Origin of the sequence: Aeromonas sp. s10, assembly GCF_040907975.1 — a bacterium.
GTDB lineage: Bacteria > Pseudomonadota > Gammaproteobacteria > Enterobacterales > Aeromonadaceae > Aeromonas > Aeromonas caviae.
In genome coordinates this window covers 1-109,051 of the sequence record NZ_JBFOCV010000030.1, presented here as the reverse complement: position 1 = coordinate 109,051, position 109,051 = coordinate 1, and the positions used below count along the sequence as shown (strand labels likewise).

119 protein-coding genes (1 of these 119 cut by a window edge) are annotated in these 109,051 nt (G+C 60.8%); 73 read left to right on the top strand and 46 right to left on the bottom strand.

All coding sequences use genetic code 11. The features are described from left to right. The 3 genes from AB5Y59_RS08790 to AB5Y59_RS08780 all read right to left on the bottom strand — a co-directional run. On the bottom strand, window positions 1-111 hold the 5' portion of the coding sequence (locus tag AB5Y59_RS08790; protein WP_045522459.1) for a DinB family protein. 396 nt of this gene lie to the left of the window's left edge; 111 of the gene's 507 nt are visible here — the first part of the coding sequence; its start codon is at window positions 109-111; the stop codon falls past the left edge of the window. Between the two features lie 66 nt (window positions 112-177). Then, complete coding sequence (fghA, locus tag AB5Y59_RS08785; protein WP_323919905.1) at window positions 178-1,026, bottom strand: S-formylglutathione hydrolase; 849 nt, start codon at window positions 1,024-1,026, stop codon at window positions 178-180. 48 nt (window positions 1,027-1,074) lie between these two features. After that, on the bottom strand, window positions 1,075-2,202 hold the full coding sequence (locus AB5Y59_RS08780; RefSeq protein ID WP_041212135.1) for an S-(hydroxymethyl)glutathione dehydrogenase/class III alcohol dehydrogenase: 1,128 nt from the start codon (window positions 2,200-2,202) through the stop codon (window positions 1,075-1,077). 118 nt (window positions 2,203-2,320) lie between these two features. On the opposite strand from AB5Y59_RS08780, the gene AB5Y59_RS08775 reads away from it, so the two are divergent. Continuing rightward, on the top strand, window positions 2,321-3,226 hold the full coding sequence (locus AB5Y59_RS08775; RefSeq protein WP_039039541.1) for a LysR substrate-binding domain-containing protein: 906 nt from the start codon (window positions 2,321-2,323) through the stop codon (window positions 3,224-3,226). 63 nt (window positions 3,227-3,289) lie between these two features. Here AB5Y59_RS08775 and AB5Y59_RS08770 read toward each other — a convergent pair whose 3' ends face one another. From AB5Y59_RS08770 to AB5Y59_RS08755, 4 genes are all read right to left on the bottom strand, one after another. After that, window positions 3,290-4,255, bottom strand: coding sequence for an ABC transporter permease (locus tag AB5Y59_RS08770; protein ID WP_010672471.1), 966 nt, complete (start codon window positions 4,253-4,255; stop codon window positions 3,290-3,292). Window positions 4,256-4,257: 2 nt separating this feature from the next. Then, entirely contained in the window at window positions 4,258-5,376 is a 1,119-nt protein-coding gene (locus AB5Y59_RS08765; protein ID WP_048209188.1) for an ABC transporter permease, read from the bottom strand. Between the two features lie 79 nt (window positions 5,377-5,455). After that, window positions 5,456-7,033, bottom strand: a complete 1,578-nt coding sequence (locus tag AB5Y59_RS08760) for an ABC transporter ATP-binding protein (RefSeq protein ID WP_323919906.1) — start codon at window positions 7,031-7,033, stop codon at window positions 5,456-5,458. 97 nt (window positions 7,034-7,130) lie between these two features. Further along, window positions 7,131-8,129, bottom strand: coding sequence for a BMP family protein (locus tag AB5Y59_RS08755; RefSeq protein ID WP_041212138.1), 999 nt, complete (start codon window positions 8,127-8,129; stop codon window positions 7,131-7,133). A 588-nt stretch (window positions 8,130-8,717) separates the two neighbouring features. Here AB5Y59_RS08755 and AB5Y59_RS08750 point away from each other — a divergent pair. The 5 genes from AB5Y59_RS08750 (at window position 8,718) to AB5Y59_RS08730 (ending at window position 15,446) form a co-directional block, all read left to right on the top strand. Then, a complete protein-coding gene (locus tag AB5Y59_RS08750; RefSeq protein WP_124813159.1) occupies window positions 8,718-10,625 on the top strand; it encodes a hypothetical protein in 1,908 nt (635 codons plus the stop codon). Window positions 10,626-10,629: 4 nt separating this feature from the next. Continuing rightward, complete coding sequence (locus AB5Y59_RS08745; RefSeq protein WP_368211826.1) at window positions 10,630-11,091, top strand: hypothetical protein; 462 nt, start codon at window positions 10,630-10,632, stop codon at window positions 11,089-11,091. A 68-nt stretch (window positions 11,092-11,159) separates the two neighbouring features. Beyond that, the gene (gene uvrD / locus AB5Y59_RS08740) at window positions 11,160-13,331 is read left to right on the top strand and encodes a DNA helicase II (RefSeq protein WP_368211824.1); all 2,172 of its coding nucleotides are present in this window, start codon (window positions 11,160-11,162) and stop codon (window positions 13,329-13,331) included. Window positions 13,332-13,510: 179 nt separating this feature from the next. Continuing rightward, a complete protein-coding gene (locus AB5Y59_RS08735) occupies window positions 13,511-14,908 on the top strand; it encodes an ATP/GTP-binding protein (RefSeq protein WP_368211822.1) in 1,398 nt (465 codons plus the stop codon). Between the two features lie 19 nt (window positions 14,909-14,927). Then, window positions 14,928-15,446, top strand: a complete 519-nt coding sequence (locus tag AB5Y59_RS08730) for a hypothetical protein (protein WP_368199011.1) — start codon at window positions 14,928-14,930, stop codon at window positions 15,444-15,446. Window positions 15,447-15,623: 177 nt separating this feature from the next. On the opposite strand, the gene AB5Y59_RS08725 is transcribed toward AB5Y59_RS08730, so the two are convergent. The 3 genes from AB5Y59_RS08725 to AB5Y59_RS08715 all read right to left on the bottom strand — a co-directional run bounded on the left by AB5Y59_RS08725 (window position 15,624) and on the right by AB5Y59_RS08715 (window position 18,322). Then, a complete protein-coding gene (locus AB5Y59_RS08725; protein ID WP_049636728.1) occupies window positions 15,624-16,154 on the bottom strand; it encodes a transposase in 531 nt (176 codons plus the stop codon). Window positions 16,155-16,378: 224 nt separating this feature from the next. Then, entirely contained in the window at window positions 16,379-17,272 is an 894-nt protein-coding gene (locus tag AB5Y59_RS08720; RefSeq protein ID WP_368211821.1) for a LysR family transcriptional regulator, read from the bottom strand. Window positions 17,273-17,536: 264 nt separating this feature from the next. Then, the gene (locus tag AB5Y59_RS08715) at window positions 17,537-18,322 is read right to left on the bottom strand and encodes a hypothetical protein (RefSeq protein WP_049636726.1); all 786 of its coding nucleotides are present in this window, start codon (window positions 18,320-18,322) and stop codon (window positions 17,537-17,539) included. 237 nt (window positions 18,323-18,559) lie between these two features. On the opposite strand from AB5Y59_RS08715, the gene AB5Y59_RS08710 reads away from it, so the two are divergent. Next, window positions 18,560-18,901 (top strand): SH3 domain-containing protein, encoded by a 342-nt coding sequence (locus tag AB5Y59_RS08710; RefSeq protein WP_257707020.1) that lies wholly within the window; start codon window positions 18,560-18,562, stop codon window positions 18,899-18,901. Window positions 18,902-19,006: 105 nt separating this feature from the next. Here AB5Y59_RS08710 and ydfZ read toward each other — a convergent pair whose 3' ends face one another. Continuing rightward, the gene (gene ydfZ / locus AB5Y59_RS08705) at window positions 19,007-19,204 is read right to left on the bottom strand and encodes a putative selenium delivery protein YdfZ (RefSeq protein WP_010672483.1); all 198 of its coding nucleotides are present in this window, start codon (window positions 19,202-19,204) and stop codon (window positions 19,007-19,009) included. 290 nt (window positions 19,205-19,494) lie between these two features. On the opposite strand from ydfZ, the gene AB5Y59_RS08700 reads away from it, so the two are divergent. Then, window positions 19,495-19,995, top strand: coding sequence for a DUF1993 domain-containing protein (locus AB5Y59_RS08700; RefSeq protein ID WP_041212145.1), 501 nt, complete (start codon window positions 19,495-19,497; stop codon window positions 19,993-19,995). Between the two features lie 60 nt (window positions 19,996-20,055). Here the strand turns inward: AB5Y59_RS08700 and AB5Y59_RS08695 are convergent, their stop codons facing one another. After that, window positions 20,056-20,712 carry a DUF3313 domain-containing protein gene (locus AB5Y59_RS08695; protein WP_128273239.1) on the bottom strand — a complete coding sequence of 219 codons (657 nt, stop codon included), beginning with the start codon at window positions 20,710-20,712 and terminating at the stop codon, window positions 20,056-20,058. Window positions 20,713-20,839: 127 nt separating this feature from the next. Next, the gene (locus tag AB5Y59_RS08690) at window positions 20,840-21,283 is read right to left on the bottom strand and encodes an SRPBCC family protein (RefSeq protein WP_053288839.1); all 444 of its coding nucleotides are present in this window, start codon (window positions 21,281-21,283) and stop codon (window positions 20,840-20,842) included. A gap of 198 nt (window positions 21,284-21,481) precedes the next feature. Between AB5Y59_RS08690 and AB5Y59_RS08685 the strand changes: the two genes are divergently transcribed. Further along, window positions 21,482-22,147 carry a chromophore lyase CpcT/CpeT gene (locus AB5Y59_RS08685; RefSeq protein ID WP_041212148.1) on the top strand — a complete coding sequence of 222 codons (666 nt, stop codon included), beginning with the start codon at window positions 21,482-21,484 and terminating at the stop codon, window positions 22,145-22,147. A gap of 53 nt (window positions 22,148-22,200) precedes the next feature. Here AB5Y59_RS08685 and AB5Y59_RS08680 read toward each other — a convergent pair whose 3' ends face one another. The 6 genes from AB5Y59_RS08680 to AB5Y59_RS08655 all read right to left on the bottom strand — a co-directional run bounded on the left by AB5Y59_RS08680 (window position 22,201) and on the right by AB5Y59_RS08655 (window position 27,392). Further along, entirely contained in the window at window positions 22,201-22,839 is a 639-nt protein-coding gene (locus AB5Y59_RS08680; RefSeq protein ID WP_010672488.1) for a LysE family translocator, read from the bottom strand. An 85-nt stretch (window positions 22,840-22,924) separates the two neighbouring features. Continuing rightward, on the bottom strand, window positions 22,925-23,728 hold the full coding sequence (locus tag AB5Y59_RS08675; protein WP_010672489.1) for an AraC family transcriptional regulator: 804 nt from the start codon (window positions 23,726-23,728) through the stop codon (window positions 22,925-22,927). A gap of 56 nt (window positions 23,729-23,784) precedes the next feature. Then, window positions 23,785-24,681 (bottom strand): EamA family transporter RarD, encoded by an 897-nt coding sequence (gene rarD / locus AB5Y59_RS08670; protein WP_010672490.1) that lies wholly within the window; start codon window positions 24,679-24,681, stop codon window positions 23,785-23,787. A gap of 122 nt (window positions 24,682-24,803) precedes the next feature. Then, the gene (locus AB5Y59_RS08665) at window positions 24,804-24,977 is read right to left on the bottom strand and encodes a hypothetical protein (RefSeq protein ID WP_010672491.1); all 174 of its coding nucleotides are present in this window, start codon (window positions 24,975-24,977) and stop codon (window positions 24,804-24,806) included. Between the two features lie 124 nt (window positions 24,978-25,101). Then, the gene (locus AB5Y59_RS08660) at window positions 25,102-26,598 is read right to left on the bottom strand and encodes an aldehyde dehydrogenase (protein WP_160837018.1); all 1,497 of its coding nucleotides are present in this window, start codon (window positions 26,596-26,598) and stop codon (window positions 25,102-25,104) included. Between the two features lie 251 nt (window positions 26,599-26,849). Further along, a complete protein-coding gene (locus AB5Y59_RS08655; protein ID WP_010672493.1) occupies window positions 26,850-27,392 on the bottom strand; it encodes a cupin domain-containing protein in 543 nt (180 codons plus the stop codon). A gap of 171 nt (window positions 27,393-27,563) precedes the next feature. Between AB5Y59_RS08655 and AB5Y59_RS08650 the strand changes: the two genes are divergently transcribed. From AB5Y59_RS08650 to AB5Y59_RS08625, 6 genes are all read left to right on the top strand, one after another. Further along, window positions 27,564-28,892, top strand: coding sequence for an aspartate aminotransferase family protein (locus AB5Y59_RS08650; RefSeq protein ID WP_202016935.1), 1,329 nt, complete (start codon window positions 27,564-27,566; stop codon window positions 28,890-28,892). Window positions 28,893-28,990: 98 nt separating this feature from the next. Continuing rightward, window positions 28,991-30,487 carry a CoA-acylating methylmalonate-semialdehyde dehydrogenase gene (locus tag AB5Y59_RS08645; protein WP_053288836.1) on the top strand — a complete coding sequence of 499 codons (1,497 nt, stop codon included), beginning with the start codon at window positions 28,991-28,993 and terminating at the stop codon, window positions 30,485-30,487. Window positions 30,488-30,570: 83 nt separating this feature from the next. Then, window positions 30,571-31,299 (top strand): glutamine amidotransferase, encoded by a 729-nt coding sequence (locus tag AB5Y59_RS08640; RefSeq protein ID WP_010672496.1) that lies wholly within the window; start codon window positions 30,571-30,573, stop codon window positions 31,297-31,299. 153 nt (window positions 31,300-31,452) lie between these two features. Continuing rightward, window positions 31,453-32,424 (top strand): LysR substrate-binding domain-containing protein, encoded by a 972-nt coding sequence (locus AB5Y59_RS08635; RefSeq protein WP_041212153.1) that lies wholly within the window; start codon window positions 31,453-31,455, stop codon window positions 32,422-32,424. Window positions 32,425-32,484: 60 nt separating this feature from the next. Then, window positions 32,485-33,324, top strand: a complete 840-nt coding sequence (locus tag AB5Y59_RS08630) for a PfkB family carbohydrate kinase (protein ID WP_010672498.1) — start codon at window positions 32,485-32,487, stop codon at window positions 33,322-33,324. A gap of 275 nt (window positions 33,325-33,599) precedes the next feature. Further along, window positions 33,600-34,052: an Rrf2 family transcriptional regulator gene (locus tag AB5Y59_RS08625; RefSeq protein WP_010672499.1), complete on the top strand. Its 453-nt coding sequence runs from the start codon at window positions 33,600-33,602 to the stop codon at window positions 34,050-34,052. 52 nt (window positions 34,053-34,104) lie between these two features. On the opposite strand, the gene AB5Y59_RS08620 is transcribed toward AB5Y59_RS08625, so the two are convergent. After that, complete coding sequence (locus AB5Y59_RS08620; protein ID WP_010672500.1) at window positions 34,105-34,617, bottom strand: ferredoxin-type protein NapF; 513 nt, start codon at window positions 34,615-34,617, stop codon at window positions 34,105-34,107. A 137-nt stretch (window positions 34,618-34,754) separates the two neighbouring features. Here AB5Y59_RS08620 and AB5Y59_RS08615 point away from each other — a divergent pair, with 137 nt between their 5' ends. Together AB5Y59_RS08615 and rmuC are read left to right on the top strand one after the other, a co-directional pair. Next, window positions 34,755-34,970, top strand: a complete 216-nt coding sequence (locus tag AB5Y59_RS08615; protein ID WP_010672501.1) for a hypothetical protein — start codon at window positions 34,755-34,757, stop codon at window positions 34,968-34,970. Beyond that, entirely contained in the window at window positions 34,967-36,298 is a 1,332-nt protein-coding gene (gene rmuC, locus AB5Y59_RS08610; protein ID WP_319900716.1) for a DNA recombination protein RmuC, read from the top strand. Before AB5Y59_RS08615 ends, rmuC begins: the two co-directional genes overlap by 4 nt. Before the next feature lie 82 nt (window positions 36,299-36,380). Here rmuC and AB5Y59_RS08605 read toward each other — a convergent pair whose 3' ends face one another. The 5 genes from AB5Y59_RS08605 to def all read right to left on the bottom strand — a co-directional run bounded on the left by AB5Y59_RS08605 (window position 36,381) and on the right by def (window position 42,190). Next, the gene (locus AB5Y59_RS08605) at window positions 36,381-37,823 is read right to left on the bottom strand and encodes a TrkH family potassium uptake protein (protein WP_010672503.1); all 1,443 of its coding nucleotides are present in this window, start codon (window positions 37,821-37,823) and stop codon (window positions 36,381-36,383) included. 93 nt (window positions 37,824-37,916) lie between these two features. Then, on the bottom strand, window positions 37,917-39,293 hold the full coding sequence (gene trkA, locus AB5Y59_RS08600; RefSeq protein ID WP_010672504.1) for a Trk system potassium transporter TrkA: 1,377 nt from the start codon (window positions 39,291-39,293) through the stop codon (window positions 37,917-37,919). Between the two features lie 74 nt (window positions 39,294-39,367). Continuing rightward, window positions 39,368-40,660: a 16S rRNA (cytosine(967)-C(5))-methyltransferase RsmB gene (gene rsmB, locus AB5Y59_RS08595; RefSeq protein ID WP_010672505.1), complete on the bottom strand. Its 1,293-nt coding sequence runs from the start codon at window positions 40,658-40,660 to the stop codon at window positions 39,368-39,370. A 60-nt stretch (window positions 40,661-40,720) separates the two neighbouring features. Further along, the gene (fmt, locus tag AB5Y59_RS08590; protein ID WP_223956060.1) at window positions 40,721-41,665 is read right to left on the bottom strand and encodes a methionyl-tRNA formyltransferase; all 945 of its coding nucleotides are present in this window, start codon (window positions 41,663-41,665) and stop codon (window positions 40,721-40,723) included. A 12-nt stretch (window positions 41,666-41,677) separates the two neighbouring features. After that, window positions 41,678-42,190, bottom strand: a complete 513-nt coding sequence (def, locus tag AB5Y59_RS08585; protein WP_010672507.1) for a peptide deformylase — start codon at window positions 42,188-42,190, stop codon at window positions 41,678-41,680. Window positions 42,191-42,298: 108 nt separating this feature from the next. Here def and AB5Y59_RS08580 point away from each other — a divergent pair, with 108 nt between their 5' ends. The 7 genes from AB5Y59_RS08580 (at window position 42,299) to aroE (ending at window position 48,356) form a co-directional block, all read left to right on the top strand. Further along, window positions 42,299-43,387 (top strand): LysM peptidoglycan-binding domain-containing protein, encoded by a 1,089-nt coding sequence (locus AB5Y59_RS08580; protein WP_139736791.1) that lies wholly within the window; start codon window positions 42,299-42,301, stop codon window positions 43,385-43,387. 1 nt (window position 43,388) lies between these two features. After that, a complete protein-coding gene (dprA, locus tag AB5Y59_RS08575; RefSeq protein WP_139736790.1) occupies window positions 43,389-44,504 on the top strand; it encodes a DNA-processing protein DprA in 1,116 nt (371 codons plus the stop codon). Next, window positions 44,497-44,970: a DUF494 family protein gene (locus AB5Y59_RS08570; protein ID WP_010672510.1), complete on the top strand. Its 474-nt coding sequence runs from the start codon at window positions 44,497-44,499 to the stop codon at window positions 44,968-44,970. Before dprA ends, AB5Y59_RS08570 begins: the two co-directional genes overlap by 8 nt. Before the next feature lie 55 nt (window positions 44,971-45,025). After that, a complete protein-coding gene (locus AB5Y59_RS08565; RefSeq protein WP_045522424.1) occupies window positions 45,026-45,583 on the top strand; it encodes a type I DNA topoisomerase in 558 nt (185 codons plus the stop codon). Window positions 45,584-45,861: 278 nt separating this feature from the next. Further along, window positions 45,862-46,422: a Sua5/YciO/YrdC/YwlC family protein gene (locus tag AB5Y59_RS08560; RefSeq protein WP_139736789.1), complete on the top strand. Its 561-nt coding sequence runs from the start codon at window positions 45,862-45,864 to the stop codon at window positions 46,420-46,422. Between the two features lie 100 nt (window positions 46,423-46,522). Beyond that, complete coding sequence (hemF, locus tag AB5Y59_RS08555) at window positions 46,523-47,431, top strand: oxygen-dependent coproporphyrinogen oxidase (RefSeq protein ID WP_139736788.1); 909 nt, start codon at window positions 46,523-46,525, stop codon at window positions 47,429-47,431. A gap of 103 nt (window positions 47,432-47,534) precedes the next feature. Continuing rightward, complete coding sequence (gene aroE / locus AB5Y59_RS08550; RefSeq protein WP_069652936.1) at window positions 47,535-48,356, top strand: shikimate dehydrogenase; 822 nt, start codon at window positions 47,535-47,537, stop codon at window positions 48,354-48,356. Between the two features lie 988 nt (window positions 48,357-49,344). On the opposite strand, the gene yihA is transcribed toward aroE, so the two are convergent. Continuing rightward, on the bottom strand, window positions 49,345-49,998 hold the full coding sequence (gene yihA, locus AB5Y59_RS08545; RefSeq protein ID WP_041212162.1) for a ribosome biogenesis GTP-binding protein YihA/YsxC: 654 nt from the start codon (window positions 49,996-49,998) through the stop codon (window positions 49,345-49,347). Between the two features lie 143 nt (window positions 49,999-50,141). Between yihA and AB5Y59_RS08540 the strand changes: the two genes are divergently transcribed. From AB5Y59_RS08540 to hemN, 4 genes are all read left to right on the top strand, one after another. After that, window positions 50,142-50,759 (top strand): cytochrome c, encoded by a 618-nt coding sequence (locus AB5Y59_RS08540; protein ID WP_042882257.1) that lies wholly within the window; start codon window positions 50,142-50,144, stop codon window positions 50,757-50,759. 800 nt (window positions 50,760-51,559) lie between these two features. Continuing rightward, complete coding sequence (yihI, locus tag AB5Y59_RS08535) at window positions 51,560-52,141, top strand: Der GTPase-activating protein YihI (RefSeq protein ID WP_039039515.1); 582 nt, start codon at window positions 51,560-51,562, stop codon at window positions 52,139-52,141. A gap of 11 nt (window positions 52,142-52,152) precedes the next feature. Beyond that, window positions 52,153-52,593 (top strand): DUF2489 domain-containing protein, encoded by a 441-nt coding sequence (locus AB5Y59_RS08530; RefSeq protein ID WP_043153541.1) that lies wholly within the window; start codon window positions 52,153-52,155, stop codon window positions 52,591-52,593. A 28-nt stretch (window positions 52,594-52,621) separates the two neighbouring features. Further along, window positions 52,622-53,995, top strand: coding sequence for an oxygen-independent coproporphyrinogen III oxidase (gene hemN / locus AB5Y59_RS08525; protein ID WP_080767919.1), 1,374 nt, complete (start codon window positions 52,622-52,624; stop codon window positions 53,993-53,995). 69 nt (window positions 53,996-54,064) lie between these two features. Here the strand turns inward: hemN and add are convergent, their stop codons facing one another. The 5 genes from add to glnA all read right to left on the bottom strand — a co-directional run bounded on the left by add (window position 54,065) and on the right by glnA (window position 59,948). Beyond that, window positions 54,065-55,066 (bottom strand): adenosine deaminase, encoded by a 1,002-nt coding sequence (gene add / locus AB5Y59_RS08520; protein ID WP_010672522.1) that lies wholly within the window; start codon window positions 55,064-55,066, stop codon window positions 54,065-54,067. Between the two features lie 141 nt (window positions 55,067-55,207). Further along, complete coding sequence (glnG, locus tag AB5Y59_RS08515; RefSeq protein ID WP_010672523.1) at window positions 55,208-56,626, bottom strand: nitrogen regulation protein NR(I); 1,419 nt, start codon at window positions 56,624-56,626, stop codon at window positions 55,208-55,210. Window positions 56,627-56,635: 9 nt separating this feature from the next. Then, entirely contained in the window at window positions 56,636-57,691 is a 1,056-nt protein-coding gene (glnL, locus tag AB5Y59_RS08510; protein ID WP_010672524.1) for a nitrogen regulation protein NR(II), read from the bottom strand. 86 nt (window positions 57,692-57,777) lie between these two features. Further along, the gene (locus AB5Y59_RS08505; protein ID WP_010672525.1) at window positions 57,778-58,347 is read right to left on the bottom strand and encodes a DUF4124 domain-containing protein; all 570 of its coding nucleotides are present in this window, start codon (window positions 58,345-58,347) and stop codon (window positions 57,778-57,780) included. 191 nt (window positions 58,348-58,538) lie between these two features. Then, complete coding sequence (glnA, locus tag AB5Y59_RS08500) at window positions 58,539-59,948, bottom strand: glutamate--ammonia ligase (RefSeq protein WP_010672526.1); 1,410 nt, start codon at window positions 59,946-59,948, stop codon at window positions 58,539-58,541. A 350-nt stretch (window positions 59,949-60,298) separates the two neighbouring features. On the opposite strand from glnA, the gene typA reads away from it, so the two are divergent. The 3 genes from typA (at window position 60,299) to dtd (ending at window position 63,724) form a co-directional block, all read left to right on the top strand. Then, window positions 60,299-62,110, top strand: a complete 1,812-nt coding sequence (typA, locus tag AB5Y59_RS08495) for a translational GTPase TypA (protein ID WP_043153538.1) — start codon at window positions 60,299-60,301, stop codon at window positions 62,108-62,110. Window positions 62,111-62,287: 177 nt separating this feature from the next. Further along, entirely contained in the window at window positions 62,288-63,160 is an 873-nt protein-coding gene (locus tag AB5Y59_RS08490) for a virulence factor BrkB family protein (protein ID WP_039039511.1), read from the top strand. A 126-nt stretch (window positions 63,161-63,286) separates the two neighbouring features. After that, entirely contained in the window at window positions 63,287-63,724 is a 438-nt protein-coding gene (gene dtd, locus AB5Y59_RS08485; protein WP_268452190.1) for a D-aminoacyl-tRNA deacylase, read from the top strand. A 65-nt stretch (window positions 63,725-63,789) separates the two neighbouring features. Here the strand turns inward: dtd and AB5Y59_RS08480 are convergent, their stop codons facing one another. Then, complete coding sequence (locus AB5Y59_RS08480) at window positions 63,790-64,470, bottom strand: methyltransferase domain-containing protein (protein ID WP_042015274.1); 681 nt, start codon at window positions 64,468-64,470, stop codon at window positions 63,790-63,792. Window positions 64,471-64,643: 173 nt separating this feature from the next. Here AB5Y59_RS08480 and AB5Y59_RS08475 point away from each other — a divergent pair, with 173 nt between their 5' ends. Continuing rightward, complete coding sequence (locus AB5Y59_RS08475) at window positions 64,644-65,552, top strand: bifunctional GNAT family N-acetyltransferase/hotdog fold thioesterase (RefSeq protein ID WP_109421825.1); 909 nt, start codon at window positions 64,644-64,646, stop codon at window positions 65,550-65,552. Window positions 65,553-65,598: 46 nt separating this feature from the next. Here AB5Y59_RS08475 and AB5Y59_RS08470 read toward each other — a convergent pair whose 3' ends face one another. From AB5Y59_RS08470 to AB5Y59_RS08455, 4 genes are all read right to left on the bottom strand, one after another. After that, window positions 65,599-67,659, bottom strand: coding sequence for an AsmA-like C-terminal region-containing protein (locus AB5Y59_RS08470; protein WP_323927368.1), 2,061 nt, complete (start codon window positions 67,657-67,659; stop codon window positions 65,599-65,601). A 254-nt stretch (window positions 67,660-67,913) separates the two neighbouring features. Beyond that, window positions 67,914-69,983 (bottom strand): ATP-dependent DNA helicase RecG, encoded by a 2,070-nt coding sequence (gene recG / locus AB5Y59_RS08465; RefSeq protein ID WP_368211816.1) that lies wholly within the window; start codon window positions 69,981-69,983, stop codon window positions 67,914-67,916. A 176-nt stretch (window positions 69,984-70,159) separates the two neighbouring features. Beyond that, complete coding sequence (gene pssA, locus AB5Y59_RS08460; RefSeq protein ID WP_201895188.1) at window positions 70,160-71,509, bottom strand: CDP-diacylglycerol--serine O-phosphatidyltransferase; 1,350 nt, start codon at window positions 71,507-71,509, stop codon at window positions 70,160-70,162. Window positions 71,510-71,661: 152 nt separating this feature from the next. Beyond that, window positions 71,662-73,023, bottom strand: coding sequence for a GntP family permease (locus AB5Y59_RS08455; RefSeq protein ID WP_223931884.1), 1,362 nt, complete (start codon window positions 73,021-73,023; stop codon window positions 71,662-71,664). Window positions 73,024-73,188: 165 nt separating this feature from the next. Here AB5Y59_RS08455 and AB5Y59_RS08450 point away from each other — a divergent pair, with 165 nt between their 5' ends. The 4 genes from AB5Y59_RS08450 to AB5Y59_RS08435 all read left to right on the top strand — a co-directional run bounded on the left by AB5Y59_RS08450 (window position 73,189) and on the right by AB5Y59_RS08435 (window position 77,037). Then, entirely contained in the window at window positions 73,189-73,698 is a 510-nt protein-coding gene (locus AB5Y59_RS08450) for a gluconokinase (protein ID WP_039039504.1), read from the top strand. Window positions 73,699-73,758: 60 nt separating this feature from the next. Next, on the top strand, window positions 73,759-75,555 hold the full coding sequence (edd, locus tag AB5Y59_RS08445) for a phosphogluconate dehydratase (protein WP_368211814.1): 1,797 nt from the start codon (window positions 73,759-73,761) through the stop codon (window positions 75,553-75,555). Between the two features lie 9 nt (window positions 75,556-75,564). Beyond that, complete coding sequence (locus AB5Y59_RS08440) at window positions 75,565-76,206, top strand: bifunctional 4-hydroxy-2-oxoglutarate aldolase/2-dehydro-3-deoxy-phosphogluconate aldolase (RefSeq protein WP_039039502.1); 642 nt, start codon at window positions 75,565-75,567, stop codon at window positions 76,204-76,206. A gap of 138 nt (window positions 76,207-76,344) precedes the next feature. Further along, window positions 76,345-77,037 carry a helix-turn-helix domain-containing protein gene (locus AB5Y59_RS08435; RefSeq protein ID WP_368211813.1) on the top strand — a complete coding sequence of 231 codons (693 nt, stop codon included), beginning with the start codon at window positions 76,345-76,347 and terminating at the stop codon, window positions 77,035-77,037. A 55-nt stretch (window positions 77,038-77,092) separates the two neighbouring features. On the opposite strand, the gene AB5Y59_RS08430 is transcribed toward AB5Y59_RS08435, so the two are convergent. Both AB5Y59_RS08430 and AB5Y59_RS08425 read right to left on the bottom strand, forming a co-directional pair. Then, window positions 77,093-77,482 (bottom strand): nuclear transport factor 2 family protein, encoded by a 390-nt coding sequence (locus AB5Y59_RS08430; protein WP_041214080.1) that lies wholly within the window; start codon window positions 77,480-77,482, stop codon window positions 77,093-77,095. A gap of 110 nt (window positions 77,483-77,592) precedes the next feature. Next, window positions 77,593-78,600 (bottom strand): substrate-binding domain-containing protein, encoded by a 1,008-nt coding sequence (locus AB5Y59_RS08425; RefSeq protein WP_045522401.1) that lies wholly within the window; start codon window positions 78,598-78,600, stop codon window positions 77,593-77,595. An 88-nt stretch (window positions 78,601-78,688) separates the two neighbouring features. Here AB5Y59_RS08425 and AB5Y59_RS08420 point away from each other — a divergent pair, with 88 nt between their 5' ends. After that, on the top strand, window positions 78,689-79,339 hold the full coding sequence (locus tag AB5Y59_RS08420) for a Qnr family pentapeptide repeat protein (RefSeq protein WP_368211836.1): 651 nt from the start codon (window positions 78,689-78,691) through the stop codon (window positions 79,337-79,339). Window positions 79,340-79,545: 206 nt separating this feature from the next. Here the strand turns inward: AB5Y59_RS08420 and AB5Y59_RS08415 are convergent, their stop codons facing one another. Continuing rightward, window positions 79,546-80,949 carry a peptidoglycan DD-metalloendopeptidase family protein gene (locus AB5Y59_RS08415; RefSeq protein WP_151028530.1) on the bottom strand — a complete coding sequence of 468 codons (1,404 nt, stop codon included), beginning with the start codon at window positions 80,947-80,949 and terminating at the stop codon, window positions 79,546-79,548. Window positions 80,950-80,958: 9 nt separating this feature from the next. Next, window positions 80,959-82,488, bottom strand: a complete 1,530-nt coding sequence (gene gpmM / locus AB5Y59_RS08410; RefSeq protein WP_045522397.1) for a 2,3-bisphosphoglycerate-independent phosphoglycerate mutase — start codon at window positions 82,486-82,488, stop codon at window positions 80,959-80,961. A gap of 348 nt (window positions 82,489-82,836) precedes the next feature. Here gpmM and AB5Y59_RS08405 point away from each other — a divergent pair, with 348 nt between their 5' ends. Genes AB5Y59_RS08405 through gpsA form a run of 3 tightly spaced genes read left to right on the top strand, consistent with a single transcriptional unit; the run spans window position 82,837 to window position 84,793 of the window. Continuing rightward, window positions 82,837-83,268 carry a rhodanese-like domain-containing protein gene (locus AB5Y59_RS08405; protein ID WP_010672546.1) on the top strand — a complete coding sequence of 144 codons (432 nt, stop codon included), beginning with the start codon at window positions 82,837-82,839 and terminating at the stop codon, window positions 83,266-83,268. 47 nt (window positions 83,269-83,315) lie between these two features. Continuing rightward, window positions 83,316-83,786, top strand: a complete 471-nt coding sequence (secB, locus tag AB5Y59_RS08400) for a protein-export chaperone SecB (RefSeq protein ID WP_010672547.1) — start codon at window positions 83,316-83,318, stop codon at window positions 83,784-83,786. A 2-nt stretch (window positions 83,787-83,788) separates the two neighbouring features. After that, window positions 83,789-84,793, top strand: coding sequence for an NAD(P)H-dependent glycerol-3-phosphate dehydrogenase (gene gpsA / locus AB5Y59_RS08395; protein WP_319894666.1), 1,005 nt, complete (start codon window positions 83,789-83,791; stop codon window positions 84,791-84,793). A 69-nt stretch (window positions 84,794-84,862) separates the two neighbouring features. Here gpsA and nfuA read toward each other — a convergent pair whose 3' ends face one another. Both nfuA and AB5Y59_RS08385 read right to left on the bottom strand, forming a co-directional pair. Beyond that, window positions 84,863-85,441 carry a Fe-S biogenesis protein NfuA gene (gene nfuA, locus AB5Y59_RS08390; protein WP_010672549.1) on the bottom strand — a complete coding sequence of 193 codons (579 nt, stop codon included), beginning with the start codon at window positions 85,439-85,441 and terminating at the stop codon, window positions 84,863-84,865. Window positions 85,442-85,589: 148 nt separating this feature from the next. After that, the gene (locus tag AB5Y59_RS08385; protein ID WP_151028531.1) at window positions 85,590-86,318 is read right to left on the bottom strand and encodes a ComF family protein; all 729 of its coding nucleotides are present in this window, start codon (window positions 86,316-86,318) and stop codon (window positions 85,590-85,592) included. A gap of 38 nt (window positions 86,319-86,356) precedes the next feature. Between AB5Y59_RS08385 and bioH the strand changes: the two genes are divergently transcribed. The 3 genes from bioH (at window position 86,357) to AB5Y59_RS08370 (ending at window position 88,190) form a co-directional block, all read left to right on the top strand. Next, on the top strand, window positions 86,357-87,121 hold the full coding sequence (gene bioH / locus AB5Y59_RS08380) for a pimeloyl-ACP methyl ester esterase BioH (protein WP_103244084.1): 765 nt from the start codon (window positions 86,357-86,359) through the stop codon (window positions 87,119-87,121). A gap of 72 nt (window positions 87,122-87,193) precedes the next feature. Continuing rightward, complete coding sequence (locus AB5Y59_RS08375) at window positions 87,194-87,427, top strand: hypothetical protein (protein ID WP_010672552.1); 234 nt, start codon at window positions 87,194-87,196, stop codon at window positions 87,425-87,427. A 1-nt stretch (window position 87,428) separates the two neighbouring features. After that, window positions 87,429-88,190 (top strand): putative metalloprotease CJM1_0395 family protein, encoded by a 762-nt coding sequence (locus tag AB5Y59_RS08370; protein ID WP_183149186.1) that lies wholly within the window; start codon window positions 87,429-87,431, stop codon window positions 88,188-88,190. A 58-nt stretch (window positions 88,191-88,248) separates the two neighbouring features. On the opposite strand, the gene AB5Y59_RS08365 is transcribed toward AB5Y59_RS08370, so the two are convergent. After that, window positions 88,249-90,555 carry a Tex family protein gene (locus AB5Y59_RS08365; protein ID WP_048209250.1) on the bottom strand — a complete coding sequence of 769 codons (2,307 nt, stop codon included), beginning with the start codon at window positions 90,553-90,555 and terminating at the stop codon, window positions 88,249-88,251. Window positions 90,556-90,823: 268 nt separating this feature from the next. Beyond that, a complete protein-coding gene (gene greB / locus AB5Y59_RS08360; protein WP_039039492.1) occupies window positions 90,824-91,297 on the bottom strand; it encodes a transcription elongation factor GreB in 474 nt (157 codons plus the stop codon). A 202-nt stretch (window positions 91,298-91,499) separates the two neighbouring features. Here greB and ompR point away from each other — a divergent pair, with 202 nt between their 5' ends. Both ompR and envZ read left to right on the top strand, forming a co-directional pair. Next, complete coding sequence (ompR, locus tag AB5Y59_RS08355; RefSeq protein ID WP_010672556.1) at window positions 91,500-92,219, top strand: two-component system response regulator OmpR; 720 nt, start codon at window positions 91,500-91,502, stop codon at window positions 92,217-92,219. Then, a complete protein-coding gene (envZ, locus tag AB5Y59_RS08350; RefSeq protein WP_368211811.1) occupies window positions 92,216-93,526 on the top strand; it encodes a two-component system sensor histidine kinase EnvZ in 1,311 nt (436 codons plus the stop codon). The genes ompR and envZ overlap by 4 nt, the downstream gene beginning before the upstream one ends. A 36-nt stretch (window positions 93,527-93,562) precedes the next feature. Here the strand turns inward: envZ and AB5Y59_RS08345 are convergent, their stop codons facing one another. Then, complete coding sequence (locus AB5Y59_RS08345) at window positions 93,563-94,477, bottom strand: DMT family transporter (protein ID WP_368211809.1); 915 nt, start codon at window positions 94,475-94,477, stop codon at window positions 93,563-93,565. A 354-nt stretch (window positions 94,478-94,831) separates the two neighbouring features. On the opposite strand from AB5Y59_RS08345, the gene rpsJ reads away from it, so the two are divergent. The 28 genes from rpsJ (at window position 94,832) to rplQ (ending at window position 108,454) form a co-directional block, all read left to right on the top strand. Continuing rightward, window positions 94,832-95,143 carry a 30S ribosomal protein S10 gene (gene rpsJ, locus AB5Y59_RS08340; protein WP_005307944.1) on the top strand — a complete coding sequence of 104 codons (312 nt, stop codon included), beginning with the start codon at window positions 94,832-94,834 and terminating at the stop codon, window positions 95,141-95,143. A 22-nt stretch (window positions 95,144-95,165) separates the two neighbouring features. Then, window positions 95,166-95,798 (top strand): 50S ribosomal protein L3, encoded by a 633-nt coding sequence (gene rplC / locus AB5Y59_RS08335; RefSeq protein ID WP_010672559.1) that lies wholly within the window; start codon window positions 95,166-95,168, stop codon window positions 95,796-95,798. 17 nt (window positions 95,799-95,815) lie between these two features. Further along, entirely contained in the window at window positions 95,816-96,421 is a 606-nt protein-coding gene (gene rplD / locus AB5Y59_RS08330; RefSeq protein WP_005340616.1) for a 50S ribosomal protein L4, read from the top strand. Beyond that, window positions 96,421-96,720 carry a 50S ribosomal protein L23 gene (rplW, locus tag AB5Y59_RS08325; protein ID WP_342690021.1) on the top strand — a complete coding sequence of 100 codons (300 nt, stop codon included), beginning with the start codon at window positions 96,421-96,423 and terminating at the stop codon, window positions 96,718-96,720. Before rplD ends, rplW begins: the two co-directional genes overlap by 1 nt. A 15-nt stretch (window positions 96,721-96,735) precedes the next feature. Then, the gene (gene rplB / locus AB5Y59_RS08320; RefSeq protein ID WP_010672560.1) at window positions 96,736-97,557 is read left to right on the top strand and encodes a 50S ribosomal protein L2; all 822 of its coding nucleotides are present in this window, start codon (window positions 96,736-96,738) and stop codon (window positions 97,555-97,557) included. A 22-nt stretch (window positions 97,558-97,579) separates the two neighbouring features. After that, a complete protein-coding gene (gene rpsS / locus AB5Y59_RS08315; RefSeq protein WP_005307960.1) occupies window positions 97,580-97,858 on the top strand; it encodes a 30S ribosomal protein S19 in 279 nt (92 codons plus the stop codon). Window positions 97,859-97,868: 10 nt separating this feature from the next. Then, window positions 97,869-98,213, top strand: a complete 345-nt coding sequence (gene rplV / locus AB5Y59_RS08310; RefSeq protein ID WP_010672561.1) for a 50S ribosomal protein L22 — start codon at window positions 97,869-97,871, stop codon at window positions 98,211-98,213. Between the two features lie 3 nt (window positions 98,214-98,216). Next, the gene (gene rpsC, locus AB5Y59_RS08305) at window positions 98,217-98,930 is read left to right on the top strand and encodes a 30S ribosomal protein S3 (protein WP_005331168.1); all 714 of its coding nucleotides are present in this window, start codon (window positions 98,217-98,219) and stop codon (window positions 98,928-98,930) included. Between the two features lie 13 nt (window positions 98,931-98,943). Continuing rightward, window positions 98,944-99,357, top strand: coding sequence for a 50S ribosomal protein L16 (gene rplP, locus AB5Y59_RS08300; RefSeq protein WP_010672562.1), 414 nt, complete (start codon window positions 98,944-98,946; stop codon window positions 99,355-99,357). Continuing rightward, window positions 99,357-99,548 carry a 50S ribosomal protein L29 gene (rpmC, locus tag AB5Y59_RS08295; RefSeq protein ID WP_005307965.1) on the top strand — a complete coding sequence of 64 codons (192 nt, stop codon included), beginning with the start codon at window positions 99,357-99,359 and terminating at the stop codon, window positions 99,546-99,548. The genes rplP and rpmC overlap by 1 nt, the downstream gene beginning before the upstream one ends. Next, a complete protein-coding gene (gene rpsQ, locus AB5Y59_RS08290; protein WP_005307966.1) occupies window positions 99,548-99,796 on the top strand; it encodes a 30S ribosomal protein S17 in 249 nt (82 codons plus the stop codon). The genes rpmC and rpsQ overlap by 1 nt, the downstream gene beginning before the upstream one ends. Before the next feature lie 148 nt (window positions 99,797-99,944). Then, the gene (gene rplN / locus AB5Y59_RS08285) at window positions 99,945-100,313 is read left to right on the top strand and encodes a 50S ribosomal protein L14 (RefSeq protein ID WP_005307975.1); all 369 of its coding nucleotides are present in this window, start codon (window positions 99,945-99,947) and stop codon (window positions 100,311-100,313) included. Between the two features lie 11 nt (window positions 100,314-100,324). After that, entirely contained in the window at window positions 100,325-100,642 is a 318-nt protein-coding gene (gene rplX, locus AB5Y59_RS08280; RefSeq protein WP_005307977.1) for a 50S ribosomal protein L24, read from the top strand. Between the two features lie 13 nt (window positions 100,643-100,655). Beyond that, window positions 100,656-101,195: a 50S ribosomal protein L5 gene (gene rplE / locus AB5Y59_RS08275; RefSeq protein WP_005331162.1), complete on the top strand. Its 540-nt coding sequence runs from the start codon at window positions 100,656-100,658 to the stop codon at window positions 101,193-101,195. 10 nt (window positions 101,196-101,205) lie between these two features. After that, entirely contained in the window at window positions 101,206-101,511 is a 306-nt protein-coding gene (rpsN, locus tag AB5Y59_RS08270; protein ID WP_005331161.1) for a 30S ribosomal protein S14, read from the top strand. 19 nt (window positions 101,512-101,530) lie between these two features. Next, window positions 101,531-101,923, top strand: a complete 393-nt coding sequence (gene rpsH / locus AB5Y59_RS08265) for a 30S ribosomal protein S8 (protein WP_010672564.1) — start codon at window positions 101,531-101,533, stop codon at window positions 101,921-101,923. Window positions 101,924-101,936: 13 nt separating this feature from the next. Next, the gene (rplF, locus tag AB5Y59_RS08260) at window positions 101,937-102,470 is read left to right on the top strand and encodes a 50S ribosomal protein L6 (RefSeq protein WP_010672565.1); all 534 of its coding nucleotides are present in this window, start codon (window positions 101,937-101,939) and stop codon (window positions 102,468-102,470) included. A gap of 9 nt (window positions 102,471-102,479) precedes the next feature. Further along, complete coding sequence (gene rplR, locus AB5Y59_RS08255; RefSeq protein ID WP_010672566.1) at window positions 102,480-102,833, top strand: 50S ribosomal protein L18; 354 nt, start codon at window positions 102,480-102,482, stop codon at window positions 102,831-102,833. 14 nt (window positions 102,834-102,847) lie between these two features. Beyond that, window positions 102,848-103,348, top strand: coding sequence for a 30S ribosomal protein S5 (gene rpsE / locus AB5Y59_RS08250; protein ID WP_005340605.1), 501 nt, complete (start codon window positions 102,848-102,850; stop codon window positions 103,346-103,348). Window positions 103,349-103,354: 6 nt separating this feature from the next. Next, window positions 103,355-103,534, top strand: a complete 180-nt coding sequence (rpmD, locus tag AB5Y59_RS08245; protein WP_005307985.1) for a 50S ribosomal protein L30 — start codon at window positions 103,355-103,357, stop codon at window positions 103,532-103,534. A gap of 2 nt (window positions 103,535-103,536) precedes the next feature. Then, window positions 103,537-103,974 (top strand): 50S ribosomal protein L15, encoded by a 438-nt coding sequence (gene rplO / locus AB5Y59_RS08240; RefSeq protein WP_005307987.1) that lies wholly within the window; start codon window positions 103,537-103,539, stop codon window positions 103,972-103,974. An 8-nt stretch (window positions 103,975-103,982) separates the two neighbouring features. After that, window positions 103,983-105,311 (top strand): preprotein translocase subunit SecY, encoded by a 1,329-nt coding sequence (secY, locus tag AB5Y59_RS08235; protein WP_010672567.1) that lies wholly within the window; start codon window positions 103,983-103,985, stop codon window positions 105,309-105,311. A gap of 27 nt (window positions 105,312-105,338) precedes the next feature. Then, entirely contained in the window at window positions 105,339-105,452 is a 114-nt protein-coding gene (gene rpmJ / locus AB5Y59_RS08230) for a 50S ribosomal protein L36 (protein WP_005319705.1), read from the top strand. A 139-nt stretch (window positions 105,453-105,591) separates the two neighbouring features. Beyond that, on the top strand, window positions 105,592-105,948 hold the full coding sequence (gene rpsM / locus AB5Y59_RS08225) for a 30S ribosomal protein S13 (RefSeq protein WP_005307991.1): 357 nt from the start codon (window positions 105,592-105,594) through the stop codon (window positions 105,946-105,948). 14 nt (window positions 105,949-105,962) lie between these two features. Continuing rightward, entirely contained in the window at window positions 105,963-106,352 is a 390-nt protein-coding gene (gene rpsK, locus AB5Y59_RS08220; protein WP_005319702.1) for a 30S ribosomal protein S11, read from the top strand. Between the two features lie 39 nt (window positions 106,353-106,391). Next, complete coding sequence (rpsD, locus tag AB5Y59_RS08215) at window positions 106,392-107,012, top strand: 30S ribosomal protein S4 (protein WP_010672568.1); 621 nt, start codon at window positions 106,392-106,394, stop codon at window positions 107,010-107,012. 25 nt (window positions 107,013-107,037) lie between these two features. Then, window positions 107,038-108,027, top strand: a complete 990-nt coding sequence (rpoA, locus tag AB5Y59_RS08210) for a DNA-directed RNA polymerase subunit alpha (RefSeq protein WP_005307997.1) — start codon at window positions 107,038-107,040, stop codon at window positions 108,025-108,027. Between the two features lie 43 nt (window positions 108,028-108,070). Then, the gene (gene rplQ / locus AB5Y59_RS08205; RefSeq protein WP_005307999.1) at window positions 108,071-108,454 is read left to right on the top strand and encodes a 50S ribosomal protein L17; all 384 of its coding nucleotides are present in this window, start codon (window positions 108,071-108,073) and stop codon (window positions 108,452-108,454) included. A gap of 367 nt (window positions 108,455-108,821) precedes the next feature. Here the strand turns inward: rplQ and AB5Y59_RS08200 are convergent. Further along, a partial coding sequence (locus tag AB5Y59_RS08200) for a hypothetical protein (protein WP_368211808.1) occupies window positions 108,822-109,051 on the bottom strand: 230 nt, incomplete at its 5' end.

Below are 109,051 nucleotides of genomic sequence, written 5' to 3'. Positions count from 1 at the left end.
GGGGATCCCGGCCCAGTTGGCGGGTTCCCAGTCCAGGTGGTCGGTGGGGACCTGTGCCAGCAGCCGCTCGAACTGATCAGGCATGGCCAGCAATGTGGTGAAGAGAGGCATCCTTGTCTCCTGTTTCCGGGTGAATGGCCGCCCGCTGACGGGGGGGCGGCCACGAGCGGGTCAGCCTCAGGCCGGTTCGCCCAGGTGGTTGGCGTGAAAGCGCAGGTGTGCCTCGATGAAGCTTGCCACGAAGTAATAGCTGTGGTCGTAGCCGGCATGGCGGTTGAGCGTCAGGGGCCACGCCCGGGTGGCGGCCACTTCGGCCAGGGTGTCGATGCCGAGCTGCTCCGCCAGGAAGGGGTCGTCCAGCCCCACGTCAACCAGGGTCGGCAGGGGTGGGCTGTCGTGGTGGCGCAGCAGTTGGCAGGCATCCCACTCCTGCCACAGCAGGGGGTTGTTGCCGAGGTAGGCGCCGAGGGCCTTCTGGCCCCAGGGGCAGCGGCTCGGGTGGCTGATGGGGCTGAAGGCCGACACCGAGCGGTAGCGACCCGACTCGCGCAGGGCGGCGATGAGGGCGCCGTGGCCGCCCATGGAGTGGCCGCTGATGGCACGCTTCGTCGAGACCGGGAAGTGGGTCTCGATGAGCTCGGGCAGCTCCCGGGTGACGTAATCGTACATCTGGTAGTGATCCCGCCAGGGGGTCTGGGTGGCGTTGACGTAGAAGCCGGCGCCCATGCCGAGGTCATAGCCGGGATCGTCCGCCACCCCTTCACCGCGGGGGCTGGTGTCCGGCGCTACCAGAGCGATGCCGAGCTCGGCGGCGATGCGCTGGGCCCCGGCTTTTTGCATGAAGTTCTCGTCGGTGCAGGTGAGACCGGAGAGCCAGTAGAGCACCGGGACTTTCTGGCCGGTGAGGGCCTGGGGCGGCAGGTAGATGGCGAAGCGCATCTCGCACCCCAGCACATTGGAGCGGTGGCGATACTGCTTGTGCCAGCCGCCGAAGCTCTTGTTGCTGCTGATGATGTCCAGATTCATGTAAGGACTCCTTGCCCCGCCCATGCGATGGGCGGGGCGCTCATGGGATCAGTAGTGGATGACGGTGCGGATGCTCTTGCCTTCGTGCATCAGATCGAACGCCTCGTTGATCTGCTCGAGGGGCATGGTGTGGGTGATGAAGTCGTCCAGCTTGAACTCACCCTGCATGTAGCGCTGTACGTAGCTCGGCAGCTCGCTGCGACCGCGCACGCCCCCGAAGGCGCTGCCGCGCCACACCCGGCCGGTGACCAGCTGGAACGGACGGGTGCTGATCTCCTGGCCCGCACCGGCCACGCCGATGATGACGGATTCGCCCCAGCCCTTGTGGCAGCACTCCAGCGCCGCGCGCATCACCTTGACGTTGCCGATGCACTCGAAGGAGAAGTCGACGCCGCCGTCGGTCATCTCGACGATCACCTCCTGGATGGGCTTGTCGAAGTCGTTCGGGTTGATGCAGTCGGTGGCACCCAGCTTGCGGGCCAGCTCGAACTTGCTCTCGTTGATGTCGATGGCGATGATGCGGCCGGCCTTGGCCAGGCGCGCGCCTATGATGGCGGAGAGGCCGATGCCCCCCAGCCCGAAGATGGCGACGCTCTCACCCTCTTTCACCTTGGCGGTGTTCATCACGGCACCGATGCCGGTGGTGACGCCGCAGCCCAGCAGGCAGACCTCTTCCAGGGGGGCGGCCGGATCCACCTTGGCGATGGAGATCTCGGGCAGTACCGTGTATTCGCTGAAGGTGGAGGTGCCCATGTAGTGGTAGATGGGCTGGCCGTCCTTGGAGAAGCGGGTGGTGCCGTCCGGCATCAGCCCCTTGCCCTGGGTGGCGCGGATCTTCTGGCACAGGTTGGTCTTGCCGGATTTGCAGAACTTGCACTCGCCGCACTCTGGGGTGTAGAGCGGGATCACGTGATCGCCGACCTTGACGCTGGTGACGCCCTCGCCGACGGACTCGACGATACCGCCCCCTTCATGGCCCAGAATGCAGGGGAAGACCCCTTCCGGATCTTCACCGGAGAGGGTGAAGGCATCGGTGTGGCAGACGCCGGTCGCGACGATCCGCACCCGCACCTCGCCGGCCTGGGGCGGCATGACCTCGACCTCTTCGATGGAGAGGGGCTGACCCGGTCCCCAGGCGATGGCGGCTTTACACTTGATGCTCTGAACCTGTGCCATGAATGACGTCCTCGTAGTGGTTGGATGAACGGAAATGAGTTCGGAGATCCAGTGTAGTTTCCCGCCGATTTGGTGATAATAACGCTAAGTATCAAATCACTTTTACACACAGGTAATAATGTTCGGCTGGGAAGGGGTCTGTGAATTTGTCAGCGTGGCGGAGCAGGGGGGCTTTACCCCGGCCGCGCGCAAGCTCGGGGTGTCGGTGGCCCAGGTGAGCCGCCAGGTGGCGCAGCTCGAAGACAGGCTGCAGGCCAAGCTGCTGCTGCGCACCACCCGTCAGGTGCGTCTCACCGAACTCGGGGAGATCTATTTTCGCCACTGCCGCCAGTTGCTGGACAACCTCTACGAGGCGGAGCTGGCGGTGGGACGCCATCAGGCGGTGCCTCAGGGCTCCTTGCGCATCACGGCCCCGGTCTCCTACGGCGAGAGCCGCATCGCCCCCCTGGTGAACGACTTCATGGTGCGCTTCCCCCAGCTGGAGGTGACCCTCAACCTCACCAACCAGTTGCTGGATCTGGTGCACGAGGGGTTCGATCTGGCGATCCGCCTCGGCCACCTCAAGGATTCGACCCTGGTAGCCCGCAAGCTGGCGCAGCGGGTACCCTATGTGTGTGCCTCCCCCGCCTACACCGCCCGCCACGGCATGCCCAACAGTCTCTCGGAGCTGGCCCGTCACACCTGCCTGGTGGGCAACGGGGACGAATGGCACTTCACCCTGAACGGTAAACCCCACAGCGTGCGGGTACGCGGTCTGCTTCAGTGCAACAGCGGCCACGCCCTGCTGGATGCGGCCATCAAGGGGATCGGCATCATCCAACTGCCGGACTACTACGTGAGCGACCACCTCGCCCGGGGGGAGCTCATCGAGCTGCTGCCGGAGCTGCGGGCCCCCGAGGAGGGGATCTGGGCCCTCTATCCCCACAACCGCCACCTCTCCCCCAAGGTGCGGCTGCTGGTGGACTATCTGGCCGAGCGCCTCAGTGATCCCCACCAACCTGCCCTGGTACGCCCCATCGGCTGAGCCGTCGCCCGAAAAAGAAAAGGCCCGCATGTGCGGGCCTTTTGCATGGCATGAAGGGCGGGGCTATTCCCGCTCCTTGACATAGGGGGTGCCGAGGGCCTTGGGGGCCACGGCCTTGCCGATGAAACCGGCCAGCAGGAAGACCGTCAGGATGTAGGGCAGCGCCTCGATGGCCTGCACCGGGATCGGGAAATCGCCGATGCTGACCCCTTGCAGCCGGATGGCGACCGCGTCGAGGAAGCCGAACAGCAGACAGGCCGCCATGGCGTTCCAGGGGCGCCACTTGCCGAACACCAGGGCCGCTAGCGCCATGAAGCCCTTGCCCGCGCTCATGTTGGGGATGAACTGGGCGGTCTGGGCCACCGCCAGATAGGTGCCCCCGATCCCCGCCAGCAGGCCGCCGATGATGAGGGCGGTATAGCGCATCCGCACCACGGAGATACCGGCCGTATCCACCGCCGCCGGTGCCTCGCCCACCGCCCGCAGCCGCAGGCCGAAGCGAGTGCGGAACAGCACCCACCAGGCCAGGGGCACGGCGGCGAAGGCCACGTACTCCAGCAGGGAGTGACCGCTCAAGAGCTCGCTGTAGAGCTGGCCGATGACGGGCACGTCATAGAGCTCCTTGGCATAGGGCAGGTCGATGGGGGCGAAGCGCGCCGCGCCGGAGAGCGCCGGGGTCTGGCCCCCCTGATCGAACCAGTAGCGCCCCAGGGTCACGGTGAGACCGGCCGCCAGGATGTTGATGGCCATGCCGCTCACTACCTGATCACCCCGGTGGGTGATGGTGGCGAAGCCGTGCAGCAGGGCGAACAGGATGGAGATCCCCACCCCGACCCCCAGCCCAATCCAGGCGGAACCGGTGACGGCGGCCGCCGCCGCACTGGCGAAGGCGGAGGCCAGCAGCTTGCCCTCCAGGGCGATGTTGACCACCCCGGAGCGTTCACAAAACATCCCGGCCATAGCGGCAAGAATGAGCGGCGGCGCGGTACGAATGGTCGCATCCAGCATCAGGATCAGCATTTCGAACATGATCAGGCTCCTTTCACTTGGGCGGCCGGGCGGTTGGCAAAGGCCAGATAGGCCTGCTCGATGCGCGGGCGCAGCATGTGCTCCAGGGCGCCGCAGAACAGGATCACCAGACCCTGCAGCACTACGACGATGTTGCGGTCCACCCCGAACTCGAAACTGAGCTCGGCGCCGCCCTGGTAGAGGAAGCCGAACAGCAGGCTGGCGATGATGACGCCGACCGGGTGGTTGCGGCCCATCAGGGCCACCGCGATGCCGGTGAAGCCGAAGCCTTCCACGAAGTTGAGCTTGATCTGGTGCAGCTCACCCTGCAGCACGTTGAGGGCGAAGAAGCCCGCCAGCATGCCGGAGATCACCATGGCCAGGATCACCACCTTGGGGTAGGAGATGCCCGCATAGGCGGAGGCACTCTGGCTTGCGCCCACGGAGCGGATCTCGTAGCCCCAGCGGGTATGCCAGATGAAGACCCACACCAGGGCCGCACAGATCAGCGCCCAGAAGAAGCTGATGTTGAGTGGGCTGTTCGGCACCGTCACGCCGACCGCCGCCAGCAGCTCGCTCATCTTCGGCAGCCAGCTCGCCATGGCGAACACCTTGCTCTCGGTGGCCATGGATCCTGGCGGCTTGAAGACGTCGACCAAGAGGTAGGCCATCAGCGAGGCGGCGATGAAGTTGAACATGATGGTGGTGATGACGATGTGGCTGCCCCGCTTGGCTTGCAGCCAGGCCGGGATGAAGGCCCAGGCCGCGCCGAACAGGCCGCCGGCGATGATGGCGAGCGGCAGCAAGAGGGCGAACGGCAGCACGTCCCCGAGCAGCAGACAGACCAGACCGACCCCGAGGCCGCCGATATAGGCCTGCCCCTCACCGCCGATGTTGAACAGGCCGGCGTGGAAGGCCACCGCCACCGCCAGACCGGTGAAGATGAAACCGGTGGCGTAATAGAGGGTGAAGCCTATCCCCTCGCCGGTGCCGAAGGCGCCGTACCACATGATTTCGGCTGCCTCGATGGGGCTGATGTCGAGGTAATAGAACAGGATGGCCGACACCAGGAAGGCCAGCAGGATATTGACTGCGGGCAGCACGCCCACGGATATCCAGGCAGGAACACGTGCTTGGCTCATGAATGGGCCTCCTTGATATCGTCGGGGACTGGTGTGTTGACCATCATCAGGCCGAATCCGTTACAAGTGGTTGTGACCTTCATGATGTGGCTCCTTGTGATTGGCTTGCCGCCACGTCGTCAGGAACTATGTTCGCCATCATCAGGCCGATGGTGCGTTCATCCGCCCTGGCGCCGTCCAGCTCGCCGACGATGCGGCCATCGGCGATGACCAGAATGCGGTCGGAGAGGCTCATGATCTCGTCCAGCTCCACCGACACCAGCAGCACCGCCTTGCCCTTGTCGCGCATGGCGATGATCTGCTGGTGGATGTACTCGATGGCGCCGATGTCGACGCCCCGGGTCGGCTGGCCGACCAGCAGCACATCCGGGTCCTGCTCCACTTCCCGGGCGATCACCAGCTTCTGCTGGTTGCCGCCGGAGAAGTTGGCGGTCTTGTGCTCCGGGCTCGGCGGGCGCACGTCCCACTTGTCCATCTTGGCCTGGCAATCCTGGCGGATCGCCTCCTTGTCCTGCAGCCAGCCCTTGTTGTACTGGGCACGGCGGTGATAGCCGAGGATGAAGGCCTCTTTCGCCTCGAAGCGGTTGATGAGCCCCATCTTGTGCCTGTCTTCCGGGATGTGGCCGAGGCCGAAGTTGCGCACCAGCTCCGGGTCGGCCGGGTGGCTCTGGCTCACCTCGTGGCGCTGCGCCCCGGCGATGGTGAAGCCGCCCTTGCTGGGCTTGAGGATGCCGCCGAGCATGCTGAGCAGCTCGGACTGGCCGTTGCCGGAGACTCCGGCGATGCCGACCACTTCCCCCGCCCGCACCTCGAAGCTGACGGATTTGACCCGTTCCACCCCGGCGTCATCGACGTAAGAGAGGCCCTCGACCTTGAGCTTGGCCTCGCCCGGCTGGGCGGTGCCCTTGTCGACCTTGAGGCGCACCTTGCGGCCCACCATCAGCTCGGCGAGCTGCTCCTTGTCGGTGTCTTTGGTGGCGACATGGGCCACCATCTCCCCCCGGCGCATGATGGAGACCTGATCCGTGATGGCCAGGATCTCCCGCAGCTTGTGGGTGATGAGGATGACGGTCACCCCCTGATCCCGCAGCTTTTTCAGCACCTCGAACAGGTGATCCGCCTCTTGCGGGGTCAGCACCCCGGTGGGCTCGTCGAGGATCAGGATGCGGGCACCGCGATAGAGCGCCTTGAGGATCTCGACCCGCTGTTGCAGGCCCACCGGCAGATCCTCGACCTTCTCGTGCAGCGGCACCTCGAGACCATAGTCCCGTGCCAGCTCGCCCAGCAGCTTCTCGGCGGCCGCCAGGCTCTTGCCCAGGCGCCAGCCGTTTTCCGCGCCGAGGATCACGTTTTCTAAAACAGTAAAATTGTTCACCAGCATAAAGTGCTGGTGCACCATGCCCACGCCTGCGGCAATCGCATCTTGTGAGCCATGGGGTTTGAAGGGGTTACCGTCGATCAGCATCTCGCCTTTGTCGGCGTGGTAGAAACCGTAAATGATGCTCATCAGGGTCGACTTGCCGGCGCCATTTTCGCCGACGATGCCGTGAATACTGCCTTTACGAACCTGAAGGTCGATCTGCTTGTTGGCGTACACGTCGCCGAACCGCTTATCGATACCCCTTAATTCGATGGCATAGCGATCTGTCTGGTCCATGATGCAGTCCTTGCGGGTCATGAAGTAGAGACTAAAAACCGGCCCGTGCGGGCCGGTCTGGATTGAGAGTCGTAGCAGAGACTCGGTACTTGCAGGATCAGTACTTACAGGAGTTGTCGCTCATGTAGTCGTGCACCTTGATCTTGCCGGCGATGATGTCGGCCTTGATGCTCTCGACCTTGGCTTTCATTTCCGGGGTGATCAGCTTGGCGTTGTTCTCGTCCAGCGCCCAGTCAACCCCGCCTTCGGCCAGACCCAGGGACTGGATGCCCGGCTTCCAGCTGCCCTTGGCGGCGTCATCCCAGCTCTTGTACGCGGCCAGACCCACGGACTTGACCATGGAGGTCAGCATGGTGCCCGGTTGCAGGTGGTTCTGGTTGGAATCCACACCGATGGCCAGCTTGCCTTCGTCCTTGGCAGCCTGATAGACACCGATACCGGTGCCACCGGCGGCGGCATAGACCACGTCGGCGCCCTTGGCGAACTGGGACTTGGCCAGTTCTGCACCCTTGGCGGGGTCAGCAAAGGCTGCCGGGGTGGAGCCGGTCATGTTCTGATAGACGTCGATCTTCGGATTGATGTACTTGGCGCCCTGCTCATAGCCGCACTGGAACTTGCGGATCAGCGGGATGTCCATGCCGCCCACGAAGCCGACCTTGCCGGTCTTGGAGGCGATGGCCGCCAGGGCACCCACCAGGAAGGAACCTTCATGCTCCTTGAAGATGAGGGACTGGACGTTCGGCTTGTCGACCACCATGTCGATGATGGTGAACTGGGTGTTCGGGAACTCGGTGGCAACCTTCTCTACTGCGGAACCCATGTTGAAGCCGACGGCGACGATGGGGCCGTTGCCACGGCTGGCCAGACGACGCAGGCCCTGCTCGCGCTGGGCTTCGTTCTGGGGTTCGAACTCCTTGACCTTGACGCCTTTGTCCTTGTTGTAGACTTCGACGCCGTTGCGGAACACGGCTTCGTTGAAGGACTTGTCGAATTTGCCTGCGGTGTCATAGATGACGGCGGGCTCGGAGGCTGCCTGGGCGGACAGGGCAGCGAGGGTGAGGGCGGCCACGGTGGCCAGCTTGAGCACTTTAGTCACGATCGTATCCTTGATTGTTATGTGAGGGTCCACAACCTGTCTTGGCAGGTCATAAAGCACGCTGGCTAACTGTAAGTGAGCCAGCCCGTTGGTCAAGGGGATCATAGAGGAAAAACGTTTGCGTTAACGGTTTGAAATATAAGCAAATTGCCTTATAAGTGTTTGTTTTATGGTGTTTTTGCAGAATTAAATTCCGGGATTAATAGGGCTCGATCGACATTTGTGTTTGGATTCATGACGTTAGGCGCAACCGTTTTCCCCCCCTGATGAAAAAACTGGCTTCCATCGGCACCAGCCCTGCGGCCTCATCGACGCCACGCTGGCGGGCGGGCTGGCTGATCGCCAGGAGGTCCGCCCCGGGTGTGACAGCCCACGATGGGTGGCTATTTCCCCTCCCAGGGCCGTCGTCTGTGGCCATTTTTCCTGCTCGCTCGGGGCCTGCGTGATGGCAAGCACACTCATATGGAAATGCATTGGTGTTTGTCATATGGGTACGCTAGGTTATACCCGGATTAACTTGGCCCCCGGGATGGGGCCGTATTTTTGACATTTGTTCGGGTGATAAAAATGAAAAAAAACGTGCTGAGTATGGCAGTGGCTTGTGTGTTGTCCGGTGTCATGTTGACCGCTTGCGGGGGCGGTGGTGACGATAACGGTGGCGGCAGCAATGGTGGCAACAATGGCGGTGGCACCGACACCGGCAGCAAGCCTCTTCACACTGCCGTCTTCCTGGATTCCGTCGTGGGTGGCCTCGACTATCGGTGCAACGATTACACCGGTGTCACCAATGCCAAGGGTGAATTCCTGTTTGATGATGGCGACACCTGCGAATTCGCATTGGGCAACCAACGCCTGGGGGCGGTGACCCTCAAGGCGGGCAACTCGCTGGTGACCCCTTACACCCTGGCGGGTGACGACAAGGAGAAAGCGATCCGCATTGCGGCATTGCTGCAGACGCTCGACAGCGACAGCAATCCGGAGAACGGCATCACCCTCGACAAGGCGCAGGTCGCGCAACTGGGGATCGTCGAACTGGGTAGCGATGACGCCTTCAACACCTCCCTGGTCGAGGCGCTGAAAACAGCGGGCCTCACCAAGGCCGTCGTCTCTCTGGCTGCGGCGAAAGCCCACCTCTCCGCCACCCTGGCTGGCGTCAATGGCCGCTCCGTGGCGGTCGACAAGGTGCTGAGCGATCTGCAGGGACTGACCGATCTGAAAAACCTGGACGTCGAGAGCAAGTTCAAGGAGTACAAGGAGACCCTGCAGGCCGAGACCGGTGAGAGCGGCAAGGCCGATCGCCAGATCGTGCTGGCCATGCTGACCATGCTGGAGGTGACCAACAACCCCGTAGTGGCTGAACGCCTGGGCTTCACCTCGTCCGCCATTGGCAGTGGTTACAGCACCAGCCTGGCCAAGGTGATGGATGTCATCATCCATACTCCCGGCACCGCCTCCGTGGCGCTCAAAGGTGGCAAGGGATATACCCGTGACGTGGCCAAGCTGATGGGCGCCTATGCCGACAGCCTGGAAAACGTCGCGGCTGCCCTGGCCGATATCCAGGATCCGGATTACAGCGCCACCTATGGCGATGACGATACCGTCACCCTCAACCTCGACGGTGCCAAGGCCCTGCGGGCCTCGGCGATGGCGATGGCATCGGCCCTCAACATCGCCGCCTCTTACCAGTACGGTCCGGACAGCGCCTATGTCACCCAGCAGGAAGAAGTGACCTTGCCGCGTATGCACATCAAGGACACCTGGGGCATGCAGCCGACCACCACCTATGAAGAGAGCAGCAGCACCTTCGAGACCCAGTTCAGTCAGCAGGAAATCGAGCCGGATGCGCTGGTGGCGCACGCCGATTTCTTCCGTTTGACCGACGATGCCAAAGCACGGTTGGCCAAGGCCAAGTCGCAGTTGAAGGATGCGGTGAGCCTCGCTCTGACCATCGATCAGAGCAAGCTGGACGAATCGTTGACCCAGGATGAGATCGAGGCCAATGCCGCGACTCTCAAGGAGCTGGCGAACCACTTTGCAGGCACTGTGCCCACTATCCAGTGGGAAAGCATCGAGACCCGATACGTCAATACCGGCATGGGCTGGCAGCCTCAAGAGGTGGGGGTGAAGTACAACATCAATGTGCTGCCGTTCTTCGATGAGATGCTGGATCGCAGTGACATGACCATCAAGGTGACCGGCGGCTGTGATGGCGCCGTGGGGGCGCGGGATGCCGAGCTGTCCAAGGCCATGGGAGAGCCCATGTGTCTCATCACGAGCGACGAGTTCAAGGCACTTGCCCAGAGCGATCGCGGCGCACTGAAGTACATCGGCTGGATGCAGGAAGATCAGGAGAGCCACACCGCCATCTATGCCAAGGGGGTGGGTTATGACTGGTCAACCCAGATGACGCCGGTGGCCGGGTCGACCTTTGACAAGGTATTCGTCTCCTGTACCGACCTGGATGACAACAAGGTCAGCTGTGCCGATCAGCTGTAAACCAGTGGGAGCGCTCCTGACGGGGGCGCTCCTGTTGTGGATGCCGGTGGCACAGGCTGCCGGCATGCTGACGCGCTACACCGATTATCGGGAGCGTGTCTTCGATCGTCAGGGTCAGTTGCAATATCAATTGACCACCCACGAATACTTGCAGCGGATGCCCAGCGGGCGTCCGTCATTGTCCAGTCTGTTTGCGTTGCGAGAGATGCAACGAGCATCACTGCAGCTCAAGCAGGGCACCTTGATGGTGAATGACGTCATCGTGCGCTTCGAGCATGGGCATTATCAGGACGGCATGCTGGTGATGGGGAACACGGAAATGACCCTGCCTGAGGGCCGCATGCTGGCCGCTTCACTGCGATTTGATCCCGTCCAGCAGGTGCTGGATGCCCCCCGCGCCCGGTTGCTCAGCTTTTCCGGTGAGGTACTGGGCCAATACCGGGACTATCACCGCCCCCTTCGTTGATCCTGCCGGTTGGTCTCTGGCCGCTCAGGCCGTATAATCCCCGCCTGTATAAATAAACAGGAGTGGTGATGGACGTTTCAACCCTGCTCGACGGGCTCAATGACAAGCAAAGAGACGCGGTGGCGGCCCCCCGTTGCAACCTGCTGGTGCTGGCCGGTGCCGGTTCGGGCAAGACCCGGGTGCTGGTGCACCGTATCGCCTGGCTGATGCAGGTGGAGCGTTGCTCACCCTTCTCCATCATCGCCGTGACCTTTACCAACAAGGCGGCGGCCGAGATGCGTGGTCGGGTCGAGAAGGTGATCGGCGACGGCGTGCGCGGCATGTGGATCGGCACCTTCCACGGCATCGCCCACCGCTTGCTGCGGGCCCACCATCTGGATGCAGGGCTGCCGCAGGATTTCCAGATCCTCGACTCCGACGACCAGTACCGCCTCATTCGCCGGGTGCTCAAGGCGCTCAACCTCGACGAGAAGCACTGGGCCCCGCGCGCCGTGATGGGCTACATCAACGGCAAGAAGGACGAGGGGCTGCGCCCCGGCGACATCGACCTCTACGGCGACCCCGTCACCCGCACCTATCAGCAGATCTACAAGACCTATCAGGAGACCTGCGATCGTTCCGGTCTGGTGGACTTTGCCGAGCTCCTGCTGCGCGCCCACGAGCTGTGGCTGAACAAGCCGCACATCCTCGAGCACTACCGCGACCGCTTCCAGAACATCCTGGTGGACGAGTTCCAGGACACCAACGGCATCCAGTACGCCTGGCTGCGGATGCTGGCGGGCGACACCGGCAAGGTGATGATCGTCGGCGACGATGACCAGTCCATCTACGGCTGGCGCGGCGCCAAGATTGAGAACATCCAGCGTTTCCTGACCGACTATGAGGGGGCGCAGACCATTCGCCTCGAGCAGAACTACCGCTCCACCGCCAACATCCTCAAAGCCGCCAACAGCGTCATCGCCAACAATGCGGAGCGCCTTGGCAAGGAGCTGTGGACCGAAGGGGCCGAGGGTGAGCCGATTTCGCTGTACGCCGCCTTCAACGAGGTGGACGAGGCCCGCTTCGTGGTCGGCCGCCTCAAGGATTGGAAAGAGAAGGGGGGTCTGCTCGCCGACTGCGCCATCCTCTATCGTTCCAACGCCCAGTCCCGGGTGCTGGAAGAGGCGCTGATGCAGGACGCCATGCCCTATCGCATCTACGGCGGCCTGCGCTTCTTCGAGCGCCAGGAAATCAAGGACGCCATGGCCTACCTGCGCCTTATCAACAACCGGGGCGACGACGCCAGTTTCGAGCGGGTGGTCAATACGCCGACCCGCGGCATCGGCGATCGCACCCTGGAGATCTTGCGTAACAACGCCCGCGATCAGGGGCTCAACCTGTGGCAATCGGCCAAGGCCCTGCTCAACGACAAGGTGCTGACCGGTCGCGCCGGCAATGCGGTGCGCGGCTTTGTCGAGCTGATCGACGCGCTGGAGGAGCAGGTCTCCCTGCTGCCGCTGCACCAGCAAGCGGATATCGCCATCCAGCACTCCGGCCTCAAGGCGATGTATCTGGCGGAAAAAGGCGAGAAATCCCAGGCGCGGGTAGAGAACCTGGACGAACTGGTCACCGCCTGCCGCCAGTACCAGCGCCCGGACGAGCTGGAAGATATGAGCGATCTCTCCGCCTTCCTCGCCCACGCGGCGCTGGAATCGGGCGAGAATCAGGCGGACGAATATGCCGACGCGGTGCAGCTGATGACCTTGCACAGCGCCAAGGGGCTGGAGTTCCCGCTGGTGCTGCTGGTCGGCGTCGAAGAGGGCATGTTCCCCAGCCAGCAATCCACCGAGGAGTCGGGCCGGCTGGAAGAGGAGCGCCGCCTCTGTTACGTCGGCATGACCCGCGCCATGGAGAAGCTCTACATCTGTTATGCGGAGAGCCGCCGCATCTATGGCCGCGAGATGTTCCACAAGCCGAGCCGCTTTATCCGCGAGATGCCCGCCGAGTGTCTGGAGGAGATCCGGCTGCGCACTCAGGTGAGCCGCCCCACCCAGTACGGCCGCTTTAGCCAGAACGAGGTGCAGCAGAGCTTCGACGCCAGCGGCATCAAGCTCGGCCAGCGGGTGCTGCACCCGAAATTCGGGGAAGGCATAGTGCTTAACTTCGAAGGGGTCGGCCAGCAGAGCCGGGTGCAAATCCAGTTCGACGAGGTCGGCGCCAAGTGGCTGGTGACGGCTTATGCCAGATTGGAGGCGCTCTGATTTCTTTCGCCTTTTGATGCAATCAACCCGGCGTAGGCCGGGTTGGTTTTTATATGATTAGATTCGCGATAGTCCAAATACCTTTAGCTATTCAAACCTACTAGCTGTAACTGCTCTCAACCTGCCCAGTTTTGTTGGTCGGAAGACTTCTATATCAGTAGCTACATCTCGTGCAACTTATGTGGATCAATGAAGGACGTCAGGTGGCGCCTACCTGTCCCAGCGTTACTTCAGCTGACGAGATTAGGCTGTCTATCGACAGCGCTGACTTTGTATCATACATTAGAGCAACTAAGACGATTTTATGTCTAGAGGCGCCTAGTATGATTAAAAAGTATAAGTTTATTAATTTTCAATCCTACCTGAATGAATGTGAAGTTGACTTTTCAGTCAATAAAAGAGCTCCCCATTCATACTATGACTATGAACTACTAGATGGCTCCAAGATTGCCAAGGTAATGGCTGTCATGGGTGCAAATGGTGCTGGTAAGTCAAACCTTCTCAAGCCACTATCATTTTTATCTTGGTTTATCCCCGATTCTTTTGGCTTCGCTGATCAGAGGGAGGGAATATTTATACTTCCACATGCGAAGACATCAAAAAACAATACGGTAATTGAACTCTCTTTTGTTCTTCCTAGGACGAAAGAGCATAATGATGAAGTAGAATATAAATATTATATCGAACTCAACTCTGAATATATAGTTGAAGAGTCGTTGAAGCTTAAAACATCACGTTTGTATTCAAACGTTATTTCTAGAAAGCTTATTGACAACAAAAAATTCAAATACAAAGTTTCTAAGAGCAAAAAATATGGTTCATCTTTGGATGAGCGTATTCTAGAAAAAGCCCCAAGAAATTGCTCTATATTTTCATTCATTGATAATCTTTTGTCGGAAGAAGAAAAAGATGATGTGGAGAACTCTGTTCTATTGCTTCCGATTTATTATTTCAGAACTAACCGCAGTAACATCCAGGCTATTGGTAAAAAAAATATTTCAGATAACCTTGACCAATCCATAGAGTTTTATAAAAACAATCCAGACGATTTTAAAAAGATCAAAGATTTACTGATTAAATATGATCTTGGAATTGAAGATATAACGCTTGAAGAACGTCTTCTAATGAACTCAGAAACGGGTCAAGAAGAGAATGCAACTATACCCATGTTTACTCATGAGTGTGAAAAAGGTTCTTTTAAAATCCCAATATTCATGGAGTCTAGTGGTACGAAGAGTGCTTTTTGTATTCTTGCATTTATAATGGAGACGCTCACAACGGGTGGTGTAGCTATTCTAGATGAATTTGACAATGATCTTCACCCACACCTCACGGTAGAAATTATAAACTTATTTAAGAGTCAGTCCAAGAACCACATGAATGCTCAACTTTTGTTCAATACTCATTCTCCCGAAGTATTGAAGAGTTTGAGAATGCAGCATTGTTACCTAGTAGAAAAAAGAAATGGAATTTCAAGTGCTTACAGAGCGGATGATGTAGAAGGCTTGTTAGCAAGGGACAATTTGTACGCAAAGTATGTCTCTGGTTCTCTTGGTGCAGTACCCAACTTTGACTAAAGTAACTGGAACAGACTTTATGGCACGAACAAAATTCACAAGAAAATTAAAAGAAACTCTTGTTTTTGTTGGGGAAGGAGAAACAGAAGAGGCCTTTATTAGTTATCTGAGGTCATTATTCTCTACAGGTAACCCAAGTGTAAAGGTAAAAAGCGCTGGTGGGAAAGGTCCAAGTAATGTAATAGGTGATGCAATCGGGACATTAAACTCTTCTGGTTGTGACCGTGTAGCAGCACTACTAGACCTTGATTTACCATGGCCTAAAACTAAGGTTAGCACAGCAAGAAAGAAAAAAATAATCCTTATTGGTGTTGATCCTTGTATTGAAGCAATGTTGATTGACATACTTGAAATACAAAGACCGACACCATGTAATAATCAGACATGTAAAGCATTACTACATCCAAAGCTAAACGGTAGTCCAACAGAAAAAACAAGTTATGCTGCTCTTTTTAACAAAGACACGTTATTAAAAGCGAGAACGCGAGTCTCACCATTAGATGATATAATTAAGGTCATTACTGGTGACTTAAAGTAATATATAAATCTCGGACACCTATCTTTATGCGCAAAGAGTAGCTAGCTAGGTTGGTTATAGGTAAAATAATGGTGTCCGAATATTCATCTTCTGCACAAGACCGTAGGTTCGATTAGCGAAGCGTAATCGGACGATCGCGTAATCAGACGTTTACAACGGAACAACCCTTTTAGGGGTTTACTCCAATCCTCCCAACACCCCATCCACCGACCCGCACCAATCCGGCGGATAGACGCCACTCGCCACGTAACGATGGAAGGTGGAATACGGCCAATCGGCCACCCGCGTGACATGACCATGTTTGAGGGGGTTGATATGGACATAATCCATATGGTGGCGGTAATCCTGCTCATCCCGGATCAGGTGTTCCCAATAATGGCGTTGCCAGATGCCCCGCTCCCCGTGGCGCAACCGGGTCTGGCTACGCCGCTCGGTCACCGGCAAGGCGCGGGAAAAGTGGCTTTTGATCAACCGCCACCGCAGGGGGAAATCGGTGTCCCCCTGCGGTAAAGAGAGGATGCAGTGGAGATGGTCGGGCAACACTACCCATGCATGAATGGCGAAGGGGTGAGCCTGTTGCACCTTGGCAACGCTATGGCGCAGCAGGTCGATCTGCTCCACCAGCAACCGGTTGTTGCGCCGCTCCAGCAGGTTGACGGTAAAGAACCAGGTTCCGCCGGGCCACCATGCCCGCCGCCAGTTGGCCATACATTCCTCTCGCCTCGGCCGAAAAGCCAAGCATAGCCTTGCCGCCCGGCGAGCCGCTCGTGGGCCCCATCGCGCGGTTGTCAGATGATGGGATGTACCGGTGACGCGATCGTTCGATTGTCCGATGACGCGATCGTCCGATTACGCTTCGCTAATCGAACCTACACGCTGCATACAGGTATCGTGGCCGAGAGGCACAAACCCCAGGCTCCCGCCTGTCTGACTCACCGCAACTGAAACGCCTTGACGAGAAATTCGATAAAGAGCCGCACGTTGCGGGACTGCTCCTTGTGGAAGGGGTAGACGGCGAACAGGGCGTGGGGGTCGGGTTGCCAGTTGGGGAGCAGTCTGACCAGGGTGCCGTCCGACAGGTCGTTCGACACGAATTCATCCGGTACCAGGATCACCCCGAGCCCCTGCACCGCCGCCTGTTTCAGGGCGATGCCGTTGTTGGCGCAGAAGCTGGCGGGGGGCAGCTCCACCGCCACGCTCTCCGCGTCCCGGATGAAGAACCACTTGTTGGGGGAGGAGGAGAGGCTGTAGCGCAGGCAGTTGTGGGCCTTGAGATCCGCCGGGTGGGCGGGCTGGCCCGCCTCCTTCAGGTAATCGGGGGCGGCGCAGAGCACCCGCTGCACCTCGCACAGGGGTTTGGCGCGCAGGGTGGAGTCCTCCAGGGTGCCAGCCCCCCGGATCACCACGTCCAGCCCCTGATCCACCAGATCCATGTAGGCGTCGCTCAGGATCACCTCGATGCCGATTTCCGGGTAGCGGCGCTGGAATTCGCAGACGAGGGGGTTGAGGCGGATCAGCCCGTAGGACATGGGCATGCCGATCCTCAGCCTGCCCCTGGGGGTGAAGGAGGCGGCCATGATGGACTGGTCGGCGGCCTCCAGGCTGTCCAGCACGGCGCATATCTGGCCGTAATAGGCCATGCCCGATTCGGTGACGCTCAGCCGCCTTGTGGTGCGGTTGATCAGCGCAATGCCCAGAAAGGCTTCCAGCTCGTTGATGTTCTTGCTGACCGCCGCCTGGGAGAGGCGCAGGTCGTCCGCCGCCGCCTTGAAGGTGCCCATTTCCACCACCCGGCGAAAGACGTTCAGCGCCGTGATCTTGTTCATCCTGCCCCCGTTAATTCACTACTGGTAAATGATGGCGCCATCATTGCGCACTTTTATCACAATAGTGCGGATCCCCGGGGTGTCCACCCCCCATCCCCCGACAGACAGAGAGTTGCCCGTGGCAGACCGGCCCGGATCATGGCCCTCCGGGGCGTGGCGGGCCCGGCAGAGACGCAGACGAAAGAGAGGCGACCCGGCCCGTGACGGCAGGCATAAAAGCAGGCGGCAGGGCCCGGGCCCCGCCGCCAGATGGCACGCACCGGCTTACTGCACCTTGCCGGGGGCGGGGGGCAGGGTGATGCCGACATCGGCCCAGGGGTTGGTGCCGAGCAACTGGGCGTGGGGCACATCCGCCTGGTAGCGCATGGTGAACGCTCTGGGTCCGTGGGCGAAGGCCACCAGCAGCCCCTGTTTTGCGTCCATCAACCCGGCGTGCATGCCGAGCCCGTGATAGCTGATCCGCACGGCCTTGTCCTCAAGGCCCACCTTGTCTATCTGGAAGCGGGCGATACTGCCGTCTTTGAGGGTAAAGCCCCAGCGGAACGGGCCGCCGCTGACCACCGTCATCACCTCGTCGATGTCGGTGCCGTCTTCGGCGGAGTTGACGTGCATGCGGCCATATTTGCCGAGCACGGCGCTGCGGGTACGCTCGTCCAGCGCCATCAGGTCATAGACCTTGGGGTAGGGGCCGACGCCGGTCTCTTCGGTGGCGACGCCGCCCCCTTGCACCGCAGGCGCGCGCCCTGCGAGCCTGGCCTGCTCCAGCAGTTCTCCCTGACTCAGGTTGAAGGCCGAGATCAGGGCGCCGTGCTCCGCTTTGGTCAGGGCGCGGCGGTGGGAGGCTTCAAGCAGGGGCCTGGCGGCCTCGGGAATGTCGACAGTGACCACGTTGACGCCGATGGGGTTGAGCGCGTTGTTGACCGCTTCGACCCCGGTCACGGCGGGGCGGCCATCGCTGAACTGCACCGAGACGATGTCACCGGCGAAGGTGTTGAAAGAGAAGGCCGAGGCGAGGGTGCCGGCCAGCAGCGGGATAGGGGTGAGTTTCATACAAGACTCCTCGTTAAGGTTCGAGAAGCAGTCTAGGGCGGCGATGTGTTCACTGAAATGACACTCGGATGATATGAAAATTCACTGGCAGTAATGAATCGTGGGGATCAGGGTCGTCGGCCCGCCCCGGGGGAGATCGCCCTCTGCCAGAGGGTGTGAGCCCGGTTGACGCAACGGGGTCCGGGTTGTGGTATGACTCGGGGCGTCACCAAACAGAACCTGTCGGAGGAAGAGACAATGCTGGCGTTGATCACCAGGGCGCACCACACCTGTTACCCCAATCCCATCGCCTTTCTGGCCGGGGAGCGGGTGCGCATCGGCCACGAGGACGACGAGTTTCCGGGCTGGGTACGCACCTTTACCGCAGACGGCAACGAGGGGTGGGCGCCCCTGTCCCTGCTGACCCCGATAAGCGCCGGGGAGGCGCAGGCGCGCCAGGACTATACCGCCCGCGAGCTGGACGTGGCGGCGGGGGAGCGGGTACGGGTGGAGCGGGAGCTGGCAGGCTGGCTCTGGGTTCACAACGAAGCGGGGCAATCAGGCTGGATCCCGGCCAGCTGCATCGCCTCGCCCTTATAAGGTGGCAGCGGCTCGGAGAAGGAGTCGATAGCGGAGAGAGAAACCCGGCCAGCGACGGACGTGCGGCCGGGTGAATTGTAAAGAGTAGGGTGACGGGAAACGGGATCAGCCTAGTCTAATCAACTCGATGGGGGCGTAGCGCTCCTGGCTGTTCGTCAGCAGCACGCACTTCTCATGTTCCGCCTCATAGGGGGTCAGGTTGTCGGTGTGCGCCTCCTTGAGGGTGTCGACTGCGCCAGTGGCGGCAATCATCACCCGTTGGCCCAGGGTCAGCACATTGCGGTTTCGATCGTAGATCTTCATGGCATTCTCCTTGTGGGATGGGTGCCCCGGCCCGTGCCGGGGCAACGGGCTCCAGACTACGCCCCTCGAAAAACGAGATGCCTGTCACAGATCAAAAAAAGGGGAAAGAGGGACTCGGTGCGGCGACGGGGCGCGGCGTTCTGGTCTCGCTGCCCGCCGGTGATCGCCACCGCCTGTCGCAGGGCACGGAGGACGCCCTCGCTTTTCATCCCCTCGGGCTCGAACTGCAAGGGGGATGCGCTATAGTGGAGCCGCTCGTTTTACTGCCTTCAACCAACCGAGAGTGCATTATGAATCGTGATATCGCAGCCCAGTTCATCAAGATGCTGACCAACCTGGACCAGTGTCTGGCCAAGGCCGAGGCCCACGCCGAGGCGAAGAAATTCAACGTGGACAACTTCTTCAATGAGCGCCTCATCGTCGATATGCTGCCCCTGAGCAAGCAGGTGCTGATCTGCTGTGACAGCGCCCGCGCCGTGGTGGCCACCGCCAGCCTGAGCGAGCCGCCGGTGCTGGGGGATGATCCCAAGACCATGGCGGATCTGCGCGCCCACGTGGCCAAGACCATCGCCTATCTGCAAGGCAAGCTGGACGCCGATTTCAGCCAGTATGCGAGCGGTCACTACTATCCCTACTGGGCCGGTGGCAAGGGGATGGACGGCCACAGCTGCGTTCACGAGTACGGCATCCCGAACTTCTACTTCCACCTCACCATGACCTATGCCCTGCTGCGCCAGGCCGGGGTGGATCTGGGCAAGCGGGATTACCTGGGCGGTCTGAACCTGCAATAAGCCGTGCTTCAGCGACGACAAAGCCTGCCCCCTGGCAGGCTTTGTCGTTTTCGGCCCGGCTCAGCGCCCCAGGTTGTCGGCCAGTTGTTTGGCGCGACTTGCGGCCCACTGATCGATCATCTTCTCCATCTCCAGGGCGGTGATGGGGGAATCCTTGTGGGTGGTGTCCGGGCTCTCGCGGGCGTCCATCACCCGCACCAGCAGCTTGCCGCTCTGGGCGTCGAGCAACTGGGCCATGCTGCCCACCTTGAGCAGATAGGGCTCCTTGCCTATCACCTCGCGGGTGACGTTGATGGCGATCTTGGCGGGCAGCAGATCCCGCAGCTTGGGGTCGGGCCGGGTCAGGTCGAAGTTGGTGATGGCCGCCTGCACCCGCATCACGCCGGGACCGGGTTCGGTAGCCATCTTGACGCCCTGGCTCATCAGCTCCCGCTGGAAGGTGGCGTGGTAGTAGCGGCCGATCTCGTTCTGCTCGTTGGCGGTCAGCAGATACCACTGGCCGTTCTCCTGGCGGATGAACTGCAAGGGGTCGAGCAGCACCTGATGGTACTGGCGCAGATCCACGCCGGGTTCCTTGTAGATGCGCTGGTTGGGGTTGCTCTCGCTCTGCTGGAAGGCGGTGAGCGGGATCGCCTGCAGGCTGTGGGTGACCTGGTTCTTCACGGCGCACCCGCCCAGCAGGGCGGCGGCCATGGTCATCATCAAGACTCGTTTCATGGGGGCTCCTGGCGGTGGATGGTCGCTGCAAGGACGCAGCCCGCCCTGCCCACAGAGATACCTGATCAGGCCCCTCTCTCACAAGGGGTATCTGTGCGGGGGCCACCGGGGGAGCCCCCGTGTCGGGTCACTCGGCGGGGATCTCGGGCTCCACCAGGGTGGCGAGCTGCATCAGGGACTCCTGCCAGCCGAGGTAGCACATCTCCACCGGGATGACCGCCGGAATACCCGCCTGTTCGATGGCGAGATCGGTGCCGCACAGCACCTGGGTGAGGGTGATGGTGACCTGCATCTCCCCCGGCAGGTTGGGGTCGTCGAAGCGGTCGGTGTAGCGGATGCGCTTGCCCGGCTCCAGCACGAGATACTCGCCGCCGAAGGCGTGGGTGTGGCCGCTGGCGAAGTGGGTGAACGACATCCTGAACTGGCCGCCGACCCTGGCATCCAGCGCCGCCACCTTGCAGGTGAAGCCATGGGGGGGCAGCCATTTGGCCAGGGCGTCCGGCTCGATAAAGGCCTGGTATACCCGCTGTGGCGGGGCCTTGAGCACGCGATGCAGGGTGACTGTGTTCATGGGGGACTCCTCTTGGTGGCAACAGGGACGGGTCGCAGCAAGGATAGCCGTCATCCCCGTGGCCTGCGGGGGTGCGTCGCCTCCTTTCGCCTGCAGAGAGGATTTTTCGTTTTCTCTTCAAGGAGTTGATCAAGATAGAGGTTATTGTCACCGTTCGCTCATATAATCGCCGCCATGCAAGCGACTCGGAAGGATTCGATGACACAGCTGATGGCGGCCCTGCTGGGGCTGTTTTACGCCAGCCTGATCTGGGCGGCGCCCGTCCCCTTCGTGACGGCCCCCGGCCCCCATGCCACGCAGGGGAGGCTGGAGCCCCTGCTCTCCTGGTTCTCGGGGGAGTTTTCCAGCCAGGAGCAGGCCACCTTCGATGCCCGCTTCACCAGTGCCGAGCTGCGGCTGGTGGAGATCTGGCCCGGGGAGGGCCCCTTCCGCTGGGTCTATGCGGAGCAGTTTCTGACCGAGCGGGCGCAGCGACCGTTTCGCCAGCGCATCTACCGCTTCTCCTCCCTGCCCGATGGCCGCATCCTGATGGCCGAACTGACCATGCCGAGGGCCACGGATTTTGCCGGCGCCTGGCGTCGGCCCGAGCTGCTCGATTCCCTCACCCCGCAGCAACTCTCCCTGCGCGAAGGGTGCGAGATCTGGCTGACCCGCCAGCCGGGCGGGGAGTACAAAGGACAGACCCGGGTCGGGCACTGCGCCACCGATTTTGGCGGTGCCACCACCCTGGTGCAGTACCTCTGGATCGGCCCGGACAGTGTCCGGCTGCTGGACAGGGCCTATGACAACGGCGCCCATCAGCGCTGGGGCAGCCCGGGGGAGGGTTACGTCTACCTGCGCAAGGGGATGCGGCGCGGGGAGTAGTCGCGCCGTCCGTCAAGGCCCCTCCCTGCTTGCCGCCAACAAGGACGTGCCGGTCAGGCCGCTGGCCAGTGCCCTTGCAGATCCACCAGGATGGAGAGGCTGACCGCGCCAAACAGCAGGCCCGTCATCAGGTTGAGCGGGCGCTGGATGCGGCCGAGCAGGTGCTGGGCGCGGGGAGTGGAGAGGCTCCAGGCCAGGGCGCTGAACCAGACGAGGGAGAGCAGGAACAGCTCAAGGATCAGCAATCCCCGGGTCAGGCCATCCACCTGGGGCGTCACCATGGCGGCCAGCAGCCCCATGAAGAACAGCATCGCCTTGGGGTTGAGCAGATTGGTGGCCAGCCCGCTCTTCACCCCTTTGCGCCAGCCCGGCCGCTCGCCTCCGGCGCGCAGCGCCAGATCCCCGCTTCCCTGCCAGGCCGCCTTCAGTGCCCCCCAGCCCAGCCAGCCCAGATAGAGGGCGCCCACCAGTTTCACGGCGAGAAAGAGCCAGGGCTGGCTTGCGATCAGCAGGCTGATGCCGGTCAGGCTCAGGGTGGCGTGGAGCAGGATGGCGAGGGCGATGCCAAGGGCCGCTCCGAGGGCGGTGGGCCTGTGCAGGCTGGTGCGCAGGATAAGCGCGAAATCCGGGCCCGGGCTCGCCAGGGCGACGAGGTGGACGAGACCCAGGGTCAGAAACAGGCTGGTGAACATAAAAGACCTCCGACAGCGGTATGGAGGTGACAGCATGGGGCAGGACGGGGGACGGGAGATTGTAAAAGATTGCAGCGGCGACGATTCAGGCGGGCAGCATCTGCTGGCGATACTCCGCCGGGGTGAGCCCGAAGGCCTGACGAAAACCGTGGTGGAAGTGGCTCTGATCGAAGAAGCCCACCGCCAGAGCCACTTCGCTCACCGGCAGACCGCTGCCGAGCAGGCGCTTGCCCTGTTCGAGGCGCAGCCGCTTGAGCCAGGCATAGGGGGTCATGCCGGTCTTCTTCTTGAACTGACGGAGGAAGGCGAAGCGATCCAGCCCGAACAGGGCGGCCAGGTCCTCCAGGGTGTGGCGCTCGTCCAGCCGGGCCAGCAGATGGTCGCGCAGGAACCTGAGCTGGGGATCCGCCAGGGCGTGGCGCTCGGGGGCGAGCCGGAACAGTTCGCCCAGCAGGGCCAGCAACTGGCTCTCCGCCAGCAGGCCGTCGGGGGCGGGGCCGTCCAGGTGCATGTGCAGTCGGGCAAAGCCCTGATAGAGGTCGGGGCGGCTCTGCAATCCCTGGTGGAAAAAGGGCTCGGGGTGCTCCGGCAGCCAGCGGGCCAGCTGCTCGGGGGCGATGGAGAAGACCCGCACCTCGTACCCTTCCGGCAGCAGGCTGAGGCCGTCGTGCATCTCGTCCGGGTTGACGGTGGAGAGTTCGCCGCGCACCAGGTTGTGGCTGTTCCCCTTGTGGATGAACTTCTGGCCGCCCCGCTGCACCAGACCGATGTGGTAGTCCAGATGCACGTGGCGGCCATAGCTGAACTCCCTGTGGTGGGAGTGGGAGAGTTCAACCCCCGGCAGCAGCCGGGATTGCCAGTAGTGGATGCGGGATTGGGGTGCGTTCATCCCCTATTGATACCCCGAAAGCGGCCCCTTGGCTTGTAGATTATTGCGCCGGCGTCTCAGCCGGCCTCCTGGCGCCGCTTGCCGCTGCGCAGGCCATCCAGGCTGAACAGCACCAGGGCGCTCCAGATGCAGCCGAAGGTGATCATCTTGTCCAGCGCCAGCGCCTCGCCATACAGGGTCACCGCCAGGATGAACATCAGGCTGGGGCCTATGTACTGGAAGAAGCCCAGGGTGGAGAGCTTTAGCCGGGTGGCCGCCGCGGTGAAGCAGAGCAGGGGGGCCGTGGTGACGGCGCCCGCGGCGATGAGCAGCAGGTTCAGGTGCCAGTCATTCTGGGTGAGGTGGCTGGTGGGGCTGTCGGCGATGCCCCACAGATAGAAGGCGGCTGGCGGCAGCATGATCAGGGTCTCGATGAGCAGGCCGGTGAGGGCGTCCAGGGCCAGTTTCTTGCGAATGAGGCCGTAGATGGCGAAGCTCGAGGCCAGCACCAGGGCTATCCAGGGCAGGGAGCCGAAGGCGATGAGCTGGACGGCGACACCGACAAAGGCGAGCCCCACCGCCCACCACTGCAGGCGGCGCAGCTTCTCGCTCAGAAACACCATGCCGAGCAGCACGTTGAACAGGGGGTTGATGTAGTAGCCCAGGCTCGCATCCAGCATGTGGCCGTTGTTGATGGCCCAGATGAACAGCAGCCAGTTGCCGCCGACGGTGACGGAGGTGAAGGCCAGGGTGAGCAGCACCTTGGGCTGGCGCAGCACCGCCTGCACCTTGTGCCACTGGCGTCCGAGCAGCACCAGCACCATCAGCAGGGCGCAGGACCAGATCATGCGGTGGGTCAGGATCTCGGCGGCCGGCACGGCGGAGAGGGACTTGAAGTAGATGGGTGCCAGGCCCCAAAGGGTGTAGGCGCCGAGGGCATAGAGGACGCCCTGGCGCTGGATCTGTTGTTGCATGCGGATAACCTTCACTGGAGTGCGGATGTCGGGAAACATCGCAAAAAGTCAGTGTAGCGATCCTTTTGCAGGGAAAGAAGACAATAAATGGGTCTGACGGGATTTTAACAGCAGGAGCAACTTCAGCGACCGCCCCCGCGGCGGATCTTCTCCACGTCCATCAGCAGCCACAGCATGAGGGCGATGGCGGAGATCCAGGGGCCCCAGGTGACATAGGCTTCCCCCTGACCCAGCACGAAGAACAACAGCGGCAGTCCCACCACCAGAAACAGTACACTTCCCAGAAAAAACAGCATTTTTATCTTTAAATTTAATGGCTTGCTATTTGACGATTATATCGATTGAGCGAGGGGATAAAAGAGTAAAAATGAGAAAGGGGGATTTCTCCCCCTGTTTTGTTGATAAGCGTCATTTATGACGTTATTCGAGCTGGATCCAGGTGCTTTTCAGCTCGGTGTACTTCTCCAGGGCGTGCAGGGACTTGTCGCGCCCGTTGCCGGACTGCTTGAAGCCGCCAAACGGCATGGTCATGTCGCCGCCATCCCAGTTGTTGACGAAGACGGTGCCGGCGCGCAGGGCGCGCGACCCTTTCACCGCCTGGTTGAGATCCGCCGTCCAGATCGCCGCGGCCAGGCCGTAGTCGGTGTCGTTGCCAAGGGCGATGGCCTCTTCCAGGGTGTCGAAGCCGGTCACCGCCAGCACGGGGCCGAAGATCTCCTCGCGGAAGATGCGCATCGTCGGGGTCACGTCGTCAAAGATGGTGGGTTCGATGTAGTAGCCGCCCTCCTCGGGCTGGGTGCGCTTGCCCCCCAGCAGCAGCTTGGCGCCCTCCTGCTGGCCGATGGCGATGTAGTTGAGCACCTGCTCCATCTGGATGTGGTCCACCATGGCACCGATGCGGGTGGTGGGGTCGAGCGGGTTGGCCGAGATCCATTCGCGGGCGTGGGCCAGCAGCCGCTCCATGAACTGGGGCTTGATGCTGTTTTGCACCAGCAGGCGGGAGGCGGCGGTGCACACTTCCCCCTGGTTGTAGAAGATGGCTCCGACGGCGCTGCGGGCGGCGGCGTCCAGATCCGGCGCATCCGCCAGCACGATGTTGGGACTCTTGCCGCCGCACTCCATGAAGGCGCGCTTGAGGTTGGACTTGCCGGAGCACTGCACCAGATGCTTGCCGATCTTGGTGGAGCCGGTGAAGGTGATGCAGTCCACGTCCATGTGCATGGCCAGCGCCTCACCCACTGTATGGCCGAAGCCCGGCAGCACGTTGAACACCCCGTCCGGGATGCCCGCTTCCTTGGCAATGCCCGCGATGCGCAGGGCGGTGAGGGGGGACTTCTCGGAGGGTTTCAGGATCACCGAGTTGCCGGTGGCGAGCGCCGGGCCCAGCTTCCAGCAGGCCATCACCAGGGGGAAGTTCCAGGGCACGATGGCAGCCACGACACCGAGGGGCTCGCGGGTCACCAGGGCCAGGGCGGACTCTTCCACCGGGGCGACCTGATCGTAGATCTTGTCTATCGCCTCGGCGTTCCAGGCGATGCAGTTCGCGGCGGCGGGGGCGTCATACCCCATGGCGTCGCCGATGGGCTTGCCCATATCCAGCGACTCCAGCAGTGCCAGCTCCACTAGGTTCAGGCGCATCAGCTCGGCGAAGCGCTGCATGATGAGCTTGCGCTGCTTGGGAGAGAGGCCGCACCAGCGCTTGTCGTCGAAGGCGGCACGGGCCGCCTTGACCGCCAGCTCGGCATCGGCGGCGTCGCAGGAGGCGACCCTGGTCAGCAGTTGGCCGTTGGCCGGGTTGATGCAATCGAAGGTGGCGCCGTTGACGGCATCCCGGTAGGTGCCGTCGATAAAGGCTTGCGAGGGCAGGGTCAGATGGGCGGCCTTGTGTTGCCACTGGGCCAGGGTCAGGTCACTCATGTTCACTCCTTGAACCGGCAGAAAGTCAGTCTCCGCGTATCAATATGCTAAACATCCTGCCGCTTGTAAATCCATCTTGTAACAATTCATTAAACACTGACCCCGAACAACCCGGGCCAACGGCGGGGCAAACCGGGCGCCCTGGCCTGTGGTGTCGGGGGTCGCGCGGCGGGGCGGGAGCCCGTGTCGCTGGCCTGATCCCCGGGTCGGGCAGGGGTGGATCCCGGCGGGCTGTTCCGGGAGAAGGCCCGTCAGAAGCTGGCGGGCGTGTTGGCCGAGATCAGCACGCACTCCTGATCCCCCACGTTGCGAAAACGGTGGGGAGTGCGGCTGTCGAAGTAGTAGCCATCCCCCGGTGCCAGCAGGTGAACCTGCTCGCCTACCGTGACTTCCACCTGACCCCGGATGACGATGCCGCACTCTTCCCCTTCGTGACTCAGCATGTCGTCACCGGTGTCGGCGCCCGGGGGCAGTATCTCCTGCATCATGCCGATGGCGCGGTTGGCGCGGCTGTGACCCACCAGACGGTAGCTGATGGGGTGGGTGCCGAGATCCGGCATGTCGTCCGCACGGAAGATCACCTCGGAATCCATCTCCGTCTCGTCGGTGAAGAAGCTGGCCAATGACATGGGGATGCCTTCCAGCACCTTGCGCAGGGAGGCCACCGAGGGGCTCACCTGATTTTTCTCGATCTGGGAGATAAAGCCGTTGGTCACACCGGAGCGTTTTGCCAGCTCGCGCTGGGAGAGGGCCGCCTTGGTGCGAACCGCCTTGAGGCGGTGACCGATATCCATCGATAGACACTCCTTGACTGTTTACTATTATTAAAATTGTGTTAAATATCTTATACCACCCCTGAGGGGTGACACCAAGCCGGGCGATAAAAGCCCTTTTTTATGGATTCAGGTGTTTAATTTAATAGGCATGAGCCGGGTGTTACTAAACGCCTTAAGGATGAGGTGACCATGAAACCTGTCAGCGACATCAATACCCCCGACATGTCCGCATTCTGGATGCCGTTCACCGCCAACCAGCAATTCAAGGCGGCGCCGCGCATCCTGAAGTCGGCAGAGGGGATGTATTATCACTCAGAGGATGGCCGCAAGATACTGGATGGCACTGCCGGACTCTGGTGTTGCAACGCAGGCCATGGTCGGCGCGAGATCGCCGAGGCGGTCTCCCAGCAGATCTCCCACCTCGATTTTGCCCCCACCTTCCAGATGGGCCATCCCCTGCCGTTCGAGCTGGCCAACCGGCTGGTGGAGATCGCCCCCAAGGGATTCGGTCACGTCTTTTATACCAACTCCGGATCGGAGTCCGTGGACACCGCGCTCAAGATTGCGCTGGCCTGGCAGCGGGCTCGCGGCCAGGGGACCCGTACCCGACTCATCGGCCGCGAGCGCGGCTACCACGGGGTGGGTTTTGGCGGCATCTCGGTGGGGGGCATTCCCGGCAACCGCAAGTGGTTCGGCTCCCTGCTGACCGGGGTGGATCATCTGCCCCACACCCTCAATATAGGGAAAAATGCGTTCACCAAGGGATTGCCAGCAGAAGACCTCACCCTGGCCGATGAACTGGAGAAGATTGTCTTCCTGCACGACGCCAGCAACATCGCGGCGGTCATCGTCGAGCCCATCGCTGGCAGCACCGGGGTCATCATGCCCCCCAAGGGCTATCTCAAGCGGCTGCGGGAGATCTGTACCAAACACGGCATCCTGCTGATTTTTGACGAGGTGATCACCGGTTTCGGCCGCCTCGGCTCCCCCTTCGCCGCCCAGGAGTTCGACGTCATTCCCGACATGATCACCTGCGCCAAGGGGCTCACCAACGGCGCCATCCCCATGGGGGCCGTGCTGGTGCAAAACCATATCTATGACGACATGATGGCGGCGGGCAAGGGGGCCATCGAGCTGTTCCACGGCTACACCTACTCCGGCCACCCTGTGGCCGCGGCGGCGGGTTTGGCGACCCTCGAGATCTACCGGAGCGAAAATCTGCTGACCCGGGCGGCCGAGCTGGCGGGCTACTGGGAGGAGGCGGCCCATTCCCTCAAGGGCTGCAAGCACGTGAAGGATGTGCGCAACTACGGCCTGGTGGCGGGCATCGAGCTCGAATCCATACCCGATGCGCCGGGCAAGCGCGCCTACGAGGTGTTCGTGCGCTGTTTCGAGAAGGGGGCGCTGATCCGGGTGACCGGCGACATCATCGCCCTGTCGCCGCCCCTCATCATCGAGCGCAGCCAGATCGACGATCTCTTCACCCTGCTGCAGGACGCCCTGCAGGCCCAGGACTGACCCCCACATCACACAGGATGGCGCTCGTCCCGGGCGTCATCCCCCTGTGCTGCCCCGGCGCGGCGAGGGGAGGACGGATGACCCATCACGGAGGATTTATGAGTTACAGGATCGACAACTTCATCGACGGCGAGACGACCGAGAGTCGCAGCGAGCGTTTCGGTGCCATCTTCAATCCGGCCACCGGCCAGCAGCAGGGCTCCGTCGTTCTCAGCACGGCCGACGAGTGTGCCGAGGCGATTGCCTGCGCCGAGCGCGCCTTTGGGGAGTGGGCCCAGACCCCGCCGCTGGTGCGGGCCCGGGTGCTGTTTCGCTTCAAGGAGCTGATGGAGCAGCACAGGGACGAGCTGGCTCAGCTCATCAGCCGTGAGCACGGCAAGGTCTTCTCCGACGCCCAGGGGGAGCTGACCCGGGGGCTGGAGGTGGTGGAGTTTGCCTGCGGCATTCCCCATCTGCTCAAGGGGGAGCACTCCCTCAACGTGGGCCGCGGGGTGGACAGCCACTCCATGATGCAGCCGGTGGGGGTATGCGCCGGCATCACCCCGTTCAACTTCCCTGCCATGGTGCCGCTCTGGATGTTCCCGGTGGCCCTGGCCTGCGGCAACACCTTCATTCTCAAGCCCTCGGAGAAGGATCCGTCCCTCTCCCTGCGCATGGCCGAACTGCTCAAGCAGGCGGGCCTGCCGGACGGGGTGCTCAACGTGGTCAACGGCGACAAGGAGGTGGTGGACGTGCTGCTGACCGACCCGAGGGTCGGTGCCGTGTCGTTTGTCGGCTCCACCCCCATCGCCCAGTACATCTATGCCACCGCCTCGGCCCACGGCAAGCGGGTGCAGGCCCTGGGCGGCGCCAAGAACCACATGGTGGTCATGCCGGATGCCAATCTGGATCAGGCGGTTTCCGCCCTGATGGGGGCCGCCTATGGCGCGGCGGGCGAGCGTTGCATGGCGATCTCGGTGGCCGTGGTGGTGGGTGACGAGACTGCCGATGCCCTGGTGGCGAAGCTCTCGCCCCTGGTGGCGGCCCTGCGGGTCGGCCCCGGTCTCGGTCAGAGTCCGGAGAACGAGATGGGGCCCCTCATCAGCCGGGAACACCTGGCCAAGGTGCGCGGCTACGTGGATCAGGGGGTGGCCGAGGGGGCCGAGCTGGTGGTGGATGGCCGGGGCCTGAGCCATGGCGAGGGCTACTTCATCGGGGGCAGCCTGTTCGATCGGGTCGGCCCCGAGATGCGCATCTACCGGGAGGAGATCTTCGGCCCCGTGCTCGCCATCGTGCGGGCCCCGGACTACGAGACGGCCCTGCGCCTCATCAACGAACACGAGTATGGCAACGGCACCGCCATCTTCACCGGTGACGGAGATACCGCAAGGGACTTCACCACGCGGGTTCAGGTCGGTATGGTAGGGGTGAACGTTCCCATTCCGGTGCCCATGGCGTTTCACAGCTTCGGTGGCTGGAAACGGTCCATCTTCGGGCCGCTCAACATGCACGGGCCGGATGGGGTGCGCTTCTACACCCGGATGAAGACGGTGACCGCCCGCTGGCCCCAGAGCCTGCGCGCCGGCGCCGAGTTCTCCATGCCGACCATGAAGTGAGCCGCCGGCTCGCTGCCATGGCTTTAATCTCTTGCCCCCGCAGGCCGCCGGTCTGCGGGGGCGCTTCTGTCAAGGAGTAACAGATGCGACTGGGTATTCTCGATTGTGACCGGCTGGACCCCGATTTGGTGGGGGATTTTGGTCCCGTTTACTCCGAGATGTTTATCAAGGGTTTCCGGGCGTTGGCCCCCGAGCTGGAATTTCGGGTCTGGTCCGCCCTCGACGGCGATCTGCCCCCGGATCTGACCGAATGCGATGCCTGGCTCATCACCGGCTCGCGTCACGATGCCTACAGTGACATCCCATGGATCCTGGCGCTGCGCGACTGGATCCGCCGGGCCCACGATGCCAACGTCAAGCTGGCAGGGGTCTGCTTCGGCCATCAGGTGATCGCCCAGGCGCTGGGAGGGGAGGTAATGAAGTCCACCAAGGGGTGGGGTCTGGGGGTGTCGGTCCATGCCATGCAGACGACAAAACCCTGGATGGCGCCGGGGCTGGACACCATCCGCATCCTGGCAAGCCACCAGGATCAGGTGGAGCAGCTTCCGCCGGGGGCGACCCTGCTTGCGGGCAACGACTTCTGCCCCAACTTCATGTTCCTGCAGGGGGATCACATCGTCGCCATCCAGGGGCACCCGGAATTCTCGGTGGCGTACAACCGGGCCCTGATCGAGCGGCGACGGGACAGGCTGCCCGATGCACATTACCAGAGCAGTCTCTCTTCCCTGGAAGGGGAGGTGGATTCCGCCACCATGATGCAGTGGCTGCTGCAGTTCCTCGGCATCCTGCCGATCGGGGCCGACGCGCGCTGAACCCTGTTTGTCATATCCACCGCGCTGATGCTAGATTTTGTAGCAAAATGAAGGATCAAGCGGCGATATGCCCAGTCCGGATGATACACTGGCCGCCATTTTTGGCGGCCTAGTCCATCGACGAGCGCCGCGTCAGTCTGTGAGGGGGCAACCTTGAAACTACAGCAGTTGAAGTATCTGATCGCGGTGCGGGACCACAATCTCAACGTCTCCGTTGCCTCCGATGCGCTCTATACCAGCCAGCCTGGGGTGAGCAAGCAGATCGGCTTGCTGGAGAGCGAGCTGGGGGTGCGCATCTTCGAGCGCCGCGGCAAGCACCTGCACCGGATCACCCCGGTGGGGGAGGAGATCATCAAGTGTGCCGAGGCCATGCTCAATATCGAGAGCAAGATCAAGGCCATCTCCCGGGAGTACCTGGATCCGACCGTGGGCACCCTCAACATCCACACCACCCACACCATCGCCCGCTACCTGCTGCCGAAAAGCGTCACCTACTTCACCAAAAAGTACCCCAAGATCTCGTTCCACCTGCATCCTGTGATGTCCGCCACCAAGGAGCAGATCAGCAAGGGATACTCGGATTTTTCCATCGTGGCCCACGAGATAGGCTTCGACAAGGAGCTGATCGCGCTGCCCGCCTACCTCTGGACCCTCTCCCTGGTGGTGCCCCAGGAGCACCCCCTGGCCAAGGTGAAGAAGCCGACCCTGGAGCAGCTCTGCCAGTATCCCATCCTGAGCTACGAGAGCGGCGCCACCGGGCGTCAGGTGCAGGACAGGGTGTTCCAGGCTGCCGGCCTCACCCCCAACTACTACATGACGGTGATGGATGCCGGCGTCATCAAGCGCTACGTGGAGCTGGGCTTTGGCATCGGCATCATCTCCTCCCTGGTGGCCAACGATAGCGATGCCCCCGGCCTCGTGGCCATCAATCTGGAGCACCTGTTCGAGCCCTGCCCGGCCCAGATCTGCTTCAGCAAGAGCATCCTCTTGCAGAACTACATGTATGACTTCATCAGCTCTTTCTCCCCCCATCTCACCAAGGAGATGATCCAGAACGTGATGCAGCAGCCGACCCAGGCGCGCATCGACGAGCTGCTGTCAGGGGTGGAGCTGCCCGTCTACTGATCCCGCTTCCGTTTCTGTGCCGGCACCCCGGGGTGCCGGCCTCCTCCCGCCGAGGTTTCCATGTCCCGCATCCTGCTGCTCGCCAATCTCAACTGTGATCATGTGCTCTCCCTGGCCGAACCCCTGGTGGCGGGGGCGAGGCTGCAATACGTGGATCAGGGGCGCAGGCTCGGCGGCGGCGCCGCCAATACCGGCATCGGATTGGTGTGGGCGGGGCACGAGGTGATCATCGCCTCCCGGGTCGGGCTGGACGACACCGGTGACTGGCTGCTGGAGCAGGCGGCCTCATACGGCCTGGATTGCAGCCATGTGGAACGCTTTGGCGGCGAGACCGGCGAGCTGCTGGTGCTGGTGGACGCCACCGGTGAGCGCACCATCCTCAGGCGCCCACGTCGTCCGGATCTGCCGGGGGATCTGCCGACCGAAGGGGTGGACTGCCTCTATGTGAACTATCCGGGCACCGCCATCGTGGGCTACATGCGCCAGATGCTCGCCAAGAGTTTCGTGGTGGCCCAGTATCCCAAGGGGGGGCAGGCCCGCCGCCCCTGCCACGTGCTGGTGGCCTCCCGCTCCGATCTCGGCGAGGTGAGCGACCCCTGGCAGCATGCCCGCCAGCTCGCGGGGGATCAGCTCGAATGGCTGGTGCTGACCGAGGGCAAGGCGGGAGCCGTGGCCATTCACGGGGAGGAGCAGGTCAGGGTGGCGGCGCGACCGGTCTCCGTGGTGGATACCACGGGGGCGGGGGATGCCTTCGCGGGCGGCCTCATCCACGGTCTTGCGCGGGGCATGGCCATGGCTGATGCGTTGCAGTGCGCCGTGGACTGGGGCGCCTTCGCGGTGGCTTCCGAGAGCTCCATCCCCTCCCAGGCGCTGCGCAACTGGCTGAAACAGCCCCACTGAACTCGCCGGACAACGGCTCCGGCGATGGCAGAGGAGGTGGGGGTTTGTCGACGGAAACCGCCAAAACCCCTCGCTGAGGCGGCAAGTTTGCGATCAATCAAAGAAAGTGTCGATTTATGTACATCTTCGTCGACACCCGCCCGGGCTGCTCTTACCCTTGTGACTTCACGACTCGGTCGAAGAAGCCCATCCCGTGCACACGCATGTGCAGACCCCCTCTTTGGCCACCGGCTGTCGTCCTGATTTCTGGCTTGTAGTAAGAGGCAAGTGCGACCATGCAACTGACACGATTTACCGACTACGCCCTGCGTACCCTGACCTTCCTGGCCATCCAGCCCGGTGATCGCCTGTCGACCATCACGGAAGTGGCCGACACCTTCGCCATCTCCCGCAATCACGTGGTCAAGATAGTGCATCAGCTCGGCATCAAGGGATACATCGAGACGGTGCGTGGCAAGCATGGGGGCATCCGCCTCGGCCGTGCCGCCGTCTCCATCAACCTGCGCGATGTGGTGATGGACATGGAGCACGTGCTCTGCCCGGTGGACTGCAAGCGCGAAAACTGCCGTCTCTCCGGGGGCTGCCGCATCCAGGGCATTCTACGCCGCGCCATGCACGCCTTCCTGGAGGTGCTGGGGGAGTACACTTTGGCGGATGCGGTGCGGGATCCAACTCGTCTGTGCCACCTTCTCGGTATAGAGCAGGATAATATCCTGACCATGGCATGATGCCACGGTGAATGACAGAGGGGCCTGCGGGCCCCTCTGTCATTGCCAGCGATCAGAGCTGGGGCACAAGGGTGATGGCTCCGTGCAGACAGGCGAGGCCGCAAGCGCCGCAGCCATCGCAGGCGGCCATGTTGACGGTCACTCCCTCGCTGCCGACCTTGATCGCCTGCTGGGGGCAGGCATCTTCGCACAGCAGGCAGTAGTAGCCCTGACGGGCCTGGCAGCTCGCCTCTATCCTGACCCGGGTCTGCACCTGACGGCCGAGGCAGAGATCCAGTGCGCCCGTGGGGCAGGCTCTGGCGCAGCTGCCGCAATAGCTGCACTGGCCACAGGCGAGATCCAGCACTGGGGTACCGGCGATGGGGCTGCCGTCATATTCGGGGCGATCGGCGGGTTTGATGAGGCCGTTGGGACACGCCTTGAAGCAGTCGCCACAACGGGTGCAGAGGGTGAGGAACTGGGACTCGTCGATGGCCCAGGGCGGGCGTGCCTCATGGCAGACCACCTCGGGTCTGCGGGGGCTCCCCCATGCGTGTGCCAGCCAGCGACAGAAAAAATGCGTCATGCCCACCTCTATACCTATTAGGGGTTAATTTTATCCAGTTTTAGGCCGGCAAGCCAGAGAATAGCGGCGGGCAGGATCGCAAGCCGGGTTGCCCTTGTGTAAGCTAGGCGGGTCTTTTTGCGGGATTGAATGAACTCATGTGGCTATTTCTGTGGCGTGCTTCTCTGCTCTATGTCTTCCCCCTGCTGATGTGGGCCTACTGCCATCTCAAGGGTATCGAGTTCAGTGAACTGGATACCGGGGTCAACAGCCACAAGTGGGTGGTGCTGGCGGCCTACCTGCTCTATGTGCTGATCTGGTTGTTGCTCAACCGCTATCTCGAACTCTTCCTGCGCCAGCGGGGGCGCCGATGACCCCGCTGCTGACCTGGTGGCCTGCCATGCTGGCTGGCGGGCTGGCGCTGCTGTTCGGCTGGTGGTGGGGGCGACGCAGCGGCCGTGAAGAGGCGCTGCTGCTGGAGGAGCGTCATCAGGGGTTGCAGGATCGCTGGGACGCGCTGCAGGACGAGAAGATGCTGGTTCAGCAGAAGCTGGATCAGCAGCAGACCCTGCTGCTCAAGCTCACCGCCCGTCTCAAGGAAGCCGAGGCGACCCTGCGCAGCGAGCGCATCGCCAGCGCCGAGAAGCTGCAACTGCAACAAGAGGCTGAACAGCGCCTCAGCCAGCAGTTCGAGAACCTCGCCAATCGTATTTTTGAACAAAATGCCGGCAACTTCCGCGAACTGAATCAGAACAGCATGGATCTCCTGCTGACTCCACTCAAGGAGCAGTTGGAGGGCTTTCGCCGCCAGGTGGGAGAGACCCACGCCCAGGAGACGGCCCAGCGCCACAACCTCAAGTTCGAGCTGGAGCGCCTTGCCGAGCTCAACGCCCGCATGACCGAAGAGGCGGCGGCGCTGACCCGGGCCCTCAAGGGCGACAGCAAGCAGCAGGGCAACTGGGGGGAGGTGGTGCTGGCGCGGATCCTCTCCGAGTGCGGCCTGCGCGAGGGGCATGAGTACCACACCCAGGTCAACATCGAGGTGGACAAGGGCAAGCGCTACCAGCCCGACGTCATCGTCCACCTGCCCCAGGAGAAGGACATCATCATCGACGCCAAGGTGTCGCTGACCGCCTATGAGCGCTGGTACAACGCCGCTGATGATCTGGAGAAGGCGGTGGCGCTCAAGGAGCACGTCGCCTCGGTGCGCAACCATATCCGCGAGCTGGGCCGCAAGGATTACCAGCAGTTGCCCGGGGTGCGCACCCTGGACTATGTGCTGATGTTCGTGGCGGTGGAACCTGCCTTCCTCGCTGCCCTGGAAGCGGACCCTTCCCTGGTGCGCTACGGGCTGGAACACAACATCCTGCTGGTGAGCCCTACCAACCTGATGGTGGCGCTGCGCACCATAGAGAACCTGTGGCGCTACGAGCGGCAGAACCAGAACTCGCGCCAGATAGCGGAGCGGGCCGGCCGCCTCTACGAGAAGCTGCGGCTGTTCGTGGAGGAGATGCAGCAGATGGGGGGCAGCCTGCACAAGGCGCAGGAGAGCTACGACAAGGCGATGGGGCGGCTGGTCAACGGTCGTGGCAACCTGATCGCCCAGGCCGAGCGCTTTCGCGAGCTGGGGGTCGAGGTGACCAAGCCCTTGCCGGACGCGCTGGTGGACCGGGCGCTGGAGCGAGAGGAGTCGGCGGACTGAGGGGAGTCGTCATTCGCCGGGACAACGAAAAGGGCAGCCATTGGCTGCCCTTTTCGTTTCATGCAACAGCCTGGACGGCTGCTTATTGCTTCCAGAAGGAGGGGAAGAAGAGCACCGCCACCGTCAGGATCTCGAGGCGTCCCAGCAGCATGCCGAACGACAATATCCACTTGGCCGCATCCGGCAGACTGGCGAAGTTGGTGCTGGGACCGATGACAGGCCCCATGCCCGGGCCCACGTTGGCCACGGCGGTGATGGAGCCCGAGATGGCGGTCAGGGGGTCCAGCCCGATGGCGGCGAGCAGGGCGGCGATGAGCAGGATGATGGCGAAGTAGACCAGCACGAAGGAGATCAGGGAGCGGATGATGGCGTCGTTGACCGGACGGCCGTTGTACTTCTGGGGAAACACGGCGGAGGGGTGCATCAGCTGGCGCATCTGTTTCTTGAACAGGGCGAAGGCCACCTGGACCCGGAAGATCTTGAGCCCGCCCGAGGTGGAGCCGGAGCAGGCGCCGAGTGCCAGCAGGATGATGAAGATAATGGTGGTGAGCGGGCCCCAGGTGCCGAAGTCGCCGAGTCCGAAACCCGTGGTGGTGAGCACGGAGACGATATTGAAGCTGCTGATGCGCAAGGCATCCATGAAGCCGTAGATGTCTCTCACCCAGAGATAGAAGGTGACGACCAGGGTCACCCAGACGATCAGCCAGAAGAAGCCCTGCACCTGGGCATCCTTGAACAGGCTGTTGTCACGGCGGGAGAGAGCCTGCACATAGAGCAGGAAGGGCAGGCCACCGAGGAACATGAAGAGGGTGCCTATCCAGTGCGCCGCGTGGGAGAAGTGGGACATGGATTGGTCCGAGGTGGAGTAGCCGCCGGTGCTGAGGGTCGTCATGGCGTGGTTGACCGCTTCGAACAGGTTCATGCCACTCACCCAGTAGGCGAGGAAGCAGAGCATGGAGAGCACCAGGTAGACCAGCACTATGTTGTTGGCCACCGTTTTGGCGCGGGGGGCGCTCTTGTCGGACCAATCGGAGCTCTCGGTCTGGAACAGCTTCATGCCACCGACGTTGAGGTAGGGCAGCACCGCCACCGCCATCACGATGAAGCCGACCCCGCCCAGCCACTGCAGGATGGATCGCCACAGCAGGATGCTGTGGGCCATGCCGTCCAGCCCCGACAGCACGGTGGATCCCGTGGTGGTGACCCCCGACATGGTCTCGAAGTAGGCGTCGGCAAAGTCGATATGGGTGATGAAGACGAAGGGCAGGGCCCCGAAGACGCAGGCGACCACCCAGACCGAGGTGGTGAGCAGGAACATCTCCCGCACGCCGAGGTGAAACTCTGCCTTGCGACCGTAATGGAGGCAGAGCAGGGCGGCACCGTGGGTGATCAAGACCGACTTGAGAAATTCGACGAAACCTTCCGAACCGGTCAGCAGGGCCAGCAGGGTGGGCAGCCACATGAAGAGCGCCAGCTTGGAGAGTACCAGCCCGAGCGTGAAGACGATGGGATGCAGCTTGATCATGCAAGATAACCTGGTCGTTGATTGAAAAAAGACCCGGACCTTTCCTGAGAAAAGGGGCCGGGTCCGGATACCGTTGCCAGAGACATGGCCGGCTTACAGGAAGAAGGGACTGGGCTGGAACAGACGCTCCACTTCCGGGATGTACTTCTTGTCCACCAGGAACATCACCACGTGGTCATCCTGCTGTATCTGGGTACGATCGTGGGCGATCAGCACCTCATCACCGCGCACCACTGCGCCTATGGTGGTGCCCGGGGGCAGCTTGAGCTCGCCCACCGTCTTGCCCACCACCTTGGAGGTGTTCTCGTCCCCGTGGGCGATCGCCTCGATGGCTTCGGCCGCCCCGCGGCGCAGGCTGTAGACGTTGGCGATGTCGGCACGGCGCACATGGGTCAGCAGGGCCGAGATGGTGGCCTGCTGGGGGGAAATGGCGATGTCGATGGAGCCGCCCTGTACCAGGTCCACGTAGGCGCCGCGCTGGATCAGGACCATGGTCTTCTTGGCCCCCATCTTTTTGGCGAGCAGGGCCGACATGATGTTGGCCTCATCCTCGTTGGTCACCGCGATGAAGACGTCGATCTGGTCGATGTGCTCCTCCGCCAGCAGCTCCTGATCCGCCGCATCGCCGCAGAAGACGATGGTGTGTTCCAGATGCTCGGAGAGCTGCTCCGCCCGCTTCTGGTTGCGCTCGATGAGCTTGACGCTGTAGCGCTTCTCTAGCTGGCGGGCGAGACCGGCGCCTATGTTGCCGCCGCCGACGATCATGATGCGCCGGTAGGGGCTCTCGAGGCGTTGCAGCTCCGACATCACGGCGCGGATATGGCCCGCCGCAGCCACGAAGAACACCTCGTCATCGGCTTCGATGATGGTGGTGCCCTGGGGGCGGATGGAGCGCCCCTGGCGGAAGATGGCGGCGACCCGGGTTTCGATGTTGGGCATGTGTTCCCGCAGAGTGGAGAGCGCATTGCCCACCAGGGGGCCGCCGTAATAGGCCTTGACCGCCACCAGGCCCACCTTGCCGTCGGCAAAATCCACCACCTGCAACGCCCCCGGATACTCGATCAGGCGACGCACGTAGTCGGTCACCAACTGCTCGGGGGCGATCAGGTGATCCACGGGGACGGATTCGGGCAGGAACAGGCGATCCCGCTCCACCAGATAGGCGGGAGACCGAATGCGCGCCACCTTGTTCGGGGTGTTGAACAGGGAGTAGGCGACCTGGCAGGCGACCATGTTGGTCTCGTCACTGTTGGTGACGGCGACCAGCATGTCGGCATCCTGGGCGCCGGCTTCGCGCAGCACCCTGGGATGGGCGCCGTGGCCGTTCACCACCCGCAGGTCGAATTTGTCCTGCAGTTCGCGCAGGCGCTCGCTGTCGGTGTCGACGATGGTGATGTCGTTGTTCTCGCCGGCGAGATTCTCGGCCAGGGTGCCACCCACCTGACCTGCGCCCAGAATGATGATTTTCATAAGGCCATCTTACTCAAGGTTGTTGCTTCGTAATGAGGCGGCCCGTCACCGGGCCTGCCATCCGCCGGTTCGGCCTACAGCTTGATGAGCTTGGCATAGTAGAAGCCGTCCATCTCCGCCTCGCCGGGCAGGAACTGGCGACCCGGACAGGCCGGGGTGTCTTCTGCATGCAACGGCACCAGGCGGGCATCCGGGGTATCGGCCAGGAAGGCGCGGATCTGCTCCCGGTTCTCTTCCGGCAACACGGAGCAGGTGGCGTAGAGCAGGGTGCCGCCCTGCTTCAGCTTGCCCCAGAGGGCATCGAGAATGCGGCGTTGCAGCTCGGCCAGCTCGCGGATGTCCTGATCCCGGCGCAACCACTTGATGTCGGGGTGACGACGGATAACGCCGGTGGCGGAGCAGGGGGCATCCAGCAGGATGCGGTCGAACTGCCCCTGTGGCCACCACAGATCCGGCGTGCTGGCATCACCGTGAATCACTTGGGCCTGAAGGCCGATGCGATCCAGGTTCTCCTGCACCCGCTTGAGGCGGTTGTCATCGGCGTCGACGGCAACCACGCCGGCAAGGGCCGGCTGGCGTTCCAGCAGGTGGGCGGTTTTGCCGCCGGGGGCGGCACAGGCGTCCAGCACCCACTCGCCCGGCTGGGGATCGAGCAGGGCGGCGGCCTGCTGGGCGGCACCGTCCTGCACCGAGCAGTCACCCTGCTCGAAGCCGGGCAGCTTGGTCACGTCGCAGGGGCGCTCCAGCAGGATGCAATCTTCCCCTTCCACACCGGCCATGGCCGGGATGCCCGCCTCGCTCATGCGGGCCAGCATGGCCTCACGGCTCTGGCGCTGGCTGTTGTTGCGGATCCACATGGGCGGGCGCTGGTTGTTCGCCTCCATGATGAACTCCCAGTCATCGGGATAGGCCTGACGCAGGCGCTTGGTGAGCCATTCGGGGTGGCCGAGGCGGACGCTGGGGACGCGGTCGATGCGCAGCAGGATCACTTCGGCGCTGCGCTGGAAGTTGCGCAGTACGCCGTTGATGAGACCGCGCAGAGAAGAACCCTTGAGCAGCTTGACGGCGTTGACGGTCTCGGCCACGGCGGCGTGAGCCGGAATGCGGGTATAGATGAGCTGGTAGAGGCCGACCAGGATGAGGTAGTGGAAGATGCGGCTCTTGTTCTTGAGCGGCTTGTCCATCATCTCGCTGACCGCCGCATCGAGGCGGGGCAGCCAGCGCAGGGTGCCGTAGCAGAGTTCTTGCAGGAGGGCGCGATCGCGAGGGGCGACTTTCTCCTGGGCAGCAGGCAGAACGGCGGAGAGAGATTGACCCTGATCCAGCACCTGTTGAATGACGAGAGCAGCCTGTGCGCGTGTTTTCATAGCGTTACCTTAGATGCACAAGTCGGGGCCAGGGCCCCGCTTGTGTCAATTCAATCCAGATCAAATCAGTTGCGTGCCAGGTTCAAACCAGTCGCGGCGAGAGTTGAGCAGATCCGAAACGGACATGGCCTTCTTGCCGGGAGGTTGCAGGGTCAGCAGGCGCAGCACGCCCTGACCGGTGGCAACCTCGATCCCCTGTTTGTCGGCCTTGAGCAGGGTGCCGGCTGCCTGGCCGTGATCCTGTGCGACGACCTCGGCCTGCCACACCTTGACGGTCTGTCCGGCAACGTCGAACCAGCTGATGGGCCAGGGGTTGAAGGCACGGATGCAGCGCTCGATGGCAACGGCGTCCATCGACCAGTCGATGCGGGCCTCTTCCTTGGAGAGCTTCTCGGCGTAGTTGGCCAGCGCATCGTTCTGGGGCTCGGCGGCGGTGTCGCCGGCAGCCATGGCGTCCAGGGTATCGACCAGTGCCTGCGGGCCCAGACCGGCCAGCTTGTCATAGAGACTGGCAGAGGTCTCATCACTGGCGATGGGGCAGGTTACCTTGCGGATCATGGCGCCGGTGTCCAGCCCCACGTCCATCTGCATGATGGTGACGCCGGTTTCGGCATCCCCCGCCCAGATGGAGCGTTGAATCGGGGCGGCACCGCGCCAGCGTGGCAGCAGGGAGCCGTGGACGTTTATGCAGCCCAGACGCGGCGTATCGAGCACCGCCTTGGGGAGGATCAGGCCATAAGCCACGACGACCATCAGATCGGCACCCAGAGCGGCCAGTTCGGCCTGCGCCGCTTCATTGCGCAGGGAGGCAGGTTGATAGACCGGCAGATCGTGGGCCAGCGCCAGCTCCTTGACCGGGCTGGCGGTGAGCTTCTGGCCGCGACCGGCGGGCTTGTCCGGCTGGGTATAAACGGCGACGACCTCGTGGCCGGAAGACAACAACGCCGCCAGATGACGGGCGGCGAAGTCGGGGGTACCGGCAAAAATCAGTTTCAGCTTGTTCAATGGAGCGGATCCTCAGAGGACTTTGCGATCTTCACGGGCCATCTTTTCCAGCTTCTGACGAATGCGCTGGCGCTTGAGCGGGGACAAGTAATCCACAAACAGCTTGCCGACCAGATGATCCATCTCATGTTGTATGCAGATGGCGAGCAGATCGTCCGCTTCCAGCTCGAAGGTGTTGCCGTGGCGATCTTGCGCCCTGACCTTGACCCACTCGGCGCGCGGAACCAGAGCACGGTTGCCGGGCACGGAGAGGCAGCCCTCCTCGATGCCGGTGCTGCCGGACTGCTCCAGGATCTCCGGGTTGATCAACACCAGCTGTTCTTCGCGGTTCTCGGAGACATCGATGACGATGATGCGCTGATGAATGTCGACCTGGGTCGCGGCCAGGCCGATGCCTTCCTCCGCGTACATGGTTTCGAACATATCATCTACAATGTGTTGTAACTCGGGTGTAAAGGCTTCGACAGGGGCCGCGACTGTGCGCAGACGCTCATCGGGGAAACGCAATACATCTAGAATGGCCATAATTTTTTCTTTAGTTTCATATAAACGCAGTCAATATTGACGTAATTCTAGTCATTTACGCCGACAAAAAACAGCAACACTTTGCGTGCAGAAGTAACAGGGAGTGTTATGTATCTGAAGCAAATCGTCGTCGCCTGCCTGGCGACAGCCCTGGCCGGTGGCGCCATGGCACAGCAGTTGACGCTCAAATCCGGTTACCCCGAGACTTATGTGGTGCAAAAAGGGGACACCCTCTGGGACATCTCGGGCCAGTATCTGGCCGAACCCTGGCTCTGGCCACGCCTCTGGAACATCAATCCGCAGATAGCCAATCCCCACTGGATCTATCCCGGTGACGTGCTGCACCTGAGCTGGGTCAATGGTGAGCCTCGGCTCGGCAAAGCCAGTCAGGGGGGCAAGCAGGTCATCCGTCTCTCGCCCAAGAACCGCTATGAAAACAAGGCCAATCCCATACCGACCCTGCCTCTGAGCGAGATAGCGCCCTTCCTGCAGACCGACCACATTCTGGCCAACAGCCAGCAGAGCAAGGACCTGCCCTATGTGCTCGGCAACAATGACAAGCATGTCGGGATGCTGGAGGGCGACATTCTCTATGTGAAAGGAGCCCTGAACCCGGGCCAGAGTTATGGCCTCTATCGCCCGGGGGTGGCATACAAGGACAAGCATACCGGCGAGTCGCTCGGTCAGGAGGCGATTTTTGTCGGTACGGTGCGGGCAGAGGAGTACCTTGCCCACGACACAACCAAAGTGACGCTGACCCATAACCGGCGTGAGGTGTATCAGGGCGACAAGGTGATGCCGCTGCCATCGCAGGAGAGCATCTCTGCCGTGTTCATGCCAAAGGCGGCACCCTCCATTTCCCCCGGCTATGTGATCGAGCTGCCGAGCAAGGTACATGGTGGGGGCAAATTTGATGTGGTACTCATCAACAAGGGGGAGCGTGATGAGGTGGCCCCGGGCGATGTGCTCGAGATCCTGCGCCCGGGAGCCGAGATGGTGGACAAGAATGGCAAGGTGTCATACCGGGAATATTCATCCGTCTATGACAAGGCGTTCTATTCTGCCGGCAAGTCATCACTGCCTGCCGAGGCTGTTGCCAGAGTCATGCTGTTCAAGGTCTACGACAAATTGAGTTACGGTCTTATCCTGCAGAGTCAGGATCTGGTCGGTTCTGGTTATCAGGTTAGTAATTTCTGACGTGTCCTTGCCACTGGAGCGGTTGTCGCTATGGCTGACGCTGGATGCCGTTACAGGCATAGGCCCGGTCACCGCCGCTCGCCTGTTGGCTCATGTGGGTGGTGACATCACAACTCTGTTTGACTCAGACGATGGCGCTCTGCGAGTTCTTGGTCTGCAGAGTGCCCAGATTCAGCAGATGAGATGGCCTCTTCCTGTCGTGGAGCAGGGATTGAGCTGGGCCGCCGAGCCCGGCAATCACCTCCTCTGTCCCGATGACCCCGCATATCCTGCCCTGCTCAAAGAGATCCCCGGCGCCCCGCTCTTGCTCTACTGCCGCGGGAACGTCTCATCCCTCTCCCTGCCACAGTTGGCGATGGTGGGTACCCGTCACCCCACCTATGCCGGCAAAGACAATGCGACACGCTTGTGTGCCGAGTTGGTGGACTGTGGTCTGGCGATCACCTCCGGCCTCGCGTTGGGCATCGATGGCGTCTGCCATCAGCAGGCGCTGGCATCGGGCGGAATCACCCTGGCGGTGCTGGGATCCGGTCTGGATTGTCTCTACCCCAAGCGTCATCAGGGGTTGGCGATGCAGATCCTCGAGCAGGAAGGTCTGCTTGTCTCCGAGTTGGCGCCCCAGCAAGGCCCCCTGGCTGAACACTTCCCTCGCCGCAACCGTATCATCAGTGGTCTGTCGCTGGGGACACTGGTGGTGGAAGCGGCAGAACAGAGTGGTTCGCTCATCACGGCCCGTTATGCGCTGGAGCAGGGCCGCGAGGTCTTTGCCGTTCCCGGCGCCCCGCAAAATGCACAGGCAGCAGGGTGCAACCGTCTGCTTCAACAGGGTGCCAAGCTGGTCTTGAATGCCGCCGATATCCTGGAAGAGTTTCCAAGGCTGGTCTTGCCCCCCGGACCCGCCAACGGTTCATCCGAGGCGCAGCATAATAGCGAATTGCCTTATGCCGATTTGTTGGATAACGTAGATTATGAGACCACGAGCGTGGATACCGTTGCCGAACGGGCCCAGCTTCCTGTCGATGTCGTACTGGGCAGGTTGGTAGAGCTGGAGCTGGTTGGTGCAGTGATGGCGGTAGCCGGTGGATACGTCAGAGCGAGGAGGGCGAATCATGTTTGATGTATTGATGTACCTTTTCGAGACCTACATCCACAGCGATGCAGATGTGATGGTCGAGCAGGATGAACTCACCGACGAACTGAGCCGGGCCGGTTTCGACAAGGACGAGATCGAGAAAGCGCTCAACTGGCTGGAGCGACTGGCCAACCTGCACGACAGCGAGCGGGAAGTCTATGTCACCGCAAGCCAGCAGGGCTCTATGCGGATCTATGCGCCGCAGGAGCTTGTTCGCCTCAGTACTGAATGTCGCGGTTTCCTGCTGTTCCTGGAGCAGGCGCAAGTGCTGAATGCCGAAACCCGTGAAATCTGCATCGAACGGTTGCTCGAGCTGGACAAGCCGGACATCGAGCTGGACGATCTGAAGTGGGTCGTCATGATGGTGCTGTTCAATGTGCCAGGCAGCGAAAACGCCTACCAGCAGATGGAAGAGCTGGTGTTTGACGAGTCGGACGGCGTCATCCACTGACAGCCCGGTGCCGCGCTGGTAGAATTCAGGCCATCTGGATTTCAAGGCGCGGCCCATGTCAAAGATCGATCACCACCTCTTCTCTGCCCACGAACATGCCTTCGAGCGCGAGCCGTGCCCGCAGTGTGGTGCTGAACTGGTGATCCGCCAGGGCAAGCACGGTCCCTTCCTTGGTTGTTCAGCCTATCCCGCTTGCGATTACATTCGCTCCCTCACCCCCTCTGGCCGCGATATAGAGAAAGTGCTCGAGGGGTCGTCCTGTCCGGATTGTGGCCATCCACTGGCCATCAAGAAGGGTCGTTACGGTCTGTTTGTGGGATGTACCCAGTACCCGGCCTGTCAGCATATCGAATCCCTTCAGGAGAGTGACGATACCCAAATCCTCTGCCCGGAGTGTGGCAAAGGTCATCTGGTGAGCCGCACGTCCCGTTATGGCAAACAGTTCTACTCGTGTGACGCCTATCCCCACTGTAAGTATGTGGTGAATGACAAGCCGGTTCCCATACCCTGTCCCGAGTGTGGCTGGGGCATCATGATCGAGAAGAAGGTGCGGGGAAACCTGCGCTGGGTCTGCCCGCAAAAGAAATGCTCCCACCAGATTGAGCGGGTATAATCTCGCCGCCCATGATCAGGCAGGCGGATTGATGGTCAGCGTGAGGTTGTGAGCCGATGCACATCGCCCAACTTGCCCTGATCCTGACCTGATCGCCATCTCAAGCTCCCTGCGGTTGCTCGGTTCACTGATGCACTCAAGCGTCTGAGCAGAAATGCATGACTGAAGAGGAGCAGGGATATAGCCCATATCGCAGCAGTGATGGCCCCGATGCCGTCATGGCGGTTCAACATACAATCCAGTGATGAGAGGCGGCAGCGTGGCTGTCGCATGTGCTTATGCCAAATGAATTTGAACAAGCGGTTGCCGCCCTTCAAGGAGAAGGGGTTATCGCCTATGCCACCGAAGCCGTGTTTGGTCTGGGGTGTGATCCTGATTCCGAAGCCGCCGTGCAGCGGCTGCTGGCCATCAAGCAGCGGCCGGTGGAGAAGGGATTGATCCTGATCGCGGCAGATCTGGCGCAATTGCAGGACTACATCGACCTGAGCCAGCTCAGCGATGAGCAGCTTGCTCGCGTGCAGGCGAGCTGGCCTGGTCCCTTCACCTGGATCATGCCCGCTCGCGCGACGACGCCGTCCTGGTTGACCGGTCAGTTCGATACTCTGGCGGTGCGGGTCACAGGTCATCCCCAGGTGCAAGGGCTTTGCCGGGCATTTGGCAAACCGCTGGTGTCCACCAGTGCCAATCTCACCGGTGAGGAGCCCGCTCGCCGGGTGGCTGATATTGGCGATCTGCTGGCAAGCCAGCTGGCTTACATTCTGCCCGGCGAAGTCGGGGGACAAGCCAACCCGTCCGAAATCAAGGACGCCCGCAGCGGGGCCATCATTCGCCCATCCTGAGTTGGGCACGGCCCGGTTTCATGCAGGTTGTGCGATGAGGTCATGACATTACGAGAAGTGCAGGCAGTGCATGCATGATGCCTGTCTGACTGGAGATAAAATGAGCAAACCGGATGTGGCCCAGGTAAAAGCCTTCCTGCTGCAATTGCAGGATGATATCTGCCGTGGCCTGGAGCAGGCCGATGGATGCGGGCGCTTTGTGGAAGATGCCTGGAGTCGCGAAGGTGGTGGTGGCGGTATTACACGGGTGCTGCGCCAGGGGGCGGTGATCGAGCAAGGTGGGGTCAACTTCTCCCATGTCTATGGCGATGCCATGCCGGCATCCGCGACCGCACATCGTCCCGAACTGGCTGGCCGCAGGTTTGAGGCCATGGGGGTGTCGCTGGTGATCCACCCGCATAATCCCTATGTACCGACCAGCCATGCGAATGTGCGGTTCTTCATCGCCGAGAAAGAGGGGGAGGAGCCGATCTGGTGGTTTGGTGGCGGCTTCGACCTGACGCCCTTCTATCCGTTCGAAGAGGACGTGAGGCATTGGCACCAGGTCTCCCATGAGCTCTGTCAGCCGTTCGGCACCGACATTTATCCCGAGTTCAAATCCTGGTGCGATCGTTACTTCTTCCTCAAGCATCGGGGCGAGACGCGCGGGGTGGGTGGTCTTTTCTTCGATGACCTGAACCGCTGGCCCTTTGCCGACTGCTTTGCCTTCATGCGTGCAGTGGGTGAGGGTTACCTGGCGGCCTACTTGCCGATTGTCGAGCGACGCAAGGAGCTTGCTTATGGGGAGCGGGAACGGGCATTCCAGCTTTATCGCCGTGGCCGCTACGTGGAGTTCAATCTGGTCTACGACCGCGGGACCCTGTTCGGACTGCAGACGGGGGGGCGCACCGAATCCATCCTGATGTCGATGCCGCCGCTGGCGCGCTGGGAGTACGACTGGCAGCCGGAGGCTGGCAGCCCGGAGGCATTGCTCTACAGCGACTACCTCAAACCGCGCGAGTGGTTGTGACCAGAGGGGCCATGATGGCCTCTTCTTATTGGCCGATATTCGGCTTGTCCCTTCATGAGAAAACCCGTTAAATCGGGATATTGCTCTCAAAAGGAACGCCTTGATGGATCGTTATCTGGTTTTTGGCCACCCCGTGCGCCACAGCAAATCTCCCTTCATTCATACCCTGTTTGCCAGGCAGACCCAGCAAGCGCTGGAGTATGGTCTGGCAGAACCGGCTGTCGATGAGTTTGCCAGCGCTCTGAACCACTTCTTCGCCGAAGGAGGGAAGGGGTGCAACGTGACCGTACCTTTCAAGGAGCAAGCCTTCGTGCTGGTGGAGCGGCTGAGCCCCAGGGCCAAGCGGGCAGGAGCGGTCAACACTATCAAACTGACTGATGATGGCGTGTTGCTGGGTGATAATACCGACGGCGCCGGGCTGGTCGCCGATCTCAAGGCTCACGGAGTGAACCTTGCCGGTAGCAGGATCCTGCTTCTGGGGGCCGGTGGCGCTGCTCGTGGCGCCCTGGCCCCCCTGCTGGCGGAAGCGCCGGGCGAGATTGTCGTGGTCAACCGTACCCATGCCAAGGCGGAACAGCTGGCTGTGGAGTTCAGGGATCTGGGCAGCATCACGGCTCAATCCTATGAACAGCTGGTGGGGCCGTTCGATCTCATCATCAATTCCACCTCAGCGAGTCTGCAAGGAGAGTTGCCACCTTTGGCGCCAACCCTTATCCACCCGGACATCGCGATCTACGACATGATGTATGGCGCAACGGATACAGCCTTCATCGGCTGGGCCAAGCAACATGGTGCGCGCCATACCATGGATGGATTGGGCATGCTGGTCGAGCAGGCTGCTGAGGCCTTTACCGTATGGCGAGGGATCCGGCCCGGCACCAAGCAGGTATTGAGAGAGTTGCAGCGCAATCTGGGCGTCGTGTGAACCAGCTTGTGCGCTCTATTGGGCTGTTGGCAGATCTGCAGATCTGATGTAGAGATTCTGCATCTCTGGATAAGGGCTCCCTCGTGATGCGGCACGGCACGTGTGATGTGAAACGGTCGTTCTGCGGTGGGTGTGTGGCAGAACAGGTGCCATTTTTATAAAACCATTGCGTAACAATAAGTTACTTTTACTTTGCCGTCACTCGCAGAATTTTTTTGAGTTTTTTCTCAAAGCAGCGGAACTTCTGTAACGGACTGCTGACTAACTGGATAGTTGAGGAAGTGCTAGCTAGTCACCTTTATAACTCCCCGGTATTCGTACTGGGGATTTTTTTATCTGCATGAAAATTATGAATATTTTTTCTCTTCCCTATCTTTGAAACTAAATTACATAAATTACTTTCACTTTCTGCTGCTTTGCTGTACAGTTGTCGGCGTAGGGTACAGAGGTAAGATGTTCTATCTTTCAGACCTTTTATTTCACGTAATTGAATGTGGCTGAATAGCAGCCCCGATGAGTCATCGTCGGGGCGTTTTTTTATGAGCAACATTTAGAGTAAATGCTTTAATTGTTGCCGTTCTTTGTTAAAATGAAGGCGTTTCTTGAGGAAAACCAATCGTCTTTGTTCTCGAGAACTCGCTTTTTCCCAAATTTTTGAACTCATTTCTTCAGGCCGGTTTGCAATGGCAAGACCGGCCTCATTTTTATCCCTATATTGCCTCATAATGTAATTAAATTTCAGTTTCGTTTGTTACAGCCTTCAACTCTGATTTTTTACTCGATATCCATGAAAACGGTATCAGGTTGATGATTAGTTAATTCTTTTCGCGTCGAAACATGCTATCAGTATGATTTAAATATATTTTTTGAGGTTTTTCTTCAGAGGTGGCGAAGGCGGGGAGAAAGGGCTCGGAGATGGGGGGATCATGAAAGCCTTTCAATCAGCGGAGGTCCAACTCCGCCAATTGCAGCCAGGGAGAGGAGTCGTTTACTCCTCGTTCTGATGATCTTCGTCGTCTGCCTGGGCGTTGTCTGCTTCGGACAGATACCAGCCGCTCAGGGTCTGGGCCAGCTTCTCGACGCCGATATTGGTCAGAGAAGAGAATGCTTCAACCTGGATCTGCGGGCCCAGTTCTGCCACCGCCTGACGAACCTTGATCACCTGGTTGTTGCGGGGCCCCGGGCTTAACTTGTCCGCCTTGGTCAGCAACAGCATCACCGGCAGTTCACGGTGTGAACTCCATTCCAGCATGTTCATGTCGGTTTCCTTGAGCGGATGGCGGATGTCCATCAGGATCACCAGACCTTTCAGGGACTCCCGTCGCTGCAGGTATTCAGCCAGTGACTTTTGCCACTTGAGCTTCATTTCCAGCGGAACCTGGGCATATCCATAGCCAGGCAAGTCAACCAGGCGTTTGCCCGGTTCCAGCTCAAACAGGTTGATCAGCTGAGTACGGCCAGGGGTCTTACTGGTTCGCGCCAGGTTCTTGTGTTTGGTCAAGGTATTCAATGCAGACGATTTGCCAGCGTTGGAACGACCGGCAAACGCAATCTCGACACCCCCATCATTTGGCAGGTGGCGGATGTCGGGTGCGCTGGTCACAAAATGCACCTTATTGAAATTCAGAGTTTGTGTATCCAACGTAAATTCCCCATAGAGATAGAGGGTTATAGAGTTACTTTTTTGTGAAATAGTGTAAAATGGCGTCGCTTGAACGCGTTTATTTTAACATGCCTTCAGCGGCATGGGATCTGGAAGCCTAATAACGAGAAAGTTGGAACGCCATGAAGAACCTAGTCATTACACTTGCTCTGATGGTTGGCGTAACTGGGATGGCACAAGCCAAGGGCGATGCCGCTGCGGGACAAACCAAGGCTGCCGTCTGTGCGGCCTGTCATGGACCGGACGGCAACAGCCCAGTCGACATGTATCCCAAGATTGCTGGTCAGCACGCATCATATATCAAAAAACAATTAGTTGAACTGAAGGCTGCAGCTTCTGGCCAAACTGGTCGGGTTGCGCCCGTCATGGGACCCATGGCGTTGCCGTTGTCCGAGCAGGATATGGACGATCTTGCCGCTTATTTCTCCAGCCAGAAGGTGACGCCGGTTGCCGTGCCCGATGATGTGGTTGCCGCAGGCAAGGCGCTTTATATGGGGGGAGACATGGAGCGAGGCCTGGCCGCCTGTACCGCCTGTCATGGCCCACGGGGTTCCGGCGTCGAGCAAGCGAAGTATCCCAGCCTGTCAGGGCAGCATCCCGCCTATATCAAGGCCCAGCTCACCGCTTTTCGTTCGGCGACCCGCGACAACGATCCCAATGGCATGATGCGGGATGTGGCCAAGAAGCTGACGGATCAGGACATCGAGGCGCTCTCCAAGTATGTGGCGGGGCTTCACTGATATAGACTGTTAGTTATCTTGTTGAAAAGAACAGGGAACCATTGTGTTCCCTGTTCTTTTTTGAGGTTGTAGCGATCGCCCGTAAACAGCCTGCATTGCTGTAAGAGATCTTCTATATACGGGGCTGGTCGTGTCTGAAAGATTGCTCACGTATATTATTTTATTTTTTGTTTTTCAATGAATTAAGAAATAGAACATTACTTTGTACCAGTTCGAAATGTGCTTTGGTTGATTGAGTCATCCAGCGAAGAAGTTACAGTAGGCAATCAGGATTGGCCGGAGAGAGGGTGCAAGACCCGTCTTCGGTTTGACAGGATGTCGGCTCGGAGCATGCGATGAGCAATAGATGCAAAAAGCCAGGATGGTGACCGCCAGGGATGAGCGGGGCTGCGGGAGGCAACCACCCCGATGGGAGGCAGGATGTCGCCGGTTTGGGTTAGACAAACAAACACACGCACACTCAGGACTGGTCAATAAGGATCAGGATGATCCAACGAAATGATGCGCCGTGGTTCGCCCAGGGATAAGGCGATTGGCTACCAGGGAATGGCACTCGCATGATGGAAAAAGGCAGCTTCGGCTGCCTTTTTTCTATTGGGTCATTAACCCGCCAAGACATTCTGTGTCAAAATACCAGCAACATGCCCAGAGGATGCCGATCCTGCGGTGTTCAGCGGCCCAAAGTGGTCGAATTGGTGCGGGATCCCACTCTTGTTCCATATTTACTGTTCCCCGCTTCAGCATCCTCCCCGGACGACACGCTCCGGGGGTTTCCATTCAGTTATTTGTCGGAGTCATTCATGTCGGCCAAACAACCCAACCGCAAGCCTACCGGCAAGCGCAAAGAATCAGATGCCAGTGCCCAGGAAGGTCGTGAGCGCAAGCGCGCCGCCAAGCGCAAGGGCCTGAAGGCGGGCTCCCGCCAACAGGTCGAGCAGGCGGGCAAAAAGAGCGGCTCCAAGCAGGCCAAGGATCCACGCATCGGCTCTCGCAAGCCCATCGCGCTGATTGCCGACGAGAAGGGCAGCAAGCCGGTGGCGACCAAGCCTGCGAAAGAGAAGCGGGTGGTGATGACCCCCGAGCAGGAGCTGGCGTCCATCGAGAATGATGATCGCCTCAATGCCTTGCTGGATCGTCTGGATGCCGGTGAAACCCTGGAGGCCGCAGAGCAGGCATGGGTCGATCAGCGGGTTGACCGTTATCAGGAGCTGATGGACGAGCTCGGTATCATCGACAACGACGATGACGAAGATGGCGACATGGATTTTGATGATGCCGATTTTGACGAGCCGAGTCAGCCTGCCTCCGAAGAGGAGCTGTGGGAGCGTTTCTCTCAGGCAGACTACCAGCCTGAAGCCAAACCCGAGCCGAAGAAAAAGTGATGAGTGGATGGATGCTGGCCGCCCTGTTGGGTGGCCTGATTTTGCTGGGGCTGGCCGTCTATGCCGGCACCCTGATGGCGCGTCTCAAACGCCAGCAAGAGATGCAGCAGCATGCCATTACGGCCCGCAACGAGCGGATCCTGGAGAGTGTCAGGGTGATCGCCCACGCGGTACGAGATGGTCAGTGCGACTACTCAGAAGGTGCCATCCGGCTGACCAATCTGCTGGATGCCTTGCAAATAAAGGGGGGCCGCGCCTTTGCCACCGAGTTCCCGGGGCTCTACGGCCTCTATGAGAAGGTGAAAGAGATGCCGACCCATGAGGCGAGGCGGGCACTCAAGCGCAATGAAGTGATGAAGATGGATCTCGAACGCAGCGGCTACGAGGCCGAGCTGGAGGCGCAGATCCTTGAGGATGTCGCCAGACTGAAGGATTTTCAGTTAAGCCGGTGAGCCCATGACAAAGACAGAGGAAGCAAGCGTGCAAGCAGAACAGATTGTGTGGGATCAGGCCCTGATCGAAAAATACAACTACAGTGGTCCGCGTTACACCTCCTATCCCACTGCGCTGGAGTTCAACGAGGGGTTCGGCTATCCGGACTTTGTCCAGGCAGCGGGCCAGTATCCTGCACGCAATCTGTCGCTCTACGTGCATATCCCCTTCTGTCACAAGCTCTGCTACTACTGCGGCTGCAACAAGGTCATTACCCGGCACCAGCACAAGGCAGATCAATACCTCGACTACCTCGAACAGGAGATCAAGGCCCAGGCCCCCCTGTTCAAGGAGAGACTGGTCACCCAGCTGCACTGGGGTGGCGGCACACCCACCTATCTGAGCGAACCCCAGACTCGTCGCCTGATGGCCATGTTGCGGGAGCACTTCCACTTCGCCGAGGAGGGGGAGATCAGCATCGAGGTGGATCCCCGCGAGATCGAATTGTCCATGCTGGATGTGCTGCGGGAGCTCGGTTTCAACCGCATCAGCCTTGGCGTTCAGGACTTCAACAAGGCGGTCCAGGTCGCGGTCAATCGGGAGCAGGACAACGACTTCATCCGCGCCATGCTGGTTCGTGCCCGCGAGCTGGGGTTCCGCTCCACCAATCTGGATCTCATCTACGGTCTGCCGCACCAGAACCGGGAGAGCTTCCATCACACCCTGGAAGAGGTGCTCAAGACCGACCCGGCCCGCCTCTCCATCTTCAACTATGCCCACCTGCCGAGCCGTTTTGCCGCCCAGCACAAGCTGAAAGAAGCGGACATGCCGGCGCCGCAGGAGAAGCTGGCCATGCTGCAGGACACCATTGCCTTCCTGACCGGCCAGGGTTATCAGTTCATCGGCATGGACCACTTTGCCAAGCCCGATGACGAGCTGGCCGTCGCCCAGCGCGAGGGCAAGCTGCATCGCAACTTCCAGGGCTATACCACCCAGGGGGATTGCGATCTGCTGGGGCTGGGGGTCTCTTCCATCAGCATGATGGGGGATGCCTATTCCCAGAACCAGAAGGATCTCAAAACCTACTACGCCCAGGTCGAGTCACTGGGCCATGCCCAGTGGAAGGGGTGCTCCCTCAATCGGGACGATCTGATCCGTCGTGAGGTGATCAAGCGCCTCATCTGCGATTTTTCCCTGAACTTCGCCGCTGTGGAGCAGGCCCACGGCCTGGTGTTCAAGGAGTATTTTGCCGAGGATCTCAAGCTGTTGCAGACCTTCATCGACGACGGTCTGGTGCGCATGACCGAAGAGGGGCTGGAGGTGGTCTCCACCGGTCAGCTGCTGATCCGCAACATCTGCATGTGCTTCGATGTCTACCTGCGCAGCAAGGCGCGCCAGCAGCAGTTCTCCCGGGTGATCTAGGCCGGGCAATGTCGTGGGACAATAAAAAAACCGCCTTTCGGCGGTTTTTTTATTGGGTTTTACCCCTGCTCAACGTTGAGCCGCACGGGCACTCAGCTCGGCCTTCTCGGCTTCGCTCAGGAAGGCCAGGGTCAGGCCGTTCTGCTGGGCGGTGCGGATCTCGCTCACCGTCATGCCGGCAGCCGGGGCCGCCACCTCGTATTCATGGGGCAGATCGATCCCCTCCACCGCCGGATCGTCGGTATTGAGGCAGGCCAGCACGCCGGCGGCCAGGAACTGGCGGATCGGGTGATCGGCCAGACTCGCCACCGTGGTGGTCTGGAGGTTGGAGGTGAGGCAGGACTCGATGCCGATGCGGTGTTCGGCCAGATAGGCCATCAGGGCCGGATCCTGGATGGCCTTGACGCCGTGGCCGATGCGCTCGGCTCCCAGCTCGCGAATGGCCTGCCACATGCTCTCGGGGCCAGCGGCTTCACCAGCGTGTACGGTGACCCGCATGCCTGCATCCCGCACCCGGCGGAAGTGGTCGGTGAAGAGCTCGCCCGGGAAGCCCAGTTCGTCGCCGGCCAGATCGATGGCGACCAGGCGATCGCGATGAGCCAGACAGGCATCCAGCTCCTGCTTGCACTGCTCGGTGCCGAAGGTACGGCTCATGATGCCGATGAGATTGGTCTTGATGCCGAAGTCACGGCTGCCTGCGGCCACGCCGTCGATGATGGCTTCGACCACACCCTGCGGGTGCAGTTTGTGGGTCATCGCCATGTAGGCCGGGCTGAAACGCAGCTCGGCATAGTCGATCCCGGCACGCAGCAGATCTTCCACGTTTTCGTAGGCGACCCGGCGGCAGGCATCGTAGTCGGCCAGCACGGCCACGCCCCAGTCCAGTTTCTTCAGGAAGGCCACCAGACTCGGCTCGTTCTCGACGATCTGCACGTGCGGGCGCAGGGCTTCCAGTTCATCGGCTGGCAGTCGGATGTTGTGCTGACGTCCCAGCTCGAGAATGGTCTGCGGGCGGATGTTGCCATCCAGATGGCGATGCAGGTCGGTCAGGGGGAGGGATCTGTCAATCATGGGGCACCTTCTGCGAGTCGGGTTGGAAAGCCTGCCATTCTAGGCGGGGCGCCTGAAAAAGATACCCCGTTTGCAAGCAAACGGGGTGTGATTGGTCAGGCTTTCCCTCAAGGCGTGATGGGAATCGTTTTTCCCGCAGGCTCAGGGAATGTCGAGCTCCTTGAGCTTGCGGGTCAGGGTATTGCGGCCCCAGCCGAGCAGGCGGGCAGCCTCCTGCTTGTGACCGTGGGTGTGATCCAGTGCCGTCTCCAGCATGATCCGTTCGAACTGGGGCATGGCATCCGCCAGGATATCGGTCTCCCCCAGGGCCAGCTTGGCGGCCACCCAGTCCTGCAACTGCTGCTGCCAGCCACCGGTCAGGGCGGGCTGGCCCGGCTCGGCGGTGCTGGTGATGGGCGTCAGCAGCTCGGTGGGCAGATCGCCTACCAGCACCTCCTGGCCCGAGGCCATCACCGTCAGCCAGCGGCAGACGTTCTCCAGCTGGCGCACGTTGCCCGGCCAGGGGAGGCGGCTGATGTAGGTCTGGGTATCCGGGTGCAGGCTCTTGGCCTCCACGTTCAGCTCCTTGGCGGCTCGCAGCAGGAAGTGCTGGGCCAGCTGGGGGATGTCCTCCCGGCGCTCCTTGAGGGCCGGAATATGGATGCGGATGACGTTGAGGCGGTGGAACAGGTCTTCCCGAAACTCGCCGTCGGCGACCCGCTTCTCCAGATTCTGGTGGGTGGCGGCAATGATCCGCACATCCACCTGCACCGGTTGGTGGCCGCCAACCCGGTAGAACTGCCCGTCCGCCAGTACCCGCAGCAACCGTGTCTGCACGTCCAGCGGCATGTCGCCTATTTCGTCGAGAAACAGGGTGCCGCCATCGGCCTGTTCGAAGCGGCCGTGACGAATGTTGTTGGCGCCGGTGAAGGCTCCCTTCTCATGACCGAACAGCTCGGATTCGATGAGATCTTTCGGGATGGCCGCCATGTTGAGGGCGATGAAGTTCTTGTGGGCCCGGGGGCTGTGCTTGTGCAGGGCATGGGCAACCAGCTCCTTGCCGGTACCGCTTTGACCGTTGATGAGCACCGAGATGCTGGAGCGCGACAGCCGGCCGATGGCGCGGAACACCTCCTGCATGGCAGGGGCTTCGCCGATGATCTCCGGGGTGGTGGTGGCTTCCTGTTGGCGAGCCTTGCGCTTGGTCCGCTGCTCCTTGAGGTGGTTCTCGGCCCGGCGTACCAGGGTGACCGCTTCGTCGATGTCGAACGGCTTGGGCAGGTATTCGAAGGCACCGCGCTGGTAGGCGTTGACCGCGCTGTCGAGGTCCGAGTGGGCCGTCATGATGATGATGGGCAGATCGGCCTGGCGGCGATGGATCTGCTCCAGCAGGCTCAGGCCGTCGATGCCCGGCATGCGGATATCAGAGAGGATCACGTCCGGTGAGCGCATCTCCAGTGAACTCAGCAGGGCTTCGCCGTCGGCGAAACTTTCGCATTCGAAGCCTTCGCTGCCAAGGGTGCGCTCCAGAACCCACCGGATGGAGCTGTCGTCATCGACGATCCACACTTTTGCTGTCATGAGGTTCCCTTATTTGCGAAGTGGTAGATAAATGGTGAATTCGGTGTGGCCCGGCCAGCTGATGCAGTCGATGCGACCCTTGTGCTGATCGATCAGGTTTTGGGCGATGGAGAGGCCCAGGCCCGTTCCCCCTTCCTTGCCGGTGATCATGGGGTAGAAGAGGGTGTCGCGAATGGCGTCGGGAATGCCGGGGCCGTTGTCGATGATCTTGATTTCGGCCGCCAGGCGATAGCGCTGGCCATGGATGGTGATCTGGAAGGCGGTGCGCGTCTTGATGCGGATGAGGCCGTCCTGATCCCCAAGGGCCTCGGCGGCGTTGCGCACTATGTTCAGGAACGCCTGTTGCAGCTGGTCCGATTCCATCTCGAATTCGGGGATGCTGGGGTCGTAGTCCCGCTCGATGCGGATCTGCGGCGGCAGCTCCAGGTCCACCAGACGGCGCACCTGCTCCAGCACGGAGTGAACGTTGTGCATCTGGTGACGGCCGGGACGCTGGGGGCCGAGCAACCTGTCGACCAGCACCCGCAGGCGATCGGCCTGCTCGATGATGATGCCGGTGTATTCACGCAAGGCCGGGTCGGGCAACTCCTTTTGCAGCAGTTGGGCCGCGCCGCGCAATCCCCCCAGGGGGTTCTTGATTTCGTGCGCCAGGCCGCGCACCAGCTCCTTGGCGGCCTGCTGCTGGGCGTGTTGCTGCAGCTCCTGGCTGATCTTCTTCTGCTGATCGATCTTGCGCAGTTCTACCACCATCAGTCGCTGTTCATGATCGGCCATGGGACTGACGCTGATCTCCACCAGCCTGGGCTCCCCCTCCACCACCAGGGTGACTTCGCTGTCGGTGAAGCCCTGCCCCGAAATGAGGCACTGTTTGAAACGCTGCAGATCGAGAGAGATGTGTTCCAGCAGGTGGGGCAGTTCGATGCCGATCAGTCGTCGTTCGCTGAGGGAAAGCAGCTGCTCTGCCGCCGGGTTGACGAATTGAATGCAGAGACGTTCATCCATGAGAATGACGGCGGTCAGCAGGTTGTCCAAGAGTGTCTTGGCGTTGTCCGAGCGGGTTGGCACAGGTTTCTCCCTAAAACGGTGCTGTACACCTAGAATGCACCAATATAGTGCATCAAGTTTACCCGCATCGGTGCGTCACATCACCCCTAATTGGCCTTGGGGGCGGCTCTGGGAGCCTGATTCACCGACGCCCTGTGCAGGTAAAAGGTGGTTGGCTTAGATTTAGCAAGGATCGTACCGTCTTTGGCGAGCAACTCGAGCCGTGCCTCATAGGCGCCCCTATCGAGGTTTTCCACCCGTATGGCCAGGCTGTTGTGAACCAGGGGCACCGCCTTGCCGTTCAGGATCAGGCGAACATCGTATTGCACCGGGACCTGGGGAGAGATCTCGCCCTGGAAGACGATGTTGCCGGTATTGTCGCGCAATGTGCTGCCCGGTTCCGGAGAGATGAGATCGATCTCCAGGGGAGCCGCTTCCAGGGCTTTCCTGGCATCGACACCGGTCAGGCTGTTGAAGTTGTCCACCTGGACCGAGTGGGGGGCTGTGCCGATGAGCGGCGAGACCCGCAGGTCCACCTCTTTTGCGCTTTTACCGGGAGGGGGGGCATCGGTGTAGTGGGTCACCCCCTGGGGATCGACCCAGGAGTAGACGCGGGCGGCCTGTGCGGAACAGGAGGCCATCAGCAGGAGGCTCAGCAGCCAGGGTACAGTGTTCATCCATCTCTCCTTGACGGGGTTCACCTTAATCCTATCAGAGAAAAACCACGGGGTCGGGGTGTGAACAGCCGAGGGTGGTACGGCTCCGTGAACGGGATCATCTTTCTGCATGATCGTGCCCGTTCGGCGGTATTTCCGTTGCCAGAATGAAAAAAACCCGCCAGATGGCGGGTTTGTCATGGGAAAGCGGATTAGACGGAGTAGTACAGCTCGAACTCCAGCGGGTGCGGGGTCATGCGCACGCGGTCAACATCCTGCTGTTTCAGTTCCAGGTAGGAGTTGATGAAGTCATCGCTGAACACGCCACCACGGGTCAGGAACTCACGGTCTGCATCCAGTGCGGACAGCGCTTCGTCCAGGGAACCGGCAACGGTCGGCACTTCAGCGGCTTCTTCCGGCGGCAGATCGTACAGGTTCTTGTCCATGGCATCGCCCGGATGGATCTTGTTGATGATACCGTCCAGACCGGCCATCAGCTGGGCAGCGAAGGCCAGGTACGGGTTGGCAGCCGGATCCGGGAAGCGTACTTCGATGCGGCGGGCTTTCGGGCTCGGCACGACCGGGATACGGATGGAGGCAGAGCGGTTGCGGGCGGAGTAGGCCAGCATGACCGGTGCTTCATAGCCCGGCACCAGACGCTTGTAGGAGTTGGTGGTCGGGTTGGCGAAGGCGTTGATGGCCTTGGCGTGCTTGATGATGCCGCCGATGTAGTGCAGTGCCATCTCGGACAGACCGCCATACAGGTCGCCTGCGAACAGGTTGACGCCGTCTTTGGCCAGGGACTGGTGGCAGTGCATGCCGGAGCCGTTGTCGCCAAACATGGGTTTCGGCATGAAGGTGACGGTCTTGTTGTAGGCGTGGGCCACGTTGTGGATCACGTACTTCAGGACCTGCACTTCGTCAGCCTTCAGGGTGAGGGTGTTGAAGCGGGTTGCGATCTCGTTCTGACCGGCAGTCGCCACTTCGTGGTGGTGAGCTTCGACGACCTGGCCCATCTCTTCCAGCACCAGGCACATGGCGGCACGGATGTCCTGGGAGGAGTCAACCGGGGCAACCGGGAAGTAACCACCCTTGACGAACGGACGGTGACCCTTGTTGCCGTGCTCGTAGTCGGTACCGGAGTTCCAGGCAGCTTCTTCGGATTCGATCTTCACGAAGCTGTGGCCCATGGTGTTGGAGAAGGTGATGTTGTCGAACATGAAGAATTCCGGCTCCGGCCCGAACAGCACGGTGTCAGCGATGCCGCTGGACTTCAGGAAATCTTCGGCACGCTTGGCGATGGAGCGCGGATCACGGTCATAGCCTTGCATGGTGGCGGGTTCAAGCACGTCACAGACGATGTTCAGAGTGGTCTCTTCGGTGAACGGGTCCAGTTTGGCGGAAGCCGGGTCCGGCATCAGCACCATGTCAGACTCGTTGATGCCCTTCCAGCCGCCGATGGAGGAACCATCGAACATCTTGCCGTCTTCGAAGAAGTCTTCGTCAACCTGGTGGGAAGGGATGGATACGTGCTGCTCTTTACCCTTGGTGTCGGTAAAACGCAGATCAACAAACTTGACTTCGTGTTCCTGGATCAGGGCCAAAACGTTCTGGGCTGACATGCTAAGTAACCTCCGGTGTTAAAACTCTTTGGGTGAATGCGTCGTCACATTCACATAAGCCAGTATCGTGCCAAGTTTGTGACAGCTTGATTTCAGGGCACTTGCACCGTTTCAGGCTGTCGAGAAACCCGTTCTCATGCCGGTTGCTGCATTAAAGTGGTGCAACCTTGGATCGTTTTGGTGCACCGAGATGGTGCGCCAGCGTATCCAGGCCATCTAAGCAGCCTTTTGCCGCGGGGTCCATGATCCTGATCCTTTGTTGTGTGTGAATGTGTTGCAATTCTGCTAGGCAGATCACAAAGGCGAGAGTACAATTAGCGCCCAATTTTACCCGGTGATTTGAGGCGAGAATGTTAGAGAATTTACGCAATATTGCGATTATTGCGCATGTTGACCACGGCAAAACGACTCTGGTTGATAAGCTGCTGCAGCAATCCGGCACTCTGGATCGCACCAGCGAAGGTCAGGAACGGATCATGGACTCCAATGATCTGGAACGGGAACGTGGCATCACCATTCTCGCCAAGAACACTGCGATCCGCTGGAACGACTATCGCATCAACATCGTGGATACCCCGGGTCACGCCGACTTCGGTGGTGAAGTTGAGCGCGTACTCTCCATGGTTGACTCTGTGCTGCTGCTGGTCGACGCCGTTGACGGCCCGATGCCGCAGACCCGTTTCGTGACCCAGAAGGCGTTCGCCCAGGGTCTGAAGCCCATCGTGGTCATCAACAAGATCGACCGTCCGGGTGCTCGTCCTGACTGGGTAATGGATCAGGTCTTCGATCTGTTCGACAACCTGGGTGCCACCGATGAGCAACTGGACTTCAAGGTTGTTTACGCCTCTGCACTGAACGGTTGGGCCACCCTGGATCAGGACGTCCCGTCCGAGAACATGGAACCCCTGTTCCAGGCCATCGTCGACAACGTGGAAGCCCCGAAGGGCGACGTTGACGGTGCCTTCCAGATGCAAATCTCCCAGCTGGACTACAACTCCTACGTGGGCGTCATCGGTATCGGCCGCATCACTCGTGGTCGCGTCAAGACCAACCAGCAGGTCACCATCGTCAGTGCCAACGGCAAACCGCGTACCGGCAAGGTCGGTCAGGTGCTGGGCTACCTGGGCCTGTCCCGTACCGAAGTGACCGACGCGCAAGCGGGCGACATCATCGCCATCACCGGTCTGGGCGAGCTGAAGATCTCCGACACCATCTGTGACAACAGTGCCGTCGAAGCCCTGCCGCCGCTCTCCGTTGACGAGCCGACCGTGAACATGACCTTCCAGGTCAACACCTCGCCGTTCGCCGGTAAAGAAGGCAAGTTCGTCACCTCCCGCAACATTCTGGAGCGTCTGAACCAGGAACTGGTCCACAACGTGGCCCTGCGCGTGGAAGAGACCGAAGATCCGGACAAGTTCCGCGTCTCCGGCCGTGGTGAACTGCACCTCTCCATCCTGATCGAAAACATGCGTCGCGAAGGTTACGAACTGGCGGTATCCCGTCCGGAAGTTATCCTGCGTACCGTGGACGGCGAACTGCAAGAACCGTTCGAAACCGTTACTGTGGACGTGGAAGAAGCGCATCAGGGTTCCGTGATGGAGCAGCTCGGTCTGCGTAAAGGCGAGATGACCAACATGACCCCGGATGGCAAGGGTCGCGTCCGTCTGGACTTCATCATCCCGAGCCGTGGCCTGATCGGCTTCCAGACCGAGTTCCTGACCATGACCTCTGGTACCGGTCTGCTGTATCACACCTTCGACCACTACGGTCCGCACAAGGGTGGCAGCATCGGTGAGCGTCAGAACGGCGTGCTGATCTCCAACGCCACCGGCAAGGCCCTGACCTTCGCCCTGTTCGGTCTGCAAGACCGCGGTCGTCTGTTCATCGGTCACGCGACCGAAGTGTACGAAGGTCAGGTGATCGGGATCCACTCCCGCTCCAACGACCTGACCGTCAACTGCCTGAAAGGCAAGCAGCTGACCAACATGCGTGCCTCCGGTACCGACGAAGCCCAGGTGCTGACTCCGCCGATCCGCATGACCCTGGAGCAGGCTCTCGAGTTCATCGACAACGACGAGCTGGTCGAGATCACCCCGAAAGCCATCCGTATCCGCAAGAAACTGCTGACCGAGATGGATCGCAAGCGTGCTGGTCGTGCTTGATCGATAGCTGTTCATCGACAGACCAAAGAGAGGCCTTATGGCCTCTTTTTTTATGGGCTCGACATGAGGGCGCATGGTGCCTGAGCCCGATGGAGGCGCATCCGGCCGGTCTGCGGGTGGCCAAATGACCACCCTATCTGACACAATGTCTGCATGATCACGCTTACGAGAAACAAGATGCAGCAGCAGATCCGCGGCCGTCTGGCCCATGCACTCTCCTTCTTGCGCCACGATGGTGCCCACTTCGCCCAGTTTGTCTGGGGCCGCTTCCAGCAGGACAGATTGACGGTGACCGCCGGTTACCTGGCCTATGTCACTCTGCTCTCCCTGGTGCCCATGATCGCCGTGGTGTTCGGCATGATGTCGGCCTTTCCGGTGTTCCAGAGCCTGAAGCAGGCGATGGAGCAGTTCGTCTATCACAACTTCGTCCCCACCGCCGGCGAGATGCTCAAGGAGTACATCGATGGCTTCGTGGCCAACGCCACCAACACAACGGCCGTCGGTATCGGTGCCCTGATCGTGGTGGCCCTGATGCTCATCTCGGCCATCGACAAGAACCTCAACTACATCTGGCGGTCCACCCGAAGCCGGCCCTTGGCCCAGGCATTCGCCATGTACTGGATGATCCTGACCCTAGGCCCCGTGCTCATCGGTGCCAGCATCGCCATCTCCTCCTACATTCTCTCGCTCAGGTTGTTCGCGGCTGACAGCCTGTTCGGTATCGGCTATCTGCTGCTGCGCAGCCTGCCGTTCCTCTTCTCCGTGCTCACCTTCCTGCTGATCTATACCGTGGTGCCCAACTGCCGCGTGCGGCTGACCCACGCCTTCATCGGTGCCCTGGTGGCGGCCACCCTGTTCGAGCTGGCCAAGCGCGGCTTTGCCATCTACATCACCAATTTCCCCTCCTACCAGGCCATCTATGGCGCCCTGGCGACCATTCCCATCCTGTTCGTCTGGGTGTATCTGAGCTGGCTGGTGGTGTTGCTGGGGGCCGAGACCACCGCCTGCCTCGGGGAGTACGAGAAGCCCGGTGCAGAGGAGCTGGCCTGACGCCGGCCGGCCATCACACCGGATCCCGGCACAAAGACGTTGGCCCGGGCAGGGCAATTATTGGTAGCATCGACGACCGCTCATCCCGCAGGATGGGCGGTCGTGCTGTTTTGAGAGGAGAGGGATGTGATTGCACTGATTCAGCGGGTCAGCGAGGCCAGCGTAACGGTAGAGGGAGAGGTGACCGGGGCCATCGGCCAGGGGTTGCTGGTGCTGCTCGGGGTGGAGCAGGGGGATGACGAGGCCAAAGCCGACAAGCTGCTGCACAAGGTGAGCGGCTATCGCATCTTCTCTGACGAGAACGGCAAGATGAACCTCAACATGAGTCAGGTGGGTGGCAGCCTGCTGGTGGTCTCCCAGTTTACCCTGGCGGCGGATACCGGCAAGGGGATGAGACCCAGCTTTTCCGGTGGCGCCCATCCCGCAGATGCCGAGCGACTCTATGAGTACTTCGTGGCCCGCGCCAGGGAGAGCGGCGTGCCGACCGAAACCGGCCGCTTCGCCGCCGACATGAAGGTCAGGCTGCTCAACGACGGCCCCGTCACCTTCTGGCTGCAGGTATAAGGGTGGCAGGCAGGTCAGGACTCACCGGAGGGTAGGACGCGATGCCTGCACACTTCGCAGGTTCTTCACCCTGCCGGTGCTCGCCCGCCCAGGCTAAGCTGACGGGTCGCGTGCAGGATGACGTTGCGGTAGCCGGGCACGTCGTGGACGTGGGTCGGGCCTATCCACTCCTCTGCCAGTCGCAGAGCCTGTGCCTGTTCGAGCCGGGTGCGGGGCAGCAGATTGATGATGAGGGTACCGCTCAGGCGGCTGGCCAGCGCCTGATAGAGCGGGGCCTGGAACAGCAGCAGGGGGTTGCCGTCCTGGCTGAACAAATCCAGCAGCACCAGATCGTAGATCTCCTGGCTCTGGTGCAGGAAGTGCAGCGCATCGGCGTGATGCAGCCGAGGCGAGCCCCCTGATGAGGGGAGAAAGAATTGCTGGAACAGGGTGAGGATCTCGGCATCCAGATCCACGCAGTCGTGGTGGGCATCGGGCCAGCGTGCCGCCAGGTGACGGGTGAGATCCCCTCCGCCCAGCCCCAGCTCCAGGATCCTGCTTGCCTGCTTTGGCAACTGCTCCGCGATGCTCCGTTGATGAGGCAGACAGAGGCGGGCCGGTTGGTGGAGGCTCATGGCGGATTGCACCACGCCGTCCATTTCCAGCCAGCGATGACGGGCATTTTCAAGCACCGAAACGCGGCGTTCGGGTTTGGCACTGAGGTGCAATAAGTGATCGGCTTGGTACGCTTGCAGATTGAAGTCCATGAATTTGCACGGCAAGATGGCTTTCGACCAGTGTAACTCAAGGATGTTGTTATGTACCGGGTGGTCCCCCCCAAAACGGCAGCCGAGCTGGATACCTACTACAGGCTGCGCCGGGAGAAATGGTTGCGTCAGTCCTTCCATCTGCCAGTCGGCGCACACTCAAGGATCGCTTTATGTACCGGGTAGTCACCCCAGAAACACCAGCGGAGCTGGATGCTTACTATCAGTTGCGCTGGGAACTACTGCGCAAACCCTTCAATCTGCCCCTTGGCTCCGAGCGTGACGAGTACGATACCGTCGCCATTCACCGGCTGATGCTCGCACCCGACGGAACGCCCATCGCCGTGGGTCGCCTCTTTGTGGGCGGCGATGAAGCCCAGATCCGCTTTATGGCGCTGCGACCCGAATTTCGCGGCCAGGGGCTGGGCGCCCGCATGGTGGAGGATCTCGAACAGCTTGCCCGCGACGAGAAGGTGAAACGGCTGGTGATGAACGCCCGCCAGGAGGCGGTGGAGTTCTATCGCCGCTGTGGCTTCCTCGAGGTAGGGGAAGGCCCCGTCTCCTTCGGCCGCATCCCTCACCGCCAGATGATCAAGTCCCTGAGTCCCATGCAGACCATCCAGTACCGCCCGGAGTGGTGCCAGGATCTCACCACCCGCTGGTCGCGGGGTATTCCCATCAGCGAGAAGATGGGGGTGCACATCACCCACTACGATGGCCAGACCTTCCACCTCAAGGCCAACCTGGCGGCCAATCTCAACGTCCACGACACCATGTTTGCCGGCAGCATTTACAGCCAGTGCGTGCTGGCGGGCTGGGGCCTCATCTGGTTGCAGCTCAAGGAGGCAGGGTTGGGAGGCGATACCGTGCTGGCTGAGGGCAACATCAAGTATTACCGCCCGGTGAGCGAAGAGCCGGAGGCGCGGGTGGCCCGGGAGGGCATGCCCGCCGTGCTCGAGCCGCTGAGGGGCGGAGAGTCCGCCAAATTCAGCCTGCGGGTGCAGCTGTTCAGCGGCCGCAAGCTGGCGGTGGAGTTTGTCGGTCAGTATGTGGTACTGCCCATCAAGCGCGGCGCACGCTGATCCCTGATGTTCACAGCAACAAGGCCTCTTCGCGAGGCCTTGTTCGTTATTGGGCGGCGGGTGGCCGTGGGCGCCAGAGCGGGCCGCTTCGTCCCTGGGCGGGGTAGCGCACACCCGCCTCCCAGCCACAGGCGTCCTGTCCCGTGGGGAAACTCCAGCCCAGGTCGGGCGCATTGAGGGGGCCGCGCCAGCGGGCGAGCAGCTCGGCGCAGCGCCCCTTGTTCAGGACCCCGAGGTCGAGCTGCCACTGGTCTGCGGCCAGGTCGACACCACCTTGCAGCGCCAGCAGGTGGGTGATGGTGGAGGCGCCACCTTGCTCGATCCGCACCTTGCCCTGCTCCGCCCTGGCATCCAGCCTGATCTGATAGAAGGGGGTGTCTCCGCGTTGCATCGCCTGCCACAGCGTCTGCGGTGTCAGATCGGGGGGGGTCTGCTCCCTGAACCAGTCATCCAGCAGGGGGTCGATGCCGACCTTGTCCCAGAAGGGATCCTTGCTCTCCAGGCTCAGGCTGCCCTGAAGGGTCCGGCGCCAGTTGGCCGTCTGCTCGCCGGGCTGCCCGTTGAGGTCGGCTTGCAGATCTGCCGCCAGATCCACCTTGCCCGCGAAGGAGACGGGGGAGTGCAGCAACTTGCCCCACTGCTCCAGATCCAGCTGCTTGCCCTGCAACTGCAGGCGGCTCTCCTGCCCGGGCGTCCTGCCCCACTGGCCGCTCAGGTTGAGGGAGCCCTCGTCGGGCAGGGAGGTGGCGAGGGTGTTGAGCTGCCAGGAGCTGGGGGTCAGCTCGCCATCCAGGGTGCCGTTGCGAGCACTGAGACCGTCCCACACCAGCTCGAACCACTTGCTCTCGATGCGGGCACGTCCCAGCAGGGGGCCTGGCTGGTTGCCCCGCAGGGCGAGATCGTTCAGGTAGAGTTGCCAGCCGGTCAGGGAGAGGGGCAGGGTGTCGTCGAAAGAGAGCACCTTGAGCTTGTCGAAGGCCAGTTTGCGGATGTCGATCTGTTGCGGGCGCCAGCCCTGCCAATCCTGCCACCACCCCTGGGGCAAACTGATGTCCATGCCGCTCAGGGCCAGATCCTTCAGGGTGAGCTTCTGCTGCTGGGTGTCGAGAGCCAGCTCGACGTTGAACTCCCCTTCGTATGCCTTGCCTCGCAGCTCGGCATCCAGCTGCCGGGGGGAGAAGGCGAGCTTGCCCTCGACGGCCTCAAGCTGGAACAGGCCGCGGCCCATGTCGCCCAGGGTGCCCGCCAGATAGCCGCTGGGCTGGCTGCCCGCCTGCCAGTCGAAGGCGGTGAGCTGGCCGTTGAAGTTGTTGAGGGAGAGCTCCTGATCGATGGCATTGATGCTCATCTGGGCAAGCTGACCCCTGTCCAGGGTGATGCGGCGCAGGGGGAGCTCGCCAGGGGGAATGTCACCAAGCTCGAGGCGCATGGCGCGGGCCTTGAGATCGTGCAGTTGCAGGCTGCGCTCTGGCCAGTTCAGCACCATGCCGGTCTCGAGCAGGCCGTCGAACAGGTTGGTGCTCAGTCTGTCGGTGCTGAGCACCTGCCCCTCCAGCCGCCCCTTGAGGCTGAGACGGGCCAGGGTGAACATGGGGGTCTCCAGCTGGTTGATGCCCAGGGTGAGGTTGGCCTGGGGCTGGCGTCTCGGGTCGATCAGTTCCCAGTCACTCAGGGACGCACTGAGGCCGCGCAGGGTCAGGGCCTCGCTCTGCAGGCTCAGGTTGTCGATGGTGCTGTCGCTGATGGTGAGGGAGTGAACCGGCAGGCTTGGCAACTGGTTGGGGAGCGGCAGCTTGATGACGGGACGGATGAGGTCCAGGTGGGCGATGCGCACGTCCCGGTTCAACCAGTCGATGTGCTCGATCTCCAGATAGAGTTTTTCCAGCTGTACCGCATCCCCATAGCGCACCTGTTCCGCCAGCAGGGTGTAGGGGTGCAGCGGATTGAACACCAGCCGGCCTATGGTGACGGGCACCCCGGTCTGCTGGCTGAGCCAGTTGGCGATGGGGCCTTTGGCGCGCTCGGCATCGAACAGGCCGAGACCGACCCAGACAAAGAGCAGCAGGAAGGCAAAGGTGTAGAGCAGGCCGCGCAGCCAGGAATTCATCAGTGCTTTCCTCCTGTTTCTGTTGCTTGGTCAGGCATTCGAGTAGTGATCCCGTAGACCGAGCCAGCATCGTATCAAGGGTTCGACATGGCTCGGGTGTTTATTCATCAGGCAAGGTGACCCTCTTCTGCATCTGCCTTGGTCAAGCATTGGAGTAGTGGTCTCGCAGGCCCAGCCAGCGGCGGATCAGGGGCTCGACATGGCTCGTGTGTTTATCCATCAGGCAAGGTGACCCTCTTCTGCATCTGCCTTGGTCAAGCATTGGAGTAGTGGTCCCGCAGGCCCAGCCAGCGGCGGATCAGGGGCTCGACATGAGCCGGGTGTTTGTCCATCAGGAAACGCGCCATCTTCTGCACCTGAGGGATGAGCGGCTGGTCGCGCACCAGATCGGCGATCTTGAGATCGGCCAGACCGGTCTGGCGGGTACCGAGCAGCTCGCCTGGGCCGCGCAGTTCCAGATCTCGCTGGGCGATGAGAAAGCCGTCATTGGTCTCCCGCAGTACCCCGAGGCGGCTCTGGGCGGTCTTGGACAAGGGGGCATGATAGAGCAGCACGCAGTGAGAGGCCACCGACCCCCGCCCGACCCGGCCGCGCAGCTGGTGCAACTGGGCCAGCCCCAGTCGCTCCGGGTTTTCGATGATCATCAGGCTGGCATTGGGCACATCCACCCCCACCTCGATGACGGTGGTGGCGACCAGCAGTTGCAGTATGCCCGCCTTGAACTCCTCCATCACCCGCTGTTTCTCGACGGGGCGCATCCGGCCGTGTACCAGGCCGATGTGCAGGCCGGGCAGCAGGGTTTGCAGCTCGGCGGCAGTGTCTTCGGCGGCCTGGCACTCCAGCACCTCCGACTCCTCGATCAGGGTGCAGACCCAGTAGGCCTGCTTGCCCTCCTCGCAGGCGAGCCTCACCCGCTCGATCACATCCTGGCGGCGACTGTCCGGCAGGGCGACCGTGGTAATGGGAGTGCGGCCCGGCGGCAGCTCGTCGATGATGGAGGTGTCGAGGTCCGCATAGGCGGTCATCGCCAGGGTGCGGGGGATGGGGGTGGCGGTCATGATGAGCTGGTGGGGATGCACCCCTTCCCGCTCTCCTTTTTCTCGCAGGGCGAGGCGCTGATGCACGCCGAACCTGTGCTGTTCATCGATGATGACCAGGGCCAGACGCTGGAACACCACTTGCTCCTGGAAGATGGCGTGGGTGCCCACCACCATCTTGACGCTGCCGTCCGCGATGGCGGCTAGCGCCTCTTCCCGCGCCTTGCCCTTCTGCTTGCCCGCCAGCCAGCCGACCTTGATGCCGAGCGGTTCCAGCCACCTGGCGAAGTTGATGGCGTGCTGTTCGGCCAGCAGCTCGGTCGGGGCCATCAGCCCCACCTGGCAGCCGTTGCCGATGGCCTGCAGGGCGGCCAGTGCAGCGACCAGCGTTTTACCTGAGCCCACGTCCCCCTGGACCAGGCGCATCATGGGGTGGCTCTGTTGCAGATCCCTGGCTATCTCCGCCACCACCCGGCTCTGGGCACCGGTGGGGGTGAACGGCAGGGCGCCGAGCAGCTGCCGGACCAGCTCGGGAGCGGGCTTGAGGGCACGGGCCAGTTGGGTCTGTGCCTGGGCCCGCACCTTCAAGACCGAGAGGTTGTGGGCCAGCAGCTCTTCCAGTACGAGCCGCTGCTGTGCCGGGTGCTGGCCGCTCTCGAGCAGGGCCAGCGCCACCGAGGGAGGCGGGCGGTGCAGCAGCTTCAGGGCGGCGGCAAGATCGATCTGCTGGGGATAGAGGCCGGCAGGCAGCAGCTCCTCGACCCCGTAGAGGTCGAGCTGGGCCAGGGCCTGATCCGTGAGGCTGCGCAGGGTGAGCTGGCGCAGCCCCTCTGTGGTGGGGTAGACGGGGGTGAGGGCCTCTTCGGTCTGGCCGGCCTGCTCCTCGCCGAGCAGCTTGTACTCGGGGTGGGCCATCTCCAGGCCGTACTTGCCGGGACGTGTCTCGCCAAAGCAGCGGATAAGGCGGCCCTGGGCCAGGCTGTTTTTCTGGGCAGCGGTGAAATTGAAGAAGCGCAGGGTCAGGCTGCCGGTGCCGTCGCTGATACGGCACACCAGCATGCGGCGGCGCCCCATCACCAGCTGGGTGCCCTGGATCTCGCCCTCGACGGCACCGTGCAGGCCGGGCGGCAGATCACCGATGGGCCAGACCTGGGTGCGGTCCTCGTAGCGCAGGGGGAGGTGGAACAGCAGGTCCTGTACCGTGGCCAGTCCCAGCCGCTCGAGTTTCTCCAGCATCTTGCTGCCGACACCCTTGAGGCTGTCGAGGGAGATTTTATCCAATTTCATCAATTAGATGCCCGAAAACACTGTAAATATGTCCAGATGATAGGGGTTGTTGCGGCCTCGATGCAAGCCGCGTTGTGCCGTTCCGGGCTGGTGGGCAAGGGAGCGGGGGGAGGGTCATCCATGAAAAAGGCCTGCCGGAAACGGCAGGCCTTTTCACTGACGGGGCGCCCTGGCGGTCAGATGATGCGCTTGAGCAGGAGGTGAGCCTTGACCCTGTGGATCCGGGCCAGCAGCTTGCGCACCTGATCTGGGTAATCCTTGATCTGCTCTATCTGATCGAAGTGACTGATGCGGCGGGTGTGGGCCAGGATGTTCTCCCGCTCCGCACTGAACTGCTCGCGCAGGTGATGGTGCTGGTCGTGTACCAGCAGGCCGTTCTCCAGATCCAGCGCCCAGGCTCGGGGATTGAGGTTGTTGCCGGTGAGCAGGGCCCACTCCTCATCCACGAAGATCCCCTTGAGGTGATAGGAGTTCTTCTCGCAGCACCAGAGCATGAGGTTGAGCCGGCCGTTGTCGATGTAGTGCTGGTTGCGCTCGGCAAACTTGCGCAGGTTGGTCTCGTAGAGATAGGGCAGACCGCCGATGGTGGAAAACTTCTCCTCCGGGGGGATGAAGAAGTCGTTGGCGGTCTTGTCGCCCACGACGATGGTCACCTTGCAGCCGCGTTTGAGCAGTGCCTCCACGTCCTTGTTCAACTCCTTGGGGGGGTTGAAGTAGGGGGTGCAGATGAAGATCTCCCGCTCGGTGGCCCGCACCAGGTTGCGGATCATCCGGTTGAGCTGGTTGCCCCGCTTGCCCAGGCCCACCATGGGGGTCACGGCGATCTCCCGATCGTTGGGCTGGATGCTCTCGAAGCGGTACTGGCAGAGGCGCAGGCGCTGCTTGAAGCGGCGGATCGGTCCCTTGAGCTGCTTGGCGCCGGGGATGCCGGTGCGATCCAGTCGCTGGACGGCCTCGCTGCCGAGGAAGACGTCATCCACGTAGTTGACCATGCTGCGGGTCAGTGCCGGGCTGTGGATCTGGTGATAGCGATCGAAGCGGTAGCGCTCCTGCTGGTGCAGGTAGATGTCGTTGAGGCTGGCGCCGGAGTAAAGCAGGGTGTCGTCGAAGATGAAGCCCTTGAGGTGCAGCACCCCGAGCAGCTCGCGGCCCTTGACCGGCACGCCGTAGATCTCGATCTGGTGTTGGTGGCTGGCGGCCATGGCCTGGTACATCAGGTGGTTGCCCCCCTGCTTGCCCTTGCCGATCAGGCCGCGCTGGGCGCGGTGGAAGTCGACGAACACCTTGATGTCGAGAGAGGGATTGCGCTGCTTGGCGGCATAGAGGGCGGAGAGGATCTCCCGTCCCGCCTCGTCATCCTGCAGATAGAGCGCGATCAGATAGATGCGCTGGGTCGCATGGGCGATGAGCGACAGGATCCGGCTCTTGAAGTCTTTGGCGCTGCTGAGTATCTGGAACTGATCCGCGGCGACCGCGATCTGGGGTAAGCGGGTCAGCAACTGTCGATAATGTGCCGATGAATGCATAGAGAAGCCTGAAATCACGGGATGAAGCGTTCCACTCGGGGCGAAGAATAGGCAATTCTAGCAATCTGTGGCGATGGGCCCAAGCAAGAATCCGTAAAAAGTCGGTGCAATATCACATCGGGGCCGACGGATGCGGCCCCGATGTGTTTCCGTCAGAGGATGGCGCTGGCCGTGGCCACGATGAGGAAGGCGATGGTGCCGAGCAGGGTCTCCATCACGGTCCAGGTCTTGAGGGTGGTCTTCTCGTCCATGTTGAGGAAGCGGCTGACCAGCCAGAAGCCGGAGTCATTGAAGTGGGAGAGCACGGTGGCCCCCCCGGCGATGGCGATGACGATGAAGGTCAGGTCCAGCTCGCTCAGGCCGGTGGTGGCGGCCACGGTCGGCGCCATCAGGGCGGCGGTGGTGGTCAGGGCCACGGTGGCGGAACCCTGGGCAACCCGCAGCGCGGCGGATACCAGGAAGGCCGCGAGGATCACCGGCATGCCGGTATCGGAGAGCACGTCGGCCAGCGCGGTGCCGATGCCGCTCGCCCGCAATACGCCGCCGAACATGCCGCCGGCACCGGTGACCAGGATGACGGCGCAGACCGGGGCCAGGGCGTCGTTGCAGAACTTCTCGAGCTGCACCTTGCCCTGGCTCTGGCGGAACATCCAGAGGGCGTACAGCACAGTGATGAGCAGGGCGACCGGGGTCTTGCCGACCATGCGCAGCACGTTGACCCAGTCCGCACCCTTGTCGATGACGCCCATGACGCCCAGGGTATTGAGGCCGGTATCCATGAAGATGAGCACCAGCGGCAGCAGCAGGATGGAGATCACCTGGCCGAAGCTCGGCGCCTTGTCGGAGAGCTGCTCGGCGCTGGCAGTGAAGCTCGGGGGCAGGGGCAGCTCAAACTTCTTGCCGGACCAGAGCCCGAACAGGTAGGCACCCAGATACCAGGTGGGCAGCGCGACCAGCAGGCCCACGATGGTGAGCAGACCGATGTTGGCACCCAGCAGCTCGCTGGCGGCCACCGGGCCCGGGTGGGGCGGCAGGAAGGCGTGCATCACCGCAAAGGCGCCGGCGGAGGGCAGGGCATACTTGAGGACGGAGCCGCCGAACTGCTTCGCCACGCTGAAGATGATGGGCAGCATGACGATGAGGCCGGCGTCGAAGAAGATCGGGAAGCCGAACAGCAGGGAGGCCACACCCAGTGCGAAGGGGGCGCGGTGGGAGCCGAAGCGGTTGATCAGGGTATCGGCCAGTACCTTGGCGCCCCCCGTCATCTCCAGGATCCGGCCTATCATGGCGCCGAGGCCGACCAGCAGCGCGACCGAGGCCAGGGTGCCGCCGAAACCGGTCAGCATGGTGGGGATCACCTGGTCATAGGTGACCCCGGTGGCCAGGGCCGTCAGCATGCTGACCAGGGTCAATGCCACGAAGGCATGTACCTTGAATCGCATGATCAGCACCAGCAACATGACAATGGCTCCGCCCGCTACCGAGAGCAGATAGGCGACATCGGGTGTGTTCATTGCTCCGTCCATAAAATTGTCCTCAAATGGTTCTAGTTGTTGTTCTGCACATTTCTGTGCTGCACTTCACATTGCGAAACGTTACCGGTAACATGTTACCGGTAACGTGGTAGCTTAGAACCCATCAGGCGAACGTTTTTTGAAAAGTGAGAGAGAGGTCAAATAATGGCGGGCAAGTGCATTATCGTGATGGGTGTGTGTGGCAGCGGCAAGTCCAGCATCGGCCTCAAGGTGGCCAATGCCCTGGGGGCCAAGTTCATCGACGGCGATGATCTGCACCCTCGCGCGAACATCCAGAAGATGGCGGCGGGCAACCCGCTCAACGACGAAGACAGGGCCCCCTGGCTGGAGCGGATCCGCGATGCGGCCTACAGCCTGGAGCGCAAGAACGAGCTCGGCGTCATCGTCTGCTCGGCCCTCAAGAAGCAGTACCGCGACCAGATCCGCGAGGGCAACGACTCGGTGAGTTTCCTGTTTCTGGATGGCAGCCAGTCCCTCATTCTCGAACGGATGCGGGCACGGCAGGGCCACTTCATGCGCGAAGCCATGGTACAAAGCCAGTTTGATACCCTGGAGCGACCGGATGGCGAGCCCGGCGTGTTTCGCATCGATATCGACGGGACCTTCGAACAGGTGGTCGACCGTGCCGTCACCGCGCTGACGCAGGCGCAATGAGCCATGTCGCGCGCCCGGCTGCGGCCGACCGCGCCCGTATATAGAGTTGGAGAGAAAGCTATGACCCATCCCGTGATCACCCAGGTGACCAACCGCATCCGCGAGCGCAGCACCGCCCGCCGTGCCCGCTTCCTGGCCCGCATCCAGCGCCAGGCCGATCAGGGCAAGACCCGCGCCTCCCTCTCCTGCGGCAACCTGGCCCACGCCGTGGCCGCCTCGAGCTGTGACGAGAAGGGGCGGATCCTCGACATGACCCGCGCCAACGTGGCCATCGTCACCGCCTACAACGACATGCTGAGTGCCCATCAGCCCTATCAGGGCTACCCGGACATCATCAAGGGCGCCTTGGCCGAGCTCGGCCACAGCGCCCAGGTCGCCGGCGGCGTGCCCGCCATGTGCGACGGCGTGACCCAGGGTCAGCCGGGGATGGACATGTCCCTCTTCTCCCGGGACCTCATCGCCCAGGCCACCGCGGTCTCCCTCTCCCACAACACCTTCGACGCCACCCTGCTGCTCGGCATCTGCGACAAGATTGCCCCGGGCCAGATCATGGGGGCGCTTTCCCACGCCCACCTGCCCACCGCCTTCGTGCCTGCCGGCCCCATGGCGAGCGGCATCAGCAACGACGAGAAGGTGAAGGTGCGCCAGCAGTACGCTGCCGGTGAAGTGGGCCGCGACGCCCTGCTCAAGATGGAGTGCGGCGCCTACCACGCGGCGGGCACCTGCACCTTCTACGGCACCGCCAACACGAACCAGCTGGTGTTCGAAGCCATGGGCCTGATGCTGCCGGGCTCCGCCTTCGTGCATCCGCACAGCGAGCTGCGCCACGCCCTCACCGAGGAAGCGGCCCGCCGCATCAGCGCCATGATCCCGGGCTCCCCGGCCTATCGCCCCCTGAGTGCGGTGATCGACGAGCGCGCCCTGGTCAACGGCCTGGTGGCCCTGCTCGCCTCCGGCGGCAGCACCAACCACAGCATTCACATGGTGGCGCTGGCCCGCGCCGCCGGGCTGGAGCTGACCTGGGACGACCTGAGCGATCTCTCCGACGTGGTGCCGCTCCTGGTGCGCATGTACCCGAACGGCCCGGCGGACGTCAACGCCTTCGAACAGGCGGGGGGCGTGCCCGGCCTGATGCGTCGTCTGGCCGAAGAGGGGCTGATCCACATGGATGCCACCCCGGTCTTCGGCGAGATGCAGGACTACTTCAGCCGTCCGGCACTGGTGGATGGCAAGCTGGTGTGGCAACCGGTGGGCGAGAGCGCGGATCCGAGCGTGCTTTCTCCCTCTGGCAGCGAGTTCCAGGCCACCGGCGGCACCAAGCTGCTGGCGGGCAACCTGGGCCGCGCCGTGGTCAAGGTTTCCGCCGTCGCGCCCGAGTATCGGGTCATCGAGGCCCCGGCCCGGGTCTTCTCCTCCCAGCATGCGGTGGAGGCGGCCTACAAGGCCGGTGAGCTGAACCAGGACACCGTCATCGTGGTGCGCCACAACGGTCCGGCCGCCAACGGCATGCCGGAGCTGCACAAGCTGATGCCGGTGCTTGGCAACCTGCAGAAGGCGGGTCACAAGGTGGCCCTGGTCACCGATGGTCGCCTCTCCGGTGCCTCCGGCAAGATCCCGGCCGCCATCCACGTCACCCCGGAAGCGCTGCACGGCGGGGCCATCGGCCTGCTCGCCGATGGCGACCTGCTGCGGGTGGATGCCGAGTCCGGCCGCCTCGACTGCCTGACCGATTTGAGTGGCCGTACCCAGGCCGAGATCGACCTCACCCTGGAACAAGAGGGGTGGGGCCGTGAACTGTTCAGCGTGATGCGTCGCGCGGTATCGAGCGCCGAGTGCGGCGCCACCATCTTTGACTAAGGAAGAGCTATGCAGAACTGGAAAGTGACCCCTGCCGAGGTGTTTGCCGCCTCCCCCCTGGTACCCGTGATGGTCATCAACGACCTGGAGCAGGCCCTGCCCATGGCCAAGGCCCTGCTGGATGGCGGCATCTCGGTGTTCGAGATCACCCTGCGCACCCCGGTGGCGCTGGACGCCATCGCCCTCATCGCCAAGGCGATGCCGGATGCCATGGTCGGTGCCGGTACCGTGCTCAACTGCGCGCAGTTTGATGCCGCCGTCGCTGCCGGTGCCCGCTTCGTCATCTCCCCGGGCATGACCCCGGCCCTGCTGGCCCACGCGGCCAAGAGCACGGCGCCGCTGATCCCGGGGGTGGCCACCCCGTCCGAGGTGATGCAGGCGCTGGAAGCGGGCTACGACCACCTCAAATTCTTCCCGGCCGAGGCGAACGGCGGCACCAAGGCACTCTCCGCCATCGCGGCGCCTCTGCCCCAGGTGAAGTTCTGCCCCACCGGCGGCATCGGACCGAAAAACGTGGCCGACTACCTGGCACTGAAATGTGTGGCCACCGTCGGCGGCTCCTGGATGCTGCCGGCAGACGCCGTCAAGAGCGGCAACTGGGAGGAGGTGACCCGCCTCTCCCGGGAAGCGGTTGAATTGGTTAAACGCTAAGCAAATATCGTTTAGAAAAATTAAACAGGCCACCCCCGGGTGGCCTGCTGTTTTTCCGCCCCCGGAGGGGGTGGGCCGTTTGCTTCCGGCCTCGCCCTGGCTTAAGGTCGGGGGCCGCCCCTCTCCCCTGGAGCCTTCATGTCCTGTCTGCATCCATCCTACCCGCAAGGGCACTTCACCGCGCTGCACTGCCACCCCCATGCCCAATACTGCTATCTGCAGGACGGGGGCGGCATCATCACGGGGCGAGGGGAGGGAGAACTGCTGGTGGCGGGCCAGATCTGCTTTATTCCGGCGGGGTGGGAGCACGAGTTTCGCGTGCTGCGCCGCTCCCGACTCTCCCTCCTCTATGTGCCGACGTCGGCCCGTACCGCCTTCGGCCCCTTGCAGGCCAGCCCACTGCTGGCGGGCCTCTTCGCCCGCCTGTCCGAGCTGGCCGAGGAGGAGGTGAAAGGGGCCTATCTGACGGTGCTTGGCCAGGAGCTGGAGCGCGCCGACCCGCTCGCGGCGCGCATTCCCCTCGCCGGGGCGCTGGACCCGCGCCTGCTGCGGGTGCTGGACAGGGTGTGCCAGGCACCCGCCATCCATCTGACGCTGACGGCGCTGGCGGCAGATTGCGGCGCCTCGGTGCGCACCCTCAACCGGCTCTTCCTCCAGCAGCTGGGGTGCAGCTTTCGCCAGTGGCGGGAGCAGGTGGTGCTGGGACGGGCGCGCCAGTTGCAGCACCGGGGGCTCACGCTGGCCCAGATCGCCGATCGGCTTGGCTACGAGGATCCCGGCGCCTTGTCCCGCGCCCTCCAGCGCCTCGCCCGGTGCGAACCGGCGGCCTGAGGGCGCGTCGTCTGCCTTCCTGCCCGCCATGGCGGTGTCTGCGGGTTGCCGGCAGTCAGCGCCGCGAGCCGATATCTGCATCCTCCTTGCTTCCTGCCAGCAGACAGGTCACCTCGTCGGTGTGGCAGATCCGATCGCCGCGAAAGGTGAAGAGGCCGCTTACCTTGCAGACCAGGGTGCCGCCGTCCTGGCGGGTGGCCCGCACCACATGGGTCGAGTGTACCCGCTCCCCCTGCGCCAGGGTGGCGACAAACTCGATGCTCGCCCCGGCCAGATGGCGGCGCAGTGTGGCGATGTGCTGGTGAAACGCCGGGTAGTCGAGCCGCTCGCCGTTCACCTCCTGGCAGTAGTCGGGGGTGAACCAGGCGTCGAGCTCCGCCAGGGGGAAGGCGGGATCGCAGATGACGCGCTGCAGGCAGGCTTTCAATCGTTCGGTGTGGTGCATGGTCTGCTCCTGACAGGTTGGATGGAGGAGCCAGCATAGGCCAGGGGGCGGCGAGGGGAGAGGGGAGAAGGCGCCATCATGGCGGTCGAACGCGCCATGATGGCCGGGGATCAGCCGAGGCTTTCCCCCTCATAGAGGGAGAAGCCGATGTCCTTGCACCTGGTCGCCAGCGGCTGGCCGCCGAGGCGGGCCAGCAGCATGATGGCGGCTTCGCGACCTATGGTCTCGCGGGGGGTGACGATGCTGGCGAGCTTGGGGGTCATGGCGTGGCCGATGTCGAGGGCGTTGCTGCCGGCGATGGCCACCTGCTGGGGTACCGGGATCCACCTGGCCTGGCATTGCAGCAGGGCCCCCACCGCCAGGTCGTCGTTGGTGCAGAACAGGCCGTCGAGATCGGGGAAGCGCGCCATGGCCTGGGCCAGCAGCTCTCCCCCCAGGGTGAAGCTGGAGGATTGCTCCGTCAGCAGGTGCTGGCCGGTCAGACCGAAATCGGCCATCGCCTGGTAGTAGCCTTCCATTCGCAGCTGGGTGCGCACGTCGAGCCGGGCGCCGAGGTAGATCACCTTGCGCCGTCCCCGGCGCAGCATCTCTGTTACCATGGCCCGGGCGGCGGCCCGGTGATCCATGCCCACCACCATGTCGATGGGGGAGAGGGGCAGATCCATGGTCTCCACCACCGGGATGCCGGCGGTGGCGATCATCTTGCGGGTGCGCTCGGTGTGCTGGGTGTCCGAGAGGATGAGCCCGTCCACGTTGTAGGAGAGGAGCGAGGCGATCTGCTCCTCCTCCCGCTCCGGGCTGTAGCCGTAGTGGGCGAGCAGGGTCTGGTAGCCGGCGGGCCGGGTCACTGCCTCGATGCCGTGGATCACCGCCGAGAAGACCTGGTTGGAGAGGGAGGGGATCAGGATGCCGATCGCCTTGCTGGTGGCGTTCGACAGCATGTCCGGCGCCCGGTTCGGGATGTAGCCGAGCTCCTCCACCGCGGCGGCGATGCGCTCGCGGGTCCCTTCGGCCACGGCGGACGGGTCGCGCAGGTAGCGGCTGACGGTCATCTTGGTGACACCGGTCAGGTCGGCAATGTCCTGCAGGGTAGGGCGGCGCTTGCGGGTGTCGTTCATCTGGGGATCCGGCAAAAAATGTTACACGTAACATTACCGTTTTTGCACGGCAATGTCAGCATATGACGCCATCAACAGGGGGCAGGGGATGATCAAGGGCAGGTGTTTCGAGGGGGTCCACTTCGAGCAGCAGGAGGTGGAGGGGGAGCAGTTCCAGGGGTGCCGCTTCATCGGCTGTCACTTCTCCTGGCTCGATCTCGGGGAGAGCCGCTTCGTCGACTGCAGCTTCTATGACAGGGAACGGGAGCTGGGATGCCTGTTTCAGGGCTGCGATCTGAGGGAGGCGAGCTTCCTGCACTGCGATCTCACCCTGGCGGACTTCGGCCGCAGCCAGTGTCTTGGGCTGGAGATGCGCGACTGCCAGGCCATGGGGATCAACTTCGCCCATGCCAGCTTCGCCAACCGGATCACTGCCAAAAGCTACTTCTGCGAGGCCCACCTCACCGGCAACAACTTCAGCTACGCCAACTTCGAAAGCTGCCTGCTGGAGCGGTGCGAGCTTGCCGGCAACCGCTGGCAGGGGGCCAACCTGCTGGGCGCCTCCCTGGCAGGCTCGGATCTCAGCGGCTCCGAGTTCGGGCAAATCGACTGGACCAGCTTCAACCTGCAAGGCTGCGATCTGCGCCAGTGCGATCTGCCCGGCCTGGATCTGCGCCGGGTCAACCTCGCCGGGGTACAGATCAATGAAGATCAGCAGCAGGGGCTGCTGGAGCAGATCGGGCTGGTGGTCTTCCCCTGAGCGGGGTGGAAAAGAGGTAAGTTTTCATCATCGGGGCGGGCGGTGTGGTGCCTCCCCTGCCAAGCAAAAAGCCTGCGCGATGCAGACTTTTTGTCAGGTGAAGTGGTAAACGACGCGGTGTCGCTGTCTTTTGCTCCCTGCTCCCCTCGCGGGAGAAGGGCTGGGGATGAGGTAGCGGACTCCGCTCGGGCACCGACAAGGCGGGCTTAGCGTCTGGCTAGCCACTTGGTCGGGTTGATGGCCTCGCCCTGATAGCGGATCTCGAAGTAGAGGCCGGAGCGCTCCTGTCCGCCGCTGTCGCCGACCAGGGCCACGGGTTCCCCTTGCTCCACCTTTTGTCCCACCTGTCGCAGCAGCGACTGGTTGTGGCCGTAGAGGCTCATGTAACCCTTGCCGTGGTCGATGACCAGCAGCATGCCGAAGCCGTCGAGCCAGTCGGCGTAGACCACCTGGCCCGGAGCCACCGCCTTGACCTGGGTCCCTTCGCTGGCGCCGATCAGGGTGCCCTTCCACTTCAGCTCGGCGGTACGCGGCGAGCCGTAGGAGATGAGGATGGGGCCCTGCACCGGCCAGCGCAGGTTGCCACCCGTGCTCAGACCGCCGTAGCCGTTGCTGCTCGCCTTGGCGCTGTTGCGGGCGGCAGCTTGCTGCTGCGCCACCTTGGCCTGCTGTTCGGCGACGCGCTGCTGCTGGGCCGCCAGCCGCTGCTGTTCGCCGACCTGGCGCTGCTGGGCTGCGATCCGCTGCTGCTCCTCGATGCGTTTCTGCTCGGCTGCCAGGCGCTGGGCCTCCAGACGGCGCTGGCGCTCCTGCTCGGCCTTGATCTTGGCGAGGCGCTCCCGCTCGGCCCGTTCGCGGCGTTCCTTTTCTTCCTGCTGACGACGCAGCTCTTCCAGCCGCGCCTTGAGCGCCTTCTCCGCCTTGACCAGCTTGTCGAGCTTCTGCTCGTCGGCCTGCACCGACTGCTGCAACTGGTTGCGCACCTTGGCACGGCTCTGCTGGCTGGCCAGCAGGCTCTGGTGATGCTCCTGCTGCTCGCCGAGCAGGGTCTGGAGGCGGTTCTCGGTCTCCCTGGTGGCCTGCTGGTTCTTGGCCAGCTTGTCACGGGTGGCGCGCAGGGCTTCAATGGCCTCGATACGGGCCTTGTTGAGGTAGTCGAAATAGTCGAGGGCGCGGCTCAGTTTGGCCGGATCCTGCTGGTTGAGCAGCAGTTTGAGGTAATCGTGGTTGCCCGCCTGGAAGGCGCTTTCCGCCTGCTTGGCCAGCAACTGCTTCTGGTGTTTGGCTTGTTGCTCCAGTGCCAGCTTGTCCTGCTGCAGGGACGCCAGCTTCTGCTGGTTCTGCCGGAGTTGCTGTCTGGTCTGCTCGAGTTTGGCGGCGGCAGCCGAAATGGCCTGCTCGTCAGCCTTGAGCTGGGTGTTGAGCTTGGCAAGCTCCTGCTTGCTGAGCTTGAGGGTCTGTTGCTGTTCCTTGATCTGGGACTGCATGGCCCCCAGCTGCTGGTTCGCAGCCCGGGCTGTGCCGGTACCGCCGATCAGGCAAAAAAACAGCGCGCCGGCCAACAGGCCGACGCGACTGGTTTTCTGTGAAATAATTTCGCATCCCCGCATGGGGCAGGATTATTTCAGAATCATCAGGGGCTTGCCAGTCATTTCCGGCGGCACCGGCAGACCCATCAGGGTCAGCATGGTGGGGGCCAGATCGGACAGTTTGCCGCCTTCGGCAACCTCGGCTTTACGACCGAAGTAGATGAGGGGAACCGGCAGATTGGTGTGGGCGGTGTGAGCCTGACCAGTCTCTTCGTCCATCATCTTCTCGGCGTTGCCATGGTCGGCGGTGATGAGGCACTCGCCGCCCACTTCCGCCAGGGCGTCGGTGACGCGACCGATGCAGTGGTCGACCGCTTCACAGGCTTTGACGGCCGCATCGAACACGCCGGTGTGACCGACCATGTCGCCGTTCGGGTAGTTGCAGATGATGACGTCGTACTTGCCGCTCTTGATGGCCGCAACCAGCTTGTCGGTCAGCTCTTCGGAGCTCATCTCCGGCTGCAGGTCATAGGTAGCCACTTTCGGGCTCGCTACGATTTCGCGATCTTCGCCAGTGAAGCAGGCCTCTTCGCCACCGTTGAAGAAGAAGGTGACGTGGGCGTACTTCTCGGTCTCGGAGATGCGCAGCTGGGTCTTGCCCTGCTTGGCCAGCCACTCACCCAGGGTGTTGACCAGGGCGGTGGGCGGATAGGCGCAGGCGGTTTTGATGTCGGCCGCGTATTCGGTCAGCATCACGAAGTGCAGGGCCGGAGTGGCGGTGCGGGCGAAGCCGGTGAAGTCGCTGTCGACGAAGGCGCGGGTGATCTCGCGGGCGCGGTCGGCACGGAAGTTCATGAAGATCAGCGCATCGCCGTCGATCATCGGTACAGCGTCGCCGATGCGGGTGGCTTTGACGAACTCGTCGTTCTCGTCGCGGGCATAGGCGGCGGCCAGCGCGTCGGTGGCGTTGTCAGCGGTGAATTCGCCCTTGCCCTGGGTCATCAGGTCATAGGCCTGCTGCACGCGATCCCAGCGGTTGTCGCGGTCCATGGCGTAGTAACGACCGATCATGGAGGCGAAACGGCCCTTGCCCAGTCGGGCAAACAGGGCGTCGAACAGCTCGATGGAGGACTGGGCACTGCGCGGCGGGACGTCGCGGCCATCCAGGAAGGCGTGGAAGTAGATCTGCTCGGCGCCACGCTTGGCGGCCATCTCGATCATGCCCATGATGTGCTCTTCGTGGCTGTGTACGCCACCCGGGGACATCAGACCCATGATGTGCACGGCCTTGCCCTTGGTCACGGCAGCGTCGACAGCCTTGGCCAGCTCGACGTTCTGGAAGAAGTCGCCGTCCTGGATGTCCTTGGAGATGCGGGTCAGCTCCTGATAGACGACGCGACCGGCACCGATGTTGGTGTGGCCCACTTCGGAGTTGCCCATCTGGCCGTCCGGCAGACCCACGTCCAGGCCGGAGCCGGAGATCAGGGTGCTGGTGTAGTCACGGGCCAGGCGATCCAGGTTGGGGGTCTTGGCGGCAGCAACGGCGTTGTACTCTTGCTTGGTGCTGTAGCCCCAACCGTCCATGATGACCAGAACCAGCGGTTTCTTAGCTGTTGACATAAGGCTATGTCCTCTCGGATAGGAATGAATTGCGGGAAGTGAAACTAGCGTAATATTACTACATCTGCCGAAATAGTCACCTGATAGCCAAGTCCCTCTCCAGCCTCGCTTTTTAACTGTTATCCCGCTGTTTTAGGCATGTTGCCGGCTTGTCTGCCGCGGCGGGTTTTCCTCTGTTTCCCCCCTCTTTTCGGCATGGAGCATCCTCTCGTTCGGCCCGGTTGGAGGAGGAAGAATCGGCAGCCATCCCTGATGGGAGCTTGCTCTCGCTTTGCCGCCAAGATGGCTGATCTTATGCAGGGCCCCATGTATACTCGGGCCCTTGTCTTGGTCCCTGGATAGTAGAAGATGCAAGAGTATTTGGATTTCGCGGCCCGCAATCCGCTGCTGACCGCAGCCTGGTTGGGCCTGGCAGGCACCCTGGTGTATACCACTGTGCGTGCTCGTTTTTCTCCGGTGAAGGCGGTCAACAACCACGCCGCTACCCTGCTTATCAACCGTGAAAATGCCACCGTCGTGGACATTCGCAGTCAGGATGAATTTGCCAAGGGTCATCTGGCCGGGGCCCATCACCTGCCGCTCGCCCAGATCCAGGCGAATAATCTGGGTCCGGTTGAAAAGCACAAGGATGCCCCCATCATAGTGGTGTGCGAGTCGGGGATGACCGCTGGTGGCGCGGGTCGCCAACTGAGCAAGGCCGGTTTCAAGCAGGTGTATGTGCTCAGCGGTGGCATGGCCCAATGGCGTGCAGACAATCTGCCGGTGACCAAAAAACGCTGATTTAAGGGCCTGCGCCCACTCATTATCTTAAAAAGGAATCAAACGAAATGGCTGACGAAATCAACAACCAGGAAGTGCAACCGGAATTCCACATCCAGCGTGTCTACACCAAGGATGTCTCCTTCGAAGCCCCGAATACCCCGCACATCTTCCAGAAAGAGTGGCAGCCGGACGTCAAGCTGGACATGGACACCAAGACCAATGTCCTGGCCGACAGCGTCTATGAAGTGGTGTTGACCCTGACTGTCACCTGCAAGCTGGAAACCGAGACCGCCTTCCTGTGCGAAGTGCAGCAAGCCGGCATCTTCACCATCGGCAACCTGCCTGAGCCGCAACTTGCCCACTGCCTGGCGGCCTTCTGCCCGAACATCCTGTTCCCGTATGCCCGCGAAGCGGTGTCCAACCTGGTGAGCAAGGGTTCCTTCCCGCAGCTGAACCTGGCACCGGTCAACTTCGACGCCCTGTTCGCCCAGCACATGGCGCAGGTACAGGCCCAGCAGGCGACTGCGGAAGCCTGATAATGGCCGACCAGATCGCAATCTCGGTCCTGGGGGCGGGGTCTTATGGCTCCGCCCTTGCCATTTCTCTGGCGCGCAATGGTCATCCGACCCTGCTGTGGGGTCACGACTCTGCCCATGTCGCCGAGCTGGAACAGGATCGCTGCAACAAGGCATTCTTGCCGGATGTCCCCTTCCCGGCCGATCTGCAACTGACGTCGGATCTGCAGGCGGCGGTGCAAGCCGCTCCCGTGCTGCTGCTGGTGGTGCCGAGCCATGTGTTCGGCCAGGTACTGGCCCAGGTCAAACCCTTCCTGCGCCCGGATACTCGGATCGCCTGGGCCACCAAGGGGCTGGAGCCGGATAGCGGCCGTCTGCTGCAAGAGGTGGCGCGGGAGGTGCTGGGGGATGCCATTCCACTGGCGGTCATCTCGGGCCCGACCTTCGCCCGCGAGCTGGCCGCCGGTCTGCCGACCGCCATCTCGGTGGCCTCGACCCACGACGACTTTGCCGACGATCTCTCCCACCTGCTGCACTGCGGCCGCTCGTTCCGGGTCTATACCAATCCGGACTTCATCGGTCTGCAGCTGGGCGGGGCGGTCAAGAACGTCATCGCCATCGGTGCCGGTCTCTCTGACGGACTCGGCTTTGGCGCCAACGCCAGAACCGCGCTCATCACTCGGGGTCTGGTGGAGATGCAGCGTCTGGGCGCCGCCCTCGGGGCCGACGCCAAGACCTTCATGGGGATGGCGGGGCTCGGGGATCTGGTGCTGACCTGTACCGACAACCAGTCGCGCAACCGCCGTTTCGGTCTGGCGCTGGGAGCGGGCAAGTCGGTTGACACCGCCATGGCCGAGATAGGCCAGGTGGTGGAAGGCTATCGCAACACCAAGGAAGTGCATCTGCTGGCGGCCCGCTGTGGCGTCGAGATGCCCATCTGCGAACAGATCTTCAAGGTGCTGTACGAGGGCAAGAACCCGAAAGAGGCAGCCATCGCCCTGCTGTCGCGAGACAAGAAGGACGAGTGATCTGCCAGCCGCAGCATGCAAAAGGCCCCGCCAGCTGGCGGGGCCTTTTCTTTGCCGCAAGGGGGCAAATCAGTAGTAGGAGTGGTCGCCGCGCTGGTGCTCGGTGGCATCCTTGACGCCGTTGAGTTCGCCCGGGAATTTCTCCAGCAGCTGCTTCTCGATCCCCTCTTTAAGGGTGTAGTCGACCATGGAGCAACCGTTGCAACCGCCGCCGAACTGCAGGATGGCCAGTTTGTCGTCGGTCAGCTCGACCAGGGTGACCTTGCCGCCGTGACCGGCCAGCATGGGGTTCACCTCGGACATCAGCACGTATTCGATACGGTCGATCAGCGGGGCGTCGTCGGCCACTTTGCGCATCTTGGCGTTGGGGGCTTTCAGGGTGAGCTGGGAGCCCATCTGATCGGTGACGAAGTCGATGGTGGCATCCACCAGGAAGGGGGCGCTCAGGGGATCGACCAGGCAGTCGAAGCCGCTGAAGGGCAGGTGCTGATCTTCCGGATCGACCGCGTCGGGTGGGCAATAGGATACGCCGCACTCGGCATTCTGGGTTCCCGGATTGACCACAAACACCCGGATGTTGGTGCCATCAGGCTGCTTCTCCAGCAACTTGCGGAAGTGGGCCTGGGCGGTGTCGGAAATGCTGATCATCACTATCCTCATAAACCTGAGTGTACGACTAGGGTATTCATGATAACTCGCTTGGCGGGGCTTGGGTAGCGTGCCGATGGCGAGCCTGTGAGCCCGGGCGTATCGGAATCATGCCGCCAGCGGCCTCCCGGGCCGGATCCCTGCCCGGTTATTTCAGGTGTCGGAGGGTACGGCAGATGGCCCACACCTCTACCGTGGTGACGCCGTGCTCATGAAGCAACCGGGTGAGCTGACCTGCGGTGGCGCCCGTGGTGACCACATCATCGAGCAGTGCCACATGCCGGTAGTGGTGAGGTGCCATTTCGAAGGCGCCACGCAGATTGCGTCGCCGCTGGCCGGCACTGAGCCGGGTCTGTTGCGGGGTCGACCTTGTCCGGCACAGTACGCGGGTGTCGCAAGGAATGCCGGTGAGTGCGCTCAGGGCATGGCCGATTTCTTCTGCCTGGTTGAAGCCTCGCCACCACTGGCGCCACCAGTGCAGGGGAACCGGAATGATGACCTGCGGCGGGTTGGCGAGATCCAGATGGTCTGCCAGCAGGCGGGCAAGCAGCGGCGCGAGCAGGATCTGACCGGAATACTTCAGCCGGGGGATGAGTTGGGCATAAGGTGCCTGATAATCGCCGATCACCTGCAAACGCTCCCAGGGGGCGGGTCTGCGCTGGCAGCGTCCGCACAGCAGTTCGCTCTCGCGATGTTGCTCCGGCAGCGGTGCTGCACACATCAGGCATCGTCTGTCGTGTTGGCGCTGGGCGTGGCGGCACCAGGAGCACAACAAGGGCGTGTCGTCACAGGGTTGGCGACAGAGCAGGCACAGACCGAGCCAGTCGGACTGGGTGCCAAGGATCGGACTTGCTTTGGCGAGCAGCCGCTTTAACATGCAGGCTCCAAGCAGATAAACAGGGATCTTGAGTCTAGATGAGCGTATCGGTTGAGCGGTTTGGCCAGGGCCCGGACCTGGTGTTGTTGCATGGCTGGGGCATGAACGGGGCCGTCTGGCACGGTATTGCCCAAGAACTGGCTGCCCACTATCGGCTGCATCTGGTGGACCTGCCCGGCTTTGGCAACAGCCCCCTGCAAGCAGGGACAGACTACACCCTGCCCTGGCTGGCAGAGCAGGTGGCGGCCATATTGCCTGAAAAATGCCATCTACTCGGCTGGTCCCTCGGTGGTCTGGTGGCGAGTCAGTTGGCGCTGACCATGCCTGAACGCCTTCACTCTCTCATTACCGTAGCCAGTTCTCCCTGCTTCATGGCCCGCGACGAGTGGCCCGGGATTGCCCCCAAGGTGCTGGCGGGGTTCAACCAGATGCTGGCCGGCGACTTCATGCAGACCATAGAGCGCTTCCTCGCGATCCAGGCCATGGGCAGCGAGCACGCCAGAAACGACATTCGCCAGTTGCGTCACTGGCTGGCGGAGCGACCCGCTCCCCGGCTTGCGGCCCTGGAGGCGGGTCTGGGCCTGCTGGCCGAGGTCGATCTGCGGGATGAACTGATCGGCCTGGATCTGCCCTGGCTGCGTCTTTACGGCAGGCTGGATACCCTGGTGCCGAAGGCCGCCATTCCCTTGCTGGATGCGAGTTACCCTGCCAGCCACAGTCTGGTGCTGGAGAAGGCATCCCATGCCCCCTTCATCTCCCATCCAGAGCAGTTCATCACCCTCCTGCGGCAGTTCATTGACTGAGATTTGAGCGGCAGGCTTCAATAACTCGTCAGGTTGATGGATAATTAGCCAACCCTACAGAGGAGTGTGCCAATGCGTATCGAATCAGCCATGACGGCAGGCGTGCAGGGGTTCCAACGGGCCGAGCAGTTGGCCGGCCAGGCGTCCAGCCAGATCGCCCGTCTCAATACGCCAGCGGGTGATCAGGTGCAGTTGCCGGATGAACTGGTGAATCTCAAGGTGGCCGAGCTGCATGCCGGGGCATCCGCCAAGGTGATCCAGACGGCCAGCGACATGCTGGGCACCCTGATCGATATCCGGGTGTGACATGAACATCAACGTCAGTCTGCCGACCATCATTCCGAATCAACTGCAGCCGCAGACGGAATCGGCACAGACTGACAACCGCCGCGCAGAACTGGTGCCCCCCAGCCGCCAGAGCGAAGCGTCCAACGCCGAGTCCGGCGTCGGTTCCCAGAAAGAGAGAGCCCGGGCCGCCCAGGCCAATCCCGCCGCCCCATCCTCGTCCACGAAAGAGAACAGCCAGACCGGCCCCGTGATGGTGGCGCACCGTTTTGTCGAGGCAACGGGGGAGGAGGGGGAGCGTCGACAACGTCAGGAGGGTGAACAGCAGGAGCAGCAAAAGCAGCAGCGTCAGGTGGCTGCGCTGGTCGAGCGGGATCTCGAAGTCCGCAAGCACGAGCAGGCGCACCAGGCAGCCGGCGGCGAGCATGCGGGGAGCCCTACCTACCAGTTTTCCCGTGGGCCGGATGGTAAGCGTTATGCCACCGGGGGGGAGGTGGTCATCGACATGGGGACCATTCCCGGGGATCCCGCCGCGACCATCGCCAAGATGCAGCAGGTGCGTGCCGCTGCACTGGCTCCCGATGAACCATCGTCACAAGACATGAGTGTGGCCCGTGCCGCCTCTGGCAAGGAGGCACAGGCCCGCAAGGATCTGATGACCCTCAGGCAGGAAACCACAGGCCCGCTCGGTGCTTATATGGACAATCGAAACCAGGTGATTGCCAGGCACTATCAGCAAGCGGTGAGGCCAGCCTCCCCGCATAGCCTGAGTCAGGACGTTTGATCCCGCTCAGTACAGGCATGAAAAAGCCCCTTTCGGGGCTTTTTTGCATTCTGGGGGCTTATTTCTTCAGTTTCGACAGGGCAGCCGCGAAGGCGTTGCCCATGGCACCCTCGGTCGGAGCGCTCTGACGGGGCGCCTGTTTCGGTCGGGCGTTGCCAGTGTGACGCGGCTCGGCCGTTTTGCGTGCAGGCTGGCCGGCTTTTTCATCCAGACGCATGGTCAGACTGATGCGTTTGCGCGGTACGTCGACTTCCAGCACCTTGACCCGGACGATGTCACCGGCCTTGACCACCTCGCGGGGATCCTTGACGAAGCGATCGGTGAGGGAAGAAATGTGCACCAGCCCGTCCTGATGGACGCCGATGTCGACGAAGGCGCCGAAGTTGGTGACGTTGGTGACCACACCCTCCAGCACCATCTCGGGCACCAGATCGCTGATTTTCTCCACCCCTTCCTTGAAGGTGGCGGTCTTGAACTCGGGACGCGGGTCGCGGCCGGGCTTGTCCAGCTCGCCAATGATGTCGGTGACGGTAGGTACCCCGAACTGATCGTCGGTGTAGTCGGTGGGCTTGAGGGTGCGCAGCAGGCTGCTGTTGCCGAGCAGGCTGTCCACGGTCTGCTCCAGCTTGGCGAGGATCCGCTCCACCACCGGGTAGGATTCCGGGTGCACCGCCGAGCCGTCCAGCGGGTTGCTGCCGCCCCGAATGCGCAGGAAGCCGGCGCATTGCTCGAATGCCTTGGGCCCGAGTCGGCCAACTTTCAGCAACTGCTGACGACTCTTGAAGGCGCCGTTCTCGTCGCGGTAGGCGACGATGTTCTGGGCCAGGGTCTGGGAGAGGCCGGAAACCCGGTTGAGCAGGGCGACCGAGGCGGTATTCACATCCACCCCCACCGCGTTCACGCAATCCTCGACCACCGCGTCGAGGCGGCGGGCCAGCTGGCTCTGGCCGACATCGTGCTGGTACTGGCCCACACCGATGCTCTTGGGATCGATCTTGACCAGCTCGGCCAGGGGATCCTGCAACCGGCGGGCGATGGAGACGGCGCCGCGAATGGAGACGTCGAGATCCGGGAATTCCTGGGAGGCGAGCTCGGAGGCGGAGTAGACCGATGCCCCCGCTTCACTCACTACTATCTTCTGTGCCTTGGCGGCCGGGTAGCGCTCGAACAGATCGCTCACCAGGCGGTCGGTTTCCCGGGATGCGGTGCCGTTGCCGATGCTGATGAGCTCGACCTTGTGCTTCTGGCACAGCTCGCTCAGGGTCTTGAGACTCTGGTCAACCTGGCGTTTGGGTTCGAACGGATAGATGGTCGCGTGATCGACCAGCTTGCCGGTGGCATCCACCACCGCCACCTTGACCCCGGTGCGGATGCCGGGATCCAGTCCCATGGTGCAACGCATGCCGGCCGGCGCCGCCATCAGCAGATCCTTGAGGTTCATGGCGAATACCTTGATCGCCTCGTCTTCTGCCGATTCGCGGATGCGACCGATCAGCTCGGTCTCCATCTGCAGGGAGAGCTTGATCTTCCAGGTCCAGCTCACCACCCCCTGCAGCCACTTGTCGGCCGGGCGACTTTGCAGGTTGAGTCTGAGGTGATGGGCGATGATCCCTTCGCAGGGGCTGGTACCCTCATCCTCGCCGGTGACCAGCGCCAGGTTGAGAATCCCCTCGTTGCGGCCGCGCAACATGGCCAGCACCCGGTGGGAGGGGGCCTTGTGCAGGGGTTCGTCGTGTTCGAAGTAGTCCTTGAATTTGGCCCCTTCCTGCTCCTTGCCGGCCACCACGCGGGCACGCAGGGTGGCGTTGTGCCACAGGTAGTCCCGCAACTTCTCAAGGAGATCGGCCTGCTCGGCGAAGCGCTCCATCAGGATGTAACGGGCACCGTCGAGGGCGGCCTTGCCGTCGGTGATCCCCTGCTCGGCATTGAGGAAGCGAACCGCCTCTTGCTCGGGATCCTTCATGGGGTCACCCAGCAGCAAATCCGCCAGTGGCTCCAGCCCCGCCTCGATGGCCATCTGCCCCTTGGTGCGCCGCTTGGGCTTGTAGGGGAGGTAGAGGTCTTCCAGCCGGGTCTTGCTGTCGGCATCGTTCAGCTCGCGGGCCAGCTCGGGGGTCAGTTTGCCCTGCTCTTCAATGGAGCGCAGGATCACCTGGCGGCGATCCGCCAGTTCACGCAGGTAGCCGAGGCGGCTCTCCAGGGTACGCAGCTGGCTGTCGTCCAGACCGCCGGTCACCTCTTTGCGGTAACGGGCGATGAAGGGAACGGTCGCGCCTTCGTCCAGCAGGCGAACGGCTGCCTGCACCTGTTCCGGACGGGCATTCAGCTCACCGGCGATCTGATGTTCTATTACGTGGCTTTGCATCGAGGGTCTCTTGGTCGGGTCCTGTCTAACTGGCCAGCGTGGGGCTACGTCGCCGAACAGGGGGTCTGTCCTGGCGATACTTTAGATACCTGCCAGGCCACTGCCGCGCGGGCCGGTTGGCGCCGCAAGGCGCCGGGTGTGAGCACTATATGGGGTCGGGCAGCGGGATGCCACCCCGGCAGAAATGACGTTTCTCATACCCGGTGGGCGGACATGCTCGGTCTCTCCTGGCCTTGTCAGCCGATTTGGCAGTCAGGGTCGGCCTGGCTTATTTGGGATAGCTGATCTCATTGATGTACCAGCAGGCGTCACCCACTGGCGTTTGCACCATGGCTTCATCGCCCACCTCTTTCTTGAGCAGGGCGCGGGCCATGGGGGAATCGATGGAGATGTAATCCTTGCGGCCGAAGATCTCGTCATAGCCGACGATGCGAAAGCGCTTGGTCTCACCCTCGTCGTTTTCCACCTCGACCCAGGCGCCGAAGAATACCTTGCCCTCCTGGGAGGGTGAGTAGTCGACTATGGTCAGCTCTTCCAGGCACTTGCGCAGGTAGCGAACCCGGCGGTCGATCTCCCGCAGGCGTTTCTTGTTGTACTGGTAATCGGCATTCTCGCTGCGATCACCCAGGCTCGCCGCCCAGGCCACTTTTTTGGTGACATCGGGCCTCTCCTCCCGCCAGAGCATGTCGTGCTCCTGCCGGAGCCTGGTGTAGCCTTCACGGGTAATGAGTTTGGTTTTCATGGGGTTATCACTCCCTCGCCAATTGCATCCGGTTGCTCGGGATCTTAGTCATTGTCGCCGCGCTGTCGAGCAAAAAGCAGAGCTGGCCATCCATCCCTCCCGGCTCCGGGGCCGAATGAGGGCAATAACCGGTAACATATTTATGCTTTGTGGTTGCAGGGGGCGGCTCTAGTATGAGGGGAGACAGAAAAGAGAGGTGGCAATGAGTCAGCAATACAAGGTCCTGGTGGTGGACGACGATCTGAAACTGCGTTCCTTGCTGGAGCGCTACCTCACCGAGCAGGGGTTTGTAGTGCGAGGTGTCGCCAACGGGGAGCAGGCCGATCGCCTGCTGACGCGTGAAAACTTCAGCCTGATGGTGCTTGATCTGATGCTGCCGGGGGAAGACGGCCTCTCTATCTGCCGCCGCCTGCGCGAGGCCGGCAACCAGATCCCTGTCTTGATGCTCACCGCCAAGGGGGACGAAGTGGATCGCATCGTCGGTCTGGAGATGGGGGCCGACGATTATCTGCCCAAGCCGTTCAACCCCCGTGAGCTGCTGGCCCGGATCCGCGCCGTGCTGCGCCGCCATACCGTGGAGCTGCCCGGCGCCCCTTCCGCGGCGGAGAAGATGGTGAGTTTCGGGGCCTACCAGCTCAATCTGGCGACCCGTGAACTGAGCCGTGATGGCGAACCGGTTGCCCTGACCAGCGGGGAGTTCGCCGTGCTCAAGGTGCTGGTGAGTCATCCTCGCGAACCGCTCTCCCGTGACAAGCTGATGAACCTGGCCCGTGGTCGCGAGTACACGGCCACCGAGCGCAGCATTGATGTGCAGGTCTCCCGCCTGCGCCGCCTGCTGGAACAGGACCCGGCCCAGCCCCGCTATCTGCAGACCGTCTGGGGTCTGGGGTATGTGTTCGTTCCGGACGGTGAGAACGCATGAAGAAAGTGGGCAGCATGTTCTCCCGCATGCTCTGGTTTCTGGCTGCCGTGCTGGTGGTCTATCAAGTCGTCTCCTACGTTACCTTCTACAACTACCTGCTGGCGCCGACCGTCAAGCAGATCAGCCACCTGCTGGCAAACCAGGTCAAACTCATCTTCCCGGTGGACAACAACCAGCTGGCGCTCAGTGAAGATGCCGAGGCGCTGGTCTATGTGGCGACCGGAAGCGACATCTATACCCAGAGCGAGGCGGAGCAGCACGGGCTGAATGATTCCAAGCCCTACCCCTATCTGGAGCAGAGCATCAGCCGCGAATTGAAAGGGGATACCAGGGTCAGGGTTGAAATCCAGGATCACTACATCATCTGGATTCAGCCTCCCCAGGCCAGCCAGATGTGGGTTCGCATTCCCCTGACGGAAATTGAAGATGACGACATCGAACCGCTCATCCTCTATATGAGCGTCTTGCTGGTGGTGACCCTGTTTGCAGCCTGGCGTTTTGCCCGTCAGCTGGTGCGACCGCTGGAGGATCTGGAAGCGGGGGCCGTGGCGGTAGCGCGCGGCAACTTTCCCGATGCCCTGGGGGAGCAGGGCTCGCGGGAGGTGCGCCGCCTGACCCGCACCTTCAACCACATGTCGAGCTCCATAAAGGGGCTGATCGAGGAGCGCAACCTGATGATGGCCGGGGTATCCCACGATTTGCGCACCCCTCTTACCCGCATTCGTCTCGCGACCGAGATGATGTCCTCGGGGGATGAGTACCTCAAGGAGAGCATCAATGCGGACATCGATGAGTCGAACGGCATCATCGATCAGTTCATCGACTACATTCGCCCGAACGAGGGGCTCGATGCCCGGCCCGTCGACCTGACCCAGCTCATTCACGATGCGTTGCTGATGCAGACCGATCAGGGACTGGAAGTGGAGCTGCTCCTGCCGGAGGAGGCGGTGCGTGTGGCCTGCCATCCCATCAGCATTCGCCGTATCCTCAACAATCTGTCGGGCAACTCCCTGCGCTATGGTGCGACTCGGTTGCAGGCCGAGCTCAGGGATGATGGCCACTGGGTGCGGCTGCGACTCTCCGACAATGGCCCGGGGATTGCCGAAGAGGACTACTCCCGGGTGCTCAAGCCCTTCACCCTGGGCAATGTGGCGCGCACCGGTGGCGGCAGCGGGCTGGGGCTGGCCATCGTTGCCAAGATAGTCTCCCAGCATCACGGCACCATCAGGTTGGGGCGCTCCGAACTGGGGGGCTTGCAGGTGGAGATCCGGCTACCCAAGAACCAGCCGCTAGAGTGGATGGATTGAAAGCAGGGCGTATCGAGAGATGCGCCCTTTTGTCTGTCAGGCGTGGGGGTCGCTCACCTTGCGGTAGCGCTTGCCATATTTGAGTTGCTGGATAAGCAGGGCGGCGACGATGAGAGCCAACCCGATGGGGGTTGCCGGGTGAATGGTTTCGCCGATCAACAGGTTGAGCAGCACCAGAGAGGCAAACGGCGAGATGAAGATGAGGTTGCTGATGGGGGCTGTGTTGGTGGCGTGGCGCAGGGCCATCAGCCAGAGCACGAAACCGAAGCCCATCTCGAACAGCCCCACATAGATGGCGCCGGCCCATCCCTGCCAGGCGGTCATGGCAAAGTCCGAGAGCAACCAGGTCGCCACGATGATGAAGGGCAGGCTGATGAGGAAGCCGAGCAGCAGGTTGACGACGGGATCCCCCTGATTGCGGGTGTTGAGGATCCAGTAACCGGCCCAGATCAGGGTCGACACCAGCGCCAGCGTGACGCCGAGCGGACTGTCGAACTGTAGACCGAACACGTCCCCCCTGGTGGCGATCACCAGGGCGCCGAAATAGCCGAGCACGATGGCGACGCCATCGCGGCGGCGCAGCTTTTGACCGAGGAAGGGAACGGCCAGCAGGCTGAGGGTGATGGCCCAGGTGTAGTTGAGAGTCTGCGCCTGCTGGGCGGGCAGTAGATCATATGCCTTGAACAGCAGCAGGTAATAGAGAAAGGGGTTCAGGACCCCGAGAGCGAGGTAGTAGAGGGGGCGACTCTTGATGTAGTCGAGCAGTAGCGGCAGTTTGCCCTGACAGGCCACGATGCACCCCAGGGTCAGGGTCGAGGTGCATGCCGCGACCAGCAGCAGCTGTACCGGTTCAAAGTAGGCGAGGGAGATCTTGAAGGCGCTGGCCACCGTGGACCAGAGGGCGACGGCACAGAGCCCGTACTGGTAGGCTTTCTTCTGATTCTTGAGCATGGGATGCGTTCCGCAAACTGGGGCGAGGGCGCAGTCTATCAGCCTGTTTGCAACATTGTCGTTACCGTCTCGCCGATGGCGATGATTTGATCGCCTGGAGATCCATCTGCCACACAACATTGCGCACAATCTGTCCGCCTTCACTTGCGTGAGTGGAAAAAATCCGTATAATCCCCTCCGCTTGCCCATGAGGCAGCCAGACGATATGTCTGCTTGCTGAGCTTCCCGTTTACGAGTTGCCAGCCATACAGTCCTCCCGATATGGGAGGAAACGTGAAAAATCACACCTCTGGCGGGAGTAGTCCCGGTCGGGCGGTGTTGATTTATGTTCTTTTATCTATTGGAGCTCTGTCAATGCAGAACCAAAGAATCCGTATCCGCCTGAAGGCTTTTGATCATCGCCTGATCGATCAATCCACTGCGGAAATCGTTGAAACTGCTAAGCGCACTGGCGCGCAGGTTCGCGGTCCTATCCCGCTGCCGACTCGCAAAGAGCGTTTCACCGTTCTGATCTCCCCGCACGTCAACAAAGACGCGCGTGATCAGTACGAGATCCGCACTCACAAGCGTCTGGTAGACATCGTTGAACCGACTGACAAGACCGTTGACGCTCTGATGCGTCTGGATCTGGCAGCTGGTGTAGACGTCCAGATCAGCCTGGGTTAATTACGGAAAGAGGTTGATAACAATGACAATCGGTCTTGTAGGTCGCAAAGTGGGTATGACTCGCATCTTCACTGAAGATGGCGTTTCTATCCCGGTGACTGTTATCGAAGTTGAAGCTAACCGTGTAACTCAGGTCAAATCTGTAGAAACCGACGGCTACAACGCTATTCAGGTTACCACTGGCGCCAAGAAAGCCAGCCGCGTAACCAAGCCGGAAGCTGGCCACTTCGCCAAAGCTGGTGTAGAAGCCGGTCGCGGTCTGTGGGAATTCCGCCTGAACAACGGTGAAACTTTCACTGTTGGTAGCGAGCTGAAAGTAGATCTTCTCGCTGACGTTAAGCTGGTAGACGTTACCGGCACATCCAAGGGTAAAGGTTTTGCCGGTACTGTTAAGCGCTGGAACTTCCGTACCCAGGATATGACCCACGGTAACTCCCTGTCCCACCGTGTACCTGGCTCCATCGGTCAAAACCAGACCCCGGGCCGTGTATTCAAGGGCAAGAAGATGGCTGGTCACATGGGTGCTGAGCGTGTAACGACTCAGAACCTGGAACTGGTTCGTGTTGACGCTGAACGCAACCTGCTGCTCATCAAAGGCGCAGTACCGGGTGCAACCAACGGCAACGTGATCGTCAAACCTGCCGTCAAAGCGTAACGTCTGAGGAGATAGTAATGGAATTGGTAATGAAAGACGCCAAGAGCGCTCTTGAAGTTTCCGAGACTACCTTCGGGCGCGAATTCAACGAAGCTCTGGTTCACCAGGTTGTCGTTGCATATGCCGCTGGTGCCCGTCAGGGTACTCGTGCGCAGCTGACTCGCTCTGAAGTGTCTGGTGGCGGCAAAAAGCCGTGGCGTCAGAAGGGTACTGGTCGTGCCCGTGCTGGCTCCATCCGTTCGCCCATCTGGCGTTCCGGTGGTGTGACCTTTGCTGCTAAGCCGCAAGATCACAGCCAGAAAGTAAACAAGAAGATGTACCGCGGCGCTATCCGTAGCATCCTGTCCGAGCTGGTACGTCAAGAGCGCCTGATCGTTGTTGAGAAGTTCGGCATCGAAGCGCCGAAGACCAAAGAACTGATCGCCAAGCTGAAAGAAATGGAACTGACTGACGTTCTGATCGTGACTGCTGAAGTCGATGAGAACCTGTTCCTGGCTGCTCGTAACCTGTACAAAGTTGACGTGCGTGACGTTGCCGGTATCGACCCGGTCAGCCTGATCGCTTTCGACAAGGTTCTGATGACTGCTGACGCAGTTAAGCAAATCGAGGAGATGCTGGCATGATCCGTGAAGAGCGTCTGCTGAAAGTTCTGAAGGCTCCGCACATCTCTGAAAAGAGCACCATGGTCGCAGAAAAGCAGAACACTATCGTGTTCAAAGTTGCTGTTGATGCCACCAAGGCGGAAGTCAAAGCTGCAGTTGCGAAACTGTTCGAGGTCGAAGTTGAGACCGTCCGTACCCTGAACATGAAGGGTAAGACCAAGCGCGCAGGTGCACGCGTAGGCCGTCGTTCCGATTGGAAAAAGGCTTATGTGACCCTGAAAGCTGGTCAGGACATCGACTTCATGGGCGCAGCCGAGTAAGAGGAGTTCTGAAAAATGGCAATCGTTAAGTGCAAGCCTACTTCTCCGGGCCGCCGCCACGTCGTCAAGATCGTCAACCAAGAGCTGTACAAGGGCAAGCCCTTCGCCGCTCTGCTGGACAGCAAAAGCAAGTCCGGTGGCCGTAACAACAACGGTCGTATCACCACTCGTCATATCGGTGGTGGTCACAAGCAACACTACCGTCTGATCGACTTCAAGCGCGACAAAGACGGCATTCCGGCCAAAGTTGAGCGTCTGGAATACGATCCTAACCGTACCGCAAACATCGCCCTGGTGCTGTATGCAGACGGTGAGCGTCGTTACATCCTGGCCCCGAAAGGCCTGAAAGCTGGTGATGCAATCGCCTCTGGTGCTGATGCTGCCATCAAGGTAGGTAACACCCTGCCGATGCGCAACATCCCGGTCGGTTCTACCGTTCACGCCGTTGAGATGAAGCCTGGTAAAGGTGCCCAGCTGGCTCGTTCCGCTGGTACTTTCATCCAGATCCTGGCTCGTGAAGGTAACTATGTAACTCTGCGTCTGCGTTCCGGCGAAGTACGTAAAGTTCTGGCCGAGTGCCGCGCTACCATCGGTGAAGTGGGTAACTCCGAGCACATGCTGCGTCAACTGGGTAAAGCCGGTGCTAACCGCTGGCGTGGTATTCGTCCGACCGTTCGCGGTATGGCGATGAACCCGGTTGATCACCCGCACGGTGGTGGTGAGGGTCGTAACAAGGGCATGCAGCCTGTGTCCCCATGGGGCCAGAAGGCTAAGGGCTTCAAGACCCGTAAGAACAAGCGTACCGACAAGTACATCGTACGTCGTCGTAACAAGTAATTGTTAACATAGAGGAATCACCATGCCACGTTCTCTCAAGAAGGGTCCATTTATCGACCTGCACTTGCTGAAGAAGGTAGAGAAAGCGGTGGAAAGCGGGGATAAAAAGCCGGTTAAGACCTGGTCCCGTCGTTCAATGATCATCCCGAACATGATCGGTTTGACCATCGCTGTCCATAATGGTCGTCAGCACGTTCCGGTTTTCGTTACCGAAGAAATGATCGGTCACAAACTGGGTGAATTCGCACCGACTCGTACTTATCGCGGCCATGCTGCTGATAAGAAGGCTAAGAAGCGCTAAGGGATAAATGATGGAAGCTATCGCTAAACACCGTTATGCCCGTACTTCTGCCCAGAAAGCTCGTCTGGTAGCCGATCAAGTACGTGGTCTGTCCGTAGACAAGGCTCTGAACATCCTGACCTTCAGCCCGAAAAAGGCTGCTGTTCTGGTGAAGAAAGTGCTGGAATCTGCCATTGCCAACGCTGAGCACAACGAAGGTGCCGATATCGACACCCTGCGTGTTGCCACCATCATGGTAGACGAAGGTCCCTCCATGAAGCGCATCCGCCCGCGTGCCAAAGGTCGCGCGGATCGTATCCTCAAGCGTACCGCTCACATCACTGTAGTGGTATCCGACGCTAAGGCTGGGAGATAAGCAATGGGTCAGAAAGTACATCCTAATGGCATTCGCCTGGGTATTACCAAGCCTTGGAATTCTACCTGGTTCGCGAACACCAAAGACTTCGCTGACAACCTGTACAGCGATTTCCAAGTACGCCAGTTCCTGACCAAGGAGCTGAAAAACGCTTCCTTGTCCAAGATCACTATCGAGCGTCCGGCCAAGAGCATCCGTGTGACCATTCACACCGCTCGTCCGGGTGTCGTGATCGGCAAGAAAGGCGAAGACGTTGAAAAACTGCGCAAAGCTGTAGCCGCAATCGCTGGCGTGCCTGCTCAGATCAACATTTCCGAAGTCCGCAAGCCGGAGCTGGATGGCAAACTGGTTGCCGACAGCATCACTTCCCAGCTGGAGCGTCGCGTAATGTTCCGTCGTGCTATGAAGCGCGCCGTACAGAACGCCATGCGCCTGGGTGCCAAGGGCATCAAAGTGGAAGTTTCCGGCCGTCTGGGCGGCGCTGAAATCGCGCGTACCGAATGGTACCGTGAAGGTCGTGTGCCCCTGCACACCCTGCGCGCCGACATCGACTACGCAACTTCTGAAGCCCACACCACTTACGGTGTGATCGGCGTTAAAGTTTGGATCTTCAAGGGCGAAGTTCTGGGCGGTCTGGCTGCAGTCAATGCTGCCGCTGCTCAAGAGCAAGCTCCTGCGAAGCCCAAGCGTGACAACAAGCGCCGCGCTGCCAAGTAAGGAGATTCGGTAAATGTTGCAACCTAAGCGTACTAAATTCCGCAAGACCCACAAGGGTCGTAACCGCGGTCTGGCCAATGCCGGTAACGAAGTATCCTTCGGTACCTTTGGCCTGAAGGCGACATCTCGTGGTCAACTGACTGCTCGTCAAATCGAAGCAGCCCGTCGTGCCATGACCCGTCACGTTAAGCGTCAAGGCAAGATCTGGATCCGTGTGTTCCCGGACAAGCCCATCACCGAAAAGCCCCTCGAAGTTCGTATGGGTAAAGGTAAGGGTAACGTGGAATACTGGGTTTGCCCGATCCAGCCTGGCAAGGTTCTGTACGAGATGGATGGTGTACCTGAGGCTCTGGCGCGTGAAGCGTTTGCCCTGGCCGCAGCTAAGCTGTCTGTTCAGACCACTTTCGTAATTAAGACGGTGATGTGATGAAAGCCCAAGATCTGCGTCAAAAGAGCGTCGAAGAACTGAACCAGGAGCTGCTGGGTCTGCTGCGTGAGCAATTCAACATGCGCATGCAAGCTTCCACCGGCCAGCTGGCTCAGACTCACACTCTGAAACAAGTGCGTCGTGACGTCGCACGTATCAAGACTGTACTGACTGAGAAGGCAGGTGCGTAATGACTGACAAGATCCGTACTCTGCAAGGTCGTGTAATTAGCGACAAGATGGACAAGTCCATCACCGTCGCTATCGAGCGCAAGGTAAAGCACCCGATCTACGGTAAGATCATCAAGCGTACTACCAAGCTGCACGTGCATGACGAGAACAACGAGTGCAAGGCTGGCGATCTCGTGGAAATCCGCGAGTGCCGCCCGCTGTCCAAGACCAAGTCCTGGACCCTGGTTGCTGTCGTAGAAAAGGCCTAATTCGGTACTTTTTAGCCCAAACGGCCCCCCATCGGGGCCGTTTGTTTTTTAGGCTACCTTTTCAAAAATAGCTGTGTTATAGTTTCGCGCCTTTTGAAGGCAGCCAGATCCCATCAGGGATAAGAAGTAAACAAAGCGGAGCACTAAGATGATCCAGATGCAAAGTATGCTGGGTGTTGCCGACAACTCCGGCGCTCGCAGTGTAATGTGTATTAAGGTTCTGGGTGGTTCGCACCGCCGTTATGCCGGCATCGGCGACATCATCAAGGTTTCCATCAAGGAAGCCATTCCTCGCGGTAAAGTGAAGAAAGGTGATGTGTATAACGCGGTGGTCGTACGCACCCGTAAAGGCGTTCGTCGTCCGGACGGCTCTGTCATCCGTTTCGACAACAATGCGGCTGTGTTGCTTAACAACAACCAACAGCCAATCGGTACTCGTATTTTTGGCCCGGTGACCCGTGAACTCCGTAACGAGAAGTTCATGAAGATTGTGTCCCTGGCACCCGAAGTACTGTAAGGAGTCGAACGATGGCAGCTAAAATCCGTCGCGAAGACGAAGTAATTGTTCTTACCGGCAAAGACAAGGGCAAGCGTGGCAAAGTCACTCAAGTCCTGATTGCAAAAGGTAAGGTAATCGTGGAAGGCATCAACCAGGTGAAGAAACACCAAAAGCCGGTACCCGCACTGGGTCAGGCTGGCGGCATCGTCACCAAAGAAGCCCCCATCGATGTATCTAACGTCGCGCTGTTCAACTCTGCCACTGGCAAGGCTGACCGCGTTGGTTTCCGGATTGAAGACGGCAAGAAAGTCCGTTTCTTCAAATCCACCGGCGAACTTGTGAAGTAATTGGAGTTTAACGATGGCGAAACTGCATGATTACTACAAATCCGATGTAGTAAATGAACTGTCCAAGCAGTTCGGTTACAAGACTATCATGCAAGTCCCTCGGATCGAGAAAATCACCCTGAACATGGGTGTTGGTGAAGCGATCTCTGACAAGAAGTTGCTGGAAAATGCTGCTGCCGATATGGCTGCCATTTCCGGTCAGAAACCGCTGATCACCAAAGCACGCAAATCTGTTGCGGGCTTCAAGATTCGTGAAGGCTACCCGATAGGTTGTAAAGTAACCCTGCGTGGCGAGCGTATGTGGGAGTTCCTGGAACGGCTGATTTGCATCTCCGTACCGCGTATCCGTGACTTCCGTGGTCTGAACGCCAAGGCGTTCGATGGCCGTGGTAACTACTCCATGGGCGTGCGTGAGCAAATCATCTTCCCGGAAATCGACTATGACAAGGTCGATCGCGTCCGTGGTCTGGATATCACCATCACCACTTCCGCGAATACCGACGAAGAAGGCCGTGCTCTGCTGGCTGCCTTTAACTTCCCATTCCGCAAGTAAGGTTAGGGTTATGGCTAAAACATCCATGAAAGCACGTGAAGCAAAGCGTGCGAAGCTGGCAGCCAAGTTCGCGACCAAGCGTACCGAGCTGAAAGCTATCATCGTTGATATGAACGCTTCTGAAGAAGCGCGTTGGGATGCTGTCTTGCAACTGCAACAGCTGCCCCGTGATTCCAGTCCGTCCCGCCAGCGTAACCGTTGCAACATCACTGGTCGTCCGCACGGTTTCCTGCGGAAGTTTGGCCTCTCTCGCATCAAGGTGCGTGAGCATGCCATGAAGGGCGAAATTCCGGGCCTCAAAAAGGCCTCTTGGTAAGAATCTCGGGAGTTAGACTATGAGCATGCAAGATCCGATCGCGGATATGCTGACCCGCATCCGTAACGGTCAGGCGGCGAGCAAAGTTGCGGTTTCCATGCCTTCTTCCAAGCTGAAAGTGGCTATCGCCAAAGTGCTGAAAGAAGAAGGTTACATCGCTGGCTACAACGTAGCTGGTGACGTGAAACCGGAACTGGAAATCGAACTGAAGTATTTCCAGGGCAAGCCGGTTGTAGAACTGATCCAACGCGTGAGCCGTCCCGGCCTGCGTATTTACAAGCGCACTACTGATCTGCCGAAAGTCATGGGCGGTCTCGGTGTTGCTATCGTGTCCACGTCTAAAGGTGTGATGACCGACCGTGCTGCCCGCAAGGCAAGCATGGGTGGTGAGATCATCTGCTACGTCGCTTAATAGGAGGTCGGAAATGTCTCGCGTTGCTAAGGCACCCGTCACTATTCCTGCTGGCGTAGAGGTGACTCTGAACGGCCAAGAACTGTCCATCAAAGGTGGCAAGGGTTCCCTGGTTCGTTCCATCCACGCCGGTGTAGAAGTGACCAAAGAAGACAATGTACTGAAGTTCGCCCCGCGCGACGGCATCGCTGGTGCTGACGCTCAGGCCGGTACTGCCCGTGCATTGGTCAACAACATGGTAGTCGGTGTTACCCAAGGCTTCGAGCGCAAGCTGCAGCTGGTTGGTGTAGGTTACAAAGCCTCCATCAAGGGCAATGCTGTTGCGCTGGCACTGGGCTTCTCTCACCCGGTAGAGCATGCGCTGCCGGCTGGTGTCACCGCTGAATGTCCGTCCGCCACCGAGATCGTTCTGCGTGGTGTGGACAAGCAGCTGGTTGGCCAAGTCGCCGCCGATATCCGTGCTTACCGCGCTCCGGAGCCCTACAAGGGCAAGGGTGTACGCTATGCCAACGAGCAAGTGCGTACTAAAGAAGCTAAGAAGAAGTAAGGTAACACTATGGACAAGAAAGCAGCTCGTCTCCGTCGTGCTACTCGTGCTCGGAAAAAGATGCAGGAACTGGGAGCTACCCGTCTGGTTGTTCACCGTACCCCGCGTCATATCTATGCGCAGGTTATTGCAGCCAACGGTTCCGAAGTTCTGGCCTCTGCTTCCACAGTAGAGAAAGCCATCAGTGAAGCTCTGAAATACACCGGTAACGCAGATGCTGCTACCGCTGTAGGTAAGGCTATCGCTGAGCGTGCTATTGCCAAAGGCGTTCAGAACGTATCTTTCGATCGTTCCGGTTTCAAGTATCACGGTCGTGTAGCCGCTCTGGCTGCCGCTGCTCGTGACGCTGGTCTTCAGTTCTAAGCTAGGAGTCGAAGATGGCTAAAGTCGAATCTCAAGCCGGCGAACTGCAAGAAAAGCTCATTGCAGTAAACCGCGTTTCGAAAACTGTTAAAGGTGGTCGTATCATGTCCTTCACCGCGTTGACCGTGGTGGGTGATGGTAACGGCCGTGTAGGTTACGGTTACGGTAAGGCCCGTGAAGTTCCGGCCGCCATTCAAAAGGCGATGGAACAGGCTAAACGTAACCTGAACAAGGTTGAGCTGAACAACGGCACCCTGCACCACCCGGTGCGTGGCGTTCACTCTGGTTCCACCGTGTTCATGAAGCCGGCCTCCCAAGGTACTGGTATCATTGCAGGCGGCGCCATGCGTGCCGTACTGGAAGTTGCTGGTATCCACAACGTGCTGGCCAAGACCTACGGTTCCACCAACCCAATCAACGTTGTTCGCGCAACTGTCGACGCTCTGGTTCACGGTCAATCACCGGAACAGATCGCGGCCAAGCGTGGTCTGCGCGTTGAAGAAATTCTGGGGTAATGCGACATGGCTAACACTGTAAAAGTAACTCAAACTCGCAGCTCTATCGGCCGTCTGCCAAAGCACAAGGCGACTCTGCGTGGTCTGGGTCTGCGTCGCATTGGTCACACCGTTGAGCTGGAAGATACTCCCTGCGTACGCGGTATGATCAACCAGGTTTATTACATGGTTAAGGTGGAGGGCTAAGCATGCGTCTGAATACTCTGTCTCCGGCCGCTGGCTCCAAGCGCGTCAAGCACCGTCCGGGCCGTGGTATCGGTTCTGGTCTGGGCAAGACCGGTGGTCGTGGTGTTAAAGGTCAAACCTCTCGTTCCGGTGGCGGCAAGGTCCGCAACGGTTTCGAAGGCGGCCAGATGCCTTTGAAAATCCGTCTGCCGAAGTTCGGTTTCTTCTCTCGCAAATCTTTGGTTTCTGCCGAAGTGCGCCTGAACGAAATCGCCCTGGTAGAAGGTGATGTGGTCGACGTGAGCACTCTGAAGCAAGCCGGTGTTATTACCAAAAACATCGTGTTCGCTAAAGTTGTTCTGTCTGGCAACATTGACCGTGCTGTGACCGTTCGTGGTCTGTCCGTCACCAAGGGTGCACGTGCAGCCATCGAGGCCGCTGGCGGTAAAATCGAGGAATAATCAGTACAATGGCTAAGAAACCAGGATTGGATGTTAAAGCACAAGGTGGTCTGAGCGAACTGAAGAGCCGTCTGCTCTTCGTTCTCGGGGCAATTATCGTGTTCCGTGCAGGCTCTTATGTGCCGATCCCTGGTATTGACGCCGCCGTACTGGCCGAGTTGTTCCAACAACAGAAGGGCACCATCATTGAGATGTTCAACATGTTCAGTGGTGGTGCACTCTCGCGTGCTTCTATTCTTGCACTGGGGATCATGCCGTACATTTCGGCGTCGATCATTATCCAGTTGCTGACTGTGGTTCACCCTGCTCTTGCTGAACTCAAGAAAGAAGGTGAATCCGGCCGTCGCAAGATTAGCCAATATACCCGTTGGGGCACGCTGGTTTTGGGAACGTTCCAGGCCATTGGTATTGCAACAGGTCTGCCGAATATGATGCAAGGACTCGTGACTCATCCGGGTTTGGGCTTCTATTTCACAGCCGTTGTGAGTCTGGTCACCGGTACCATGTTCTTGATGTGGTTGGGTGAACAGATTACCGAGCGTGGGATTGGTAATGGTATCTCGTTGATTATCTTCACAGGTATCGTCGCCGGTCTGCCTCATGCCATTGGCGCTACGGCCGAACAGGCACGTCAAGGGGAATTGCACATCCTGCTGTTGTTGTTGCTAGGCTTGATTGTTTTCGCTGTGACTTACTTTGTGGTGTTCGTGGAGCGTGGTCAGCGTCGTATCGTCGTTAACTATGCCAAGCGTCAACAAGGCCGCCAGGTATTCGCTGCGCAAAGCACACACCTGCCGTTGAAAGTGAATATGGCCGGTGTGATTCCTGCGATTTTCGCATCCAGCATCATCCTCTTCCCGGGTACCATTACCTCCTGGTTTGGTCAGGGCGAGGGCAAGATCGCTGACATTCTGCAACAGGTCTCTATGGTCCTGCAGCCGGGTCAGCCCTTGTACGAGATGCTCTATGCAGCAGCCATTATCTTCTTCTGCTTCTTCTATACCGCGCTGGTGTTCAACCCCCGCGAGACAGCAGATAACCTGAAGAAGAGTGGAGCCTTTATCCCGGGGATCCGCCCGGGCGAGCAGACAGCACGTTACATCGATAAGGTTATGACTCGCCTGACATTGGCAGGTGCGCTCTATATTACCTTTATCTGTCTGGTACCCCAGTTCCTGATGACTGCCTGGAACGTACAGTTCTACTTCGGTGGCACCTCGCTGCTGATTATCGTGGTAGTTATCATGGACTTCATGGCTCAGGTTCAGACCCATATGATGTCTCATCAATATGGCGACGTCCTGAGGAAGGCCAACCTGAAGGGCTACGGCCGCTAAAGGTCGGCGTAGTTACGGAGTTAAGCAATGAAAGTTCGTGCTTCCGTTAAGGCAATCTGCCGTAACTGCAAAATCATCAAGCGTCACGGTGTGGTGCGTGTGATTTGCAGCGAGCCAAAGCATAAACAGCGCCAAGGCTAATTTTTTACGGTTAGTACTTGCAACAAATAGTTGTGCTGGCTAATATAGCCAGCCAACTTTTGTTGTGTATTGGTTGACCGCCACGTATCCGCTCACGGGCTTTGTGGTGGTCGTTATCTACTATATGTAGGAGTGAATAGTGGCCCGTATCGCTGGCATTAACATTCCTGACCATAAACATGCAGTCATTGCGTTGACTGCTATTTATGGCGTCGGTCGTACCCGCTCCAAGGCCATCTGTGCCGCAGCCGGTATCGCTGAGAATGTGAAAATTAAAGACCTGGACGAAGCTCAGATTGAGAGTCTGCGTGAACAAGTAGGTAAATTCACCGTCGAAGGTGACCTGCGTCGTCAGATTTCCATGAACATCAAGCGATTGATGGATCTGGGTTGCTACCGTGGTTTGCGTCACCGTCGTAGCCTGCCTGTTCGTGGTCAACGTACCAAGACCAACGCTCGTACCCGTAAGGGTCCGCGCAAGGCTATCAAGAAGTAACGGGAAGGTAGAAAATGGCTAAAACTCCGACTCGTGCTCGCAAGCGCGTTAAAAAGCAAGTGAGCGACGGTATTGCGCACGTTCATGCATCTTTCAACAACACAATCGTGACCATTACTGACCGTCAGGGCAATGCTCTGTCTTGGGCTACCTCTGGTGGTTCCGGTTTCCGTGGTTCCCGTAAGTCCACTCCGTTTGCTGCCCAGGTAGCTGCTGAGCGTGCTGGTGAGATCGCCAAAGAATACGGCGTGAAGAACCTGGAAGTCATGGTCAAAGGTCCGGGTCCCGGTCGTGAGTCTTCCATCCGCGCTCTGAACGCGGCTGGTTTCCGCATCACTAACATTACTGATGTGACTCCGATCCCGCACAACGGTTGTCGTCCTCCCAAGAAGCGCCGCGTGTAACGCTGTAGCTACTTGGTCTAGGATTGTTGGAGAAAGAAGATGGCAAGATATATCGGTCCTAAGCTTAAGCTTAGCCGTCGTGAGGGCACCGACCTCTTCCTGAAGTCTGGTGTTCGTGCGATTGATTCTAAGTGCAAGATTGACACCGTTCCTGGTCAACACGGTGCGCGTAAAGCGCGTCTGTCCGACTACGGTGTGCAACTGCGCGAGAAACAAAAAGTACGTCGTATCTACGGCGTATTGGAAAAACAGTTCCGCAACTACTACCGCGACGCTGCCCGTCAAAAGGGTAACACCGGTGAAAACCTGTTGCAGCTGCTGGAAGGTCGTCTGGACAACGTCGTCTACCGCATGGGCTTCGGTGCCACTCGTGCTGAATCTCGTCAGCTGGTGAGCCACAAAGCCATCATGGTAAACGGCCGCGTTGTGAATGTTCCTTCTTTCCAGGTATCCCCTGAGGACGTGATCTGCGTTCGCGAGAAGGCTAAGAAGCAAGCGCGTATCAAAGCTTCCCTGGAAGTTGCTGGTCAGCGCGAGAAGCCGACTTGGGTAGAGGTTGACGCTGCTAAGATGGAAGGTGCCTTCAAGCGCCTGCCGGAGCGTTCCGACCTGTCTGCCGACATTAACGAACAGCTGATCGTCGAGCTTTACTCCAAGTAAAGCTAGCTTCTAAAGAGAGGACACAATGCTGGGTTCTGTAACAGATTTTCTTAAACCGCGGCTAGTTGACATCGAGCAAGTTAGCCCGACTCACGCGAAAGTGACTCTCGAGCCGCTTGAGCGTGGCTTTGGCCACACGCTGGGCAATGCCCTGCGTCGTATTTTGCTGTCATCTATGCCCGGTTGTGCGGTTACTGAAGTCGAGATCGACGGAGTACTGCACGAGTACAGCAGCAAAGAAGGTGTACAGGAAGACATTCTTGAAATCCTGCTCAACCTGAAAGGTATCGCTGTGAAGCTGGAAGGCAAGGACGAGGTAACTCTGTCCCTGACCAAGTCTGGAACAGGCCCCGTTACCGCTGGTGATATCACTCACGGTGATGAAGTCGAGATCGTAAACCCGGAGCACGTAATCTGCCACCTGACTGGTGCAAATGCTGAGATCAGCATGCGCCTGAAAGTTCAGCGCGGTCGTGGTTATGTGCCTGCTTCTGCTCGTGTTCACAACGATGATGAAGAGCGTCCTATCGGTCGCCTGCTGCTGGACTCCGCGTTCAGCCCCATCGTTCGCATCGCCTACAATGTCGAGGCGGCACGTGTGGAACAGCGCACCGACTTGGACAAGCTGGTTATCGACATGGAGACCAATGGTACTCTGGATCCGGAAGAAGCAATCCGTCGTTCAGCCACTATTCTGGCAGAGCAACTGGAAGCCTTCGTGGATCTGCGCGATGTCAGCGTGCCCGAGAAGAAAGAAGAGAAACCCGAGTTTGATCCGATTCTGCTACGTCCTGTCGATGATTTGGAGCTGACAGTTCGTTCAGCGAACTGTCTGAAGGCAGAAGCTATCCACTATATTGGTGATCTGGTACAGCGTACCGAAGTTGAGTTGCTTAAGACTCCTAACCTCGGTAAGAAGTCCCTGACTGAGATCAAGGACGTGTTGGCCTCCCGTGGTCTGTCTCTTGGCATGCGCCTTGAGAACTGGCCGCCCGCCAGCATCGCTGACGAGTAATCCAGATTACGGGTTTCACAGATTTAGTTAGAAGGATAAGGTCATGCGCCATCGTTTGAGTGGTCGTCAACTGAACCGGAACAGCAGCCATCGTCAGGCTATGTTCCGCAACATGGCCAGCTCCCTGGTTCGTCATGAGATCATCAAGACGACTCTGCCTAAGGCAAAAGAGCTGCGTCGTGTAGTTGAACCGCTGATCACCCTTGCCAAGACTGATAGCGTTGCTAATCGTCGCCTGGCATTTGCCCGTACTCGCGATAACGCGATCGTGGCTAAGCTGTTCAATGAACTGGGCCCGCGCTACCTGGAGCGCGCCGGCGGTTATACTCGCATTCTGAAATGCGGTTTCCGTGCTGGCGACAACGCTCCTATGGCTTACATTGAGCTGGTAGACCGCCCGGCCGCTGCTGAAGCAGCTGCTGAGTGATAAAAGAAAAAGCCGGGCTTGTCCCGGCTTTTCTTTTGGTGGATTCTGATACTGCCTCTACTGCCTCTACTGCCTCTACTGCCTCTACTGCCTCTACTGCCTCTACTGCCTCTACTGCCTCTACTGCCTCTACTGCCTCTACTGCCTTACTTTGTAAGTGAGCGATGATTTTTCAATAGTCTCTATATTAAGTCTTTATCTCTACCTGAACGACAGCGGTTCGTGTTACATAGCCCAGAGTGGGGCAATGTCATTGTTCATCTGACGTATTAAGCAGGCGTGAGTCATGGCGTGTGGCTGCTGTAGTGCCGTTGAGGGCTTCTTCTGTGGGTAAGCCTGTATAAAAGCTGTGCTTAGATATGAATAACTAAAAAAGTGTCGATTTTTGCAATTTTATTGCAGAGGAGGGGTTGCCAGAACGAATTCGCTCCCTATAATGCGCCTCCATCGACAGGGAAAGCAGCAACGCAAAGCCTGAGTCGATAGCCTCGAAAAGCCTGTGAAAATAAGGCTTGACTCGAGAAGGCGGTTGAGTAGAATGCCACTCCCGCAGCAGCCAAAAGCTGCGTTGCTCTTTAACAATTTGAATCAAGCAAT

Excerpts from the sequence above, each read along its gene's own strand:
- fghA (WP_323919905.1), bottom strand. The coding sequence starts at position 1,026 with ATGAATCTGGACATCATCAGCAGCAACAAGAGCTTCGGCGGCTGGCAC.
- AB5Y59_RS08780 (WP_041212135.1), bottom strand. The coding sequence starts at position 2,202 with ATGGCACAGGTTCAGAGCATCAAGTGTAAAGCCGCCATCGCCTGGGGA.
- AB5Y59_RS08775 (WP_039039541.1), top strand. The coding sequence starts at position 2,321 with ATGTTCGGCTGGGAAGGGGTCTGTGAATTTGTCAGCGTGGCGGAGCAG.
- AB5Y59_RS08770 (WP_010672471.1), bottom strand. The coding sequence starts at position 4,255 with ATGTTCGAAATGCTGATCCTGATGCTGGATGCGACCATTCGTACCGCG.
- AB5Y59_RS08765 (WP_048209188.1), bottom strand. The coding sequence starts at position 5,376 with ATGAGCCAAGCACGTGTTCCTGCCTGGATATCCGTGGGCGTGCTGCCC.
- AB5Y59_RS08760 (WP_323919906.1), bottom strand. The coding sequence starts at position 7,033 with ATGGACCAGACAGATCGCTATGCCATCGAATTAAGGGGTATCGATAAG.
- AB5Y59_RS08750 (WP_124813159.1), top strand. The coding sequence starts at position 8,718 with ATGGCAGTGGCTTGTGTGTTGTCCGGTGTCATGTTGACCGCTTGCGGG.
- uvrD (WP_368211824.1), top strand. The coding sequence starts at position 11,160 with ATGGACGTTTCAACCCTGCTCGACGGGCTCAATGACAAGCAAAGAGAC.
- AB5Y59_RS08735 (WP_368211822.1), top strand. The coding sequence starts at position 13,511 with ATGTGGATCAATGAAGGACGTCAGGTGGCGCCTACCTGTCCCAGCGTT.
- AB5Y59_RS08730 (WP_368199011.1), top strand. The coding sequence starts at position 14,928 with ATGGCACGAACAAAATTCACAAGAAAATTAAAAGAAACTCTTGTTTTT.
- AB5Y59_RS08725 (WP_049636728.1), bottom strand. The coding sequence starts at position 16,154 with ATGGCCAACTGGCGGCGGGCATGGTGGCCCGGCGGAACCTGGTTCTTT.
- AB5Y59_RS08720 (WP_368211821.1), bottom strand. The coding sequence starts at position 17,272 with ATGAACAAGATCACGGCGCTGAACGTCTTTCGCCGGGTGGTGGAAATG.
- AB5Y59_RS08715 (WP_049636726.1), bottom strand. The coding sequence starts at position 18,322 with ATGAAACTCACCCCTATCCCGCTGCTGGCCGGCACCCTCGCCTCGGCC.
- AB5Y59_RS08710 (WP_257707020.1), top strand. The coding sequence starts at position 18,560 with ATGCTGGCGTTGATCACCAGGGCGCACCACACCTGTTACCCCAATCCC.
- ydfZ (WP_010672483.1), bottom strand. The coding sequence starts at position 19,204 with ATGAAGATCTACGATCGAAACCGCAATGTGCTGACCCTGGGCCAACGG.
- AB5Y59_RS08700 (WP_041212145.1), top strand. The coding sequence starts at position 19,495 with ATGAATCGTGATATCGCAGCCCAGTTCATCAAGATGCTGACCAACCTG.
- AB5Y59_RS08695 (WP_128273239.1), bottom strand. The coding sequence starts at position 20,712 with ATGAAACGAGTCTTGATGATGACCATGGCCGCCGCCCTGCTGGGCGGG.
- AB5Y59_RS08690 (WP_053288839.1), bottom strand. The coding sequence starts at position 21,283 with ATGAACACAGTCACCCTGCATCGCGTGCTCAAGGCCCCGCCACAGCGG.
- AB5Y59_RS08685 (WP_041212148.1), top strand. The coding sequence starts at position 21,482 with ATGACACAGCTGATGGCGGCCCTGCTGGGGCTGTTTTACGCCAGCCTG.
- AB5Y59_RS08680 (WP_010672488.1), bottom strand. The coding sequence starts at position 22,839 with ATGTTCACCAGCCTGTTTCTGACCCTGGGTCTCGTCCACCTCGTCGCC.
- AB5Y59_RS08675 (WP_010672489.1), bottom strand. The coding sequence starts at position 23,728 with ATGAACGCACCCCAATCCCGCATCCACTACTGGCAATCCCGGCTGCTG.
- rarD (WP_010672490.1), bottom strand. The coding sequence starts at position 24,681 with ATGCAACAACAGATCCAGCGCCAGGGCGTCCTCTATGCCCTCGGCGCC.
- AB5Y59_RS08665 (WP_010672491.1), bottom strand. The coding sequence starts at position 24,977 with ATGCTGTTTTTTCTGGGAAGTGTACTGTTTCTGGTGGTGGGACTGCCG.
- AB5Y59_RS08660 (WP_160837018.1), bottom strand. The coding sequence starts at position 26,598 with ATGAGTGACCTGACCCTGGCCCAGTGGCAACACAAGGCCGCCCATCTG.
- AB5Y59_RS08655 (WP_010672493.1), bottom strand. The coding sequence starts at position 27,392 with ATGGATATCGGTCACCGCCTCAAGGCGGTTCGCACCAAGGCGGCCCTC.
- AB5Y59_RS08650 (WP_202016935.1), top strand. The coding sequence starts at position 27,564 with ATGAAACCTGTCAGCGACATCAATACCCCCGACATGTCCGCATTCTGG.
- AB5Y59_RS08645 (WP_053288836.1), top strand. The coding sequence starts at position 28,991 with ATGAGTTACAGGATCGACAACTTCATCGACGGCGAGACGACCGAGAGT.
- AB5Y59_RS08640 (WP_010672496.1), top strand. The coding sequence starts at position 30,571 with ATGCGACTGGGTATTCTCGATTGTGACCGGCTGGACCCCGATTTGGTG.
- AB5Y59_RS08630 (WP_010672498.1), top strand. The coding sequence starts at position 32,485 with ATGTCCCGCATCCTGCTGCTCGCCAATCTCAACTGTGATCATGTGCTC.
- AB5Y59_RS08625 (WP_010672499.1), top strand. The coding sequence starts at position 33,600 with ATGCAACTGACACGATTTACCGACTACGCCCTGCGTACCCTGACCTTC.
- AB5Y59_RS08620 (WP_010672500.1), bottom strand. The coding sequence starts at position 34,617 with ATGACGCATTTTTTCTGTCGCTGGCTGGCACACGCATGGGGGAGCCCC.
- AB5Y59_RS08615 (WP_010672501.1), top strand. The coding sequence starts at position 34,755 with ATGTGGCTATTTCTGTGGCGTGCTTCTCTGCTCTATGTCTTCCCCCTG.
- rmuC (WP_319900716.1), top strand. The coding sequence starts at position 34,967 with ATGACCCCGCTGCTGACCTGGTGGCCTGCCATGCTGGCTGGCGGGCTG.
- AB5Y59_RS08605 (WP_010672503.1), bottom strand. The coding sequence starts at position 37,823 with ATGATCAAGCTGCATCCCATCGTCTTCACGCTCGGGCTGGTACTCTCC.
- trkA (WP_010672504.1), bottom strand. The coding sequence starts at position 39,293 with ATGAAAATCATCATTCTGGGCGCAGGTCAGGTGGGTGGCACCCTGGCC.
- rsmB (WP_010672505.1), bottom strand. The coding sequence starts at position 40,660 with ATGAAAACACGCGCACAGGCTGCTCTCGTCATTCAACAGGTGCTGGAT.
- def (WP_010672507.1), bottom strand. The coding sequence starts at position 42,190 with ATGGCCATTCTAGATGTATTGCGTTTCCCCGATGAGCGTCTGCGCACA.
- AB5Y59_RS08580 (WP_139736791.1), top strand. The coding sequence starts at position 42,299 with ATGTATCTGAAGCAAATCGTCGTCGCCTGCCTGGCGACAGCCCTGGCC.
- AB5Y59_RS08570 (WP_010672510.1), top strand. The coding sequence starts at position 44,497 with ATGTTTGATGTATTGATGTACCTTTTCGAGACCTACATCCACAGCGAT.
- AB5Y59_RS08565 (WP_045522424.1), top strand. The coding sequence starts at position 45,026 with ATGTCAAAGATCGATCACCACCTCTTCTCTGCCCACGAACATGCCTTC.
- AB5Y59_RS08560 (WP_139736789.1), top strand. The coding sequence starts at position 45,862 with ATGCCAAATGAATTTGAACAAGCGGTTGCCGCCCTTCAAGGAGAAGGG.
- hemF (WP_139736788.1), top strand. The coding sequence starts at position 46,523 with ATGAGCAAACCGGATGTGGCCCAGGTAAAAGCCTTCCTGCTGCAATTG.
- aroE (WP_069652936.1), top strand. The coding sequence starts at position 47,535 with ATGGATCGTTATCTGGTTTTTGGCCACCCCGTGCGCCACAGCAAATCT.
- AB5Y59_RS08540 (WP_042882257.1), top strand. The coding sequence starts at position 50,142 with ATGAAGAACCTAGTCATTACACTTGCTCTGATGGTTGGCGTAACTGGG.
- yihI (WP_039039515.1), top strand. The coding sequence starts at position 51,560 with ATGTCGGCCAAACAACCCAACCGCAAGCCTACCGGCAAGCGCAAAGAA.
- AB5Y59_RS08530 (WP_043153541.1), top strand. The coding sequence starts at position 52,153 with ATGCTGGCCGCCCTGTTGGGTGGCCTGATTTTGCTGGGGCTGGCCGTC.
- add (WP_010672522.1), bottom strand. The coding sequence starts at position 55,066 with ATGATTGACAGATCCCTCCCCCTGACCGACCTGCATCGCCATCTGGAT.
- glnG (WP_010672523.1), bottom strand. The coding sequence starts at position 56,626 with ATGACAGCAAAAGTGTGGATCGTCGATGACGACAGCTCCATCCGGTGG.
- AB5Y59_RS08505 (WP_010672525.1), bottom strand. The coding sequence starts at position 58,347 with ATGAACACTGTACCCTGGCTGCTGAGCCTCCTGCTGATGGCCTCCTGT.
- glnA (WP_010672526.1), bottom strand. The coding sequence starts at position 59,948 with ATGTCAGCCCAGAACGTTTTGGCCCTGATCCAGGAACACGAAGTCAAG.
- typA (WP_043153538.1), top strand. The coding sequence starts at position 60,299 with ATGTTAGAGAATTTACGCAATATTGCGATTATTGCGCATGTTGACCAC.
- AB5Y59_RS08490 (WP_039039511.1), top strand. The coding sequence starts at position 62,288 with ATGCAGCAGCAGATCCGCGGCCGTCTGGCCCATGCACTCTCCTTCTTG.
- AB5Y59_RS08480 (WP_042015274.1), bottom strand. The coding sequence starts at position 64,470 with ATGGACTTCAATCTGCAAGCGTACCAAGCCGATCACTTATTGCACCTC.
- AB5Y59_RS08475 (WP_109421825.1), top strand. The coding sequence starts at position 64,644 with ATGTACCGGGTAGTCACCCCAGAAACACCAGCGGAGCTGGATGCTTAC.
- AB5Y59_RS08470 (WP_323927368.1), bottom strand. The coding sequence starts at position 67,659 with ATGAATTCCTGGCTGCGCGGCCTGCTCTACACCTTTGCCTTCCTGCTG.
- recG (WP_368211816.1), bottom strand. The coding sequence starts at position 69,983 with ATGAAATTGGATAAAATCTCCCTCGACAGCCTCAAGGGTGTCGGCAGC.
- pssA (WP_201895188.1), bottom strand. The coding sequence starts at position 71,509 with ATGCATTCATCGGCACATTATCGACAGTTGCTGACCCGCTTACCCCAG.
- AB5Y59_RS08455 (WP_223931884.1), bottom strand. The coding sequence starts at position 73,023 with ATGAACACACCCGATGTCGCCTATCTGCTCTCGGTAGCGGGCGGAGCC.
- AB5Y59_RS08450 (WP_039039504.1), top strand. The coding sequence starts at position 73,189 with ATGGCGGGCAAGTGCATTATCGTGATGGGTGTGTGTGGCAGCGGCAAG.
- edd (WP_368211814.1), top strand. The coding sequence starts at position 73,759 with ATGACCCATCCCGTGATCACCCAGGTGACCAACCGCATCCGCGAGCGC.
- AB5Y59_RS08440 (WP_039039502.1), top strand. The coding sequence starts at position 75,565 with ATGCAGAACTGGAAAGTGACCCCTGCCGAGGTGTTTGCCGCCTCCCCC.
- AB5Y59_RS08435 (WP_368211813.1), top strand. The coding sequence starts at position 76,345 with ATGTCCTGTCTGCATCCATCCTACCCGCAAGGGCACTTCACCGCGCTG.
- AB5Y59_RS08430 (WP_041214080.1), bottom strand. The coding sequence starts at position 77,482 with ATGCACCACACCGAACGATTGAAAGCCTGCCTGCAGCGCGTCATCTGC.
- AB5Y59_RS08425 (WP_045522401.1), bottom strand. The coding sequence starts at position 78,600 with ATGAACGACACCCGCAAGCGCCGCCCTACCCTGCAGGACATTGCCGAC.
- AB5Y59_RS08420 (WP_368211836.1), top strand. The coding sequence starts at position 78,689 with ATGATCAAGGGCAGGTGTTTCGAGGGGGTCCACTTCGAGCAGCAGGAG.
- AB5Y59_RS08415 (WP_151028530.1), bottom strand. The coding sequence starts at position 80,949 with ATGCGGGGATGCGAAATTATTTCACAGAAAACCAGTCGCGTCGGCCTG.
- gpmM (WP_045522397.1), bottom strand. The coding sequence starts at position 82,488 with ATGTCAACAGCTAAGAAACCGCTGGTTCTGGTCATCATGGACGGTTGG.
- AB5Y59_RS08405 (WP_010672546.1), top strand. The coding sequence starts at position 82,837 with ATGCAAGAGTATTTGGATTTCGCGGCCCGCAATCCGCTGCTGACCGCA.
- secB (WP_010672547.1), top strand. The coding sequence starts at position 83,316 with ATGGCTGACGAAATCAACAACCAGGAAGTGCAACCGGAATTCCACATC.
- gpsA (WP_319894666.1), top strand. The coding sequence starts at position 83,789 with ATGGCCGACCAGATCGCAATCTCGGTCCTGGGGGCGGGGTCTTATGGC.
- nfuA (WP_010672549.1), bottom strand. The coding sequence starts at position 85,441 with ATGATCAGCATTTCCGACACCGCCCAGGCCCACTTCCGCAAGTTGCTG.
- AB5Y59_RS08385 (WP_151028531.1), bottom strand. The coding sequence starts at position 86,318 with ATGTTAAAGCGGCTGCTCGCCAAAGCAAGTCCGATCCTTGGCACCCAG.
- bioH (WP_103244084.1), top strand. The coding sequence starts at position 86,357 with ATGAGCGTATCGGTTGAGCGGTTTGGCCAGGGCCCGGACCTGGTGTTG.
- AB5Y59_RS08375 (WP_010672552.1), top strand. The coding sequence starts at position 87,194 with ATGCGTATCGAATCAGCCATGACGGCAGGCGTGCAGGGGTTCCAACGG.
- AB5Y59_RS08370 (WP_183149186.1), top strand. The coding sequence starts at position 87,429 with ATGAACATCAACGTCAGTCTGCCGACCATCATTCCGAATCAACTGCAG.
- AB5Y59_RS08365 (WP_048209250.1), bottom strand. The coding sequence starts at position 90,555 with ATGCAAAGCCACGTAATAGAACATCAGATCGCCGGTGAGCTGAATGCC.
- greB (WP_039039492.1), bottom strand. The coding sequence starts at position 91,297 with ATGAAAACCAAACTCATTACCCGTGAAGGCTACACCAGGCTCCGGCAG.
- ompR (WP_010672556.1), top strand. The coding sequence starts at position 91,500 with ATGAGTCAGCAATACAAGGTCCTGGTGGTGGACGACGATCTGAAACTG.
- envZ (WP_368211811.1), top strand. The coding sequence starts at position 92,216 with ATGAAGAAAGTGGGCAGCATGTTCTCCCGCATGCTCTGGTTTCTGGCT.
- AB5Y59_RS08345 (WP_368211809.1), bottom strand. The coding sequence starts at position 94,477 with ATGCTCAAGAATCAGAAGAAAGCCTACCAGTACGGGCTCTGTGCCGTC.
- rpsJ (WP_005307944.1), top strand. The coding sequence starts at position 94,832 with ATGCAGAACCAAAGAATCCGTATCCGCCTGAAGGCTTTTGATCATCGC.
- rplC (WP_010672559.1), top strand. The coding sequence starts at position 95,166 with ATGACAATCGGTCTTGTAGGTCGCAAAGTGGGTATGACTCGCATCTTC.
- rplD (WP_005340616.1), top strand. The coding sequence starts at position 95,816 with ATGGAATTGGTAATGAAAGACGCCAAGAGCGCTCTTGAAGTTTCCGAG.
- rplB (WP_010672560.1), top strand. The coding sequence starts at position 96,736 with ATGGCAATCGTTAAGTGCAAGCCTACTTCTCCGGGCCGCCGCCACGTC.
- rpsS (WP_005307960.1), top strand. The coding sequence starts at position 97,580 with ATGCCACGTTCTCTCAAGAAGGGTCCATTTATCGACCTGCACTTGCTG.
- rplV (WP_010672561.1), top strand. The coding sequence starts at position 97,869 with ATGGAAGCTATCGCTAAACACCGTTATGCCCGTACTTCTGCCCAGAAA.
- rpsC (WP_005331168.1), top strand. The coding sequence starts at position 98,217 with ATGGGTCAGAAAGTACATCCTAATGGCATTCGCCTGGGTATTACCAAG.
- rplP (WP_010672562.1), top strand. The coding sequence starts at position 98,944 with ATGTTGCAACCTAAGCGTACTAAATTCCGCAAGACCCACAAGGGTCGT.
- rpmC (WP_005307965.1), top strand. The coding sequence starts at position 99,357 with ATGAAAGCCCAAGATCTGCGTCAAAAGAGCGTCGAAGAACTGAACCAG.
- rpsQ (WP_005307966.1), top strand. The coding sequence starts at position 99,548 with ATGACTGACAAGATCCGTACTCTGCAAGGTCGTGTAATTAGCGACAAG.
- rplN (WP_005307975.1), top strand. The coding sequence starts at position 99,945 with ATGATCCAGATGCAAAGTATGCTGGGTGTTGCCGACAACTCCGGCGCT.
- rplX (WP_005307977.1), top strand. The coding sequence starts at position 100,325 with ATGGCAGCTAAAATCCGTCGCGAAGACGAAGTAATTGTTCTTACCGGC.
- rplE (WP_005331162.1), top strand. The coding sequence starts at position 100,656 with ATGGCGAAACTGCATGATTACTACAAATCCGATGTAGTAAATGAACTG.
- rpsN (WP_005331161.1), top strand. The coding sequence starts at position 101,206 with ATGGCTAAAACATCCATGAAAGCACGTGAAGCAAAGCGTGCGAAGCTG.
- rpsH (WP_010672564.1), top strand. The coding sequence starts at position 101,531 with ATGAGCATGCAAGATCCGATCGCGGATATGCTGACCCGCATCCGTAAC.
- rplF (WP_010672565.1), top strand. The coding sequence starts at position 101,937 with ATGTCTCGCGTTGCTAAGGCACCCGTCACTATTCCTGCTGGCGTAGAG.
- rplR (WP_010672566.1), top strand. The coding sequence starts at position 102,480 with ATGGACAAGAAAGCAGCTCGTCTCCGTCGTGCTACTCGTGCTCGGAAA.
- rpsE (WP_005340605.1), top strand. The coding sequence starts at position 102,848 with ATGGCTAAAGTCGAATCTCAAGCCGGCGAACTGCAAGAAAAGCTCATT.
- rpmD (WP_005307985.1), top strand. The coding sequence starts at position 103,355 with ATGGCTAACACTGTAAAAGTAACTCAAACTCGCAGCTCTATCGGCCGT.
- rplO (WP_005307987.1), top strand. The coding sequence starts at position 103,537 with ATGCGTCTGAATACTCTGTCTCCGGCCGCTGGCTCCAAGCGCGTCAAG.
- secY (WP_010672567.1), top strand. The coding sequence starts at position 103,983 with ATGGCTAAGAAACCAGGATTGGATGTTAAAGCACAAGGTGGTCTGAGC.
- rpmJ (WP_005319705.1), top strand. The coding sequence starts at position 105,339 with ATGAAAGTTCGTGCTTCCGTTAAGGCAATCTGCCGTAACTGCAAAATC.
- rpsK (WP_005319702.1), top strand. The coding sequence starts at position 105,963 with ATGGCTAAAACTCCGACTCGTGCTCGCAAGCGCGTTAAAAAGCAAGTG.
- rpsD (WP_010672568.1), top strand. The coding sequence starts at position 106,392 with ATGGCAAGATATATCGGTCCTAAGCTTAAGCTTAGCCGTCGTGAGGGC.
- rpoA (WP_005307997.1), top strand. The coding sequence starts at position 107,038 with ATGCTGGGTTCTGTAACAGATTTTCTTAAACCGCGGCTAGTTGACATC.
- rplQ (WP_005307999.1), top strand. The coding sequence starts at position 108,071 with ATGCGCCATCGTTTGAGTGGTCGTCAACTGAACCGGAACAGCAGCCAT.